The organism is Streptomyces sp. AP-93, from assembly GCF_022808175.1.
Classification (GTDB): Bacteria; Actinomycetota; Actinomycetes; order Streptomycetales; family Streptomycetaceae; genus Streptomyces.
Map to the genome: position 1 here is coordinate 1 of NZ_JALGBX010000001.1, position 112400 is coordinate 112400.

A 112400-nucleotide genomic window follows, 5' to 3' on the forward strand; every position below is an offset into this window, starting at 1 on the left:
CTACGTCTACCTCGGGACCGTCACGGTCGCAGCCCTCACGATCTGGCTCCGCACCTGATCCAAGAAACAGAACCTAGTTCGGCTGTCAGCTGGGAGATCTCGGCCCGTAGGTGACTGCGGAGCTTCGAGTCCAGGCTGGAGAGCGGCTCGTCCATCAGGAACACCGACGGCCGACGGGAGATCGCCCGGCCCATCGCGACCCGCTGGCGCTCACCGCCCGAGAGCTGCCCCGGAAGGCGGTCGAGCAGGTCCTCGATGCCCAGCATCCGGGCCGTCGCCTCCACCCGCGGTTCGTGGTCACCGCGGGGGTCGCGCAGCTTCAGCGGGAAACCGATGTTGGCCCGCCCCGTCATGTTCGGATACAGCGCGAAGTTCTGGAACACCATCGCGATGTCCCGCTCGCTCGGCGGCACGTGGTTGGCGTACTCGCCGTCCAGGTACAGCCCGCCCTCGGTGATGTCCTCCAGGCCCGCGATCATCCGCAGGACGGTCGACTTGCCGCAGCCCGAGGGCCCCAACAGGACCAGGAACTCTCCTGGCTCGACGGTGAGGGAGACACCGTCGACGGCATGGGCGTCCCTCTCGTATCTCTTGCTGACGTCACGCAACTCGATGGTTCGACTCACAACGATCCGCCCGGAGCTGGGAATGGTGGAGGAGAGGGGAGTGGGGGAGACGTGGGGGAGACATGCCAGAAGCTAGCCCACGTCACTGTGAGGAATGATCAAGAGAGCCCGCACCGGCCGCTACCACTCCGCGAGTGAGCCGTCGTCCCGCCGCCAGACGGGGTTGCGCCAGCGGTGGCCGGTCTCGGCGGCGCGCTCCACGGCCTTCTCGTCGACCTCGATGCCCAGGCCCGTTCCGGTCAGCAGCGCCACATGGCCGTCCTCGTAGTGGAAGACCGACCGGTCCGTGAGGTAGTCGAGCAGGTCGGAGCCGGTGTTGTAGTGGATGCCCAGGCTCTGCTCCTGGATGAGCAGATTCGGCGTCGCGAAGCCCACCTGGAGGCATGCGGCGAGCGCGATCGGGCCCAGCGGGCAGTGCGGGGCCAGAGAGACGTCGTACGCCTCCGCCATGGCTGCGATACGGCGCACCTCGGATATGCCGCCGGCGTGGGACAGGTCGGGCTGCGCTACGGCGATGCCCGCGCCCAGTACCTTCTTGAAGTCCCAGCGGGAGTAAAGGCGTTCGCCAGTCGCGATCGGAATGCTGGTCGACTGCACGATGTCACCGATGTGGTCGCTCATCTCGGGGACGAGCGGCTCCTCGACGAAGAACGGCAGATAGGGCTCCAGGAGCGGCAGCACCCGGCGCGCCATGGGGACGGTGAGTCGACCGTGGAAGTCGACCGCGATGTCGAAGTCGTCGCCCACCGCCTCCCGGGTGCTCGCGACCCGCTCCACGATGCCGTGGACGGCCTCGGGCGTGTCGATCAGGCGCAGCTGCGCCGAGGCGTTCATCTTGATCGCGGTGAAACCCTGCTCCTTGCGTTCGACGGCCGCCTCGGCGACGTCGGTGGGGCGGTCGCCGCCGATCCAGCTGTAGACGCGGGCGCGGTCGCGGACGTTGCCGCCGAGCAGCTGCCACACGGGCACGCCCAGTGCCTTGCCGCTGATGTCCCACAGCGCCTGGTCGATGCCGGCGACGGCGCTGGAGAGCACAGGGCCACCGCGGTAGAAGCCGCCCTTGGTGAGCACCTGCCAGTGGTCCTCGATGCGCAGCGGGTCCTTGCCCACGAGGTAGTCGGCCAGTTCGTCGACAGCGGCGGCGACGGTGTGCGCCCGGCCTTCGATGACGGGCTCCCCCCAGCCGGTGATGCCCTCGTCCGTGTCGATGCGCAGGAAGCACCAGCGCGGAGCGACGAGGTAGGTGCGCAGGGACGTGATCTTCATCGGGTTTCCTTCTCCGGTCGGGTCTCTTCGTTCACTTCGACTCCTTCTTGACAGTCCAGCCGCCGTCCACGGTGAGGCTGGTCCCCGTGATGTAGGTGGCGTCGCCGGAGGCCAGGAAGGCGACGGCGGCGGCCACTTCCTCGGGCCGGCCGAGCCGGCCCAGGGCGGTGGCGCGGGCGGACAGCTCGCGGTCCTCCTCGGCCACCTCGTTCCACACCTCGGTGAGGATCGGGCCGGGCAGGACGGAGTTGAAGCGGACCTCCGGGCCGTACTCCACGGCGAGCTGGCGGATGAGCGCGCAGGTGCCGCCCTTGGCGGCGGCGTAGGCCGGATACCCGGGCAGGCCGAAGTGCGCGTGCACGCTGGAGGTGGCGATCAGGCTGCCGCGCCCTGCGCGCAGATCGTCGAGGAAGGTGAGGGTGGCGAGGTAGAGGGCCTTGAGGTTGACCGACATTTCGCGGTCCCATATTTCGATGGGGAGTTCGTGCGCGGCGGCGTCGGTGTGGACGAAGGCGTTGCTGTGGAGGATGCTCACCGGGCCGAAGTGCGCGTGGGCCTGCTCGCGCAGGGCGGCCCACTGCTCCTGGGAGGAGACGTCGCAGTGTACGAAGACGGCCCGGCCGCCGTCGGCCCGGATGCTCGCGGCCACGTTCTCGCCCGCTTGGTCGGCGATGTCGGCGAGCACGACCGCCGCGCCCTCGGCGGCCAGGCGCACGGCGCTCGCGGCGCCGATCCCGGAGGCCGCGCCGGTCACGACGGCGATGTGACCTGAGAGACGGTTCATAGGTGGATTCCTCTGGGGTGTACGGGTCGGGCGGAGGGTCTAGTGCTTCCGGTCACAGCACTAGCGGCTGACGTCCTGGGCGGTGAGCAGTCCCAGCTCGCCGCGGCGCGGTAGCCCCTCCCAGTCGCCGGGTACGGAGACGGCGAACGCGCCGCATGTGGCTGCCAGGTGGAGCCGCTCGGCGAGGGAGGCGCCGTCCAGGAGCCCGGCCAGGTACCCGGAGACGAAGGCGTCCCCGGCCCCGATGGGGTCCACGCAGGTGACGGGCACCACGGGCTGGACGAGCGCCTCGTTCCCGTCGTCCGCCAAGGCCCCCTGAGCGCCGAGCTTGAGCACGGCTTGTGCGGGCCCGAGCCCGGTCAACTCCCGTGCCATGTCGGCGGGTTCCATCTCCGGTACCAGGAGAGACGCTTCCTCCGGGCCTGCGAAGACGACGTCCGCGTACGGCACCAGGGCGGCCAGCGTCTGCGCCGCCTCGCTCCGGCTCCACAGCTGAGCGCGGTAGTTGATGTCCAGAGAGACGGTCACCCCGGCCTCCTTGGCGATCCGCACGGCGCGCTCGACCGCCGCCCGCGCGCTCTCGCCCAGGGCGGGGGTGATGCCGGTGACATGGAGGATCCGCGCCCGGGTGATCTGCTGCTCGTCGAGGTCCTCGGGCGAAAGGCGGGAGCCCGCGAAGCCTTTGCGGTAGTACGCGACACGGACGCGGTCGGCGGTGCGGCGCTCCCGCAGCATGAGGCCCGTGGGCGCGTCCGGGTCGACGCGGACGTGGGTCACGTCCACGCCCTCGGCCCGCAGACCGGCCTGGATCATCGTCCCTGCGGAGTCGTCGCCGACCCTCCCGGTCCAGGCCGCGCTGTGGCCCAGGCGGCTGACCCCGATGGCGACGGTCGCCTCGGCGCCCGCGAACCCCATCCGCAGGGCCGCACCTCGGTCCAGCGGCCCCGGCTGGGAGGCGGCCACGACCGCCATGGCCTCGCCGAGGGTGACCAGCGCTGTCATCGGCGTATCGCCTCGATCAGCCGCGCGGCCCGGTCCTGGAGGGCCGAGAGTGCGCCGCTCTCGCAGGCGTCGCCGATGAGGGGACCGCCCATGCCGAGCGCGGTGGCGCCTGCGGCGAGATAGGCGGGCGCTTCGTCGAGACCGATGCCGCCGGTCGGCACCAGCGGGACGTCCGGGAGCGGCGCTCGCACGGCCCGCAGATACTCCGGTCCGCCGATGGAGGCGGGGAAGAGTTTCACCATGGTGGCACCGGCCCGCCACGCGGAGAGGATCTCGGTGGGCGTCAACGCGCCCGCTATCACCGGCACATGGAGCTTGCGCGCTTCCTCGATGACGTCGAGGCAGGTCGCGGGAGTGATGAGGTAGCCGGCTCCGGCCTCCACCGCGCGCTGGGCGTCGGCGGGTGTCGTGACCGTGCCGGCGCCCAGGGTGAGCCCGGCGGGGGCGTTCGCCGCGTACTCGCGCAGCGCGTCCAGAACGCCCGGCGTGGTCAGGGTGAACTCGACCGCGCGGATGCCCGCGAACCGAAGGACGTCGGCCACTTCGGGGAACCGGTCGGCACGGGACGCCCTCAGGATGGCGATGACAGGGGCGGCGTCGAGGGCGACGTGCAGTTCAGTCGCATCGGTCACGACGGCCTCCGGAGGACGGGGGTGGCGGGTGCTTCCATGGAGGGGAACTCCCTTGCTCGGCATCGTGGGTGGTGGGCTTCTCAGAGGGGGCGGGGTGCAGGGTGCACGGGGCGTGCTCGCCCTGCTGCCTGGCCGTGCGCTCGCCCCCTCACACGGCGAGGAACTCGGCGTCATCGAACGGCGTCACCGGCAGCCCCCTGACCCCCGGGCGGCATACGAACAGCCTTCCGGCGTCGGGTTCGGCGCGCAGCCGGTCCTCGTCGAGCCCCTGAGACGCGGTGGTGATGACCAGGATGTCCAGCTCCGGCCCGGCGAAGGTGCAGCTGGTGACGTGGGAGGCGGGGACGGCGACACGGGCGCACAGGGTGCCGTCCGGCTCGTACGCCCGGACCTCGGCACCTCCCCACACCGCGACCCAGATCCGGCCGCCCGCGTCCACGGTCAGCCCGTCGGGCACGCCCCGGTCGAGTGTCACGAAGGGGCGGCGACCGGTGAGTGCCCCGGTGCCGGGATCGTGGTCGAAGACGTCGACGCGGCCCGTAGGGCTGTCCGCGTAGTAGAGCAGCCGACCGTCCGGACTCCAGCCCAGGCCGTTGGAGATGGTCACGGAGCCGAGGAGGGTTTCGAGCCCGCCGGGGCCGAGGCGGTAGAGCGCGCCTGCGCCCGGCGTCGCGTCGTACGCCATCGTCCCGGCGAGCAGCCGCCCTCGGGGGTCGCACTTGGCGTCGTTCATCCGCCGCCGCACCCCGTCTCCAGGGATGTCGGGCACGGCGATCTCCACGGGCGTGCGGTGGCCGTCGAGCCGAAGGAATGAGGTTCCGGCTGCCGCGAGCAGTGCGCCCGACACGCAGGGGACGACGGCCCCGACGGGGCGGTCCAGTCGCATGGTCTCGTACGGCACGAGATAGGGGAGCCCCGAGCCGTAGCCCCGCAGACCCAGCGAGGCACGGTGGATGAGCCCCTCGGTGATGTCGACCCACAGCAGCTCCTCCCGCCGGTCGTCCCACACCGGCCCTTCCGTCAGGTGCCCTGGCGGGGGCGCGCAGGGGGCGGCGCTCAAGCGCAGCATGTGACCTCCTCGTTCGGTGGCACCGCTTCAGTGGAGCGGCGAGAAGACGAAGGAAAACTCGGTGGGTTCGGCCTGCAGGTGGTACTGCGGCAGAGGGCCCGTGCCACAGGACGCGGTGCCGATGCCGTGCAGGCCGTGGTCGAGGTTGACCCATACGGTGTCGCCCGGTGTGAGGTCGGTGAGGTGGGTGGCCTCGTCCAGTTGCTCGGTCGTCCAGCGCCGGGCGCTGAGGAAGAACTCCGGGTCGCCCTCGATGCGCAGCCCGCCGATCTCCGCCCAGCGGACGTCGGCTCGCGCGCCGTTCTCCTGGGGGTGGACGTACGGCGTCTGCAGGGCGTCGACGGTGGACTCGTGGCGGCCGATCCTGGAGGCCGACTTGGTGTCCGGGTATCCCTCGCCGGGGCCGCCGCCGAACCAGCGCACCGCAGTGGCTGAGGCGAGCCCGAACCGGACGCCGAGGCGGGGCAGTGGCACCGGCCACTCGCCGTCGGGCCGCACGGACACGGTCAGCCGCAGGCGGTCGCCGTCGGATGTCCAGCGGTACACCGTGGTGAGGCCGAACTCCCAGGCGGCCGGCGCCACCCGGGTCCGTACGGTCAGGGCGTCCTCGCCGGGCTCGACGGAGTCCCGCCGGTGCTGCATGCGGTGCAGGCCGTAGTCGCGCCACACCGTGGCGTTGCGGATGCCGGTCTGCCAGTCCGCGCCGTCGTCGTTGTCGGTGGTTGCCCGCCACACGTCCAGCCGCAGACCGCTGACCTCGACCCCGCCGATGGCCGTCAGGGCACCGGTACGCGCGTCGAAGGAGGCCGGGCCGAGCGTGACCACGCCGTCGCCCGTGACGGGCTGAGCGGTCGGGTTGATGGTTGGCAACGGCCTTGTGGTCAAGGGGAATTGGCCCCAAGCGATCTCGTGGCCTTTGGGCGCCCATCCCGTGTCGGCCGCCAGTACCGCACGTACCGTCCATTGCGTCTCGTCGGCGTCGTGGCCGGCGGGCGGCGGAGGCAGCTTCACGTCGGCCGACTCGCCGGGTGCGAGCGCCGGCACGGATAGCGGGCCGGTCTCGACCGTCTCGCCGTCCACTTGGTAGGACCACTCGAAGGTCAGCGCGGACAGGTCGGCGAAGTCGTAACCGTTGGTGATCCCTACGGTGCCGGCCGGGCTGTCGCCTCCGATCCGGACGGGCTCGATGACCTTCTTGAACTCCACCAGGCCCGGGGAGGGCTGCCGGTCGGGGAAGACCAGGCCGTCGCAGACGAAGTTCCCGTCGTGCAGTTCCTCGCCGAAGTCACCGCCGTAGGCGTAGCCCAGCTCGGGGTGCTTGATGCCGTGGTCGATCCACTCCCAGATGAACCCGCCCTGCAGCCGGTCGTACGTCTCGAACAGCCGCTGGTAGTCGGCGATCCCGCCGGGGCCGTTGCCCATGGCGTGGCCGTACTCGCAGAGAATGAAGGGGAGTTCGCGGCGCTTGTGGGCGCCGCCGTCCAGCTCTTTGCCGATTCTCTCGACCTCGGCGTGCCCGGGGTACATCCGCGAGTACATGTCCGTGTCACGGCAGTTCCAGTCGCCCTCGTAGTGCACGAGCCGCGAGGAGTCCCGGCCGTGGATCCACTCGGCCATCGCGGTCAGGCCGCGTCCGGTGCCGGCTTCGTTGCCCAGCGACCAGATGACCACGGACGGGTGGTTCTTGTCGCGTTCGACCATGCGGGCGGCGCGGTCGAGGAGGGCGGGGGTCCAGCGGTCGTCGTCGACGGGGTTGTCGCGCCAGGCCTGCTCGATGAAGCCGTGGGTCTCCAGGTCGGCCTCGTCGATGACCCACAGGCCGTACTCGTCGCACAGGTCGAGGAAGGCCGGGTGCGGCGGGTAGTGCGCGGTGCGCACCGCGTTGAGGTTGTGCCGCTTCATCAGCAGCACGTCCTCGCGCATGGTCTCCAGGTCGAGGGCGCGCCCCGTCTCGGGGTGCCACTCGTGGCGGTTGACGCCCTTGAAGAGCACTGCCTTGCCGTTGATCTTGATCAGGCCGTCGGCCAGCTCCACCGTGCGGAAGCCGATGCGCAGCGGGACGCGCTCGCCTTCGGTGACCAGCTCTCCGTCGTACAGCTTCGGCATCTCGGCCGACCAGGGCTGGACCGCTACCGTGACCGCCTCCCCCGTTGCGGCATCGATGCCCAGGGCGGGCACGGTCACCCGCCCGTCGACGTCGGAGTCGACGCGCAGGGTGCCCTCGCCGGTGCCGTGGTCGTAGGGGGCGTGCACGAAGAAGTCGCCGACGCCGCCCTCGGGTCGGTGCAGCAGTGTCACGTCACGGAAGATGCCGGGCAGCCACCACTGGTCCTGGTCCTCCAGGTACGAGCCCGCGGACCACTGGTGGACGCGGACGGCGAGTACGTTGCCGCTCGGCTTGAGCAGGTGCCCGACGGTGAACTCGTGCGGCAGGCGGGAGCCCTTGAACCCGCCGATGTCCGTGCCGTTCAGCCAGACGCGGGCGCAGGACTCGACGCCGTCGAAGCGGATCGTCGCGCCTCCGTCGGCCGGCCAGTTGTCGGGCAGGTCGAAGACGCGCAGGTGGTCGCCGGTCGGGTTCTCGGTAGGCACCCGGGGCGGGTCGACCGGGAACGGGTAGCGGTAGTTGGTGTAGATCGGCAGGCCGAAGGCGCCGTCGCCCTGGAGCACCCAGTGGCCCGGGACCGTGACCTCGGCCCAGGTGGCCGGATCGAATCCGGGCTCGGCGAACGAGCCGTCCTCGGCATCGGCGGTCGGTGATACGCGCAGACGCCAACGCCCGTTCAATGACATGGAGTTCGCGTCCGAGGACGCATACCAGGCGCGGGGAGCCAGGGCCCCGCGGCCGGGGGATACGTCCTCGACGTAGTCGTCTCTCATCCCTTGACAGCTCCCTGCATGATCCCGCCGACGATCTGCCGGCCGAGTGCGACGAACACCAGCAGCACCGGGAGGGTGCCGAGCAGGGTGCCGGCCATGATGATCGACTGGTCCGGCACGTAGCCGGAACCGAGGTTGTTGATGGCGACCTGGACGGTCGGGTTGTGGCTGGTCAGGACCACGATCGGCCAGAAGAAGTCGTTCCAGGAGGCCATGAAGGTGAGCATCCCGAGCACCGCCATCGCCGGGCGCGCGGTGGGCAGGACGATGGAGAAGAAGATCCGTAGGCTGGAGGCGCCGTCCATCCGCCCCGCCTCGATCAGTTCGTCGGGCAGCGCGGTGATCAGGTACTGGCGCATGAAGAAGACGCCGAATGCGGTGACCAGCGTCGGGAAGATGACCGCCGGCAGGGTGTCGCCCCAGCCGAGCTCGGAGATCAGCAGGAACAGCGGGACGATGCCCAGCTGGTAGGGCACCATCATCGTCCCGATGGTCAGGCCCAGCAGGATGTTGCGGCCGCGGAAGCGCAGTTTGGCGAACGCGAAGCCGGCAAGCGTCGAGAACAGGACCGTGCCCAGGGTCACGGTGCTCGCGACGATCGTGGAGTTGAGCAGGGCCTTGCCCATGTCGACGTTGTCGAGCGCGGCCTGGAAGTTCTTCAGCAGGTTGCCGCCGGGCAGCCAGTTCGGCGGCAGCTGGTTGATCTCGGTGTTCGAGGTCGAGGCGGCCAGGATCGTCCAGTAGAACGGGAAGACCGAGATCAGCAGGAAGACGGCCAGGATCACATAGGTGAGCCAGGTCGCGTGCATCTGCCGCCCCGCCGCGGATCGGCGTCGCTTCGGGTCACGCTTGGCGGCGCGGTGCGCCCCAGGACTGGGAGTCGTCATGACAGCCCTCCGCTAGTTCGCGGACCGCGCGCGGCGGGCCAGCAGGGTGTTGATCGCCACGAAGACGACGATGAGCAGGAACATGGCCCAGGCGACGGCGGCGGCCCGGCCCAGGTGCTGGTCGGTGAATCCGCGCTCGAAGAAGTACATAGCCAGGGTCTGGTACTGGTTGTCGGCGCCGCCCTGTTCCGGACTGCCGCCGCCGCCGAAGAGCATCGGCTCGCCGAACAGCTGGCTGGCGCCGATCGTGGAGACGATCACGGTGAACACGATCGTCGGGCGCAGGCCCGGGATGGTCACGTTCCAGAACTGCTGCCAGCGGCTCGCGCCGTCCATGGCGGCGCTCTCGTAGAGGTCCTGGGGGATGGCCTGCATGGCCGCCAGGTAGATCAGGGCGTTGTAGCCGGTCCAGCGCCAGATGACGATCACCGAGATGGCGATCTGCGCCGGCCACTTGCTGTTGGTGAAGTCGATGTTGTCGACGCCGACGAAGGACAACAGCCAGTTGATGAACCCGTAGTCGCGGCCGAACAGCTGCGCGAAGACGATGGCCGAGGCGGCGACCGAGGTCGCGTACGGGGTCAGGACCGCGATGCGGAAGAAGGTCCGGCCGCGCAGCTTGTAGTTCAGGATGTGGGCCAGGCCCAGGGCGATCAGCAGCTGCGGAACCGTGGAGATGACGCCGATGGTGAAGGTGTTGGTGAAGGCGTTCCAGAAGTGCGAGTCGCTCAGCAGGTCGGTGAAGTTCTTCAGGCCCAGCCAGGTCATCTGGTCGGGGTTCGACAGCTCCACCCGGTGCAGTGACATCCAGGCGGTCCAGATCAGCGGGTACAGGCCGAACGCCGCGAACAGGATGAAGAACGGGGAGATGAACGCGTAGGGGGACAGCTTCAGGTCCCAGCGCGCGCGTCTGGTGCGCCACGTGTCGGCGCGCTGTCTCGGCGGCGCCTTCTTGGTGGGGCTGGTGCGTGCGGTGATAGCCATGTGCCTCAGTCCTGGCTTTCGAGTGGGGAGCAGGTGCGGGGCCGGTCCGCTCTCGCGCCCCGAGGGCGGACCGGCCCGTGCGGGATCGGATCAGCCGGTGGTGGCGGCCTTGATGTCGGCCATCGACTTGGACCACGAGTCCTCGGGGGACTGGCCCTGCGCCTCGACCCGGGTGATGCCCTTGGCGATCAGGTCCCTCATGACGCCGTCCTTGACGCCGATGATCGCCTGCGGGGTGCCGGCCGCGGCCTCGGAGTAGATCTGGCCGAGCGGCGAGTCGCCGAAGTACTTGTCGGTGGTCGCAGCGATCGCCGGGTCCTTGGCCGCCGTCTGCGACGACGGGAAGGCCTGCCGCTGGGTGAACATCTTGACCTGCTGCGCCGGGGCGGTCAGCCAGCTGATGAGGTCGTAGGCCTCCTTCTGGTGCTTGCTCGCCTTCGGGATCGAGAAGTACGAGCCGCCCCAGTTGCCGGCGCCGCCGGGGATCTTGGCGACGCCCCACTTGCCGCTCATGGTGTCGGCCTGGCTCTTGATGTAGCCGAGCATCCACGCGGGGCAGGCGATGGTCGCGAACGAGCCGGTGCTGAAGGACTGGTTCCAGGCGGGGCTGAACTGGGAGAGCTTGGCGCTCAGGCCCTGGGTGCTCAGCTGCATGGTGGTGTCCCAGGCGTTCTTGATCGCCGGACTGGAGTCCACGACCACGTTGCCGGAGGCGTCGTAGTACTGGTTGGCCGACTGGCCCACGATCGCGTTGTACATGCCGCTGCCGGAGTCGGCCCACGCCTGGTTCGCCGGGGCCTTCGCCTTGTACTGCAGACCGGTCTTGATGTAGCCGGCCCAGTCCGGCCACAGCGCGGAGACCGCGGCGCTGTCGGTCGGCAGGCCGGCTTCCTTGAACAGGTCGGTGCGGTAGCACATGGCCAGCGGCCCGTAGTCGGTACCCAGGCCCAGGACCTTGCCGTCGGCGGTGGTGGCGGAGGCCCACTTGGCGGGGTAGAAGGTGTCCTTCAGGTTTGTCGCGCCCAGGGTGTTCAGGTCGACGAACTTGTCAGACAGGTTCTTGGTCACATCGGAGATCCGGCCGACCTCGATGCCCTGGACGTCGCTCAGGCCGGACCCGGAGGCCAGTCGCGTCAGGAGCGCCGGGTAGTACTGGCTGTCGTTCTGGACACTGTCCTCGACGATCTTGATGTTCGGGTGCTGCTTCATGTACTCGTCGTAGAGCCCGGCCTCCTTGTAGCCGAACGTCCCGAAGACCCCGACCTTGAGGGTGATCTGGCCTCCGCCGGCGGCGCCCTCGTCCGAGGTGCCGCTGCAGGCGGTGAGGAGCAGGGTGCCCGTCACGAGGGCGGCGACCGCGGCGGCCGTCTTTCTGTGTGCGCTGAGCATGGTTTCGATTCCTCCTGGGGTCACCGCGAAGCGCGGTGGGATGGGGTGGGAGTGCCGGTGAGGAGTGGTCTTGGGTACCGGTCCGGCCAGGAAAATTGAAAGCGCTTGCAATGGGCTAGAGCGTGCACTTCGCCGCATCGGAGGTCAAGGGTTCGACATCGGATCGCTGCCTGGCGATACACGGTTGGCAATGCTCTGAGCAGGCAGGTTGATGGCAGGTGCCCAATGTGCCATCGGCTTCGGGCGCGCGGTCAGTTCGCGCGGATCTCGATTCGGGGCCGGTTTCCAGCTTGTGCGGCTGGGCTCACACGGTCCCCAACCGACGCCCATGGGACACGGACGACGGCAGCTTGTGGTTCGTGATGTCAGGCGGAGGCGCGCACCACGAGTTCGGCGGGCAGGATCACGGGGAAGTCGGCGGCTTCACCCTTTATCTGCACGTTCAGGAGCCTCGCCAGGGCGCCGCCGAGCTCTTCCACCGGCTGTCGCACCGTGGTGAGGGGCGGGTCGGTGTGGGGGGCGAGGGAGGAGTCGTCGAAGCCGACCACCGCGACGTCCTCGGGAACGCGGCGGCCCGCCTCGCGCAGGGCGCGCAGTGCGCCGATCGCCATGATGTCGGAGGCCGCGAACACGGCGTCGAGGTCGGGCGTCCTGGCCAGCAGGCCGGCCATGGCCTGCTGTGCGCCCTCCTGGCCCAGGCCGCCGTCGGCGATCAGCGCGTGGAGCGGGCGCACGCCCGCGGCCTGCAGGGCGTCCCGGTAGCCCCTGAGGCGGTCGATGCCCGAGGCCATGTCCTGGCGTGCGGTGATGGTCGCGATCTGCCGGCGTCCGGTGGCCAGGAGGTGAGCGACGGCCTGTTCGGCGCCGCCGCGGTTGTCCACGTCGACGTAGGGGATATCCGGGTCGCCCAGGGGGCGCCCGCCGACGACGACGGGTACGCCGGCGGTCAGCAGGGTGCCGGGCAGGGGGTCCAGCCCGTGCAGGGAGACGAGGATGGCGCCGTCGACGTGGCCGCCGAGGAGGTAGCTCTCCAGGTGCTCGCGCTCCTCGGCGCCCTGGGCCATCAGCAGCATGAGCTGTTGGCGGGAGGGTGAGAGAGCGCGGGTGATGCCCCTGGTCAGCGCGGCGAAGAACGGCTCGGCGGACATGTGGGGTTCGCTCTCGCTGACGACGAGCGCGATGGTGTCGGTGCGCTGCGTCGCGAGCGAGCGGGCCGCGCGGTGGGGCGTGTACCCGGTCTGCTGGATGGCGCTCTCGACGGCGGCGCGGACCTCGGGCCGCACGTGCTGGTAGCCGTTGATGACCCGGGAGACGGTTGACGCGGACACGCCTGCCACGGCCGCGACGTCGTCCATCGTCAGCCGGGGCGTTCCGGACCGTTCTCGCTCCGCGCTCAAGGCTTCTTCCCCGCCAGTCCGTTGCGTTCGATGACCTCGGCATACCACCGGGCGCTGTCCTTGAGCAGCCGCCGCCCCGAAGGGTAGTCGACGTGCACGATGCCGAAACGCGCCGAGTAGCCCTCGGTCCACTCGAAATTGTCGAGCAGGGACCACTGGAAGTAGCCGCGCAGGTCGACGCCGTCGTCTATCGCCTCCCGGGCCGCTCGCAGGTGCCGGTCCAGGTAGTCGATGCGCTGGGGGTCGTGGACATCGCCCTCGGGGTCGGGGTTGTCGATGTAGGCGGCGCCGTTCTCGAGAACGACCAGCGGTGGCGCCGGGTAGTTGCGCTGTATCCGCAGCAGCGTGTCCCGCAGGCCGTTCTGGTCCACTTCCCAGCCCAGGGCGGTGGTCTCCCTGCCGCGGGTGACGAACCTCGCGTCCTCGGCGCCCGGCCACGCGGACGGCTCGCTCCTCTCGCCGCCGCCGGCGACGACCAGGGGGTTGTAGTAGTTGACGCCGAGCAGATCGAGCGGGGCGGAGATGCTCTTCAGGTCGCCGGCCCGGATGTGGCTCAGGTCGCAGACCTGCTCCAGGTCGGTCAGGACGTCGTCGGGGTAGCGGCCGAGCAGCAGGGCTTCGAGGAAGGAGCGGTTCAGCAGTCCGTCCACCCGGCGGGCGGCGTCGGCGTCGGCGGGCGAGTCACTCGCCGGGGCGACGGGCATGAGGTTGAGCGCGATGCCGAGCCGGTTGCTGTCGTCGTGGGCGCGCATCGCCTCCACGGCCAGGCCGTGCCCGAGGAGCAGGTGATGGGCGGCGCGGACCCCGGCTGTGCGGTCCTGCACGCCCGGCGCGTTCGTGCCCGACCCGTAGCCCAGGTAGGCGCAGTTCCACGGCTCGTTGAGGGTCAGCCAGTTCCCCACCCGGTCCTTCAGGGCCGCGTACACCGTCTGCGCGTAGTCGGCGAACCGGTGGGCGGTGTCCCGGCCGGCCCAGCCGCCCAGGTCCTCGATCGACTGGGGCAGGTCCCAGTGGTAGAGCGTGATCCACGGTTCGATGCCACGGCCGAGGAGTTCGTCGACCAGGCGCTGGTAGAAGTCCAGGCCCTTGGGGTTGACCTGGCCGTCGGGGTAGATCCGCGGCCAGGAGATCGAGAATCGGTACGCCTTGACCCCGAGGCCGGCCATCAGAGCCACGTCCTCGGCGAACCGGTGGTAGTGGTCGGTCGCGATGTCGCCGGTGTCACCGTTGCGGATCTTGCCCGGGGTGTGGCTGTACGTGTCCCAGATGGAGGGCGCGCGGCCGTCCTCGGTGACCGCCCCTTCGATCTGGTAGGCGGCCGTCGCCGTGCCCCAGATGAAGCCGGGCGGGAACAAGAGCGGTCCGGCCTGCTGAGCGATAGCGGGTTCCCGTGCTGTCACCACTGTCCCTTTCGCGGTCACTGCAACCGGTCATCCGGCTGAAGCTTTGATTGCGCTTGCAAGAAAGCTGCCACCAGCGTCCCCCCAGGTCAACATCCCGTTACCAGAAGGCAACAAAGAAGAGCGGACATAATGGCCATTAAGTGGCTGGATTGGAGTGTCAGGTGGGCCAGAGGCGCTGGGGCCGCTCTCAAGTCGTACGCCAGGGGCGCGGTTCCAAGCCGAGGGTGATCGTCCGCGATCAGAGCACAAGGGGCCCTGCTCGTGACGGCCGCCAGGCGGCTCATGACACGCCGGGGTCGAGATGATCGGCCGGACGCCGCCCCCCTTTGGAGGGGAGGGTTGGTCTGCACTGGGTTGCTGACCTGGGCATTTGTGGCATCGCGCAAGCGTCTTGCGTCGAGCTCTCGCAGCAGCGGGCCGGGATGCTGCGGGCGCTTCTCGTCGCTGACGTTGCCGGGAAGTTACCGCTGGCTTTCGTCCGGAAGGTTGACGCCGTTACCCCGAGATGTCATCTTCACGTCGTTGCGAGCGCTTGCAATTCTTGAGCTCGCACTGAGCTCGGCAGTGGCACCGGAGCCGGCGAGGCCCGTCGGGCAGGTTCTGCGGCGGCACAAGCTGGACCGACGCCTCAGTCTTCGGCGAACCCCAACTCACCGGACCGCCCTGCTGATCCGCCCCGCCCTGGTCCCTGTGCCCCGGGCGGGTCTTCCCCCACCGGAGGTAGTCCCCACCCGGAGGACCCTCCACAGCAGATGCTCCAAGGAGGTAGTAGATGCGAAGACTCATATGCCGGCGCTCCGCCGCGATTGGCCTGATCACCGCAGCCTGCCTGGTCGCCGGCCTCGGCACCAGCCAGGCAAAGTCGGCGGACTCACAGCCCAAGCGCGGCCACGGCAAGGCGGTGGCCCAGAACTCCGCGAGCAACGCGAGCGGTCCGAACACCTGGGGCAGCGTCCCCATCGGAGGCGGTGGCTACGTCACCGGCATGGTCGCCCACCCGGCCGAGAAGGACCTGGTCTACACCCGCACCGACGTCGGCGGCGCCTACCGCTGGAACGCCGGTGACCAGAGCTGGACGCCGATCACCGACTCGATCAAGGCCGACGACCGCGACCTGTACCGCATCGAATCGCTGGCCGTCGCCCCCACCGAGCCCGGCACCGTCTACCTGGCGGCCGGCAGCGGCTGGGACGGCAACAGCTCCATCATGAAGTCCACCGACCGCGGCAACACCTGGACCACCACCCGGCTGGGCATCGTCATCAATGGCAACGCCGGCGGCGACGACGACCCCTCCCGCAGCTCCGGCGAGCGCCTCGCGGTCGACCCCGGCACGTCAGGCGTCGTCTACTTCGGCTCCCGCAACAATGGGCTGTGGCGCAGCGGCGACGCGGGTGCCACCTGGGCCAGGGACACCCGCCTGTCCGTCGCCGGCACACCCGGCCGCGGTGTGGTGTTCACGCTGTTCGCGCGTACCAACGAGGCGGCCGGCGCTCCCACCCGGACCGTCTACGCCGCGGTGTACGACGACGGCATGTACCGCAGCACCGACGCGGGCGCGACCTGGTCGCGGATGGCGGGCAGCCCGGTTCAGCCGAACCGCGCGGCGCTGGTCTCCAACGGCGACCTGTACGTCACGCACAAGACCGGTATCGCCAAGTTCTCCGGCGGGACCTGGAACAACGTGACGCCGCCGTCGGCCGCCCAGTACAACGCGATCAGCGTGGACCCGGCGAATCCGTCCCACGTCGTCACGATCGCGGCCAACGGCAACGGCACCGCCAGCCCGTTCTACAACCCGATCTTCCGCTCCACCGACGGTGCGGCCACGTGGACCCAGGTGCAGTACAAGCGGAACAACACGGTCCCGTGGTGGCCGGACTTCCACTGGTCGGCGAGCACGGCCAGCGTCACCATCGACCCGTTCCGCCCCGGCCGGGTCTGGTACACCGACTGGTACGGCGTCTGGAAGACCGACGACATCACGGTCTCCCCGTCCACCTGGACCAACTTCGAGAAGGGGCACGAGGAGGCCGTAGTCGTCTCCAACATCACCTCGCCCCCCTCGGGGGACGTCTTCCTGCACAGCGGGGTCGCCGACAACGGCGGCTACGACCACACCTCGCTGACCGACTTCCCGGCCTACAGCCACCGCACCGACACGTGGCCGGGCACCAACCAGCCCAGGGCTGCCCTGCCCGGGACCACCACCGGCATCGACTTCTCCGAAGCCGACCCGAAGTTCCTCGTGCGCGTCGGCCGGCAAGGAAACTCCGGCAACACCCCGATCGGCGGCTACTCCACCGACGCCGGCAAGACCTACACCAAGTTCAACAACCTGCCCGAGGCCGCCGGCCGGGTCGCGGTCTCGGCCGCCTCCGACCGCATCGTCTGGGCGGCGCAGGGCACCGGCGACGGCAAGGTCCGCTACTCCACCAACCGCGGAACCAGCTGGACGCTCTCGGCGGGCGCCCCGAGCGGGCTGATCCCCACCGACGCGAACTGGACCGGCTGCCAGCCGCTGGCCTCCGACCGCGTGGACGGCAACAAGTTCTACATCTACAAGGCGGGCAAGTTCTACCGCAGCACCAACGGCGGCGCCACCTTCACCGACACCGGCGCCAGCGGCCTGCCCAGCGTCGAGTGCGGCTACTTCGAGGAGTTCAAGGTCGCCGCCGCCCCCGGCATCAACGGCGAGGTGTGGATCAACTTCGGCTGGAACGGCATCTACCGCTCCACCGACTCCGGCGCCACCTTCACCAAGGTGAACGGCATCACCGCCGCCCGCGTGTTCGGCTTCGGCAAGGGCCCCAAGCCCAACTCGCCGAGCCCGGCCGCGCCGCCCTCCACCTACCTGCACGGCATCGTGGGCGGGGTGGACGGCATCTTCCGCTCCGACGACCTCGGTGCCACCTGGACGAGAATCAACACCACCGAGGCGATCGGAGCCCGGCTCAAGGACATGACCGGCGACCGGCAGGTCTTCGGCCGCGCCTACATCGCCACCGACGGCCGCGGCATCTACTACGGCGCGCCGGCCGGCGCGCCGAACAACGGGCCGCAGGGCACGATTACCGGTCCTGGTGGCAAGTGCGTCGACGTGCTCGGCGACGACAACGGGACCGCCGGTGCCCCGGTCGTGCTCTGGGACTGCCTGAGCTCGGCCAAGGACCAGCAGTGGACCCACCGCGCCGACGGCACCCTGCGCACCCTGGGCCGCTGCCTGGACATCGACCGCAACGAAACCGCGCCGGGCACCCCGGTCCAGCTGTGGGACTGCAACGGCGGCGGTAACCAGGTCTGGGCCCAGCAGGCGGACGGCTCCCTGCGCAACCCCCGGTCGGGCCTGTGCCTGGACGCCCCCGGCGGCAACACCGCCAACGGAACCCGCCTGCAGATCTGGCACTGCAACGGCCTCGCACCCCAGAAGTTCTTCGTCAACGGCGGCGCCCCCATCATCGGTCCCGGTGGCAAGTGTGTCGACGTGGCCGGCGACGACAACGGGACCGCCGGTGCCCCGGTCATGCTCTGGGACTGCCTGAGCACTGCCAAGGACATGTACTGGACCCACCGCGCCGACGGCACCCTGCGCACCCTGGGCCGCTGCCTGGACATCGACGGCAACAGCACCGCGCCGGGCGCCTTGGTCCAGCTGTGGGACTGCAACGGTGCCGGCGGCCAGGTCTGGGCCCAGCAGGCGGACGGCTCCCTGCGCAACCCCCAGTCGGGCCTGTGCCTGGACGCCCCCGGCGGCAACACCGCCAACGGAACCCGCCTGCAGACCTGGCACTGCAACGGCCTCGCAGCCCAGAAGTTCCAGCTCCAGTGAACCCGACCCTGCAGTACCGGTCGATCAACTAACACCCACCCCCTAGACGCGAGGCCCGCCGGCGAAGCCTGACAGCCGCCGGCGGGCCTCGCCATCCCAGCGGGCAGCCCAACCCCGCAGCCTGCACGACATGCCGAACACCGGATCCGGGACGGTGACCGAGATGCTGACTGGCGCCGGACAGACCCGGCCCGCAGGCCCCACGGCGGGGGCCGGATCAGGTCCCACCCGCCCCAGTCGTCAACACCGATCCGACCTGCGCTTCAGAAGGAGCTCGAGGCGCTCGTGCAGATGATGGACGAGTACAGGGCCATGCCGTTCCCGAATGGGTTCCGCGGCCTGGACATCGAAGACCAGGACATGGTCATGCTCGACGCGGACACCGCTGGCTACGTCTATCGCGTCCTCGAGGGTCCCCTCCCCGAAGCGTCTCGAGGACGCTTGATCAGGTTGGTGGGGGTGTTCGAGAAGGTGCTTCCGGCAATCAGGAACGAGTACGCGAGCAAGTTCTACACGCAGGCACGCGACGTGGCCGCGCTGGCCGCCGAGATCGAAGCCATGCGCGACAAGTAGTCCTCTGGCGCGGAACGTTCGCCAGGCTGGCGGTCGTGGCGGTCGTGGCGGTCGTGGCGCTCGTGGTGGTTGGGTGTGCGGTGACGTTCGATCCGACCGAGGGTCTGCCCGTTGAGCCAGATCCGTTGACCGTACAGACCTGCACCGAGCCGCCACCCTGGCGGTCGCAAGGCGGCCAATGGCCCGTGTAGTTGGTCAAGGGCCGCACCTGCCGCGGTGAGCTGGGGAAGATCGCCAGCACGGAGAACCTGCTGGAGGAACGCCTCGCCGGCTGCGCGCCCGCGAGAGCGCGCCGCATCCCGAGCCCGCCGACGGCAAGTGCAAGCGCCGTGAGCGGACTGCGGGCCCAGCGTGGTCCACGTGGGCCCGCGAGAACGGCTACGAGGTTGCCGGACCGGGGTCAGTGGCCATGAGACGTACTTCCGTCCTTTGTCGGCTCGGCGGGTGCCTTGGCCGGGGGGTCCTGCTCAACGGGAGCCTGGTCCGGCTTTGCGGGGGTCCCGGTCGTGGAGCCCTGGTCGTGGCTGTGGCCATCGGAGCTGATGGTGCCGGCGAGGGCGGTCATGCCCAGCCAGGCAAGGGCCGAGACGATGACGACGACGGCCGCGAACGGGCTGACGAGGTGCCGCCAGCGGCCCTTGGAGTCCTTGGCGACGAACGCGACGTACGACATGAGCAGGCCGATGGGGGTCATCCAGGCGCTGCGCTCGGGGAACTGCTCAAAGTGCTGGATGCCGCCGCCGACCAGGCCGACACCGAAGGACAGCAGCAGGGAGAACACGACCAGCGAGACCGCCTGGCTCAGCGCCGGACGCTCGTCGGCCAGCACGAACTCGTTGACGATGGTGCCGAGGAGGAACACGACGGCGCCGACGACGCAGATGATCGCGTACAGCGACGGATTGATCGGGTAGTGGACGACGGCGCCGGCGATGAGGGCGGCGCCCATGAAGTAGAGCATCTGGCCGCTGTAGCGAGCCGGGAGTGCCTTCTTGTCGAAGGGGGCGCGGCGCGTTTTCGGGGCGGGAGTCTGGTGGCGCTCGGGTTCGAGAACGGTGGTCATCCGGGTAAGGCCTTTCAGATCTTGGCGGGTGAGAGCAGGCAGAAGCCACGCCGGCACCAGTGGTGCGGCGTCACGCTGGTGCTGCTCTCAGCAGCGCAGGATCGAAAGTCGGTGCAGGCACGGTGGGTCGCCGGTGCGGCTGATCCAGGCGTGCGTGCGTGCTGCCCATCGGCGGAGGATGCGGTTGGAGCCCCCACGTCTGACGACGAACGTGAACAGGACAGCGACGATGCACAGCAGTGCCAGGCAGCTCTCTCCGACTCCGCCGTGGTCGCAGGGGGATTCGCCGCCCGGGCTGACCGGTGTTCGGGTGGCGTCCCCGGAGGCGACGTCAGAGTGAGCGTGCTGAGCCTTGTCCCCTGTGTCGATGAGCGGGAACGCGGCGGTGTGCCCGCTGTGGTCTTGCTGGTGTGAGGCCAGGACGTGCATCGCGAAGATGGCAAGTACCACCGCGAGGAGCGTTGCCCGCAGCAACGCTCCCGTGTGATGGTCGCGACGGACCTTGCCTGAGATCACAGCTCCACGACCATGGGAGGGCTTGGTAGCGGGCAAGCCAACAGGGGCGTCCCGACCTGGACTGGGAGGAAAGTAGCACCAGGTGGGGATGTGTCTGCGAGGCGTCTCACGGGGTGGGCACAGGATCCGGCGGCCATGTCGATCGGCATGTGTGCCGGCTTACGCCGCCGGCGTCGCCGCGGCCAGCTCCTCCGGGCGGGCCCGGGGACCGGCCTGGTCGGCGGGTGCCTGAGCCTTCGGAAGGAACGGTCCGGTGAGCGCGGTGGTGAACAGCGCCATCACGACCATCATGGTGAACATCCGGCTGTCCAGGACGCCGAGGCTGACGCCGGCGTTCAGGATGATCAGTTCGGTGAGGCCTCGCGTGTTCATCAGGATGCCGAGGGTGCCGGCCTCCCTCCACGGCAAGCCGGCCAGTCTGCCGGGAATTGAAGCGCCGAGCAGTTTGCCGGCGGAGGCGACGATGATGATGGCGACCAGTTCGAGCAGATCACGTCCGGACAGTGCGCCGATGTCGACGTTCAGTCCGGTGACGATGAAAAAGACCGGCAGCAGCACCAGGCTTATCCCACCAAACGGCCGTTTTACTCCTTCGCTGAGCACGCCGCGCGACTCTCTCGGCATGACGAAGCCGAAGGCGAACGCGCCGAATATCGCGTGAACGCCGATCAAAGTCGTCGCGTAGGAAGACAGGAACAGCCCGGCGACGAGTACCACGATGAACTGTGGTGGCATTCGGTCGCGGACCCAGCGGCGTACGAGGAATGACAGAAGCGGGCGCACGACGAGCAGCATCGCCGTGACGTAGAGCGCGGCCAGTATCACTGTTTGCGCGAAATCCCCGGAACCGCCGGACGCGGTGACGATGGCCCCCACCAGGGCGAGTAAACACCAGGCGAGGACATCGTCGATGGCAGCACTGGCCAGTGCCAGTGCGCCTACGCGCGTTCCCATCATCCCGTGTTCGGTCAGTATTCGGGCCAGCACGGGGAAAGCGGTGATCGACATCGCCGCGCCCATGAACAGCGCGAACGCCGTGAAGGAAATGTGCTTTCCGTTCACGCTGTCGTGCCGGTCGTACAGCAGCGCCGCGAGCCCGACGGCCAGGACGAAGGGGACCACGACCGAGGCGATCGAGACCGCTGCCGTGGTCCCGTGCCGGCCCTGCAGTAACCTTTTGTCGAATTCCCAGCCGATGCCGAACATGAAGACGAGCAGCCCGAGATGGGCTATGGCCGACAGGTACGGTCGCACCTCGCTCGGGAAGATGCGGGAAGGGAGATCTCCGGGCAGCAGGCCGAGGAGACTCGGCCCCAAGGCGATACCGGCGATGATTTCCCCGACGACGGGCGGCTGGCGTACGTATCGGACCAGCCGGCCCAGGATCGATCCGGCGACGAGAATGATGGCGATGTCAGCCATCGTGATGGCGATGATCAGGTCTGCACTCCGAGCAGAGACATCCGCCATGATCGGCCCTCCGTACATTCGGAGATGTGCAACTGCGCCGCGATCTCGCCGAGCGTGTCGCCCTGGGAGAGCTGTTCGAGGACGGAGAGGCCGGAGCCGCAGGTGAGGAAACGACCTCACCTGCGGCTCCGGCGATTCGGGGGCGGCCCCCAGCGGTATCCGGCAGGGGTCAGGAGGCCTCGGTCTCGTCCGCCAGGTGGCGCAGGACGTCCTTCAGGTCGCCGCGGCGGGCGAAGGCCGTGCGCTGGCGGTGGGCGCCCGATCCGTCGCGCAGGAGGCCGGCCAGGGTTCTCGCCGCGTGGTCGAGGTCGCCGGACGCGGCCAGTTCGGGGGCCACCAGGTCGAGCAGGGCCTCCGCCAGGTCCGCCGCCGGGAGCTCGACGCCCGTGTACGGGTCCAGCCCGAAGCCCTCCAGGCCGTCGTGGGCCGCCCGCCAGCGCGCGAGACGCAGTACGTCCTCCCGTACGGGTGGGTCGGGGCGCTGCTCGGCGATCTCGCGCAGGGCCGTCGCGACGAGGGCGCGGGCCAGTTCGGCCTGGAGGATGGCGGAGTCGATGTCCGGGGACATGTCGGGGGCCCGCAGTTCGAGCGTCGGCCAGTTCCCCGAGGGCCGCAGGTCCCAGTAGACCATCTTGGTGTCGAGGGCCGCCCCGGAGCCGAGCAGGGTCTGCACCGAGCGCCGGAAGTGGGCCGTCGAGCCGAAGTGCGGGGGCAGGCCCGCCGAAGGCCAGCCCGCCCAGGCCATCGCCCGCCAGCTGGCGTGCCCGGTGTCGCGGCCGCCCCAGAAGGGGGAGTTGGCCGCCAGCGCGATCAGCGTGGGCAGCCACGGCCGGACCCGGTTGGAGACGGCCACCGCCGTGTCCACGTCGAGGGTGCCGATGTGGATGTGCCGGCCGCAGCTGACGAGGGTGTCGGTCAGCGCGCCGAAGCGCCGGGCCTGCTCGCGCTGGCGCGGCTCGTCGTCGGTCAGGTGGAGCGGGCCCTCCACGGCGAGCACCGGCGAGGGCGCGGCCAGCAGCCGGCAGCCGTGGGCGCGGGCGGCCCGCGCGAGGGTGCGCCGCAGGCCGGCGAGCTCGCTGCGCAGGGTCGCGGCCGAGTCGGCGACGGGGGTGGAGATCTCCACCTGGTAGCGGGTGCCCTCGGGGTGCAGTTCGTGGGGGAGCCCCGCGGCGGTGGACAGGACGAGCGGGGCGGCCGGGACCACCCGCAGGGTGCGGGCGTCGACGAGGAGGAATTCCTCCTCGACCCCCAGGGTGAGGGGGAAGACCGGACCGGTCGCGCTCGGTGCCCCGGCCTTCGTGGTGCTGGTGCTCGTGGTGCTGGTGCCAGGTTCGATCACTGCGCCTCCCTGGACATACGAGTCTTTTCATCATGAGCTGAACTCCAGGCGAGGAGCGCACGTCTATTCGGTCAAATGTCCGGTGATAGTGGCGAGTTAGCGGCAAGGACTGTGCTGTCGCGGGGCCCGGGTTCCGGGTGGGGTGAGTGGTGCGCGTGCGGGAAAGCGGCGCCCGCTCGACCGGGCGCCGAGTGGGCACCGAGTGGGCACCGAGTGGGAACCGGCCGGGCACCGAGTGGGCGCCGACCGGGTGCCTAGTGGGCGCCGAGTCGGGGCGGCCTATCATCCGTTGTGACCCGTACGACCGCTTCGCCCCCGTCCACCCGCCCCCGGCGCCGCATACTGGCCGACCTCACCCCGCTGAGAACCTCCCCGGACTTCCGGCGGCTGTGGGTCGGCGGGATCATTTCCTGGCTGGGCCAGGCGATGACGGCCCTGGCCATCTCGCTCCAGATCTACGAGATCACCGGCTCCAGCTTCTCCGTCGGACTGGTCGGGCTCTGCTCGCTCGTCCCGCTGGTCGCCTTCGGGCTCTACGGCGGGGCCATCGCAGACACCGTCGACCGCCGCAAACTGGGCCTCGCCAGTGCGCTCGGCCTGACCGCCCTGTCCTTCGCCCTGGCCGGCGCCGCGCTCCTGGACTACCACCGGGTCTGGCTGCTGTACGCCGTCGTCGCGCTCCAGTCCCTCTGCGGGGCGCTCAACGGGCCGGCCAGGTCGGCGATGATCCCGCGGCTGCTCCCGGCCGAGCAGCTGCCCGCCGCCAACGCGCTGAACTCCGTCGTCCTGACCTTCGGGATGACGGCGGGCCCGGCGCTGGGCGGGGTCATCGTCGGCTGGTGGGGCTACCAGGCCGCGTACCTGATCGACGCCTTCACCTTCGGCGCCGCCCTCTACGCGATGTGGCGGCTGCCGTCGATGAGGCCCGAGGGTGCGGGCGGCCGCACGGGGCGCGCCTCCGTACTGGACGGCCTGCGCTTCCTGGGGACCCGGCCGAACATCCGGATGACCTTCTTCTCCGACCTGGCCGCCATGGTGCTGGCCCAGCCGAAGGCGCTGTTCCCGGCCGTCGCCGTGCTCTGGTACGGCGGCGACGCCAAGACGGTCGGGCTGCTCGTGGCCGCCCCCGCCGTCGGGGCGCTGCTCGGCGGACTGTTCTCCGGCTGGCAGGGCCGGATCCGCCGGCACGGCGTGGCGATCCTGCTCTCCGTCGCCGCGTGGGGGCTGGCCATCGCGGTGTTCGGGCTGACCCGCGACCTCTGGCTCGGGCTGCTCTTCCTGGCCCTGGCGGGGTGCGCCGACAGCATCTCAATGGTGTTCCGCACGACCATGCTCCAGTCCGCGACCCCGGACGAGATGCGGGGCCGCCTGCAGGGCGTCTTCATCGTGGTCGTCGCCGGCGGGCCCCGGCTCGGGGACTTCCTCGCCGGGGCCACCGCCGAACTCACCTCCCCGACCGTCGCGATCACGGGCGGCGGGCTCGGCTGCGTACTCGTACTCGCCCTGCTGGCCGCGCGCTGGCGCGGGTTCGCCCACTACGACGCGCGAGCGCCGCAGGCTTGAGGGGGTGCGGGCTCGGGCACGGGCACGGGCTCGGGCGCACGAGCTACCACCAGCCCAGGGCCCGGCCGACGGCGAAGGGCACCGGGACCAGGACGGCCATGCCGAGCCACCTGTGAAGGCGCCAGCCCTCCTGCCGCGGCAGGAGGACGTCCACCACCAGGATCAGCCCCAGGACGAACAGGCCGCCGAGTGCGGCGCCGTACACCGTGGCGAATGCGGGTTCGGCCGCTTCCTCGTCGCAGCTCCGGGCACTGCATTTCGCCGACGGGTACACCGTCACGAGCCACCAGACGCACCCGACCGGAATGACGGCGACCACCCCGATCAGGAGATTCGCCAGCGCCGGCGCCCATAAGCGACTGCCGGGCCACCCCCTGCCGCCCGTACCTTCCCCGCAACCGCGCACGGCCCACCCCTCCCTCGTGTCCCGTGCAGGAGACGCCCAGGGAGGACCTCGGGGTTCCGACGCCGAGCGACCCCTTACGCGTCCACCGGCTCGCGGGTGCGGTCGCTGACCTCCCCGCCGGTGTTGGCGGTGCCGGCGGGCTCGAACAGCAGGATCGCCGTCTCCCCGTCCGCCTGCGGGCAGTGCTCCACCCCGCGCGGGACCACGTAGATCTCCCCGGGGTTCAGTACGACGTCCCCGGCGCGCAGCCGGATCGTCAGGGTGCCGCTGACGACGAGGAAGAGCTCGTCGGTGTCCTCGTGGGTGTGCCAGATGAACTCGCCCTGGATCTTGGCGATCTTGACCTCGTAGTCGTTGACCCGGGCGATCCGGTGCGGAGCCCACTGCTCGGTGAAACCGGCCAGCTTCTCCGCGATGCTGACCACGGCCGGCGCCGGGTGGGCGTTCTCGTGCGTGCTCTCGGGTGTCGTCATGCGGACAGGCTGCCGGGGTGCGAGCCGACCGGTCTTGTACGTTCCTGACATGAAGGCCGCGATACGCCCCCTCAGCACGGTCTCGGCCTGGCAGCCGCCGGTGCCGGGGATCGCCGAGGTGTTCCACGCCCGGTTCACCGATCACGCCTACCCCGCCCACGTCCACGACACGTGGGCGCTGATGATCCTCGACGGCGGCCGCGTCGACTTCGGGCTCGACCGCGAACGGCACGGCGTCGGTGGCTCGGAGACGGTGGTCCTGCTGCCGCCCGGAGTGGTCCACGACGGGCGGACCGTCACCGAGACGGGCTTCCGCAAGCGCGTGCTGTACCTCGACGCGTCCGTGCTCCCGGAGTCGCTGACCGGGGCTGCCGTCGACGCACCGCTGCTGCTCGACGCCGCCCTGCGCGACCGGATCCACGGACTGCACCGCGCGCTGGGCCCGCGGGAGTTGCCGGCCGGGGCGGTCGAGCGGCTGGAGGCGCAGTCGCGGCTCGCCTTCGTCCAGGAGCGGCTGCGCACGTGGCTGGAGGGGCGCCAGTTGGTCCCGTACGGGGTTCCGGGCCCGGATACGGCCGTACGACTGCGCGAGCTCCTCGATGCGCGGGTCCTCGGCGGGATCACCTTGGAGGAGGCTTCCGCGCTCCTGGGACACGCCCATCCCACCCACCTGATCCGCAGCTTCCGGAAGGCGTTCGGGCTCCCGCCGCACGCCTACCTCACCGGGCTGCGGGTCGCGAAGGCGCGGCGGCTGCTGCTGGCGGGGATGCGGCCGGCCGACGCCGCGGTGGCGGCGGGCTTCTACGACCAGGCGCACCTGGCGCGGCACTTCGGGCGGCACGTGGGGACCAGCCCGGGGAGGTTCGCCCGATCCGGACGGGTGTGAAGGGAAGTTGGCGGGTTCGTTGCCGTTGCGTTGCCGGGTCTTCCGTTTTCTTTCGATTCGCCATATGACAGTTAGGAAGTTGGCTCCCACCCCCCGCCTCGCATCTCCCCTTTGATCCAGGAGGAAGGCCTTCATGCGCCTTCGTACGCTCGTCACCACCGCCGTGGCCACCGCCGCGCTCTCCGGGGCTCTCGTCCCGCAGGCCCTCGCGGGCCCCGCGGGCCCCGCGTCCTCCGGGGCGCCCGGGTCGCCGAAGGAGGACCGTTCCTGCTCGCCGTACCTCTCGGTCGCCGGCTACTCGGACTCCCTCGACAAGACCCTCATCGACGGGAAGCTGGTCGGCGGGCTCTCCGGGCTCTCGGTGGACCGGGACGGCAGCATCGCCGCGATCTCCGACAAGTCGGTCCTGTACAAGCTGGACGTGGGCCGCGGCGACACCCCGACGGCCACCGCGGCCGCGCGGCTGCCGCTGACCGACGGCGCGGGCAAGGCCGTCGACTCCGAGGGGATCGTCGTCGACCGCGACGGCACCTACCTCGTGACGGACGAGACCTCCCCTGCGATCCGGCGGTACGCCCGCACCGGTGAAGTGCTGGGCTCGCTGCCGATCCCGGCCGGGTTCAAGCTCGCGCCAGAGGGCCGGGCCACCGTCAACCAGACCTTCGAATCGCTGACCCTGCTGCCCGGCGGACACACCCTCGTCGCCGGAATCGAGGGCGTGCTGGCCGGAGACGGCAAGGACGCGCAGGGGCGGACTCTCCAGCGGATCCAGACCTGGGAACGCCGCGGCCGGAACGGGGAGTTCGTGCTCGGGCGGCAGTACGCCTACCCGGTGGACGCCGGACACGGGCTGGTGGAGCTCGCGCCGACGCGCGACGGCCGGCTGCTCGTGCTGGAGCGCGGGTTCACGCAGCAGTTCAAGATCACGGTGCGGCTGTACCTCGCCGACCCCCTGGGCGCCACGGACACCTCGACGGTGGCTGCCCTGTCTGTGCCGTCGGAGGGGAAGGGGCTGCGGACCGCGCGCAAGACGCCGATCGGGGACCTCGACGGCTGCCCGACGCTGGGCGCGCCGTCCAAGCTGCCGCAGAACCACCCGCTGGTCGACAACGTCGAGGGCATGGTGGTCACGGACGACGACGGGCGCGACCGGTTCGGACGGGTCCGGCTGCTGCTCGTCAGCGACGACAACGAGTTCCCGCAGGAGATCACCCGGCTGTACCGGCTGGACGTGAAGCTGCCGGCGCGGAGCGGGGGGCGCTAAGCCACCCCTTCCATCCCTTCCGTCCCTTCCGTCTCCTCAGTCTCCCCCTTCGCGGGGGAGACGATGCCGCGGGCGACCCCCAGGGCGACCAGGTCCTGGGGGCGGACGCGCAGTTGGTCCGCCGTCGCCGGGGCCGACTCCGGGGGGCGCTTGAGGATGGCCGCCGCCAGTTCGGGGGCGATCACCGAGAAGTAGCTGTCCGGAGTGACCCAGGTGTTGCCCGGCGCCGCGAGGGCGAGGGCGCCGCCCGAGCCGCCCTCCCCGATGAGGAGGGTGGTGAGGGGGACCCCGGCCGAGGCGAGCGCCGCGAAGGCGTCCGCGATGGCAGCGCCCGCGCCCGCGTGCTCGGCGGCGGCGTCGTTGGCGGCGCCGGGGGTGTCCACGAGGGTGAGCACCGGGATCCCGAGCCGGTCCGCGAGCCGGATCACCCGGGCCGCCGTGCGGTACCCGGCCGGGCGGGTGGCGGTGCCGCACTGGGCGGCGTAGGCCACGGCCCGGCCCTCGCGGAGCCCGAACCCGCACAGCATCCCGGGGTCGGTGCCGCCCGCCCGGTCGCCCGAGAGGGGGAGGCGGAGCTCGAAGTACGCGTCCAGGTACCGCCCCGCGCGCGGCCGGCCGGGGTGACGGGCCTGCCGGACGGCGTCCCATCCCGTGGGCGGCAGCTCTACGTCGGCCAGCGCGGCGGGGGGTGCCACGGGCCCGGCGGACCGGGGCGCGGCCAGCACCCGGAGCCAGGCCGCAAGGGTCGCGGGGAGCTCCGCGGCGGGGACGACGGCGTCCACGTGCCCGGCGGCGTACTGCCCCTCGGCGGTGTACGCGGCCGGATCCGCGTCCGGCGGCCGTACCCGGGACCCGGCGAACCCGACCTGGGCCCCGGGCAGCGCGAGGATCACGTCGGCCCCCGCCCCGAGGGTGGCCCAGCCGCCGCCGGTGGTGGGGTCGCGCAGGACGGCGACCTGCGGGAGGCCGGCGGCGCGGGTGAGGGCGGACTGGCGGGCCACGCGCTGCAGTTGGGTCAGCGCGAGCATGCCCTCTTGCATGCGGGAGCCGCCCGTGGCGATGAAGGAGACCAGGGGGAGGCGGTGGGCGCGGGCATGGGCGTAGGCCGCCTCCAGGCGGTCGCCGGTGCGGTGGCCCAGGGATCCGCCGAGGAAGCCGAACTCGAAGGCGATCACGGTGGCTTCGTGGCCGCCGATGAGGGCGGTGCCGGTGACGACGGACTCGTCCTCGCCGGTCCGTGCGGCGGCGCGGGCGCGGGAGTCGTCGTAGCCGGCCCAGCCGAGGGGGCCGTCGGGGGCGGAGTCCCCGGGCGGGGTGGGGAGTTCGGCGAAGCTGCCGGGGTCGGTGGCGGAGGCGATGGCGGCGCGGGCCGAGGGGCGGGTCGTCACGTCGACACCCTATGGGGCGCGGCCCGGGGAGGCCTCGTGCGGGGCTGGTGCGGGTGGGTGGGCCCTGCGGGGCGAAGTCCCCTACCCGCCCTTCCACCGTTCCCTGGGGCTCCGCCCCAGACCCCGCTCCTCAAACGCCGGAGGGGCTGGATGTGGCTGATCCAGCCCCTCCGGCGTTTGAGGAGCGGGGGTCCGGGGGCTGGCCCCCGGGAGCGGCGCCGCACGCGGCAATGGGTCCGGGCGGAGCCCGGGGAACGGTGGAAGGGCGGGTCGGGGACGGCCCCGCAGGGTCCGCCACCCCCGGTGTCAGAGCGGGGCTTCCCAGGTCAGGGTGGTGCCTCGGGTGCCCGATTCCGTACGGCCGTCGTCGGAGACGGTGAGGCGCACCCGGGCGGGGACCGCGTCGACTTCGACGTCGATGGAGGTGACCTCCGCCCGGCGGTGTGCCGCGGCCAGCGCACCGCGCAGGGCGGCGAGGAGGTCGTCCGCGACCTGATCCGGCAGCAGCGCGTCCACCGTGCCGGCGAAGTGCACCGACGGCTGGAAGCCCAGCAGGACCGCGGCCCCGCCGGTCTCCCGCAGGACCCGGCCCCGGAAGGTGGTCGGGGCGTCCGTCGGGGGCTGCTGGAGGGCGAAGATGGCCGTGCGGACCTCCTGGATGGTGGAGTCGAGCTCGTCCACGGCCCGGCCCAGCTCCTCGCCGACGGTGTCCCCGGCGGGTGCCTTGGCGGAGCGCCGCCGGGTGCTCTCCAGCATCATCTCCGTCGCGAACAGCCGCTGGACCACCAGGTCGTGGAGGTCGCGGGCGATGCGGTCCCGGTCCTCGTAGACGGCCAGCTGCTCGCGGTCGTGCTGCGCGTCCGCCAGGACCAGGGCCAGCGCGGCCTGGGAGGCGAACTGCGAGGCCAGCAGCCGGTCCACGGCGTCGTAGGCGGGGCCGCCGCGGTCGCGGGGCAGGGCGAGCGTCCCGATGAGCTGGCCGCCGCTCTGGAGGGGCAGCATCATGCTGGGGCCGAAGCGCTCCCGTACGTGCGTGGTCATCCGGGGGTCCGTCGCCGAGTCCTCTATGAAGACCGGCTCGCCGCCCAGCAGTTGTTCCAGGACCGCCGAGCCCGGCGCGATGGCCGTGCCCACCAGGTCCCCGGGGTCCCCGTGCGTGGAGGCGGCCACGATCTCCATGCCGCCCTCGGGGGTGGGCTGGAGGACGACCCCGGCCGCGGCGTCGGCCAGCAGCCGGGCCCGTTCGGCCACGCACATCAGCGCGTCGGCCGCCGGCCGGCCCGCCAGCAGGGTGGTGGTCACGGCGGCGGCGCCCTCGATCCAGCGCTCCCGGCGGCGCGCGGTCTCGTACAGCCGGGCGTTGCCGATCGCTATCCCCGCCTGCGAGGCCAGGACGCGCAGCAGCGCGAGGTCCTCGTCGGTGAACGGCCCGCCGCCGTGCTTGTCGGTGAGGTAGAGGTTGCCGAAAACCTCGGTGTGGACCCGGATCGGGACGCCGAGGAACCCCTTCATCGGGGGGTGTCCCGGCGGGAATCCGCCCGCGCGGGGGTCCTCGTTCAGGTCCTCCAGCATGAGCGGGCGCGGATCGGTGACCAGGGCGCCGAGCAGGCCGGCACGGCCGTCCGGCAGCCGGCCGATCGCGGTCTTCTCCTCCTCGGTCATGCCGGAGGTGAACAGCCCGGTCAGCCGGACGCGCTCGGGGTCGACGACCCCGAGCGCTCCGTACCGTGCCGCGCACAGCTCGGTCGCCGAATCCACGATGTGCTGGAGGGTGGTCCGCAGTTCGAGTTCGGAACCGACGCTGAGGACCGCCTCCAGGAGGACGGGCAGGCTGGCGGCCTGGCGGGCGGCGACGCCCCTCCCGTCCACGGGGGCCGGCGGGGGCGGCTCGGCGTGCGTCATTCGGCCAGGGGGTTCAGAACCATGGGGGAGATCTTCCCTTCGATCATCATGCCGAGGCCCAGTACCGCGCAGACGTCCGGCCGTTCGGCGATGGCCACGGGCATCCCGGTGGCATCGCGGAGCATCTGGTCCAGGCCCGGCAGCAGGGCGCTGCCACCCACCATCATGATCCCTCGGTCCGTCAGGTCGGCCACCAGGTCCGGCGGGCAGTCGCGCAGCACCTTGCCGATGCCGTCGAGCACGGCGGTCAGCGGGGTGTAGATGGCGTCGCGGACGGCCGCGGTGTCCACGTTCACGGAGCGGGCCAGTCCGGTGGACACGTCGCGGCCGTGGATGAGCGTGGAGGCCGGGCCCTCGGCGGTGATGCCGTTGCCGTGCAGGGCCAGCTGGAGCGGACGGACGGCCTGGCTGGGCAGCATCAGCTCGTGCGCGTGGCGCAGGTGCTGGACGACGGCGTGATCGATGGCCTCGCCGCCGACCGGGATCCGTACGGCGGTGACGATCGAGCCGAGGGAGAGGACGGCGACCTGGGTGGCGGCGGCCCCGCACACCATGATCATCGTCGCGGTCGGCTGCTCCACGGGCAGTCCGCAGCCGACGGCCGCCGCGATCAGGGTGTCGACGAGTTCGACGCGCCGGGCTCCGAGGCCGACCATCGTCTCGACCGCCGCGCGCTGGGCGAGCGGGTCGGCGTCGTGCGGGGTGCAGGCGGCGGCCCGCAGCCGGGGCTTGCGGCGCAGGGCGCGCCGCAGCTTCTCACCGAGGAGGTGGCGCAGCATGCGCTGGGCCATCTCGATGTCCACGACGGTGCCGCCGGAGACGGGGCGGACCACGCGGATGTAGTCGGGCGTGCGGCCGGTCATCCGCTCGGCGAAGGTGCCGACGGCGATGAGTGCGCCGGTCCGCGTGTTCACGGCGGCGACACTGGGCTCGTCCACGACCAGGCCGAGGCCCTTGACGTAGACGCGGGTCCTGGCCGCTCCGAGGTCGACGGCCACGTGGCAGCGGCGCAACTGCTCAAGACTGACGGTCACGGCAGATCCTCCCGAGAGCGCTGACGCAAGAAGACCGGCGGGTGCCGGTCACACTTCGTATCTTCTCGGGTGAATTACTCGTATTGCCCGATTTGATGCTCCGGGTGGGGGGTGTCGTGAGATACGGAAGGGTCACGAGGGGTGCGGGTGAGTGCTGCACGGGGGTGGAATTCTGCGACGCCAGGCGCGACCATGCCCGCACCGATCCTGCTACTCGTGCGTAACAAGGTAAAGGGGACTCGATGCTGACGGTCCGCCAGAGGCTGCTCGCCCTCCTGACGCTCTGCCTGGCCCTGCTCGCGGCGCCCGCGCTCCCGGCCCAGGCCTCCGGCGCGCCTTCCGGTCTCGTCCAGGCCCAGGCCTCCGGCGCGCCCTCAGGACCGGCCGGAGCGCGCAATCCGGTGGTCTTCGTGCACGGCTACAACGCCGACCCCGGCGTCTGGGGCTCCCTGCGCGAGGACCTGCGCGCCGACGGGTACGCCGACTCCGAGCTCTTCTCCTTCGGATACGACACCCACCAGTCGGTCAACGAGGTGCTCTCCGGACGGTTCGCCGCCTACGTGGACGGGGTACGCCGGCAGACCGGCGCCGCCCGGGTGGACCTGGTCGCCCACTCCTTCGGCTCGCTGGTCACCCGCTGGTACGTGAAGTTCGGAGGCGGCGGCCCGTACGTCGACCGCTGGGTCTCCCTCGCCGGCCCCAACCGCGGCACCTCCACCGCCTGGGCCTGCGCCCTGTGGGACCAGGCCTGCCGGGACATGACCCCCGGTTCCTACGTGGTGAGGAACCTGAACTCCGGTGACGAGACCCCCGGCACGGTCCGGTACGCCACCTTCTGGTCCCACTGCGACGAGGTCGTCAACCCCGACGACAGCGTCCCGCTGACCGGGGCCGCGAACGCCCCCGTCGGCTGCCTCAAGCACAACGACCTGCTCGGGGACGACCCCACCTCGGCGGGCGTACGGTCCTTCCTGCGCTCCTGACTAGGGCCCGTCGGCCGCCGCTCCCACGGACACTTCCTGGAGCAGGCCGTACGTGAACTCCGCGACGCAGGCCCGCCCCGACGCGGTGAACGCCAGCCGCCACCGCGTCGGCGCGGTGCCCTCCATCGGGCGGACGGGGGCGAAGGCTCGCGCCACCTCGTCGACCGTCGCCGACCAGGGCAGCAGGTCCTCGGGCGACTCCAGTACGGGACCGGGCGCGCCCGGGGCCCGGACCAGCCACTCGTTCCAGACGGCCCCGTCCGGCGCGGCGAGCACCTCGAAGCGCAGATCGGGCCAGAGCGGCACCGGCCACAGCAGGGCCTCGCACGTCAGATCGCCGATCGTGCGCGAGGAGACGGCCCCGGGCGGGCCGAGCACCGAGCGGTAGCGGGCCAGGGCGCCCCGCGACCGCGGCGACCGCACCATGGCCTGCCAGCGCTTGTTGGTCTCCCGCTGCTCGGCGAGGGAGGCGCCGAGCCGCCGCCGGGCCTCCTCCGCGAGCCCCGGCTGGAAGTCCGCCATCCGGCGCAGCAGCACCAGTTGGAAGCCGGCGGGGCCCAAGGGGCCCGGGGTGAGGGGCGGTGTTCCCGGCGTCCTCGTCATGGAGTCAACCCTTCCACACAGAATCCTCACGATCCCGGTATCCGGCCGTTGTGAGCGAACGCGTAGCCTGCGGGGCGCCATGGACTATTGCATCGCCTGCCGCAGGTACCTCAACGGCGCGCTGGCGTGCGCCGGATGCGGGACCCCGGCCGAACGCCTGATATCCGCCGCGCCGGCCGCGCCCGCCCCCGGCCCCGCCGGTTTCGGGAGCGACCCGGCCGCGCTCGCCGACGTGTACGCCGACTCCCTCGTCGTGCTGTCCGGGGAAGGGGGGCACGGCCGGGGCCGGGCTCGGGGCCGCGCCGCCGACCGCCGCCGCGCCGGGCACCGCCGACGCCGCCGGACCGCGCTCACCTTGGGGCTCGGGCTAGTGCTCGCCGCCGGAGCCACCCTGGGCCTGGCCCGGCTGGCGACCGACGGGCAGCGCACCGACCGGGCGGCCAGGGTGGCGCTGACCGACGAGGCGGGTCCCGCGGAGCCGGCTCCGCTGCCGGGCCTGACGGGGGACCCGGCCGCGCCCACGGGGACGGCTTCGGCGAAGGGCCCGGCCGCCGGCTCCGGGAAGGGCACGGCCGGGGGCGCGAAGCCGGGCGGCACCGGCCGGAGTACCGGAGCCACCACGGACGGGGCGTCGGGCTCCGCCTCCGGGGCGGGGCCGTCGCGGAGGCCTTCCCGGACTCCCACGTCCGCTGCTCCGACCACATCGGGTGGCGGCGGCTCCGCGACTCCCAGCGAGAGCGCGAGCTCGAAGGGACCCAAGGGGAAGCCCGGCAAGAAGCCGACCCCGACCCCGACCCCGACGCCTACCCCGACCCCCACCCCGGAGCCCACCCCGGACTGCGACGACTGGTGGAACCCGCTGTGCTGGTGAGCGGGCGGTGAGCGGGCAGCTCAGCCCAGCATCCGCCTGAGCAGGTCCCGCAGGACCGCGCGCTCGGTCGCGGTGAGCCCGGCCAGGGGCTCCCGGGCGAAGTCCAGCGACTCGCGCAGCCGGTCGGCGGTCTGCAGGCCGTCCTCGGTGGGCGCGGCCAGCTTCACCCGGCGGTCGGCCGGGTCGGGGCGGCGCTCGACGAGCCCGCGGCTCTCCAGGCGGTCCACGATGCCGGTGATGTTCGACGGCTCGCACCGCAGCTTCTGCGCGATCTTGCGCATCGGCATCGGCTCCAGGGAGAGCAGGTTCAGTACGCGGGCCTGGGCGCCGGTGAGCTGGTGGCTGGAGGCCGCGTGCTCGTACTCCTGGTGGTAGCGGGTCACGACGTCGCCGATGAGCTCGACGACTTCGAGGGTCAGGGGATCTGCGCGACGGCTGGGCATGGATCCAGCGTACCCACTTACTTGACAACATGAAATATCCAGGCGCATGGTTGTTTCACGTCCTGAAGCATTTTGCACTTCTTCCCCCATCCAGGAGTGACGCATGTCCGAGATCCCCGCCGTCAGCCGTGAGTGGCACCTCGTCCGCCGCCCGCAGGGCTGGCCCGTCGCCGAGGACTTCGCCCTGCGCGAGGTACCGGTGAATGCCGAGCCCGCCGCCGGCCGGATTCTGGTGCGCAACCTCCACATGTCCGTGGACCCGTACATGCGCGGCCGGATGAACGACGTGAAGTCGTACATCCCGCCCTTCCAGCTCGACAAGCCCATGGACGGCGGCGCGGTCGGTGAGGTCGTGGCCTCGGCCGACGAGCGCTTCGCGGTCGGCGACCACGTGCTGCACGGTCTGGGCTGGCGCGAGTACGCGGACGTCGACGCCCGGCACGCCACCCCGGTGGACGCCTCGCTCGCCCCCCTCTCCGCCTACCTCGGCGTCCTCGGCATGCCGGGCCTGACCGCCTACGCCGGGCTCTTCGAGGTCGCCTCCTTCAAGGAGGGCGACTCCGTCTTCGTGTCCGGCGCCGCCGGCGCGGTCGGCAGCCTCGTCGGCCAGTTCGCGAAGATCAAGGGCGCCTCCCGGGTGATCGGCTCCGCCGGCTCCGACGAGAAGGTGACCCTCCTCACAGAGAAGTACGGCTTCGACGCCGCCTTCAACTACAAGAGCGGCCCCGTCGCCGAGCAGCTGAAGGAGGCCGCCCCCGAGGGCATCGACGTCTACTTCGACAACGTCGGCGGGGACCACCTGGAGGCCGCCATCTCCTCCCTGAAGGTCCATGGCCGGGCCACCCTGTGCGGGGCCATCGCCCAGTACAACGCCACCGAGCCCGTGCCCGGTCCGCGCAACCTCGCCCTCGTCATCGGCAAGCGCCTGCGCCTGCAGGGCGTGCTGGTCGGGGACCACGCGGGACTGCAGCCGCAGTTCGTCCAGGACGTGGCCGGCTGGCTGCGTTCCGGGCAGCTCGTCGCCGACGAGACGGTCGTGCGGGAAGTGGAGAACGCCACCGACGCCTTCCTCGGAATGCTGCGCGGCGACAACACCGGAAAGATGATCGTTTCTTTCACCGGTTAGGCTCACTCCACACCGCCGCGACGCGTGGGCGCGAGTCCCGGCGATTCACCAGGAGGATTTCCTTACATGTCCATCCAGCAGTCCGACGTCGCGTACACCGCCATTGCCACCGCCGAGAACGGCCGTGACGGTCGCGTCGCCACCAACGACGGCCGCCTCGACGTCGTCGTGAACCCGCCGAAGGAGCTCGGTGGCAGCGGCGAGGGCACCAACCCCGAGCAGCTGTTCGCCGCCGGCTACAGCGCCTGCTTCCAGGGTGCGCTCGGCGTCGTCGCCCGCAACGAGAACGCCGACATCACCGGCTCCACCGTCACCGCCGAGGTCGGCATCGGCAAGAACGACGACGGCTTCGGCATCATCGTCAAGATCTCGGCCTCCATCCCGAACGTGGACGCCGCCACCGCCAAGGACCTCATCGAGAAGGCCCACCAGGTCTGCCCGTACTCCAAGGCGACCCGCGGCAACATCACGGTCGAGCTCGCGGTCTGATCTCCGACCCGCTCGACCGGTCGGCCGGTTCATCCGGTACGCACGGTACGTCGAAGGCCGCACCCAGGCACCGGGGTGCGGCCTTCGGCATGCCCGGCGTCCGCCTGCCCGGGCGCCCGCCCTAAACTGGAACCATGCGTGATCTTGCGGGGGGATTCGGCTATCTGCTGGCCGGACAGCGATGGGTACTGCGCCACGGACGGTGGCTGGGCTTCGGGCTGCTGCCCGGGCTCGTCTCCCTCGTGCTGTACGCCGGCGCGCTCATCGGCCTCGGCTACGGCGCCGACGACCTGACCGCCTGGGCGACCCCCTTCGCCGACGGCTGGTCCTCCCCGTGGCTCGGGCTCTTCCGCGGCTTCCTGACCGCCCTGGTCTTCTGCCTCGGACTCTTCCTCGCGGTGATCACCTTCACCGCCGTGACCCTGCTCGTGGGCCAGCCGTTCTACGAGTCCCTCTCGGAGCAGGTCGACCGCACCGAGGGCGGCGAGGTCCCGGAGTCGGGCCTCACGCTCCCGCAGGAGCTGTGGATCTCCGCCCGCGACAGCCTGCGGATCCTGGGCCGGGTGCTGCTGTTCGGCATCCTGCTCTTCGGGCTCGGCTTCGTCCCGGTGATCGGGCAGACCGTGGTCCCGGTCCTCGGCTTCTGCGTCTCCGGCTTCTTCCTCGCCCAGGAGCTCACCTCCGTCGCCCTGATGCGCCGCCGGGTCCAGCTCACCGAGCAGCTCGCGCTGCTGCGCGGGCGGCGGATGCTGGCCCTCGGCTTCGGGGTGCCGCTGGTCGTGTCCTTCCTGGTACCGCTCGTCGCCGTGTTCCTGATGCCGGGCGCGGTGGCCGGGGCGACGCTCATGGTCCGTGACCTGGTGGGCGAAGACGCGGAGCAGGGGCCGGAGCAGGGCCAGGGGCAGGCTCACAGCCACAGCCAGGCTCAGGGCCAGGGTCCCGCGCAAGGCCAGGCTCCGGGCAAGCAGCTCAGCGCCTGAGCAGAGTGATCGCCCCGGCGGTGTCCTCGCCGGCGTGGGCCGCCGGGTCGGCCGTCAGCCGTTCCCGCATCAGGTCCAGGTAGGGACTGATCAGCTCGGGGCTGACCCCCTGCTCCGCGGCGGTCCGCAGCAGGGTGGCGCTCGCCGTGACCTGCATGGCCAGGTTCGATTCGACGCCCGTGGTGAAGTCCCCCGAGACCAGCCGCTCGGCGGCGGCGCCCGCGAAGAAGCCCATCGCCCCCAGCCACTCGGTCAGCAGCGGAGCCAGGTCCTTCGGGGAGATGTCCTCGCCCTCGATCAGCGCGTAGGCGTGCGAGATCCCGGCGAAGAGCCCGGTCATCGCGCTCAGCAGGGCCACGTCGTGCAGGGCCGCGTGGCCGGGGTCGGAGCCGACGAAGCGGACGCCGGCCGGGACCTCCAGGGTGCTCCGGTGGGCCTCGAACAGGTCGGGGGAGCCGCTGTAGAAGACGTATCCACCGGCGGCGGGGGCGCCGATCATCGACGGGGTGGCCATGATCCCGCCGTCGAGGAACCGGGCCCCGCGCTCCTGGGCCCACGCGGCCCGGGCGCGGCCGTCGGCGGGCGTGCCGGTGGTCAGGTCGACCAGGTCCTTGCCGGAGAGGTCCAGCCCCTCCAGGGCCGATCCGACGCTGGCGTGGTCCAGCAGGCAGACCACGATCAGGCCGTTCGCCGCCACCGCCTCGGCGGGGCTCGCGGCGACGACGGCGCCTTCGGCCGCGAGGGCCTCGGCCTTGGCGGGGGTGCGGTTCCAGACGGTGAGGGGGTGCCCGGCGGTGAGCCAGGTGCGGGCGAGGGCGGTGCCCATCGCGCCGAGTCCGAGGAGGGTGATCGGGGTCTTCGTGCTGGTGTCGGTCATGCCGATTAGCCTGGTGGAGGGCCGTCATGTGCTCAAGTACGCACTTCGGAGTGGGTGGTTACCCCGAGGTGAGCGAACAGGTGGGGAGGGGTGCGTGATGGCAATGACACAGCGGCCGGGGGCGGATCACTGCGGGATCGCCGCGGCGATGTCCGTGATCGACGGCAAGTGGAAGGTGTCGGTCCTGTGGGAGCTGGAGCAGTGCCCGCGCCGGTTCGGCGAACTGCGCCGACTGGTCCCGGGGGTCTCGGAGAAGGTGCTCGCGGCCCAGCTGCGCGAGCTGGAGACGGACGGCATCGTCCACCGCGAGGTCTACGAGGAGGTCCCGCCGCGCGTGGAGTACTCCCTGACCCCGCTCGGCCAAGAGCTGAACGAGGCCCTGGAGGCCCTCGGCGCGTGGGGCACCAAGCACCTGCTCCCCGACGGGCCGCGGCGCACCGCCTGAGGTCACTCCGGGCGGCGGAACAGCGCCGTCCACAGGAACGCCTCACCGAAGGCTTCGGAGGACGCGGGCTCGTCGTTCATCCGGCGCAGCTCCACCTCGGTGAGGTCCTCGAAGACCCAGCGCAGCGCCTCCGGGGTGTACGCGAGCCCGCCTTCGAGGCGGGCCCTGCCGTAGAACTCCGCATCGGGCAGCTCGGAGCCCATCGCGCCCGAGGCGAAGCAGGTCAGTGCGAAGCGCCCGCCGGGTGCCAGCAGCCGGTCCAGCAGGGCCAGGTAGCTGACCCGGCGGTGCGGCGGCAGGTGGTGGAAGCAGCCCGAGTCGTAGATCAGGTCGTACGGGCCCACGAGCCCGGCGCCGGCCGCACCGAAGGCGTCCCCGTGGTGGAAGCGGACCCGGGCTCCCGCGGTACGGGCACGTTCCCCGGCCCAGGCCAGGGCCGTCGGGGAGAGGTCGACGGCGTCCACCTCGAAGCCCCGCGCGGCCAGGTGCAGGGCGTTGCGGCCGGGACCGCAGCCCAGGTCCAGGGCCCGGCCGCCCGCGGGGATCAGCCCGCGGTCGAGGCAGGAGACCAGGTTCTCGTCGGGCTTCGCCGCGAAGAACGGCACCGGCCGCTCGCGGTCCGCGTAGAAGCCGTCCCACCAGGCGGAACCGCCGGCCGTCCAGCGGTCCGCCTCCGGTGCGAAGAGCCCGTCCACGAGGGCGAGCACATCGTCGACACTGCGTCTGTTCCGGTCCATCCGAACCGTTCCTGAAGACTGAGCGGGGGTGAGCCCGACCAGCCGCACGCCCCAAACGGTCTTGAGCGCACTGGTCCCCGGCGTACTCGACCCCGGGGCGGCGACACGCATCTTGTACGTGGTCCGATCCCGGGAGGCCAGTTCCCTGTGCGACCTGGCCATGTGGGTACGGCCAGAGGCGACGGGGAGGCCCTGAACCATCACTCCGGTGGAGCAGGGGCCCCGCACGCTGGCACCGCACTCGGCGTCCCAGATCGCCCGATCACGTTAACCCGATCAGCCCAGGGCGCCGCAAGGTAGAGAGCGGACCGTCACACGATCGAGCTAACCCGACCGCCGGCACCTCCGCCACGGCCACCGACGGCGTGTGCGCGTCCGCCTCGGCCAGCGGGGTCCCGCCCGGTGCCCATACGGCCGCGCCCCCCGCAGCCCGTCCACGGTCCGGCGGGTCCGACGTGGTTGGCGAGGGCCACGTACATCCTGGAGTCCCGGGCGATCCCCGGGTGGACCGCCGCACGCTCGGCGACGCCGTCGCCCGTGCCGTAGAGGGAGCTCGCCAGGTGAACCCGGCAGCAGGCCGCGGCGCCCGCGGCGGGCACGTCCGCGAAGTGGTTGTCGAAGCAGATCCCCAGGGAGAAGCGGATCCCGCCGAGCTCGAAGCGGCCCGGGGTCGTCCCCGCGGCGAAGACATCCTGCTCGTGGCGGAACAGGTGCTGCTTGGCGTACGTGGTCACGTGCGCGCCGTCCGCGTCGTGGACCAGGGTCGCGATGACGGGCCGGGGGCCGTCCGTGCGCAGCGCGACATTGACGGCGGTGGCGATCCCCGTGGAGCGAACGGGATCCAGCCGGGGATCCTCGGCGTCGGCCAGCCACAGGCCGGGGTCGGCGGCGAGCGCGGCCAACTCGTAGCCGGTCAGGGTCAACTCGGGGAACACCACCAGCCCGGCGCCGTCCTCCCGGGCCCGCACGGCGAGCGCGGCCGCCCGTACGGCGTTGGCGGACACGTCGGCGGGGGCGCAGCTCAGCTGCGCGGCAGCGATCTTCACCCGGCCCAGCATTCCAGTCCGGCATGCCGGCCCCGCGGTCAGGGCGTCCCTCAGGCCCGGGGCCCCTGGATCAGGTCCAGGAAGGCGCGGAAGGTGCCGGGCATGTCCACGGATTCGGGGGCCAGCAGCCACTGGTACTGGAGGCCGTCCATCACGGCGGCCAGCAGCGGGGCCGCCTGTTCGGGGGTGAGGCCCGAGGGGAGCCGCTCGCCGTACTCCGCGCGCAGCACGTCCGCCATCGCGCCGCGCACCTGCGCGTACCGCTCGGCGAAGAACTCCCGCGCCGGGTGGCCGTCTGTGACGCTCTCGCCGAGCAGCGCCGAGAAGGTCTGCACGATGCCGGGGCGCATGGCGTTGTACTCCACCAGGGAGGCCAGCAGGTCCGGGCGCCAGGCGTCGGCCAGCGCGCGCGTGCCGCCGCCGGTGTCCCAGCGGTCGCGCTCCTCCAGGACCGCGACCAGCAGCGCTTCCTTGGTCGGGAAGTAGTGCAGCAGTCCCTGCTGGGTCAGGCCCACCCGCTCGGCGACCGCGCCCAGGGCCGCGCCCCGGTAACCGCGCTCGGCGATCACCTCGACGGCCGCGCGGACGATCTCCACGCGCCGTTCCTCACTCCTGGCCCTGACCATCGCCCCGCCACCCCTTCCGTTCCACGCCTGCCAGCAGGACCGTACGGCATCTGTAGATTACGAACAGATTACGAACCCTACCGCTCTACAGGTAACGGGTCCACCATGGGGTCACCGCACGGCGCCGCACCGCACCGCACGGCGCCGCACCGCGCACCCCGCACCCCGCACCCCGCACCCCGCACTCAACGAGGAGGCATGGCCGTGACCGATGCCGATCAGGTCCGCAACGACGCCGTAGAGACGGCCCTGGGCAAGCTGGACCTCGACACCAAGGCCCGGCTGCTGGCCGGCCAGGACATGTGGTCCCTGCCCGCCGTCCCCGAGATCGGGCTGAAGTCCCTGGTCATGTCCGACGGCCCCATCGGGGTGCGCGGCGTGCGCTGGACCGCCGACGACCCGTCGATCGCCCTGCCCTCCCCGACCGCGCTCGCCGCCGCGTGGGACCCCGAGCTCGCCCGCCGGGCCGGCCGCCTCCTCGCCCAGGAGGCCCGCCGCAAGGGCGTCCACGTGCTCCTCGCGCCCACCGTCAACCTGCACCGCTCCCCGCTCGGCGGCCGGCACTTCGAGTGCTACTCCGAGGACCCGTACCTCACCGGCGCGGTCGGCAGCGGCTACGTGAACGGCGTCCAGGACGGCGGCGTCGGCACCACCGTCAAGCACTTCGTCGGCAACGACGCCGAGACCGAGCGCTTCACCGTCGACAGCGTCATCGCCCCGCGCCCGCTGCGCGAGCTGTATCTGGCGCCCTTCGAGGCCATCGTCGCCAACGCCCACCCATGGGGCATCATGACCGCCTACAACCGGGTCAACGGCACGACGATGACCGAGCACCGCTACCTCGTGAACGAGGTCCTGCGCGGCGAATGGGGCTTCGACGGCTGCAACGTCTCCGACTGGATGGCCGCCCGTTCCACCGCCGGCGACATCCTCGGCGGCATGGACGTGGCCATGCCCGGCCCCGTCACCGTCTACGGAGCTCCGCTCGCCGAAGCCGTCCGCGCCGGCGAGGTCCCCGAGTCCGCCGTCGACGACGCCGTCCGCAACGTCCTGCGCCTCGCGGCCCGCGTCGGCATCCTGGAGGGCGCCCCCGCCGCGGTCGGCGAGGTCCCGGCCCCCATCGACGGCCAGGCGCTGGCCCGCGAGCTGGCCGCCCGCGGCTTCGTCCTCGTACGCAACGAGGCCGTCGCCGACGGCAAGCCCGTGCTCCCGCTCGCCGCCGCACCCGGCCACACCGTCGCGCTCAGCGGCGCCGCCGCCCGCGACGCCCGCGTCCTCGGCGGCGGCAGCGCCACCGTCTTCCCGGAGCGGATCGTCTCCCCCCTGGACGGACTGGCCGCGGCCCTCCCCGACGGAGCCCTCACCTACACCGTCGGCGCCGACCCCAGCGACGAACTGACCCCCGCCGACAAGGGCTTCCAGCTCCGCGCGGTCTGCCGGGACGCCTCCGGCGCCGTCCTCGGCACCGGTTCGCTGCCCACGGGCCAGGTCCAGTGGATCGGCGACGACCTGCCCGAAGGCGTCACGTACGGGACGATGGCGAGCCTCGAGGTCACCGGTACGTTCGTGCCGCGCGAGAGCGGCGAGCACGCCTTCGGCACCCGCGGACTCGGCGCCTTCACCCTCGCCGTCGACGGCGAGACCCGCTGGCACGGGGTCCAGCCGATGGGCGACGAGGCCGACCCCTTCGAGGCGTTCTTCGGCGCTCCCCAGGTGCGCACCCGCCTCACCCTCGCCGAGGGCGAAGCCGTCGAGGTTTCGCTGACCTACCAGGTCCCCGACGTGACGACCCTGCCGCTCAAGGCGATCATGTTCTCCTTCCTCCACCTCGGCCCCCAGCGCTCCGCCGACGAGCTCATCGCCGAGGCCGTGGAGGCCGCGCGCACGGCGGACACCGCCGTCGTGGTCGTCGCCACCACCGAGCGCGTGGAGTCCGAGGGCTTCGACCGCAAGGACCTCACCCTCCCGGGCCGCCAGAACGACCTGGTGCGCGCCGTCGCCGCCGTCAACCCGAACACCGTGGTCGTCGTCAACGCGGGCTCCCCGGTGGAACTCCCGTGGCGCGACGAGGTCGCCGCCGTGCTGCTGACCTGGTTCCCCGGGCAGGAGGGCGGGGCCGCGCTGGCCGACGTACTCCTCGGCGAGGCCGAGCCGGGCGGGCGGCTGCCCACCACCTGGCCCGCCGAGTTCGCCGACGCGCCGGTCACCGAAGTCACCCCCACCGACGGGTGCCTGGAGTACACCGAGGGGCTCTTCATCGGCTACCGGGCCTACGAGAAGCACGGGATCGCCCCCGCCTTCCCCTTCGGGCACGGCCTCGGCTACACCGACTGGGCCTACGAGTCCCTGGAGGCCACCCCCACGCAGGCGACGGTCCGCGTCACCAACACCGGCACCCGGCCGGGCCGCGAGACCGTACAGATCTACCTGGCGCCCGTCGCGGACGGCGCCCTGCGCCCGGCGAGCTGGCTCGCGGGCTTCGCGAGCGTGACCGCCGGCCCCGGCGAGAGCGTCGACGTGGAGATCCCCCTGCCGGCGCGCGCCTTCGAGATCTGGGACCAGCCCTCCCGCTCCTGGCAGCGGATCGGCGGCGGGTACGAGGTCCGCGCGAGCCGCTCGCACGGCGACACGCGGCTGACGGCGGCCCTCCACCTGTAATGGCCGGAAATCACCCCTCTCGGGGTGATTGAAAAAGCTGGACCGGGGGCGGGCCCTGACACCCGCCCCCGGTCCGATCCACCTGCCGCGTCAACGCGGAGGCTCGGCGGAGGTCACCTGTCGGTGCGCCAGTTCCGCGAGCCGCGCCTGCCCGTCCTTGCCCGGATGGAACCAGTCCCAGCGGCTCAACTGCTCCGCCGAGAAGGGGTACTGAAACACTGCGCCGCCGTCGTAGCGGCACAGCTCGTCCTTCGCGCAGACCTCGCGCAGCACCTCGTTGTACTCGACCACGCGCGCCCGCACCTGCTCCCGCCGGGCCGTCGCACCGGTCGCGGCCGAGGTCGGATCGGCGAGCATCGACTGGCAGATGCCCAGCTTCCAGATCCGGCGCACCATCGGGTCGTCCTTGCCCTGCTCCCACAGCCGCTGGAGGTCCGGGATGCTGGAGACGTACACCTGCGAGGCCGGTGAGGCCGCCCGCAGGCCGGCCAGCGCCTTCTCGAAGCCGGACCGGAAGGCGGCCACCGGAGTCATCGACGAAGCCGAGGGCCGGCAGGCGTCGTTCGAGCCCACCATCACCGTGACCAGGCCCGGCTTGTGCCCGGCCGCCGAGGCGAGCTGCCCCGGCAGGTCCGCCATCCGGGAGCCGGTCACCGCGTAGTTCCAGCTGCGCGCGGGCACCTCGGCCTCGCCGAGCAGCCGGGCGGCCAGCGAACGCACCTCGGGGTCGTCACCGGTGGCCCAGGAGGCCTCCGGGCAGTCGGCCAGCACCGAACAGGCGTCGAAACCGCGCGTGATGGAGTCGCCCACGGCGGCGACCGAGGCCGGCGCGGTGTTCCACCGGGGAGCCGCCTGCGCACCGCGCTCGCCCCCGGTCGTCGCCCGGTCCGCCGAACACCCGGTCAGCGCACCCGCCGTCAGGAGCAGCAGGGCGGCCGCCGCGGCCGCGCCCGCGCCCGCGGAAGTCCGACGCGCGCGGCGGCGTGGGGCGGTGGTGCGCATGCGGACGGTCCCTCCTCGTCGCCCCCGCGTCATTCGGTGGCGTCCTGCTGAGTGAATGCTCTGTGTTTACGGGCCTCGGAGCGACCGTACGTCACACCAGGACCCCCGGCGCACGGTAGCTTTTTCCCGTGGCGTTTCGGCCGCAAGTCCCGCAACGCAATGTCAAATAATTTCCGTTACATTACATCACGTCACATACTGTCCGTTTTCTGGAGTTTATTCCCGACCTCGTCCCACACTGGAGGTCCCGGTGACGACACGTGGAGTCCTGTACGTGCACTCCGCACCGCGCGCGCTCTGTCCGCACGTGGAATGGGCTGTTGCGGGGGTGCTCGGGGTGCGGGTGAACCTCGACTGGATCCGTCAGCCCGCCTCCCCGGGCACCTGGAGAGCCGAGTTCTCCTGGCAGGCCGAGGCGGGCACGGCCTCGAAACTCGCCTCCGCGCTGCGCGGCTGGCACCTGCTCCGCTTCGAGGTGACCGCGGAACCCTGTCCGACCGCCGAGGGCGAGCGCTACAGCTCCACCCCGCACCTGGGCATCTTCCACGCCGTCACCGGCATGCACGGCGACATCCTGATCCCCGAGGACCGGCTGCGCGCCGCCCTCGCCCGGTCCGCGCACGGCGAGACGGACCTGGAAGCGGAGATCGCCAAACTGCTCGGCAAACCCTGGGACGACGAGCTCGAACCCTTCCGCTACGCGGGTGAGGGCGCCCCGGTGCGCTGGCTCCACCAGGTGGTCTGAGGCCCCGGACACGCCGAAGGCCCGCCCGGGAATCCCGGGCGGGCCTTCTACGTGCCTACGTGCCTACGTGTCAGCGTGTCGGCTTCTGGTCTCAGATGCTCCTGAAAGCCAGCGAGACGTTGTGGCCGCCGAAACCGAAGGAGTTGTTGATCGCGGAGATCGGGCCCTCCGCCGGGAGCTTGCGGGGCTCGTCGCGCACGATGTCCGCGTCGATGTCCTCGTCCATGTCGTCGAGGTTGATCGTCGGCGGGGCGAGGCGGTGGTACAGCGCCAGCACCGTCGCGACGGTCTCGATGCCGCCCGCGCCACCCAGAAGGTGACCGGTCATCGACTTCGTGGCCGAGATCGCGATGTGGTCGAGGTCGTCGCCCAGCACCTTGCGCAGGGCCTTCAGCTCGGCCGTGTCACCCTGCGGGGTGGACGTGGCGTGCGCGTTCACGTGGACCAGCTCGGCCGGGTCCAGACCCGTGTTGTCGAGCAGGTTCTGCAGGGCGGCCGAGACACCGCGGCCGGTGGGCTCCGGCTGCGCGATGTGGTGGCTGTCCGCGGACAGGCCCTGGCCCAGCACCTCGCAGTAGACCCGGGCGCCGCGCGCGGCGGCGTGCTCGGCGGACTCCAGGACCACGACGCCCGCACCCTCGCCGAGGACGAAGCCGTCGCGGGCCTTGTCGTACGGACGGGAGGCCGTGGTCGGGTTCTCGTTGTTCTTGGACATCGCCATCATGTTGGCGAACGCCGCGATCGGCAGCGGGTGGATCGCCGCTTCGGTACCACCGGCGACGACCACGTCGGCGCGGCCGGTACGGATCATCTCGACGGCGTAGCCGATGGCCTCGGCGCCGGAGGCGCAGGCGCTGACCGGAGTGTGCACACCCGCGCGGGCGTTGACCTCCAGGCCGACGTTGGCCGACGGGCCGTTGGGCATGAGCATGGGGACGGTGTGCGGGGAGACCCGGCGCACACCCTTGTCCTTCAGTACGTCGTACTGGTCGAGCAGGGTGGTCACGCCGCCGATGCCGGAGGCGATGACGGTGCCCAGGCGCTCGGGCGCGATGGAAGCGCCCGTCGTCGTCTCCTCGCCCGCCGGGGCGGTGTAACCGGCGTCGGCCCACGCCTCGCGGGCCGCGATGATCGCGAACTGGGCCGAGCGGTCCAGCTTGCGGGCCAGCGGCCTGGGGAGCACCTCGCTCGGGTCCACGGCGGCGGTTGCGGCGATGCGGACCGGGAGTTCGGCGTAGCGCTCACCCTCGAGGGGCTTAACGCCGGAACGGCCGGCAAGCAGACCTTCCCAGGTCGAAGCGCTGTCGCCACCCAGCGGAGTGGTTGCGCCGATACCGGTGACGACCACGGTGCGATTGGTCGGGCTCACAGGAATTCTTTCTCCACGTTTCAGGGGGTGAATTGTCACGGCGCCACCGCCAGGTGGCGACAAACGCTCGTCAGGCTCAGGCCTGGTGCTTGAGGATGTAGCTCGCGGCGTCGCCGACGGTCTTGAGACCCTTGACGTCCTCGTCCGGGATCTTCACCTCGAAGCGCTCTTCGGCGGCGACGACGACCTCGACCATGGACAGCGAGTCGACGTCCAGGTCGTCCGTGAAGGACTTCTCGAGCTGGACGTCCTCGGTCGGGATGCCGGCGATCTCGTTGACGATCTCCGCGAGACCTTCGACGATTTCTTCCTGGGTGAAGGCCATGTTGGCGCTCCTTCTATAGCTAGCTGGGGGTCAAACGGAGTCCGGGATGTGGATCCCGGACCCTAGGGGAGGGTAACGACCGTGGCGGCGTAGACGAGCCCCGCCCCGAAGCCGATGACGAGCGCGGTGTCGCCGCTCTTCGCCGCGCCGGTCGCCAGGAGCCGCTCCATTGCGAGCGGGATCGAGGCGGCCGAGGTGTTGCCGGTGGTTTCGATGTCACGGGCGACCGTGACGTGCTCCGGCAGCTTCAGAGTCTTCACCATCGAGTCGATGATCCGCATGTTCGCCTGGTGCGGAATGAAGACGTCCAGGTCATCAGCGGTGATCCCGGCAGCGTCGAGCGCCTGCTGGGCCACCTTGGCCATCTCGAAGACGGCCCAGCGGAAGACCGCCTGGCCCTCCTGCGTGATGGCGGGAAACTTTTCGCCGCCGTCCTTGCCGAGGTACTCGTCCCACGGCACGGTCTGCTTGATGGTCTCCGACTTGTCGCCCTCCGAACCCCACACCGTGGGGCCGATGGCCGGCTCGTCCGAGGGGCCGACGACCACGGCGCCCGCGCCGTCACCGAAGAGGAAGGCCGTCGCGCGGTCCTCCAGGTCGGTCAGGTCCGAGAGCCGCTCCACGCCGATGACGAGGACGTACTCCGCGGAACCCTCGACGACGAGTCCCTTGGCCAGGGTCAGGCCGTAGCCGAACCCGGCGCAGCCGGCGGAGATGTCGAAGGCGGCGGGCTTGCCCGCACCGATGCGGTGCGCGATCTCGGTCGCCACGGCCGGGGTCTGCTTGAAGTGCGACACCGTCGAGACGATCACGGCGCCGATCTTCTCCGGAGCGATCCCGGCGTCGGCCAGGGCCTTGCCGGAGGCCTCCACCGACATCGCGGCGACGGTCTCCTGCGGGGAAGCCCAGTGCCGCGTCGCGATACCGGAGCGGGAGCGGATCCACTCGTCGGAGGAGTCGATGGTTTCGAGGATGACCTCGTTCGGCACCACGCGGGTCGGACGGTAGCCGCCGACACCGAGGATGCGGGCGTACGGGGAGCCCTTGGCAGGCTTGATCTTCGACATGCTGAGTGGGCTCCTTCTCTCAGACCGCGTGCTCGGCGACGAGCTTCGCGGCCTTGTCGAGATCGTCCGGGGTCTTCAGCGCCACGCTCGGTACGCCCTTCAGCGCGCGCTTGGCCAGACCCGTCAGAGTGCCACCGGGGGACAGTTCGACGATCCCGGTGACGCCCAGCGCGGCGAACGTCTCCATGCACAGGTCCCAGCGGACCGGGTTGGCCACCTGGCCCACCAGCCGGGCGACGACATCGGCGCCCGTGGTCACGACCTGACCATCCTTGTTCGATACGTAGGTCAGCGCCGGGTCGGCCGGGGAGAGGGCCGCCGCGGCCTTCTCCAGGCCGGCGACCGCCGGAGCCATGTGGTGCGTGTGGAAGGCGCCCGCGACCTTGAGGGCGACGACCTTCATGGAACCTTCGGGCTTCTCGGCCTCCAGGGCCGCGATCTGCTCCATGGTCCCCGCGGCCACGACCTGGCCCGCGCCGTTGACGTTCGCCGGGGTCAGACCCAGCTTCTCCAGGTGCGCGAAGACCACGTCCGGTTCCCCGCCGAGAACGGCGGCCATGCCGGTCGCGGTGATGCCCGCGGCCTCGGCCATGGCGAGGCCCCGGGTGCGTACGAAGGACAGTGCGTCCGTGTCGGACAGGACCCCGGCGTACGCGGCGGCGGTGATCTCGCCGACGCTGTGGCCCGCCACGGCGCCGAAGGCGGCGCGGCCCACTGCGGGGATCGCGGTGAGCTCGGCCGCGGCGAGCAGGCCGGCGGCCACCAACAGGGGTTGTGCGACGGCCGTGTCGCGGATCTCGTCCGCGTCGGCCTTCGTGCCGTAGTGGGCAAGGTCGAGCCCGATGGCGTCCGACCAGCCGGCGACGCGGTCAGCGGCGCCGGGCAGTTCGAGCCAGGGAGTCAGGAAGCCGGGCGTCTGTGCGCCTTGGCCGGGAGCGACGAGTACGAGCACCCTCACACTCTCTCTTGTGTTCGGTCCTCGCCGCCCGTGGGGACAGGGACGAAGAACCATCGGGGTAATTGTTGATGTCCGACAAAAGCTTAGGACTGAGGATCGCCGTCGGCCAGACGCCCGAGGATCAAAGCGATCCTCAGTGTGAACGCGGAGCGGACATCGGAGGGCGACCAGCCGGTGACGTCTGTCACACGTCGGAGCCGATAGCGCACGGTGTTGGGGTGCACGAACAGCATCCGGGCCGCGCCTTCGAGACTGCTCGCCTGCTCCAGATAGACACTCAGCGTTTCCAGCAGAGCCGAGCCGGCCTCTTCGAGCGGTCTGTAGATCTCCTCCACCAACTGCTCGCGGGCCGAAGGGTCGGAGGCGATCGCACGTTCGGGCAGGAGATCGTCCGCGAGGACCGGCCTGGGAGCGTCCTGCCACGCCGTGCAGGCCTTGAGCCCGGCCGCGGCCGCCTGCGCCGATTTCGTGGCGTTCAGCAGGTCCGGGACCACCGGCCCGGCGACCACCGCACCCGCCGCGAACGGCCCGATCAGCGACTTCGCCACCTGCATCGGATTGTCGCTGCCGCCCGCGATGACGACGAGCCGGTCGCCCAGCACACCCGTGAGCACCTGCAGTTTGTGGTGGCGGGCCGCCCGCCGGATCGCCTCGACCGTCAGCTCGCTGTCGCCCTCCGGAGCCGTTCCCAGCACCACGCACACGTGCTCGGGGGAGTTCCAGCCGAGGGCCGCGGCCCGCGACAGCGCACCCTCGTCGGCCTCCCCGGACAGCACCGCGTTGACCACGAGGGACTCCAGCCGGGCGTCCCACGCGCCGCGCGCCTCGGCGGCCTGGGCGTAGACCTGGGCGGTCGCGAAGGCGATCTCCCGGGCGTACACCAGCAGGGCCTCGCGCAGGATCGACTCGTCGCCGGGCGCGGCGACCTCGTCGATCGCAGTCTCCATGACCTCGATCGTGGTGCGCACCATCTCGACGGTCTGGCGCAGGGTGATCGCCCGGGTCAGCTCGCGCGGAGCCGTCCCGAAGACATCGGTGGAGATCGCCTGCGCGGTATCCGGATGCCGGAACCACTCGGTGAACGCGGCGATGCCGGCCTGGGCGACCAGACCGATCCACGACCGGTTCTCCGGCGGCATCGCCCGGTACCACGACAGCGTCTCGTCCATGCGCGCGATGGCGTTGGCGGCGAGCCGGCCGGAGGACTTCTCCAGCCGTCGCAGCGTCGCGGCGTGCGGATGGGGCGGAGCCGGATGCGCGGGGTGGACCGCGGGTGAATGCTCACGTTCGGGTTGGGGCACGTGACAAGACTGCCTTATCGGGACGGCTGTGCGGAGTCCGGTCTCATCCCGGGCCGCGCCCCGGGGGCTACGGTGGCCCCCATGATTGATGTACGCCGAGGCTCCGACCGGTACGAGGGCGGAGCCTCCGAGGGCGCCGCTGCCGGGATCACCACCCGGTACGCCTTCTCCTTCGGCCCGCACTACGACCCGGACAACCTGCGGTTCGGCCCGGTCATGGCGTGCAACGAGGAGAGCCTCGCCCCCGGCGCCGGCTTCGACGAGCACCCCCACAGCCACACCGAGATCGTGACCTGGGTGGCCGAGGGCGAGCTCACCCACCGGGACGCCACGGGCGCCGCCACCCTGGTGCGGCCCGGTGACGTACAGCACCTCGGCGCGGCGTCCGGGACCCGGCACGTGGAACGCAACGACGGCCCCGGGCCGCTGCGCTTCGTCCAGATGTGGCTGGCCCCGGCCGACCCGGCCGGGGAGCCCACGTACACGCTGGTCAGGGGGATCGCCGACAGCACGCCCTACGCCGTGCCCGCGGCCGGTGCCGTACTGCACGTACGGCGTCCGGGCGCGGGCGAGCGGGTGGCCGTACCGGCCGCCGCGCGGGTGTACCTGCACGTCGTACGGGGAGACCTGCGGCTGGACGGCGGGGAGCTCGGGCCCGGGGACTCGGCGCGGATCTCCGGCGAGCCGGAGCTCGAACTGGTCGCCGGATCCCCGGCCGAGGTGCTGATCTGGGAGTTTTCGTAGGCGGGGCCTCGTAGCCGGTGGCCGCAGGGGCCTCAGCGGGTCCGGAGCTCCGCGAGCACCGCGTCGGTGAACGGGGGCCACGCCTCCACGGCCCACGGGCCGAAGGCGCGGTCCGTCAGCGCCACGCAGGCGGCGCGGGCGTCCGGGTCCACCCACAGGAACGTCCCGGACTGCCCGAAGTGGCCGAAGGTGCGCGGCGAGGAACCGGCGCCCGTCCAGTGCGGGGCCTTCCCGTCGCGGATCTCCATGCCGAGCCCCCAGTCGTTGGGGGACTGGTGGCCGTAGCCGGGCAGGACGCCCTTGAGCCCGGGGTGGACCACGGAGGTCGCCCCGGCGACGGTGCGCACGTCCAGCAGCCGCGGCTGCTGGAGCTCGGCGGCGAAGCGCAGGAGGTCGGAGACGGTGGAGACCCCGTCCTTGGCGGGGGAGCCCTCCAGGCTGCTCGACGCCATGCCCAGCGGCTCGAAGACGGCCTCGGCCAGGTACGCGGCGAAGGGGATGCCGGTGGCCTTCGCGATGTGGTCGCCGAGCTCCTCGAAGCCGGCGTTCGAGTACAGCCGGCGCTGCCCGGGAGGGGCCGTCACCCGGTGCTCGTCGAAGGCCAGGCCGCTGGTGTGGGCGAGCAGGTGGCGCACGGTGGAACCCTGGGGCCCGGCCGGCTCGTCCAGCTCGATCGCGCCCTCCTCGTAGGCGACGAGGGCGGCGTAGGCGGCGAGCGGCTTGGTGACGGAGGCCAGCGGGAAGCGGTGGTCCACCGGGCCGTGGGCGCCGAGCACGGTCCCGTCGGCGTGGACGACGGCCGCGGCGGCGGTCGGAACCGGCCAGTTCTCGATGATGCGCAGACTCTGCAAGCTCTCCATGCGGCCGAGGGTACTTGCTTGGAGTGCACTCCAAGGATTTAGCGTGGAGCCATGAGCCCGACGCAGACCCCCCTGCAGGCCCCCCTGCAGACGCAGACGCGGTACACGATCAGCGAGGTCGAGGCCCGGACCGGTCTGACCCAGCACACCTTGCGCTGGTACGAACGGATCGGCCTCATGCCGCACGTGGACCGCTCCCACTCGGGGCAGCGGCGGTTCACCGACAAGGACCTCGACTGGCTGGGCTTCGTCGGGAAGTTGCGCACCACCGGCATGTCCGTGGCGGACATGGTCCGGTACGCCGAACTCGTCCGTGAGGGCCCGCACACCGCCGACGACCGGCGCGAACTGCTGGAGCGCACGCGCGACGAGGTGCGCACGCGGATCGCGGAACTGACCGACGCGCTCGCGGTCCTGGACTACAAGATCGATACGTATGCGATGTGCACCACCGTCGCGGGAGAGGGAGACCGGACATGACCGGCAGCACCGCTGGGCTCGAGCAGGCCGAACTGGGCAAGGGCGGCCCGCTGGTGGGCGTCCAGGGACTCGGCTGCATGGGCATGAGCGAGTTCTACGGGGACACCGACGAGGCGGCCGCCCGGCAGACCTTGGACGCGGCACTGGCCGCCGGGGTCACCCTCTTCGACACCGCCGACGTCTACGGACGGGGAGCCAACGAGGAGTTCCTCGCGCCCTTCGTGGCCGCGCACCGCGACCGGATCACCCTCGCCACGAAGTTCGCCATCGAGCGGACGGACGACCCGCTGTACCGGGGGGTCCGCAACGACCGCGCGTACATCCGCGGCGCGGTCGAGGACAGCCTGCGCAGGCTGGGCACCGACGTGATCGACCTCTACTACATGCACCGGCGCGATCCGGCCGTTCCGTTCGCCGAGTCGGTGGGCGCGATGGCGGAGCTGGTGCAGGAGGGCAAGGTGCGCCACCTCGGGCTCAGCGAGGTGACCGGAGCCGAGCTGCGCGAGGCGCACGCGGTGCACCCGATCGCGGCGCTCCAGTCGGAGTGGTCGCTGTTCAGCCGGGACGTGGAGCGCAGCGCGGTGGGCGCGGCGGCGGAGCTCGGCGTGGCCTTCGTGGCGTACTCACCGCTCGGCCGCGGCTTCCTGACCGGGGCGTTCGCGGACGCGTCGGCGGACCTGACGGCCGATGACTTCCGGCGGTACCAGCCCCGGTTCACGGGGGACAACGCGAAGGCGAACGGGGCGCTGCTGACGCCGGTACGGGAGATCGCGGCGGCCCGCGGGGCCACGCCGGCGCAGATCGCCCTGGCGTGGGTGCACCAGCGGGCGGCGGCCCACGGCCTCACGGTCGTCCCGATCCCGGGCACCCGCAAGCCCTCCCGCCTCGCGGAAAACACCGCGGCGCCCGGCATCACCCTGACGCCCGCGGAACTGTCCCTCCTGGACCCGATCGCCGCGGGGGTCGCGGGCGACCGCTACCCGGACATGAGCTCGACCTCAACGGCCCGCGAGGTGTGACCGCGTGCGGCGGCGGGGCTGGATTGCCCGCAGGGCAAATTCCAGCCCCGCCGGCGTTTGAGGCGCGGGTCTGGGCGGAGCCCAGGGAACGGTGGAAGGGCGGGTAGGGGACAGCCCCGCAGGGCCGAGCAGGGACCCCGCAGGGTCAGGCCCCGGCCGTGAAGCGGTCCCGCAGGGCCCGGTACTCGGCGTCCGTGAGCAGCCCCGCACTGTGCAGCTCGGCAAGGTGCTGGATCCGCTCCCAGGACCGCGGCCCGGGCACAGGGGCCCCCGCCGCACCGGAGGCGACCGGCGCCCGCGCCCGCAGCGCAGCAAGCAGCGCCGCCGCGAACGGCAGCGACTCGTACACGGCCCCGTACCCCACCCCGAACACCGCGGAGGCGAGATCGTGGTCCGGCCGGGGATCACCGGCGCCCTCGCGGGGCAACAGCCGCAGGTGCCCGCCGGACCGTTCCGGGGAGTGCCAGACCAGCCCGGTCAGGGCGGCCACCGGATACCGCTGGTCGCCCGCCTTCCACTTGGCGCTGGTGGCCCCGGTGCGCGACCAGCGGAAGGTGACGGCGCCGCCGTCGAAGGCGAGCCGGGCGTCGTACGCCTTCAGCGTGGCCGGCGGCTCCGGGGCGGAGACCAGGAACCGCTCGGCCGGCCCGGCCGGACCCAGCCGCTCGCGCAGGGCCTCGGTGAAGGCCGCGGCCCGCCCGGACCCGCCGCCGCCTCCCGGCAGCACCAGCCGGTACGGATCGCAGGCTTCTCTCAACTGCCCCGCCGCGGCCTCCATCAGCGGGTCCGCTCCCACCCGCACGCGGGCGTGCAGCACCACCGTGTCCCGCCGTCCCACGGTCAGGCCCACCCCGGACAACGCCTCGAGGGGAATCCGGCGTTCCCCCAGGGCGTGCCAGAGTCTGGGCGTTCGCATCCCCCGTGCGAAGCGGATGATGAGCGAGTTCGTGGTGCGGTCGAACTCCCAGACGGCATGGTTTCCGGCCAGTACGTCACCCATGCGGCACATCGTAAAGGGACGCACCCCTGTGCGTCCCCCCGCTGTGAGGTCCGGTTTCGGGTCGGCCGAGCGGGTCAGGAGCCTTCTGTCCCGGATGTACCGCGTCGGCACGTGTCGTCCCCGGCGGCGCACACCGTGGAACCGAACGCACCGGTTCCGATTTTGGCGAAGTTGTCCAGGGATGCGGTCCCTGGCTCGAAGTAGCCGGTGTGGCTCTTGGCTCCGGCCGCCGAAAGGACCCGTGCGCCGAACTCCTCGGAGACCGGATCCGCGCCGTGGCCCAGGCCCCCGAACTCCAGGTGGGGCACGTCGGCGATCCAGTCACCGGCGTCCCGCATCGCCCACACCCGCGCCGGGGTGTCCAGCTCGGCGGCGTTCTCGGCGCGCATCCCGGGGCTGCCCGCCACCACGATGTCCGTGACCCGGCGCGGCAGTTCGTGCGCGGCCACCCCGCACACCACCGAGCCGTAGCTGTGGCAGAACAGCGCCACGCTCGCCCGGCCGGGCAGCGCGGAGGTCAGCGAGCGCAGCCGGGCCGCGCCGTCCACCGCCAGCCGCCCGGTCGCCGCGTCCATGCCGACGCCGGTCGGGGCGGTGTAGCCGGCCCAGGCGATGACCGCGGTCCGGCCGGCCGGGGCGGCCGCGCGCTCGGCCTCGTAGAGGGACTGCGCCATGCCGACGGGGGAGGTCAGCCGGCGCACCGTGCGCTCGAAGGTGACCGCGTCGGTGTCGACCCCGGGCACGACCACCGAGATCCGGCGGGCCTCGGCGAGGTCGCCGAAGACCTCGGCGACGAGGGCGCCGCCGGTGGGGTCGAAGACGAGGATCTGCCGGCCGGGCTCGGCGAGGGACTCGAAGCGGTGGGCGCGCCGGGCCGCGGTGGCGCGGTCGGCGGGAGCCAGCGTGATGTCGTGCGCACGGGTGGCCTCGATCCGTGCGGCCTGCCGCAGGGACATCCGGTTGGCCCGGTAGCGGACGCCGGGGGGCGCGCCGTCGAGGTTGCCGACCACCAGCGGGTGGCCCTCGGTGAGCCGGGCGCGCTGGGCGCCGTCGAGGCGCGCGAAGAAACGTGCCACCGCGGGTGCCGGGGCATCGGCGGCGGGCAGGGCCCGGCCCTCGAAGCGCGCCCCGGCCCAGGAGGCGAGCGCGGCCTCGCGCGGGGACGCCTCGCTCGCGGGCCGGTAGACGGCGGTCCAGCCCGTGGTCGTGAGCATCAGGAAGACCACCGCCAGCGCGAGCAGGGCGCGCAGGGCGGCCGGGCGCGCGGGGGCGTCGGCGGAGTGGGCGTGGGCGTGGCCGGGCAGGTTCACTGCGCCCAGCGTAGGAGACCTCGGCGGCTGCGTGCGCGCCGGGTGACGGGAGTCACCGCCGACCGTGGGACGCCCCGCCGGCGGGTGCGCCCGTACGGGACCTGCGTGCGCGGGCGCCCGTGCCCGTACGGGACCTCCGCCCGCCCGGGAGGCGACCGCGCCGGTCAGGCGGGCCGGCGCCAGTCGGCGGCCAGCGCCGGGCCGATCTGGTCGAGGTAGACCTCGGTCATCCGCCGGATGGTGGCCACGCTGATGTCCTCGCCCTGTCCCCAGAGCCGGCCGGTGACGCGCATCACGCCCGTGAAGGCGGCGACGGCCACCCGCGGGCGCGGGTCGGCGTCCACGTCCAGGCCCTCGCGCTCGGCTATCAGCCGGGCGATCTGCTCCTCCAACTCGGTGGAGCGGCGCAGGTGCACGGCGAGCAGGGCCGGGGTGGACTCGATCAGCCGGTAGCTGCGCATGTACAGGTCGATGGGGACCAGGTCGGAAATGGCCTCGTCGACGGTGTCCCAGGCGTCGAGCACGGCCGAGCGCATCGCCTCGAAGGGGCCCTCGGCGGGCGGCCGGGAGTGCAGCGCCGCGACGAAGTGCGATTCGACCAGGTCCTGGACGGCGAAGGCGACCTCTTCCTTGTTGGCGAAGTACCGGAAGAAGGTGCGCTGGGAGACGTCCACGGCGTCGGTGATCTCGTCGACGGTCGTTTCCTCGTACCCCTGGGCGATGAAGAGGAGGAGGGCCGCGCGCAGCAGTGCGTCGCGCGTGCGCTGTTTCTTGCGCGCGCGCAGTCCGGCGGCCGGTGCGGGCGCGGGCCGCTGATCGGTCATCACGGCCGCCAGGGTACCTGTGACGGACCTGACAGTGGCTGTGTGACGAACCGGCCTGTGAAGTGTCAGTCGCTGTCACTAACCTGTCCGTATGACTAGTCGGATCACCGTCGACGGCGAGGACGCACTCTCGCTCAGCAAGGAACCGGACCCCTCGCCGGTCCGTACGGGCCTCCGGGGCCACCCGTGGCTCACCCTGTTCGCCGTCGCGATCGGCGTCATGATGGTCACCCTCGACGGCACGATCGTCGCCGTCGCCAACCCGGCCATCCAGAAGGACCTCGGCGCCTCGCTCGCCGACGTCCAGTGGATCACCAACGGCTACCTGCTCGCCCTCGCGGTCTCCCTCATCACCGCGGGCAAGCTCGGCGACCGCTTCGGCCACCGCCAGACCTTCCTCATCGGCATCGCCGGATTCGCCGTCTCCTCGGCGGCCATCGGCCTGGCCGGCGGCGTCGAGCTCGTCATCGCCTTCCGCGTCGCGCAGGGCGTCTTCGGAGCGCTGCTGATGCCCGCCGCGCTGGGCCTGCTGCGCGCGACCTTCCCGGCCGAGAAGCTCAACATGGCCATCGGCATCTGGGGCATGGTCATCGGCGCCTCGACCGCCGCCGGGCCGATCGTCGGCGGCCTGCTCGTCGAGAACGTGAGCTGGCAGTCCGTCTTCTTCATCAACGTGCCCGTCGGCATCCTCGCGCTCGCCTTCGGCCTGTTCATCCTGGTCGACCACCGGGCCGAGAACGCCCCGCGCTCCTTCGACGTGCTGGGCATCCTGCTGCTGTCGGTGGGGATGTTCTCGCTGATCTGGGCGCTGATCAAGGCATCCGAATGGGGCTGGGGAGACACCAGGACCCTGGCCTTCCTCGGCGGGTCCGTGCTGTGCTTCGTGGCCTTCGCCCTCTGGGAGAACTCCGTCTCCGAGCCGCTGATCCCGCTCGGGATGTTCCGCTCGCTGCCGCTGTCCGCGGGCACGGTGCTGATGGTCCTGATGGCCTTCGCCTTCATGGGCGGGCTGTTCTTCGTCACCTTCTACCTGCAGAACGTCCACGGCATGAGCCCCGTCGACAGCGGCCTGCACCTGCTGCCGCTGACCGGGATGATGATCATCGGATCGCCGCTGGCGGGCTTCGCCATCACCAAGGTCGGCCCGCGGCTGCCGCTCGTCGCGGGCATGGTCGCCACCGCCGTCGCCTGCTTCGGGATGGCCCAGCTGACCCCGGGCACCTCCACCCTCACCATGTCGCTCTGGTTCGCCCTGATGGGGCTCGGGCTCGCGCCCGTCATGGTCGGCGCCACCGAGGTCATCGTCGGCAACGCCCCGCTGGAGCTCTCGGGCGTGGCCGGCGGGCTCCAGCAGGCCGCCATGCAGGTCGGCGGCAGCCTGGGCACCGCCGTGCTCGGCGCGGTCATGGCGAGCAAGGTCGGCAGCGTCTTCGAGGACAACTGGGCCGGGGCCGGGCTGCCGCCGCTCACCCCGGAGCAGGCGGACCTCGCGGAGAAGGGCATCCAGGTCGGCATCGCCCCGATCCCGCCGGACGCTCCCGAGCAGCTCGCGGCGACCATCACGGGGGTCGCCAACGACACGTTCGTGTCAGGGATGGGCACCGCCTTCACCGTCGCGGGCGTGGTCGCGGTACTCGCCGCGGTCGTGGCCTGCTTCACGAAGCGCGGCGAGAACGCGGAGCCGGGGGCGGCCGCGGCCCACATCTAGGCCGTCTAGCCCCGCTCCGGCTGCCCGGCCCGGGACAGTGCCCCGCTGGCGCTGTGCCGCGGGCCCGGGCGGCCGTGGCGGTCACGGTGGTCGCGGAGGCGTCAACTCCGGGGCCGCAGCAGCCCCGCCGGACGGTTCCGGCGGGGCTGTCGCCTATCAGGGTGGACCCGCCCGCGGGCCCTTCCGCCGAGACGTCCGCGCAGGCCAGCGTGGTGCCGACGGAGCCTTCGGAAACGGTCCGGGGCCCGTACGTCCACCAGGAGTTGACCCGTCATGCGTACGTGGAGCACCACTTTCTCCGGGCGCACCGCCGCCACGGCCACCGTTCTCGCCGCCACCCTGCTGATCCCGGGCACCGCGGAATCCGCCCACGCGGCGGGCCGCACCCAGGCTCCGGCCCAGGCCCAGGCCACCCCGGCTCGATCCAGGGTGCAAGCCCAGGGCCAGGCCCGCGCGGATGCCCCGGCCGCGGTACGGGGCGACGGGCGGGCTCGGGGGCGGGCGGCCGGGCCGCCGGTGCTCGGGGCGTGCGCCACCGGGCAGCTGTGCCTGTGGGCGAAGCCGGAGTTCAAGGGCGCCCGCACGACCCACGAGCTCAGCACCCTCGACATCAACAGCTGCACCGCCCTGCCCGCCGGGACCACGGCGCAGTCCCTCACGAACCGGACCGGCCGCCCGGTCACCACCTACCAGTCGGCCGAGTGCGCCGAGACCGGTGAGTTCCAGACCTACCCGGGCGACGGGGTGTGGCTGCCCCAGTCGCCCTACCAGGTCAGGGCGTTCAAGGTGTGGGAGCGCTGACGGCGCCGCCGCTGCCGGCCTCGACCGGCCCGCCCCGGTCGCCGGCCACCGCGTCCGGGCCGGGCTCCCGGGCGGGCCCGCCGGGCGCGGGGACTGCACCGAGCCCGCCGGGCCCGCCAGGGCCGCCGAGCCCGAGCCGGGCGACCTCGGCACGCAGCGCCCGTACCTCCGCCGTCAGTTCGGAGATCGCCGCCGTCTGGGCGCGCTCGACCTGGTCGTCGCGCTCGAAGCGGGAGATGAACCAGGCCGCGATGTTGGCGGTCACCACACCCAGCAGCGCGATCCCGGACAGCATCAGCCCCACCGCCAGCAGCCGGCCGAGCCCGGTGGTGGGGGAGTGGTCCCCGTACCCGACCGTCGTCATCGTGGTCACCGACCACCACAGGGCGTCCCCGAGGTTCCTGATGTTGCCGTCGGGCGCGTCCCGCTCCACGCTCAGCACCGCGAGCGAGCCGAACATCAGCAGCCCGACCACCGAGCCCGCCACGTAGGTGGTGAGCCGGATCTGCGGGGCCATCCGCGCCCGCCGGCCGACCAGCATCAGGGTGGAGACCACGCGCAGCAGCCGCAGCGGCTGGATCATCGGCAGCACCACCGCCACCAGGTCCAGCCAGTGGGTCCGTACGAAGGCCCTCTTCGACTGCGCCAGGCCCATCCGCACCAGGTAGTCGGCGGCGAAGGCGGCCCACACCACCCACTCGGCGTGCCTGCAGGCGCTGTGCACCGCCGGGCTCGCGTCGGGCAGGACGATGGGCACCGCGTAGGCCACGGCGAATCCCAGGGCGAGCACCAGCAGCGGCGTCTGCGTCCGGCGCTCCCACCGCTCCTGGGGAGAGGGTTGCTTCATGCGGAGCATCGTAAGGAACGAGTAAGGGCGCCGGGACAGGTGTCCCGGCGCCCCCTCACGAAAGGCGACTGCTACGCGTCGCCGCCCGCCGCGCCCGGGTCAGCCGCCCGGACGTCCAGCAGCTGGTACCGGTCGATCGCCTGCTTCAGCGCCGAGCGGTCGATCTTGCCTTCCTTGGCCAGCTCGGTCAGCACCGAGAGGACCACCGACTGCGCGTCGATGTGGAAGAAGCGCCGGGCCGCGCCCCGCGTGTCCGCGAAGCCGAAGCCGTCCGCGCCCAGCGAGGTGTACGGGCCGGGCACCCAGCGCGAGATCTGGTCCGGGACCGCCCGCATCCAGTCGGAGACCGCGACGAACGGACCCTGCGCGCCGGACAGCTTGCTCGTCACGTACGGGACGCGCTGCTCCTCTTCCGGGTGGAGCAGGTTGTACTCCTCCACGGCGACGGCATCGCGGCGCAGCTCGTTCCAGGACGTAGCCGACCAGACGTCCGCCTTGACGTTCCACTCGGCGGCCAGGATCCGCTGCGCCTCCAGCGCCCACGGCACCGCCACGCCCGAGGCCATGATCTGCGCCCCGACGGCTCCCGAGGGTCCCTCGGAGATCCGGTGGATACCGCGCAGGATGCCGTCCACGTCCACGCCGGCCGGCTCGGCCGGGTGCTGGATGGGCTCGTTGTAGACCGTCAGGTAGTAGAAGACGTCCTCGGCGTCGGGGCCGTACATGCGCCGCAGACCGTCCTTGACGATGTGCGCGATCTCGTACCCGTACGCCGGGTCGTACGCCACACAGCCCGGGTTGGTCGAGGCCAGCAGCTGGGAGTGGCCGTCGGCGTGCTGCAGGCCCTCACCCGTCAGGGTGGTCCGGCCGGCGGTCGCGCCGAGGACGAAACCGCGCGCCAGCTGGTCCGCCATCTGCCAGAACTGGTCACCCGTGCGCTGGAAACCGAACATCGAGTAGAAGACGTAGACCGGGATCAGCGGCTCGCCGTGCGTCGCGTAGGCCGAACCCGCCGCGATCAGCGAGGCCGTGCAGCCCGCCTCCGAGATGCCGTCGTGCAGCATCTGGCCGGTCGGCGACTCCTTGTACGCGAGCAGCAGGTCGCGGTCGACCGCCTCGTACTGCTGGCCCAGCGGGTTGTAGATCTTGGCGCTCGGGAAGAACGCGTCCATGCCGAAGGTGCGGTACTCGTCGGGCGCGATCAGCACGAAGCGCCTGCCGATCTCCTTGTCCCGCATCAGGTCCTTCAGGATGCGGACGAAGGCCATGGTGGTGGCGATCGACTGCTGGCCCGAGCCCTTCTTGGCCGCCGCGTACGTGGCGTCGCCCGGCAGCTGGAGCGGCTTCGCGCGCACCACGCGGGTCGGCACGTAACCGCCGAGCGCGCTGCGGCGGTCGTGCATGTACTGGATCTCGGGGGAGTTGCGGCCCGGGTGGTAGTACGGCGGTGCGCCGTCCTCCAGCTGGGCGTCCGTGATCGGGATGTGCAGACGGTCGCGGAAGCGCTTGAGGTCGTCGGCCGTCAGCTTCTTCATCTGGTGGGTCGCGTTGCGGCCCTCGAAGTTCGGGCCCAGGGTCCAGCCCTTGACCGTCTGCGCGAGGATCACCGTCGGCTGGCCCTTGTGGGCCTTGGCCGCCGCGTACGCCGCGTAGACCTTCTTGTGGTCGTGACCGCCGCGGCCCAGGTGCTGGATCTGCTGGTCGGTCATGTTCTCGACCATCGCGCGCAGCCGGTGGTCGTCGCCGAAGAAGTGCTCGCGGATGTACGCGCCGGACTCGGTCGCGTACGTCTGGAACTGCCCGTCGGGCGTGGTGTTCATCTTGTTGACCAGGATGCCGTCGCGGTCCTGCGCCAGCAGCGGGTCCCAGGAGCGGTCCCAGATCAGCTTGATGACGTTCCAGCCGGCGCCGCGGAACTGCGACTCCAGCTCCTGCATGATCTTGCCGTTGCCGCGGACCGGGCCGTCGAGGCGCTGCAGGTTGCAGTTGACGACGAAGGTCAGGTTGTCGAGGTGTTCGCGGGCCGCGATGGAGAGCTGGCCGAGCGACTCGGGCTCGTCCATCTCGCCGTCGCCGAGGTACGCCCAAACGTGTGACTTGGAGGTGTCCGCGATCCCGCGGGCCTCCATGTACCGGTTCATCCGGGCCTGGTAGATCGCACCGAGCGGGCCGAGGCCCATCGAGACGGTCGGGAACTCCCAGAAGTCCGGCATGAGCCGCGGGTGCGGGTAGCTGGAAAGGCCGTACGGGGCCTTCGACTTCTCCTGGCGGAACGCGTCGAGCTGCTGCTCGGAGAGCCGGTCCAGGAGGTAGGCACGGGCGTAGATGCCGGGCGAGGCGTGGCCCTGGAAGAAGATCTGGTCGCCGCCGTCGCCCTCGTCCTTGCCCCGGAAGAAGTGGTTGAAGCCCACGTCGTAGAGGGAGGCGGAGGAGGCGAAGGTGGCGATGTGACCGCCGACGCCGATCCCCGGGCGCTGGGCGCGCGAGACCATGACGGCCGCGTTCCACCGGGTGGCGTTGAGGACCTTGCGCTCGATCTCCTCGTTGCCGGGGAAGAAGGGCTCGTCCTTGGTGGCGATCGTGTTGACGTAGTCCGTGGAGCGCATCTCCGGCACGGCCACGCGCTTCTCGCGGGCCCGCTCCATCAGCCGCAGCATCAGGTAGCGGGCACGCTCACGGCCCCGCTCGTCGACCGCGGCGTCCAGGGAGTCCAGCCACTCCTGCGTCTCTTCCGGATCGAAGTCCGGTACCTGACTCGGCAGGCCACCAATGATGATCGGATTGCGATCGGATGCGGAAGCCACGCTGTTCCTTCGCTGTCGGGGGAGTCGTGCCTTGGGGTTCGCCGCCTCCCATGGTCTTACGCTCGGCAGAAATCGTCATCTTTACCGCTGGGTAATCCCTGGAGTGTGGAGGGATTGTGCCGGCGGTGGTGACGACAACGCCCAAACCGCAACCTTACGCCCATGTCGATCACCCCCTTCGCAAGGCCGTTCGTCCCTCAAACAGGTGCGAAAGTCCCGAGGCCGTGCCGAATGAGGTGGAATGGTGTGGGATGAATCACCAGGGGTACATCCGGAAGGGCTGAAAGTTGCGGCGAGACGGCCGCAATCGTCACCGTTTCGACGGTCTCGGCGGCCGGGTACTTGCGCGATCCGCCGCGCCCGTGTGGACTACGCCCAATGCTGCGCGTACGCGCGCCGCCGAAGAACATTCACCGAACATGAGCAGGAGGCACCCCGTGAGCGCGACCGCGGACCACGCGGAGAACCTGGCCGCCAGGCTGGGTTTCCAGTCCGAACAGGTGGTCCAGGAGATCGGCTACGACGACGACGTCGATCAGGAATTCCGTGATGCCGTAGAGGATCACGTCACCGAACTCGTCGATGAGGACTACGACGATGTCGCAGACGCGGTTCTGCTGTGGTTCCGGGAGGACGACGGCGACCTGACGGACGCCCTGGTCGATGCGACCGAGCTGGTCGAGGACGGCGCACTGATCCTGCTGGTGACTCCCAAGACCGGCAAGGACGGTTTCGTCGAGGCCAGCGACATCAGCGAGGCCGCCGAGACCGCCGGCCTCTCGCTGGCCAAGGGTCTCCCCGTCGGCAAGGAGTGGACCGCCACCAAGCTGGCGACTCCGAAGACGGCCAAGTCCAAGCGCTGAGCCGCGCCCCGCAGCCATGCGGACACACGCACCCCGTTCGCCGGAAGCTTCCCGGTGGGCGGGGTGCGTGCGTTTCGCGGCGGGCTGACCGGGGCCGTACGCGCGTCGGACCCACAAGCGGACCCATAAGCTGGGATCACCCGAACAGCCCAACGCAGGGATGCGGGACGAAGGGATGCGACAGATGGCGATCGAGGTCGGCAGCAAGGCCCCGGACTTCGAGCTCAAGGACAACCACGGCAGGGTCGTGCGGCTCTCCGACTTCCGGGGGGAGAAGGCCGTCGTGCTGCTCTTCTACCCCTTCGCTTTCACCGGCGTCTGCACCGGCGAGCTCTGCGAGCTGCGCGACCAGCTGCCGCGCTTCCAGAACGACGACGTGCAGCTCCTCGCGGTCTCCAACGACTCCGTACCGACCCTGCGCGTCTTCGCCGAGCAGGAGGGGCTGGAGTACCCGCTGCTGTCGGACTTCTGGCCGCACGGGGAGGCCTCCCGCGCCTACGGGGTCTTCGACGAGGAGAAGGGCTGCGCGGTGCGCGGCACCTTCGTCATCGACCGGGACGGCATCGTGCGCTGGACCGTCGTCAACGGGCTGCCCGACGCGCGTGACCTGAACGAGTACATCAAGGCTCTCGACAGCCTCTGAGTCCGTGTCGCAGGCTCATGGGCGCGTGCCCCCAGGCACGTGGGCCCGTTCGCCTCGAATAAGCCCGTACAGGCGGGAACCCGTCACTAGGATCGAAACGTTGATCCTGTAGCAACCGCACGACGGGGCCCCGCCCCACACAAAACCTTATGGAGGACCCGTGGGAGTCAGCCTCAGCAAGGGCGGCAACGTCTCGCTGTCCAAGGCCGCGCCGAACCTGACCGCGGTCATCGTCGGTCTGGGCTGGGACGCTCGCACCACCACCGGCGTCGACTTCGACCTCGACGCCAGCGCGATCCTGGCCAACGACCAGGGCAAGGTCACCGGCGACTCGAACTTCGTCTTCTTCAACAACCTGAAGAGCCCCGACGGCTCGGTCGAGCACACCGGTGACAACACCACCGGTGAGGGCGAGGGTGACGACGAGGCGATCAAGGTCAACCTCGCCGGCGTGCCCGCCGACGTGGCCAAGATCGTCTTCCCGGTCTCGATCTACGAGGCCGAGAGCCGCCAGCAGAGCTTCGGCCAGGTCCGCAACGCGTACATCCGCGTCATCAACCAGGCCGACAACACCGAGCTCGCCCGCTACGACCTGTCGGAGGACGCCTCGACCGAGACCGCCATGGTCTTCGGCGAGCTCTACCGCAACGGCGCGGAGTGGAAGTTCCGCGCCATCGGCCAGGGCTACGCCTCGGGCCTGCGCGGCATCGCGCAGGACTTCGGCGTCAACGTCTGAGCCTGCTCGACCAGAGCAGTCGTTCCATCCGTCCGGCGCCGTGCACTCGTGTGTACGGCGCCGGACCGGCTTTACGGCCCCACCGGGCATGCACGGCGGCCACACCGCCGCAGGGCCGGACCGCCGCAGGGCCGCACCGACGTACCGCCACACCGCCACACAGCCGTACCGCCACACCGATGTACCGCCACACCGCCACCGTCGTCCGGGGAGGACCAACAACATGGGCGTCACACTCGCCAAGGGGGGCAATGTCTCCCTCTCCAAAGCCGCACCGAACCTCACCCGGGTTCTGATCGGCCTCGGATGGGACGCGCGCTCGACCACGGGCGCCGACTTCGACCTCGACGCCAGCGCACTGCTGTGCAGCAACGGCCGGGTGCTCGGGGACGAGTACTTCGTCTTCTACAACAACCTGAAGAGCCCCGAGGGCTCCGTCGAACACACGGGTGACAATCTCACCGGCGAGGGTGACGGCGACGACGAGTCGCTCATCGTCGATCTCAGCAAGGTCCCGGCCGGCGTGGACAAGATCGTCTTTCCCGTCTCGATCCACGAGGCCGAGGCCCGCCGGCAGAGCTTCGGCCAGGTCAGCAATGCCTTCATCCGCGTGGTGAACGAGGCGGACGGCCAGGAACTGGCCCGCTACGACCTCTCCGAGGACGCCTCCAGCGAGACCGCGATGATCTTCGGCGAGGTCTACCGGTACGGAGGCGAATGGAAGTTCCGTGCGGTGGGGCAGGGGTACGCGTCGGGGCTCCGCGGCATCGCTCTAGACTTCGGGGTCAACGTTTCGTAAAGCCGTACAACACGATGGGATGCCAGTGGTTCTGAAAACCTTCGGCTGGTCGTTCGCAGTCACTGCGCTCGGACTGGTCGCAGCGGTGCTCTACGGGGGGTGGGAGGCCTTCGGGATCGTTGCGATCCTGTCCATCCTGGAGATCTCGCTGTCCTTCGACAATGCGGTGGTCAACGCCGGAATCCTGAAGAAGATGAATGCCTTCTGGCAGAAGATCTTCCTCACCATCGGTGTCCTCATCGCCGTGTTCGGCATGCGCCTGGTCTTCCCGATCGTGATCGTCGCGATCAGTGCCAAGATCGGGCCGATCGAGGCCGTCGAACTCGCGGTGCGCGACCAGGACATGTACAAGCAGCTCGTGACGGACGCCCACCCGTCCATCGCCGCCTTCGGTGGCATGTTCCTGCTGATGATCTTCCTCGACTTCGTCTTCGAGGACCGCGACATCAAGTGGCTCGCCTGGCTGGAACGCCCGCTCGCCAAGCTCGGCAAGATCGACATGCTGTCGGCGTGCATCGCGCTGATCGTCCTGGTCATCACCTCGATGACCTTCGCCGTCAACGCCCACCAGCACGGCGGCACGCACGTGGACAAGGCGCAGACGGTCCTGATCTCCGGCGTCCTCGGCCTGATCACCTACATGATCGTCGGCGGCCTCTCCGGCTACTTCGAGAACAAGCTGGAGGAAGAGGAGGAGCACGAACACGAGCTCGAGGAAGCGGCGAAGAAGAGCGGCAAGCCCGTCTCGGCCGTCGCCATGGCCGGCAAGGCCGCGTTCTTCATGTTCCTCTACCTCGAAGTCCTCGACGCCTCCTTCTCCTTCGACGGGGTCATCGGCGCCTTCGCCATCACCAGTGACATCGTGATCATGGCCATCGGCCTCGGTGTCGGTGCCATGTACGTCCGGTCGCTCACGGTCTACCTGGTCCGCCAGGGCACCCTCGACGACTACGTCTACCTGGAGCACGGCGCGCACTACGCCATCGGCGCGCTCGCCGTCATCCTGCTCGTCACCATCCAGTACGAGATCAACGAGGTCATCACCGGCCTGGTCGGCGTCGTACTGATCGGATGGTCCTTCTGGTCCTCGGTGCGCCGCAACAAGCGCCTGGAGCTGGAGGGTTCCACCGCCGACGCATGATCACGGCGGTAATGCGGAACGCTCAAGTGCGGGGCGGTCCGGCAGGTCCACGGACCTGCCGGACCGCCCCGTCCGCATGTCGGGACGCCGGCGTGCCGGCAGGGGGCCGGGCGCGCCAAGGGACAAGGGGGGTTGTGGGGATGGGATTCTTCGACGGCATCAGGGGCAGCCGCGGCACGCAGTTCCAGTCGGGCAGTGCCTCGTCGAACGCGATCGAGCTGACCAAACGCCATCCGACGGTATCGCTCACCAAACAGGGGGCAGTGCACGGAAATCTGCGCGTGAACCTCTCCTGGCGGATGCGGACCTCGGACATAGGCGGCCGCAGCGCCGGCCAGAGCGGGCAGCTCTTCCGGCATCCGTTCAAACTGTTCAAGCCGGACATGGTGCAGGCGCACACCCAGGGCATGGTCAATGTCGACCTCGACATCGGCTGTCTCTACGAGCTGACCGACGGCACCCGGGGCGTCGTCCAGCCGCTGGGGAACCTGCACGGGGACATCAACAGTCCGCCGTACGTGAAGCTCAGCGGGGACGACCGGTTCGGGGCGCCCTCCGGCGAGACGGTCTTCGTCAATCTCGACCACGCCGAGGAGATCAAGCGGCTGCTGGTCTTCGTGTACATCTACGACCAGACCCCGGCCTTCGACCGGACGCACGCCCTGGTCACCCTCTACCCGATCACCGGGCCGCGGATCGAGATCCCGCTGGAGGAGCGCCACCCGCACGCCCGCTCCTGCGCGGTCGTCTCCCTGGAGAACATCAAGGGAGAGCTGATCGTGCGGCGCGAGGTCACCTTCGTGTACGGGTTCCAGGCCGAGCTGGACCGGCTGTACGGGTGGGGCCTCCAGTGGGGCCGGGGCTACAAGACGAAGACCTGACGGGTCCGGCCGGCCCGGCCGGTCCGGCCGGGCCGGGTCAGCCGGACCCGGCCGCTGTCACCGGCGGATGAACTGCGGGCCCTGGGCCGGCAGCCGGAAGGCCGCGTCCGGTGCCGGGGCCGGCACCGGGACCGGCGCCGGTGCCTGCGATACCGGCTGCGGGTAGCCGTAGGCGGGCTGGGAGGCCGGCGGGGCCTGGGTGGGCGGCGCCGGGGTCGCGGGGGAGGCCGATGGGGCCTGCTCCTGTCCCTGTCCCTGTCCCAGTCCCTGTCCCTGGGCCTCGGGGGCGTTCTCGTCCACGGAGATCCCGTGGTCGGTGGCCAGGCCGACGAGCCCGTTGGAGTAGCCCTCGCCGAGTGCGCGGAACTTCCACGCGTCTCCCCGCCGGTACAGCTCCCCGCAGATCAGCGCCGTCTCGGCGCCCGTCTCCGGCCGCACGTCGAAGTAGGCCAGCGGTTCGGAGCCGCCGGTCGCGGTGGCGTCGTAGAGCAGGATCCGCAGGTCGCGGACCCGCTCGAAGGGGATGTCCTCGGCGGAGGCGACGACGAGGACCCGGTCCACGGCCGGGGTGACGGCCCTCAGGTCCGCCTGGACGGCGTCGGTGATCCCGTCGCCGAGCTGCTTCTTCCCGAGCCGCCAGACGGCTCCGGAGGGGTGCCGGGGCTGGTTGTAGAAGACGAAGTCCTCGTCCGAGCGCACGCGCCCGTCCGCCCCCACGAGCAGCGCGGAGGCGTCCACGTCGGGCACGTCGGGCCCCCCGGTCCAGCGCAGCACCGCGCGGACCGCCACGGCGGTCACGGGGATGTTGGAGCCCTTCTGCATCGCGTGCGTCATGGCGGTCATCCTGCCCTCCCGGGCGGGAGCGGGACAATGCGGCCCCCCGTAGACCTTGTCCGGATCGCGAGACCTGGGCATGGTGCAAGAGGGTTACCTGGATTTCATGTGCTTGAGGAACTCTTGACTCGCGTTCGTACGTACTATTACCGGCCATGCCAGATCGGCCGCCGAGCCTGTACGGGGGAAGCACATGCGTCACTTCGGGCACGTATCGCCCACTGTCCGCAAGGACCTCTTCCACCAGGAGCCGGCCGAGTTCACCGCCGCCTCCCCCTCCGCCACGCTCGCGGCCGCCCTGGGAGCCACGCTCTACAGCCCGGCCACCCGCCCGCAGCTCGCCCGTGACATCCGCAAGCAGGCCGGCCTCGGGGTCGTCTCCATGGTCCTCTGCCTGGAGGATTCCATCAGCGACGCCGACGTCGCGGGCGGCGAGGAGAACCTCGTCCGGCAGTTCGCCGCGCTCCACGAGGACACGGAGGAGCTCCCGCTGCTCTTCATCCGCGTCCGGGAACCCGAGCAGATCCCCGACCTCGTGCACCGGCTCGGCGGCTCGGCGGCTCGACTGGCCGGATTCGTGCTCCCCAAGTTCAGCGAGAGCCGGGGCGTCGCCTTCCTCGACGCCGTCGCACAGGCGGAAGCCGCGAGCGGACAGCCCCGGCTGTACGCGATGCCCGTCCTGGAGACCCCCGAGCTGCTCCACCTGGAGACCCGGGTCGAGGCCCTCGCCGGGATCTCCCGCACGGTGAACAAGTACCGCGAGCGGGTCCTGGCGCTGCGCCTCGGCGTGACCGACTTCTGCTCCGCATACGGGCTGCGCCGCACTCCCGACATGACCGCGTACGACGTCCAGATCGTCGCCGGGGTGATCGCCGACGTGGTCAACGTGCTCAGCCGCGCCGACGGCACCGGCTTCACCGTCACCGGGCCCGTGTGGGAGTACTTCCGCAGCCAGCAGCGCCTCTTCAAGCCGCAGCTGCGCCGCAGCCCCTTCCTGGAGGAGGGCGTCGAGGAGCTGCGCACCGCGCTGATCGAGCACGACCTGGACGGGCTGCTGCGCGAGATCGAGCTCGACCGGGCCAACGGGCTGCTGGGCAAGACCTGCATCCACCCCGCCCACGTCACCCCGGTCCACGCGCTCTCGGTGGTGTCGCACGAGGAGTTCAGCGATGCTCAAGACATCCTGCGCCCCGAGAGCGGAGGCGGCGGAGTGATGCGTTCCGCCTACACGAACAAGATGAACGAGGTGAAGCCCCACCGGGCCTGGGCCGAGCGCACCATGCTGCGCGCCGAGGTCTTCGGTGTGGCGAAGGAGGAGGTCGGCTTCGTCGATCTCCTCACGGCCGGGCTCCAGGTGTGAGCGGGCCGTTGACTGCGAAGAAGGGCAAGAAGATCGAAGCGGTGTGGTCGGGAACGTGGGTCGCGGACCGGCTGGGCGTGAGCCTGCAGGAGGGCGCGGGTGATGGCCCGCGGCTGGACGAACTGCTCGGGCTGGCGCTGCGCCGCAACCCCAAGCGGGCGCACCTGCTGGTCTCGCGGGTGCTGGGCAAGCACGTCCCGCAGTCCCCGGCGGCCGTGTACGCCGCCGGGTACGGGCTCGGCGAGCGGGTCCGGGAGCTGCTGGGCGAGGAGGAGGCCGCCACGGCGGTCGTCCTGGGGTACGCGGAGACCGCGACCGGGCTGGGCCACTGCGTGGCCGACGGCCTGGGCGCCGCCCCGTACCTGCACTCCACCCGCCGCTCCGTGCCCGGAGTGGAGGCCGCGGGCGGCTTCGAGGAGGCCCACTCGCACGCCACCTCGCACCTGCTGCTGCCCGAGGACCCGAAGCTGCTGGCGGGCTCGGGCCCGCTGGTCCTCGTCGACGACGAGTTCTCCACCGGCAACACCGTCCTGAACACCATCGCCGACCTCCACGCCCGCCACCCGCGCGCCCACTACGTGGTCGTCGCCCTGGTCGACATGCGCTCCCCGGCCGACCGCGCCCGCCTGACGGACTTCGCCGCCGAGCTGGGCGCCCGCGTGGACCTCATAGCCCTGGCCTCGGGCACGGTCTCCCTCCCGGAGGGGGTCCTGGAAAAGGGCCAGGCCCTGGTGGAGCAGTACGAGGCCGAGGCCGCGGCGATGGCTGCCGCGGCCTCTCCCGTCTCCCCTGCCGGGGCCTCCTCCGCCGCCGGCTCTCCCGCTGGTCCTGCCGCTGCTGCCGCCGCTGCCGCCGCCGCGAGCGCGGCCGGGCACGCCGCCGCTGCCGGATCCGAGCCCGCTACGGGCGAATCGCAGCCGGGGGGTGGGCAAAATCAGCCCCTGCGGCGTTTGAGCAGCGGGGGCCGGGGCGGCGCCCCGGCAGACGGCCCGCACCCGATCACCCACGTGGAACTGGGCTGGCCGGCCGGCATACCCGACGGCGGACGCCACGGCTTCACCCCCGCGCACCGCGCAGCACTGGACGCGGCGCTGCCCGCCATGGCGGACCGGCTCACGGCCGCGCTCGGCGCGGCCCCCGCCCGGGTCCTCGTACTCGGCAACGAGGAGCTGATGTACGCCCCGCTGCGCCTCGCGCAGGCGCTGGAGGCGTCCGGCGCCGCGGCCGAGGTCCGCTTCTCCACCACCACCCGCTCGCCGGTGCTCGCCGTGGACGACCCCGGCTACGCGATCCGCACCCGCCTCGTCTTCCCCGCGCACGACGACCCGGCCGACGGCCCGGGAGACCGGTACGCGTACAACGTCGCGAGCACGGCCGGCGCCGGCTTCGACGCCGTGGTCGCCGTCGTGGACTCGGCCGGGGACACCCCCGAGCTCCGCACCGGACTCCTCGCGGCCCTCGCGCCGCACACCGGCCGGGTCGTGCTGGCGGTCATACCTTCGTACGTACCCGACCGGCAGGAGCCGATCATGACCGAGCCCCCGCGCGAACCACTGGGCGAACCACTGGGCGAACCACTGCGCGGGCCCGCCTTCTCCTCCTACGCCGCCGAGGACGTCGGCTGGCTGCTCCAGGACCTCTCCGACGTGGAGCTCGAAGCCCCGACCGAGGAACGCGAGGAGGCCATCCAGGCGGGCGGCGCGCACTATGCGGAATCCCTGCCGGTGGAGTTCCAGCCGTCCCCGGAGTACCAGCAGCTCTACCAGAGCGCGCTGACCGCCTCCGCCGCCCGGATGGCCCGCGCCGTCGGAACCGTCACCGAGACGGTCCTCGCCGAGCGCTCCCCTTCTCCCGTCCTCGTCTCCCTGGCCCGCGCCGGCACCCCCGTCGGCGTGCTGATGCGGCGCTGGGCGCAGGCCCGCCACGGCCTGGACCTGCCGCACTACGCCGCCTCCATCGTGCGCGGCCGCGGCATCGACGCCAACGCGCTGCGCTGGCTGGCCGCCCACCACGATCCGGCCGACGTCGTCTTCGTCGACGGCTGGACCGGCAAGGGAGCGATCACCCGCGAACTGCGGGAGGCCCTGGGTGAGTTCGAGGGCTTCAACCCGGAGATCGTGGTCCTCGCCGACCCCGGCTCGTGCGTGGAGACGTACGGCACGCGCGAGGACTTCCTGATCCCCTCCGCCTGTCTCAATTCCACTGTTTCCGGACTGGTCTCGCGTACGGTGCTCAGGTCCGACCTGGTCGGGCCCGCCGATTTCCACGGCGCGAAGTTCTACCGGGAGCTCGCCGGGGCCGATGTCTCCGTCGCGTTCGTCGACACCGTCTCCGCGCACTTCGAGGAGGTGGCCGAGGCCGTGGACGCCGAGGTCAAGGAGCTCCTCGCCGCCGACCGCACGCCGACCTGGGTGGGCTGGCGGGCGGTGGAGCGGATCAGCGAGGAGTACGGCATCCACGACGTGAACCTGGTGAAGCCCGGCGTCGGCGAGACCACGCGGGTGCTGCTGCGCCGGGTGCCGTGGAAGATCCTCGCGCAGCGCGGCGCCGGGGCCGACCTGGACCACGTACGCCTCCTCGCGGAGCAGCGGGGGGTGCCGGTGGAAGAGGTCGACGGCCTGCCCTACAGCTGCGTAGGACTCATTCATCCCCGATTCACGCGCGGCGCCACGGGCGCCGACGGAAAGGCTGTGGCCACCAAGTGACCGTTCTCGTAGCCAGTGACCTCGACCGTACGCTCATCTACTCGGCGGCCGCGCTCGGCCTGACCATGCCCGACCCGGTGGCCCCGCGGCTGCTGTGCGTGGAGGTGCACGAGAGCAAGCCGCTGTCGTACATGACGGAGACGGCGGCGGGGCTGCTGGCGGAGCTGTCCGCCGACCCGGGCGCGGTGTTCGTGCCGACCACCACCCGGACCCGCAAGCAGTACCAGCGCATCCGCTTCCCCGGACGGCCGGCGAAGTACGCGATCTGCGCCAACGGCGGCCAGCTCCTGGTGGACGGGGTCCCGGACCGGGACTGGCGCCGCCAGGTCGCGGCGCGGCTCGCCGCGGAGTCCGTCCCGCTGGAGGAGATGCACGCGCACCTGATGTCCGTCTCCGACCCGGCGTGGCTGCGCAAGGCGCGGGTCGCGGAGGACCTGTTTGCGTACCTGGTCGTGGAGCGGGCGCTGGTCCCCGCGGAGTGGATCAAGACGCTGGCGGAATGGTCCGAGGCGCGCGGCTGGACGGTCTCGCTCCAGGGCCGGAAGATCTACGCCGTACCGCGGCCGCTGACCAAGAGCGCGGCCATGCACGAGGTGGCCCGGCGTACGGAGGCCACGAGCACGCTGGCCGCCGGGGACTCGCTGCTCGACGCGGACCTGCTGCTCGCGGCGGACACGGCCTGGCGGCCGGGCCACGGGGAGCTGGCCGACGCCGGCTGGACGGCGCCGCACGTGACGTCGCTGGCCCAGGCGGGCGTGCTGGCCGGTGAGGAGATCGTGCGCGCGTTCACCCGCGAAGTGACGCGACTCGGCACACCGGCCGCCTGATCTTGGGCACACTGGGCCCATGACCAAGGGCAACAGCACCAAGATCACAGACGAGCTCTACCAGTACATGCTCGCGCACAACCCCCCGCTGGACGAGGTCCAGCGGGGGCTGGTGGCGACGACGTACGAGGTGTTCCCGGACTCGGCCGGAATGCAGTCGGCGGAGGAGCAGGGGCCGCTGCTGGCCTTCCTGGTCCGGCTGACCGGCGCGCGGCACATCGTGGAGATCGGCACCTTCACCGGTTTCTCCTCCCTGTCGATGGCCCAGGCCATGCCGGCGGACGGACGCCTCATCGCGTGCGACGTCTCGGAGGAGTGGACGGCGTACGCGCGCGAGGCCTGGGCGAAGGCCGGCGTCGCGGACCGCATCGACCTGCGGATCGCGCCCGCGATCGAGACGCTGCGCGCGATGCCGGCGGAGCCGCACATCGACATGGCGTACATGGACGCGGACAAGCAGAGCCAGATCGCCTACTGGGAGGAGCTCGTACCGCGGCTGCGCTCGGGCGGTCTCCTCGTCACGGACAACACGCTGTACCACGGCACGGTGCTGGACCCGGCGGCGACCGGCGGGGCGGCGGGGGTCCAGGCCTACAACGACCACGTCGCGGCGGACCCCCGCATGGAGTCGGTGCTGCTGGCGATCTCCGACGGCATCACCCTCTCCCGCAAGCGCTAGCCGCAGCCACCCCCACCACAGCAGCCTCCGCCCGCCCCCATGGGTGCGGCCGCGGCGGGGGCTGCGCTGCTCCCGCCGACGGCGACGGCGGACAGCAGCTTGACGGTATCGGCGTGCCCGGCGGGGCAGTCGGCGGGCGCGGAGGACTCGGCCATGGGCCGGCTGACCTCGAAGGTGTCTTCGCAGGTCCGGCAGCGGAATTCGTAACGGGGCATGCGGACAGGCTACGCAGTCGGGACGCCTCACCGGAATCCCCGGGTACGGGGTGCGGCGCCGTTGCCGGGGGGCCGGCCCCCGGACCCCCGCTCCTCAAACGCCGGAGGGGCTGGTTTTTGGCCGGCGTGGGCCGCACGCAAAGGTGGACGCCGGCCGAATCCAGCCTCGCCGGCGTTTGAGGCGCGGGGTCTGGGGCGGAGCCCCAGGGGGTCCGGGCGCAGCCCGGGGCCCTGCTTTCAGCCCGTCCGGCGATTGAGGACCGGGGTCCGGGCAGCGCCCGGGGAACGGTGGAAGGGCGGGTAGGGGAACTCCGCCCCGCGCAGCGGCACACCCGCAACCGGCGGAGCCGGGCCGCACCCCCGTGTCGGCCCGGCCCCGCCGGGGTCAGCGGACCACCGTGCCGGCCGGGGCCGCGAGGAGGCCGAGCTCCGCACGGGTCGGCGCGCCCTCCCAGTCCCCCCGGGAGGCCACCGCGAAGGCGCCCGTCGTGACCGCACGGTCCAGTCGGGCCTCCTGCGTCGACCCGTCGAGCAACGCCGAGAGGTAGCCCGCGACGAAGGCGTCACCCGCGCCGACCGCGTCGACCGCGCGGACCGGCCGGGCGGGGGCGTGGACCACCGAGCCGTCGTCCGTGTACGCCGTCGCGCCGGCCGCGCCGAGTTTGACCACGACCTCGCCGACCCCGAGGGCAAGGAGTTCCTTCGCCTGGAGGGCTGTGTCGGCCGGGGCGTCGGAAGACAGGCACAGGGCGAGTTCGTCGTCCGAGGCGATGAGGACGTCCACCGAAGGCGCCCACGCGCGCAGCACCGCCGCGGCCTCTTCGGACGACCACAGCCGGGACCGGAAGTTCACGTCCAGGCAGACCAGCGCCGAGTGCTCGGCCGCGAGGCGCAGGGCGAGGGTGCAGGCCGAGCGGGCCGAGCGGGAGAGCGCCGGGGTGATCCCGGTCAGGTGCAGGACCTTCGGCGGGGCCGCCGTGAAGGCCCGCTCCACCGAGCAGGCCTTGAGCCGCGAACCCGCCGAGCCCGCGCGGTAGTAGTGCACCCGCGTCACCTCCGGCAGCCTCGGCTCCGCGAGCATCAGCCCGGTCGGGGCCCCGCCGTCGTCGAGACAGGCTCTGCGGACGTCGACGCCCTCGGCACGCAGGGTCCGTAGGACCAGCTCACCGGCTTCGTCCTCGCCGACCGCGCCCGCCCAGCGGACGGCGTGCCCGAGCCGGGCCAGGCCGATCGCGACGTTCGACTCGGCGCCCGCGACGGAGACCTCCATGCTCCCGCCCAGGCGCAGCGGGCCGCTGCCCCGCAGGGCGAGCATCGTCTCCCCGAAGGTGAGGACCTCGGGGGTGGTGTCGGGAGCGGCTTCGGGCCCGGTCACGTGCAGACCGCCTTTCATGCGCAGACCGCCTTGAACTCCGCCGCCCTGCGCCGCAGCGCGAGCAGGTCGCCGCCGTCGGCCGCGTCCCCGATCAGTGGGGAGCCGACGCCGACCGCCACCGCGCCGGAGGACAGGTACTCGGCCGCGGCGGCCGCGTCCACCCCGCCGACCGGTACGAAGGGCAGGTCGGGGAAGGGGGCGCGCAGGGCCCGAAGGTACGCCGGTCCGCCGATCGAGCCCGGGAACAGCTTGAGCGCGGAGGCCCCCGCCGCGTCGGCCGCGATGACCTCGGTCGGGGTGATGACCCCGGCCAGTACCGGCAGCCCCTGCCGGACGGATTCGTCCACGCCGGCGCCGAGCCCCGGGGTGACCATCAGGTTGGCTCCGGCGTCGGCGGCCCGCTGGGCGTCCTCGGCGGTGAGGACCGTGCCGGCCCCGAGCCAGGCCTCGTCACCGAGCTCCTTGCGGGCCCGGCCGATGACGTCCAGCGCGTCGGTCCCGCTGAGGGAGACCTCGATGAGCGGGACGCCTTCCTCGACGAGGGTCATGACGGTGCGGAAGGACGCCTCCGCGTCCCGTCCGCGGACGATGGCGACGAGCCGCTCCTGTCGCAGCGCTGCGCCGAACTCCATGGGAATGCCTGCCTTCTGATGTGTGTGGGGGAGGGGGGAGGGGGATCGCGAGGGGTGGTGGGGGCTCACCACTCGGCGAAGGAGCCGTCTTCGTGGCGCCACACCGGATTGCGCCAGGCGTGGCCTTTCTTGTCGGCGGCGCGGACGGCCGCCTCGTCGACCTCGACGCCCAGGCCCGGCCGCTCGGTGCGGATCAGGGAGCCCGCGTCGAAGCGGAACGGCGCGGGGTCGGTGACGTAGTCGAGGAGCTCGGCGCCCTGGTTGTAGTGGATGCCGATCGACTGTTCCTGGATGAGGAAGTTCGGGGTGGTGAAGGCGACTTGGAGGCTGGCCGCCAGGGCGACCGGCCCCAGCGGGCAGTGCGGCGCGATCTGGGCTCCGTAGACCTCGGCGAGGGAGGCGATGCGGCGCAGTTCGGAGATGCCGCCGGCGTGTGAGATGTCGGGCTGCAGGATCGCCACGCCGGCCTGCAGCGGGGCGAGGAACTCCCGTCGGGAGAAGAGTCGTTCGCCCAGCGCGATGGGGATGTTGGAGGCGTTCACCAGATCGGGGACGGCCTGCATGTACTCGGAGAGGACCGGCTCCTCGACGAACATCGGGTCGTACGGGGCGAGGAGGGGGAGGATCCGGCGGGCGTTGGCGGGGGAGACCCGGCCGTGGAAGTCGAGCCCGAAGTCGCGGTCGTCGCCGAGGACTTCGCGGGCGGTCTCGGCGCGCCGGAGGCAGTCGCGGACCTCGGAGCGGGTGGCGAGGGGGCTCATGCGGCCGCAGCCGTTCATCTTGACGGCCGTGAAGCCCGCCTCGACCTGCTGGACCAGCGCGTCCTTGATCTCGTGCGGCTCGTCGCCGCCGACCCAGGCGTAGGCGCGGATCCGGTCGCGGACCGGCCCGCCGAGGAGCTGGTGCACGGGCATCCCGTACGCCTTGCCCTTGATGTCCCACAGCGCTTGATCGAGCCCGGCGACGGCGGAGGACAGCACGGGGCCGCCGCGGTAGAAGCCGCCCTTGGTCATGACCTGCCAGTGGTCCTCGATCCGCATGGGGTCCTGGCCGGTCAGGTACTCGGACAGCACCTCCACGGCCGCGCGCACCGGCTCGGCACGCCCTTCGACCACGGGTTCGCCCCAGCCGACGACGCCCTCGTCGGTTTCTACGCGCACGAACATCCAGCGCGGTGGGGCCATGAACGTCTCGATGCGGGTGATCTTCACGGCGGACGGTGTCCTCTCCTGGTGGGGGCGGCAGGACGGGGTCTGCGGGTACTGCGGGGCTAGGGGCTCTGAGGGCCGGTCTGCGGGGCTGGCCTACGGGTTCTCGGGGCTCTCTGGGTTCTACGGGTGGTCGCGCTGCGCCATGTCGAGGAGGTCGAGCACGGCCCGGTGCGCCCCGTCCGGGTCCCACGCCCGGACCCGGTCGACCACGGCCCGGTGGATCGCGTGCGGGTGCTCGAAGTCCCCCTTGTGCACCGTGCGGTCGCGTTCCACGAGGGCCGGGATGATCACCCGGTACATCTGCGCGAAGAACAGGTTGTGCGAGGCGGTCAGCAGCGCCAGGTGGAACGAGGCGTCCGCCCGGACGTGCAGCACCGGGTCGCGGTCGCTCGCCGCCATCGCGGTCAGCGCCGCGTCCAGCGCGGCCAGGTCCTGCTCGGTGGCCCGTATGGCGGCCAGCGCGGCGGCGGCCGGCTCGATCGAGCGGCGCAGTTCGAGGAGGTCCGAGAAGAAGCAGTCGGGCGCGCCGGCCGCGAGCTTCCAGCGCAGCACGTCGGCGTCGAAGAGGTTCCAGTCGGTGCGCGGGCGCACGAAGGTGCCGCGCTTCTGGCGGGCGTCGAGCAGCCCCTTGGCCATGAGCACCTTGATGGATTCGCGGAGCACCGTCTGGCTGACGTCGAGCTCCTCCATCAGGAGGGGGAGGTCGAGCGTGGCTCCCTCGTCGTACGTGCCGTCGAAGATCCGGCGGGCCAGCTCTTCCACCGCGGCCTTGTGGACCCCGCGGCCGCCGTACGCGGCCTCGCTGCTGCTGTTCATTCCGGTTTCCCCTCTCCCTGTCGGGGCTTTGGTCCCTACTTGCTCCCCTGACAAGGCAAAGGCTTGCACAAGTAATCCTTAATTAGCAATTATTGCGTGGCGCCACCGGAACGGCTGGTTCCGGCTGCTCTGCGCCGCTCAGCGCTCCACAGCTCACACCTCACACCTCACACGTCACACGTCCTCGGGAGACACCGATGTCCCTCAGCCACGACCCGGCCGCCGCGACCACGCGGCCGGGCACCGGCGCCGGCCCGTCCGGCCTGCCGAAGCGCCGGATCGGCAAGTACCGCTTCGCGATCCTCGCCGTGCTCTTCGTCAGTACCGCCATCAACTACCTGGACCGCAGCGTCCTGTCGATCGTGGCGCCGGACGTCTCCAAGGACCTCGGCATCTCGCCCGAGATGATGGGCTGGCTCTTCTCCGGCTTCGCCTGGACCTACGCCCTCGCCCAGATCCCCGGCGGCCGCCTTGTCGACAAGTTCGGCCCGCGCATCGTCTACGCCTGGGCGCTGATCGGCTGGTCCGTGATGACCGCCCTCGGCTCGCTCGCCAAGGGCTTCGGCTTCCTCTTCGCCAGCCGCATGGGCCTCGGCCTCTTCGAAGCCCCCGCCTTCCCCTGCAACGGGCGCGTCGCCGCCTCCTGGTTCCCGCGCGCCGAACGCGGCCGGGCGGTCGCCGTCTACACCTCCGGGCAGTTCATCGGCCTCGGCGTGGCCTTCCCGCTGATCGCCTGGATGGCCGCCGCCCTCGGCTGGCGCCACGTGTTCTGGATCCTCGGCGGCATGGGCATCGCCTGGGCGCTGGTGTGGGTGAAGGTCATCCGCAACCGCCCCGAACAGCACCCCGGGGTCGGCGAGTACGAGCTCGTCCACATCACCGGGGACGAGGCCTCCGCCGACAGCTCCGCCCAGGCCCGGGAGAAGGGCGCCTTCCGCCGGGACATGGGCTTCCTGCTCCGCCGGCGCCGCATCTGGGGCGTCTTCCTCGGCCAGTTCGCCATCGCCTCGACGCTGTACTTCTTCCTGACCTGGTTCCCGACCTACCTCACCAACGAGCGCGGCCTGAGCCTCGACAAGGGCGGCCTGACCGGGGCCCTGCCCTTCGTCGCCGCCCTCGTGGGCGTGCTGTGCGGCGGCAGTTGGTCCGACTGGATGGTCAAGCGCGGCATGTCGGCCTCCTTCGCCCGCAAGACCCCGATCGTGACGGGCCTGGCCCTGGCGGGCGTCATCGTCGCCGCCAACTACGTCACCTCGAACGCCGCGATGATCGCCATCATGTGCGTGGCCTTCTTCGCCAACGGCCTCGCGTCCTTCTCCTGGGTCCTGGTCACCGAGATCGCCCCGGAGCGGATGCTCGGCGTGGCCGGCGGGGTCTTCAACGTCTTCGGCAACCTCGCCGGCATCGTCGTCCCGATCGTCATCGGCTACATGATCGGCGGCGGCGACGGCTCCTTCGCCCTCCCGCTGATGCTGATCGGCGGCATCACGATCGGCGGCGCCCTGTCCTTCCTCTTCCTGGTGGACAAGGTCGAACGCATCGAGGCATGAGAAGGCGGAAGGCGGCCGTGCCCTGCCCTGCCCTGCCCTGCCCTACGCCGGCCTGCCGACGGGCCTCCCGCTCGTACTCGTACGTGCCCGCTGCTCCCGAGCCGCTTGCTCGGGGTGGCGGGCACGCCAGTACGGATTGTCGTGCGGCAGGGCGCTGCCCACCCGCCCGTACATCCCGAACCACATCAGCATCACGCCCACCACGAAGCTGAACAGCACGTTGGGCATGTGGAAGGCCAGGAAGTTCATCTTCGTGTCGAGGAGCGCGAGGTTCACGAACCCGCTCGCGATGAACAGCACGCCCAGCACGATGTTGAGCGTCGAGGCGAAACTGCCGCCGATGACCATCCCGGCGAACAGCAGCAGCCCGATACAGATCGACAGGACGCTCAGCGCGCCGTTGGTGTTCAGGGCGAGCACCGTGTCCCCGCCGGTGTCGAAGAATCCGATCCGGTCGATGAGCCCCAGGATCCCGAAGACGACCAGCAGCAGTCCGGTCAGGCCGGCGCCGACCCGGTAGACCTTGCTGAGCCGGTGATCGGCGGGCAGGTGCTCGTCGAGGCGCGCGTTGACGGGACGCATCAGGCGGCGCAGGATCCTGGAGACCCCGGCGGAGTCCTCGGAGGATGACGCGGTCGCGTACGGCTCGTGGGCCATGTAGGGCGCGTAGTGCTCGTGCGGCTCGTGGCACCCGTAGAGCGCGTGGGGTGCGTACGGCTCCTGCGGTGCGGGTGAAGCGTGGGCGGCCATGGCGCCCTCCTCTGCTCCGTTCCTGGCCCCTCCAGCATCCGCCGATGGCCCGACCCGGACAAGTCTGGGCCGGCGCCCCCTCTGGCGCGGCCGCACCGGCGCGGGCCCTCAGGCGTGGCCGCGCTCGGTCCGGATGTCCGTCACCACCCGCTGCACGGAGGACCGTACGGCCTCCATCTCCTGGAGGAAGGCCCAGTAGTCCGGGTGCCGGTCCTCCAGCGCGGCCAGCGCCCGGGGCACCCGGGCCACCGCGTCGTCCAGCGGGCGGGCGTGCCGGTCCTCGGGGACCGTGCGGCCCTCCATCGCCAGGCGCTGCGCGTCCCGGATCGCGAACCGGGTGCGCTGCACCTCGGCCTGCGGATCCCGCGCCACCGCTTCCAGCCGGGTCAGCCGGTCCTGCGCCGCCGACACCGCCTCGTCGGTGGCGTCCAGCGAAGCCCGTACCGCCTCGACCAGGGCCGCTACGACGGCCCACTGCTGCTGGTCGCGCGCCCGGCCGGCCTCCGCGAGCCGGTCCTCCGCCTGCGCCACGTCCCGTACCGCCTGCTCCGGCACCTGCTGGAGGTCCTGCCAGCAGGCCGCGCTGAAGCGCCGGCGCAGCTCGCTGAGCACCGGATCCACCCGGTCCGCCCGGTTGCGCAGGGCCTGCGCCCGGGTCCGCAGGCTCACCAGCCGCCGGTCGATCTCCGCGGCCCGCTCCGGGAGCCGCGCCGCCTCGGCCCGTATCGCCTCGGCGTCGCGCAGGATCCGGTCGGCCCGCTGCACGGTCTCCTGCACCCCGTGCTGCGCGGCGCCCTGGTTCAGCTTGGTCAGCTCCGGCCCGAGCGCGGCCAGCCGGGCGGCCAGGTCGTCGGCCCGGATCCCCTTGCCGCGCACCTCGTCCAGCGCCGTGCTCGCCGCGAGCAGCGCGGCCCTGGCCCGCTCCCGGGCCGGCGCCACCCGGGCCAGCTGCGTCTCGGCCCGGTCCAGCAGCGGCTGCAGCCCGAGCGCGAACCGGTCGAGCTCGCCCTTGACCCGTACGAGCTCCTCCTTGGCCCGCGTCAGCTCCTCCCGGGCCCGCGTCGCGGCGGACGCCTCCAGCTCCACCCGATCGAGATCGTGCGCGTCGACGGCATTGATGTACACGTGGCTGACCTGGTCGATCCGCTGCCCGAGCGCGACGAACCCCTCACCCACCCGACGCGCCTCCGGCGAGCCGTCCGCGGCCGCGATCGTCTCGATCGAGATCCGCAGATCCCGCTGCGCGGTGTCCAGCTCGTAGAACGCCGCGGCGGCAGCATCCTTCGCCGCCTGCGCATCCGCCCGCCGACTCTCGTCCCGCCCGCCGCCGCCGAACCACCGCCGGGGTGCCGTCGTCACAGTCGCCTCTCCCGTACCCGGTCCGTCCGCAATTCCCCTGCCCCGGTCCATTCTCCCCCACGGGAACGGGTTTGCGTGGGGGGTGTGCCCTGCATGTAGGCTGTCCACTCATCCACGGGTGCGTAGCTCAGGGGTAGAGCGCTGCTCTTACAAAGCAGATGTCGGCGGTTCGAAACCGTCCGCGCCCACCAGCAAAGAGACCCCCTGCCGATCATGGCAGGGGGTCTCTTGCATCCGGATCCGACATCAGCGGGAGCAGCCAGGACGGCCGGGCTGCTGCCCGAGCAGCCGGCCCATGCGCCCGATGGCCTCCCGCTGCGACGGGTCTCCTGCGGCAGGGCGACCACTGTCCGCGTTCGTTGGGCACAGACCGTCAGTCTGGTGCGCCTCGTTCTCTGGCTCGCGCGCTTGCGGAAAGCCTGCGCGACCTGTTCCTGCCGTTTCAGGTCTCCGTGAGGCGATACGCAGCGCGGTGTCACACAGATCCGGGCACGATCTCGCGGTACCTCAACGGAAGCCGCATTGCGCCCTGGCCGTTCGTTCGTCAGCTCCTGGTCGAACTTGGTGAGGAACGGCAGACCCCCATACGGGCTGAGGTTCACGAGCACGTTCGGCAACTCCACAGGGCAGCGTTGCAGGCCGGCAACAGGGGCCGCTATGAGGTGCAAAACCTTCAGGACCAGCTCGAACAGGCGGACCGTGTACACCGCCAAGCCAACCTTCGAGAGCAAGCCTTGCTCGAAGCGCTGCAGAGCCGGCAACGGCGCATCGCAGAACTGGAGATGCGCCAGCAGGAGATCGAGGCGTCTCGGGAGCGGGAAAGCCTGGAGAGCTCCGCGACCCTCGCCAGGCTTGAGGCGAGCGCGGAGAGTAACACCCAGGAAATTAACCGCCTGCGGCAGGAAATTGCCGATCTCCAGCTGCAACTAGATCTGGCCAAGGAGGGCGCTGCCGAATCGGAGGCAAGGTGTGTGAATCTGGAACAGAGATTGGAAGAAGCCGAGGCGAGGGCAGATTCTGGATCTGAATCCCGCATTAACGAAGAACTCGACAACGCATTGCAGCAGGTCACGGAAGCCAGGGCCGAAGCGGAACGGCTGCGGCGACTTGTCGAAGAGATGCGGGATCGGCGACATGAAACGGTAACCCAATCTCGGCGATATAAAGACAAAAAGCCAGAGGAGGTCAGTGTATTAATTTCCACCCCGCCAAAAGCTTTGGCTGGTCAGCTCCTGCAGCTATCCGCAACTTGGGAAGAAACAGAATATTGCTCCCTTCTTCGCGACATTGGTTTGCGCTACCCGGCAGAGTCCGTTGTGGAGCTGACGAGAGAACTGGAGGGGAGCGAGCAGAGTGACGCCGCCAGGAAGGTGTTGGTGTCCAGTGCGGAACGCAACACGGCGGACGTCCTTGCGATATCTGTCGGATGGGGCTCCGAATACTCATCCGACGGTCTGATCCGGAACGGCCATAGCGTGATCTCTTGGCATGTCTGGGATCGGCCTTCGTCATGCTTCACGCAAATGATTGAAGCAATCAGGGACTCGCCGGCCATCAACTCTGGAGAGCTGGAAGAGGTCGCCTTCGCATCTGCCGCGGCGAATCAGAGCAGCGCGGGATTCGCCGAGATCATCGCCGAGCTGTCCCCCGACGATCGCGTTGCCCTGGCTAGGGCAGCTGGAGCCCATCGAGACCCCAGCAAGATTGCGGGACTAGTGATTCGACTTACGGAATCCGGGCGACTGGAGTCAGTAGACGAAATTCTGAACGAAATGGTGCAGGTTCGTCCGGCCGCAGCTCGGCAACTGGCCAGGAATTTTCGCTCACTGAATCTCGCTGAGGAGGGGCTCAAGCTGGAAGAAAAGCTGAGCGATTTGAGCTCCGATACCACCTCTGATTGAGAACCTACCAGGGGTCGAAAGAGGTCGAGTTCGTCTTGAGGGCCAGCGGGTTGGCATGGGCCACTCCTGGAAATCTGACGATGGTGTCGCGCACGTCTTCAGGTGGGAAGCGGACGCGCGGATCGAGGTGCGGAGCCTCGGGGGAGAGGTCGTTGTCGAGGCGAACGCCGCGGGTCTCAGGACGCTCGCGGGACATCTGCTCGTGCTTGCGGGCGACGGCGTCCCGGATGGGAGCCACCTGCACCTCGAAGACAGCAATGGTTTGGAAGATGGGTCCGTCGGCTTGGTCCTGGAGCGGTGCGACGACGATCCCGTTCGCGCCCATCAGTGAGAAGGCCCCCTGCCGTGAACGGCGGGGGGCTTCTGCGTGGGTTCGGGTGGGGGGTGTGGGGCGGTGACGGGTTGGTCGGGGGGCGGGATAGTGGGGGTATGTGCCGATCGATTAAGACGTTGCGTCCGCCCGCGATTCCGGAGAAGGCGACCGAGGAGGAGATCAGGGCCGCCGCCTTGCAGTACGTGCGGAAGGTGTCCGGTTTCAGGGTGCCGGCCGCGCACAACCAGGAGGTTTTCGCCGCCGCCGTCGACGCGGTCGCGGAGGCTACGAGGGAGCTGCTGGAGGGGATTCACGTCAGGGGGGCGGGTGCTGCCGTGACCGGGTGAGGGCCGGTCGGGCGCAGGGTGGTCAGGCGGCTGCCGGGACGGCGCTCTCTTCCAGGGGGACCACCGTGACGGGGCAGCCGGTGTGGAGCAGTACCGCGTTGGTGACGGAGCCCAGGCGCGGGGAGAGCGGACGCTTGCGGTGGCGGCCGATGACGAGCAGGTCCGCAGCCTGGGAGGCGGCCACCAGGTGGCCGGCCGCGTCGCCGGGCGCCGACACCTGCTCGATCTCCACCTCCGGGAACCGTTCGGCGTACGGACGCAGGTGCGCGGCGGCCAGGGCCGTGACCTGGTGGGCGTTGGCGGTCTCCTCGTGCGCGGCCGTGGCGATGGCACCGGCCGTGGTGAAGGTCCGGCCGGGCCAGGCGTGTGCGACCACGACTTGGAGCCGGGCGCCGCGCCGGGCCGCCTCGCGGAAGGCGAAGTAGGTGGTGCTCGGGTCGGGGGCCGCGCTGTTGAGGCCGAGTACGACCTGCCCGTACGGGTCGTGCAGGGGCGGCTCGGCGCGCGGGACGACCACCACGGGGCAGGCTGCCCGGCCGGCGCAGGCTATGCCGTTCGAGCCGAGGAGGAGGCTGGTGAAGCCGCCGCGGCCGCGCGAGCCGAGGACCATCAGCTGGGCGTCCTCGCCCAGATCGGGCAGTACCTGGTCGGGGGCGCCGGGGTGCGAGGCGTACTCGGTCGGGGGGAGTCCCGCGCGGCCGTCGAGGGCCTCCCGGACCCGGATCAGTACGGGGTCGTCGTCGAGGCCCGGCTCGTTGAAGCCCCCGGCCAGGGCCGCGCCGATGGTGTTCACGTAGAGGCGGGCGTGCACGATGCGCAGCGGGGCTCCGGCCATCAGGGCCTGGGAGATGGCCCATTCCAGGGCCCGGTTGCTGTTCGCGGAACCGTCGACGGCGGCGATCACGGGGCGCGGGCTCTGGTCCATGGCGGGCTCCTCGGGGGCAGCGGTGCGTGGACTCAGCCTTGCGGGAGGGGGCCCCGGGCGGGAGTGGGGAAAGTCCCGAGTGGGGCGGGACCATCGGCCACTCCCGTGGCGGGGAGGGGGCACGGGTTCGGGGTGGGGTGGGGTGGGGTGCCTGGGTGGTGGGTGGGTGGGGTGCGTGGGGACGTCGGGCTGGTCCGCTCAGGAGGCGTGGCCCGTGCGGCGGCGCAGGATCCAGGCGCCGGCGCCCAGCGCACTGGCTACGAGGGCGCCGCCGATGGCGATCTGGCCCGGGCTCATGGAGCCGACGCTGCCGCCGAGTCCACCGCGGGCGGCGCCCGGGGTGATGTTCAGCGCCACGGTGACACGCTCGCCGCCGGGGCCGCCGCACTCGAAGGTGACGGGATGTGAGCCGGCACTGATGTTCCGGGAGGTGACGGCGGAGCCGAAGAGGTTGGTCGCCTCGGCGTTGCCGGGGGTCAGCCAGACGTCGCCGAAGGCGCGGGAGGTGGCCTTGCCGGTACGCGTGCCGCAGCCGGTGACGTTGAGGCTGACCCGGCCCCCGGGGGCGACGTTGGTCGGGGAGACGCTGCCGGAGGGCTGGGCCTGGGCGAGGGTCGGTGGAGCGGCCGCGGCGAAGGCGACGGTCGCGGCGGCGACGGCCAGTAGGCGGGGGAGGGGGCGGTACCGGCGGGGGCTGTGGGGGGTGGCGGGCATGGAGAGGACTCCTCGGGCTCCGGGAACGGCGCGGCGCGGATTCGAGTGCGCACCGTTCTCTGGACGCTAGGAGCCCGGCGCGGCCGCGGCGATCGCTGCCGGGTGAACGGGTGAGCCACTGCTCCGCCCGGGGGAGGCGGGGTGGACCGGGTGGCGTGGCGGCGTGGTGGCTTGGGTGGGGGAGCGGAGGCGGGTCTGGCCCCCGGTCCCGGTCTTGGTCCGAACCCGGGCTCTTGGCATGGCCTCGGAGCCCCGGGCTTGACGGCGGGCTCGGCCTCGGCCTCGGCCGGGGCCGAGGCCGGAGCGGGAGCCGGGGTCGGAGCCGAAGCGTGAGCGTGATCCCGAGCCGGAATCCGAGCCCGCCCCGGCGTGGGAGCCCGACCCCGACCCCGAGCCGGAGCCGGAGCCGGAGCCGGAGCCGGAGCCGGAGCGTGAGCCCGAGCCGGAATCCGAGCCCGCCCCGGGGTGGGAGCCCGACCCCGATCCCGAGCCGGAGCCGGAGCCGGAGCCGGAGCGGACCGGGAGAGGTCGCTGCGGTCGGGGTCGGACCGGGAGCGGGAGCCGGAGCGGGAGCAACAGGGGGAGCCGGAGTGCGAGTGGGAGCGGGAGTCGGAGTCCGAGCCCGAGTCCGAGCCCGAGTCCGAGCCGGAGTCCGATCCGGGCCGGAGTCCGGGCCGGAGTCCGAGTCCGAGTCCGAGTCCGGGCCGGAGTCCGAGTCCGAGTCCGAGTCCGAGTCCGAGCCGGAGTACGAGTCCGGGCCTGAGTCCGGGCCGGAGTCCGAGCCCGAGCAGGAGCCGGGGCTCGAGCAGGGGGCTGGCTCCGGGAGGGGCGGGGGCGGGGTGGGGCGGTCCGGGGTGTCAGGGATGGGGGCAGGGTGGGTGAATGTGTGGGGGCTGGCGGGGGTGTGCGCCGGGGCCGGCAATGGCGGGTGGACGGCTGGGGTTGTGGGGAGCCTGTGTGGGGTTGGGCCGTCTTTTTCGGATCTTGCCGGTTGAGCCCGCGTCGTCCGGTGCCGTGCATCGCAACGCGGAGGTGTGCCCGTTGTACTGGTGTACTGGACCTACCTGTGTGCCCCGACATTGTGGTGCCGGGCGGTGCGGGTCGGGCGAGATCCGGAAGGGACGGCCTAGGCGGTGGGGGTGGGGCGGCGGACTACGAAGGCTGCCAGGGAGCCCGCGGCGAAGAGGGCGATCAGGGAGATCGCCGTGCCGAGCCAGGTGGTGCCCAGCCACTGGGTGCCGAAGTAGCCGAGGGCGACGCTGTAGCCGGCCCAGGCGATGGCGGCCAGGACCGACCAGGGCAGGAACTCCCTGACCTTGCGCTGGGTCTTGCCCGCGCCGAGGGAGACCACCGAGCGGCCGGCCGGGGCGAAGCGGGCGACCACCACCAGGGCGCCGCCGCCGCGCGCGAGGGCGGTGCCGAGGCGCTCGTGGGCCCGGGTGAGCCGGCGGGAACGGGCGATGGCCCGGTCGAGACGGGCACCGCCCCGCCTGGCCAGCCGGTACGCGGCCATGTCGCCCAGCACCGAGGCGGTGACGGCCGTCACCAGCAGCGCCAGGATGTCCGGCACCTGGGACTCCACGGGCACGGGTCCCGCGGCACCGGCTGCCGCCGCGGCGGCAGCCGCAGCCGTGACCACCAGAACCCCACTGGGCAGCACCGGCAGGAACACGTCGAGCAGGATGGACAGCGCCACGAGGGCGTAGATCCATGGGCTCGAAGTCAGCGAGCCCAGAGTCTCAAGCAAAACGGGACTCCCCAGTCCGGTTGACGTGCCTCGGCGTGAGGCGCCGCGACGTCGCGGGGAGCGGCAGGGGCGGCTGACAGCGGAACAGCGTACGCCGGGCGTCCACGGACCGGGCGCCCGGGGCTGTGCTCCGGCGTGACGGGTCACCCCGCCGCGCGTCAGCGGGGAGGCGTGAGGTCACGGTCCAGGACCGTCACCAGGCGGGGTCCCTTGCGTGCCTGGTCCAGGCGCAGCCGTGCGGAGCGCCCCGACAGCGCGAGCGTCATGAGCTGGTTGCCGAACCACGGGCCGCCCGTACGCCGCCAGCTCAGCGGGGGCCGGCCCGTCCGGCCGTGCCGGGAGAAGCCCCGGCCCAGCCACCGGCCCAGCCGGGACCAGCCCAGCCGGAAGCCCCATTTCACGGCGGTGTGGATGGAGTTGTGGACCGGGGAACAGGTGAGCTGGAACAGCTGTGCCGTGCTGGGTATTCGGGGCTCGGCCACGTACGCGTGGTGCACGTCCCCCGAGAGCACGCACACCGTCGCGGGCGCCCGCGGGCCCGTGCCCACCTCCTCGATCAGGTCGCTGAGCATGGCGAACGAGGCCGGGAACGCCGCCCAGTGCTCGAGGTCGCTCCGCCGGCGCAGGTTCTCCCCGATCCGGGCCCACCTCGGGCCGCGCTCCCCGCGGCACAGCGCGGCATTCCACACCTCCGCGTCGTGTACGAGCGGCGGCATCAGCCAGGGCAGTGACGAGCCGATGAGGAGGTGGTCGTAACCCCCGTGTCCAGCCAGGGCGTTCTCGCGGAGCCACTGCCGCTCCGCCGGGTCGAGCATGGCCCGCCCGTCCTCGGCGAGCACCCGGGCGGCCCGGGTGTCCACCATCAGCAGCCGGGACCGGCCGAAGTCGCGGCGGTAGCTCCAGCGCACCGTGGCCGGGTCGGCGTCCGCGGAGGTGGCGAAGGCCCGTAGGGCGTCGGTCCCGTCGGGAGTCGCCCGGACCGCCTCGAACACGGGGTCGGCCGCCAGCTCGGCGGGGGAGAGGTTGCCGAGGTGCTGGTACACCCAGTACGACATCAGGCCGCTGACCACCCGCTCCTGCCACCACGGGGTGGCGCGCATCTCCGCCAGCCACGCGGCGCTGGTGTTCCAGTCGTCGATGACGTCGTGGTCGTCGAACATGTGCAGGCTCGGCACGGTGGACAGGAGCCAGCGGATCTCCGGGTCGAGCCAGGATTCGTAGTAGAGCCGGGTGTACTCCTCGAAGTCCGCGACCTGAGCGCCGGGGGCCTCGCGGAGGTCCCGCCGGGCCGCCAGCCACTGGCGGGTGGAGCGGGAGAGCTGGTCCGCGTACACCTGGTCGCCGAGGAGGAGCAGGACGTCGGGCCGCACCGCCTCCGGGTCGGCGGCGAGATCGGCGGCGAGGGTGTCGAGTGCGTCGGGGCCGTGCGGTCCGCGCCGGTCGGCCGGCGGGGCGGCCTGGCGGCAGGAGCCGAAGGTCAGGCGGAGGTCGGGAGCGGTCGTGGAGCCCGGCCTTCCGGCGCGAGGTGTGGTGATGGTGCTCGCGGGGAACCGGCTGTCGGGCAGGGGCCAGACCTTGAGCCCGTCGAGGAGGACCTCGTAGGCCGTGGTGGAGTCCGGGGTGAGGCCGGTGACGGTGATCAGGGCGTAGTGGTGGCCGGCTATCTGGAAGGTGTGGACGCTGCCGCCGGAGCCGTCGGCGCAGCGCACTTCGGCGGTGCACGGGCGGTCCGCCTCGATCCATAGCGTGGCGGAGTCGCCCGCGTCCCAGTCGACGTGGCGCAGCAGCGGTCCCAGGCGCAATGCCCCCATGCAACTCCCCCTCCTTCATCAGGCGTTCCGTTTGATCACCGTACGACGGAGAGGGGGTGGTCCACCTCCCCCTGGCGGGGGAAAGATCCTTGGCCAGGGGTGGAGTGGGTGGAGTGGGTGGAGTGGGTGGAGTGGGTGGGGTGCGTGTGGGGTGCGGGTGGGGGTCAGCAGGCGTTGAGGATGTTGACCAGGGCCGTCTTCTCGGTCGAGTCCATGCTCAGGGCCCAGTACTGCTTGACCCCGACCCACATGCGCGCGTAGGTGCAGCGGTAGGCGGTGCGCGGCGGCAGCCACTTGCCCGGGTCGAGGTCGCCCTTCGCCTGGTTCACGTTGTCGGTGACCGCGATGAGCTGGGGGCGGGTGAGGTCGTTGGCGAACTGCTGGCGCTTGGCGGTGGTCCAGGAGTTGGCGCCGGAACGCCAGGCCTCGGCGAGGGCCACCATGTGGTCGATGTCGATGTCGGAGGCGGCCGTCCAGGTGGCGCCGTCGTACTCGGAGTACCAACTGCCGCTGACGGCCGCACAGGCGGAGTCCTGGACAACGCCCGAACCGTCGCGCTTGAGGACGGTCTCGCGGGTGTTGCAGGTGCCGGAGACGGTGCTCCAGTGGGGGAAGAGGTCGCGGCTGTAACCGGTGGTGGAGCCTTCGGTCTTCGGGGTGACGGTCGCGAGGTAGGAGCGGGCGGCCGCGGCGCTGATGGGGGTGGGAGGGGAGGCGGCGGCGGTGGGGGCGGTGAGGAGGGTGGTCAGGGAGGCCACCGCGAGTATGGAGGCGAGCGCGCCGAGTCGACGCGCGTAGACGGAGGGCGTGGAGGGGTTCCTGGAGGGCATGAGGGGCTCCTGGGTGAGGGTGGGGGTGGGAGTGGGTGGGGTGGGTGCGCTGTGGGGCGTGGCCATGCTGGCCGCACCGGGTTGCGTGGGGATGGGCGCGAGGTGACAGTCTGGAGGCATGAGCATGTCATGGCGAGGTGGGTGACAGGCTTTGGGGGTGGGGGAGTTGGGGTCCTGGGTGGGGTTGGGTGGGGGTGGGGTTAATGTCCCGGCCCCGGCCCCGGCCCCGGCTCGAGTTTGAGTTCGGCCCTGGCTCTCGTCCCGGGCACGCTTCGGCGGCGGGATTGGCCGTCGTGGTGGTGGCGCATGGCAACGGCGCCGCGCCCGGTCCGTCCGGGGGCGGCGCCGTGGTCTGGAATCAGAGCCCTGTGGGGAAGGGGTTGTTGTGGGCCGGGATGGAGTTGTAGGTGGTTCGGTCTTTGCGCAGCTGGTCGGGGCACTCCAGCTCGATCAGGAGTCCCTCCGCCGTGCAGCCCCAAGGTCCCAATCAGGGCGAAGAGGGGGCCGGTTCGGTCATGACCTTTCGTCCGTGGTCACGCTCTCGGCCTGCGCATTCCAGTGATCCGGTGTGCCATGGGCCGACCGAACCTTCTGTTGTCAGTCCTGCCTGCGAGGCTGAGGGCGTGGAGACGACGTTGCAACTGACCATCGACTGCGCCGATCCGAAGGTGATGGTGACGTTCTGGACCGAAGCGCTGGGTTACGTGCCGGAGCCGGCGCCGGACGGGCACGCGACCTGGCGCGCGTACTGGGAGGGCATGGGGGTTCCCGCGGAGGAGCTGCCCGAAGGGGCGGGGGAGGTGCCGGAGTCCATCGTGGATCCGTCCGGGCGGGGGCCCCGGGTGTGGTTCCAGCAGGTTCCGGAGCCCAAAGCCGGCAAGAACCGGGTGCATCTCGATCTGAAGGTCAGCGGTGGGCGCGGGGTTCCGATGGAGCTGCGGACGCGGCGGGTCGACGAGACGGTGGAGCGGCTGACCGGGGCGGGGGCGACTGTGCTGCGCGTGCTGGACGAGTTGGAGACGCACTACGCGGTGGTGCTGCAGGACCCTGAGGGGAACGAGTTCTGCGTCGCTTGAGCCGGCCGGCCGGCCGGTCGGCTCGGGGTGGGGCGGAGCGCGGGGCGGCTTGGTCGGTCAGGTGTGCCGGGCGGGGTGGGCCTGCTGGGCGGGGCGGGTTCGCTGGGCGGGCGGGACTTGGCCGCTGGGGTCCGGCTGGGTGGCCGGGTTGGGCCGGCCTGCCGACCGGGTGTGGTCTGCACAACGGGTCGCTCGGGTCGCCCGGGTCGCCCGGCTCGGGCGTGTGTCCGGCTGTCTAGGTGTGGCCCACCTGGGCTAGGTGGGGTGAGGCTGGCTGCTTGGGCCTGTGCACCGGGCCCGCCTGTCCGGTGGGTTGTCTCTGGGGCTGTCCGCTCGGGGCAGGCTCGCTGGGCAGGTCGGCCGGGGGTGGCCCGTTCGGGGTGGGTTGCCGCGCAGCCGGGGCTTGGCTGGGGGCCCTGCTGTCTGCGTACACGTGAACCTGCCCAGCCGAGTACGGACGAACGTGCCCAGCAGCGGGAATGGCCGGAGCGCCCTTGACCCGAAGCGTGGTTGAGATTTTAACCTGTCGTGTAGTTGATCATCTGACGACGGGAACCACACTCATGATCCTCGTGACCGGAGCCACCGGGAACATAGGCAGCGCCCTCCTGAAGGAGCTGCACGTACGCGGTGCCGGGCCGCTGAGGGGGCTCACCCGTGATGCCGCGAAGGCGGCCTTCCCCGAAGGGGTCGAGGCCGTGGAGGGCGACTTCGCGGAGCCGGCGTCGTTGAAGCCGGCACTGGAGGGGGTGCGCTCGCTGTTTCTCGTGTCCCGTCTGGGACCGGACGCCGACATCCTCGAAGCCGCCCGGCAGGCGGGTGTGGAGCACGTCGTGCTGGTGTCGTCGATTACCGTCCAGACCCATCCTCACCTCGGCCCCGCCGGCGAGAACCTGGCGGTGGAGCAGCTGCTCAAGGCAAGCGGCATGGCCTGGACGATCCTGCGGCCTACGCAGTTCGCCTCGAATGCCATGATGTGGGCGGCTTCCATCCGTGAGCAAGAGACCGTCCGCGCGCCGTACGCACAGACCGCGCTGCCGACCATCCACCCGGCAGACATCGCGGCGGTGGCACGGGTGGCACTGACCGAGCCCGGCCACCAGGGACGCACGTACGCCTTGACCGGTCCGGAGCCGGTGACCGCCCGACAGCAGGTGGAGGCCATCGCGGCAGCACTGGGCCGGGAAGTGCCCTTCGCCGAGATCAGCCGCTCGCAGGCGCACGCACAGATGGCCGCGGTCTTCGGGGCCGAGGCCGCGGACGCGGTGCTCGACGTCACGGGCGGAGACGTCAACGAGGAGCTGCTGATGGTGCGCGACACGGTTGCACAGGTCACCGGAACCCCGGCCCGGCCGTTCCGGCAGTGGGCCGCGGAGAACGCCACCGCCTTCCGCTGAGTCGGGCAGCGCTGCCTGAGCACGTTCACCTGTACTTCGGTGGGCACCTTCAGCAGTACGCCGACATCTGCCCGCCGACAGGGTCTGGCCTGCCAGGGCGGGTCACTTGGGCCTGGCTGCCCGGGCCTACTGGCAGGGGCGGGATGCCCCTGGATCCGCTTCCGCGGGTCTGCCTGGTTGAGGCTGGCGGGACAGGCTCGCTGGGGCAGGGCCCTTGGAACAGGTCGCCCGGGTTTGCTCCCTGGATGTGGGCCGCTGGGTCTGGCCGCCGAGGTCGGGTTGCCCGGTAACGATCCCCTAGGTCTGGCCGGTTGGGGTCGGCCGATCGGAGGTGGGACCTCCAGGGCTTGTTCGCTCGCGTGAGGCTTGCTGGAGCGGACTTGCCCGGGTCGGGTTGCCCGGTCGGGCCGGTCGGCCCGGTCGGCCCGGTCGGCCCGGTCGGGTCGGCCGGCCGGGGTCTCTACTCGGGTCTGGCCGGGCGGGGTAGGTCGACCGGGGGCGGTCCCCTGGGGTTTGGCCGTCCGAGTGAGGCTTGCTGGAGCGGACTTGGCCGGGTCGGGTTGCCCGGGTCAGGGTGCCCGGGGCCGGCCGATTCGGTCAGCCGATCGGGGGTGCCACCCGGGTCTGGCTTGCCGAGGTGGATCGACCGGGGGTGGCCCTCTGGGTTTGGCTGCGCGGGTCGGGTTGCCCTGGGTGGACTGACCGGGGCGGGTTGTTCGGGGTAGCCCGCCGGGGGAGGCCGCCGGGGGGCAGGCCGATTGGGTCAGGTTGCCCGGGGTGGGCTGCCAGGGTCAGGTTGTCTGGAGGGTGAGGGTGATCGAGCCGTCGGGGGAGGTGGTGAGGGCGACGGTGGTCAGGTCGAGGACGTGGGCGGTGGGGCCGTGGGCGGCGGCGCGGGGGCCGACGCCGATGACCCGCATGCCCGCGGCCCGGCCCGCGGCGATGCCGGCGGCCGAGTCTTCGAAGACGATGCAGTCGGCCGGGTCCACGCCGAGGGCGGCGGCGCCCATCAGGAAGCCCTCCGGGTCGGGCTTGCTGGCCTGCACGGACTCGGCGGTGATCCGGACCTCGGGCATCGGCAGGGCGGCGGCCGTCATCCGGGCCGTGGCCAGGGCCATGTCGGCGGAAGTGACCAAGGCGTGCGGGAGGGCGCTGAGGGCGGCCATGAAGGCGGCAGCGCCGCCGATCGGGACCACGCCCTCGGTGTCGGCGGTCTCGCGGGCGAGCATCACCGCGTTCTCGGCGCGGTTCTCCTCCATCGGGCGGTCCGGGAGGAGGATCGCCATCGTGGCGTAGCCCTGGCGGCCGTGGACCACCTTGAGGGCTTCCTCCGGATCGAGGCCGTGGGCGACGGCCCAGTCGTGCCAGCAGCGCTCGACCACCGCGTCCGAGTTGACGATGGTGCCGTCCATGTCCAGGAGCAGGGCCCTGGCGGTCAGGACGGCGGGGGCGGTGGTGGTGCTGGCCGGCATCGGAGGGGCTCCAGACGGGACGGGAAAGAGAACAAGTGGTTCCGTCCACCGGTCAGGGAGTGAGGACGGAACCACTTTGTTCCTGAACAATACAAAACGGGGAGGGGTGCTCGCCACCGGATCCGGTGTGTTCTATCCCTCCAAGGCGCGGCGCGTCGCCGGACCGTAGACGCCCCAAGGGTCCTCGTCGATGCCGTTGTACGCCTGGAACGTCGAGACCGCCGATTCCGTACGGGCGCCGTACCGGCCGTCGTACTTGCCGCGGTAGATGCCCTGCGCTGCCAGCAGGCGCTGGAGCTTCTCCACTTCGGGGCCCGAGTCCCCGTACCTGAGGGTCGGCGCCGCGGGGGGCCGGGAGGTCGGCGCGGAGGAACGGCTCGGGATGGGGGACGGGGTGCGGGACGGGGCGGCAGAGGGGGTCGACGAACGGCTCGGGGTGGGAGACGGCGACGGCGACGGCGAGGGGGACGGGGAGGCGGACCGGGAGGGGCTGGGGGAAGGCGACGGGGACGGGCCGGTGCTCTTGGCGGCGGGCTGTGTCGGGGTGACCTGGGTGAGGTTGATCGAGGGGGAGGAGGGCTTCGCGTCGAGGAGGGTGGTCTCCGGCGCGGGCGAGCCCGAGAACGCCCTCAGGACGAGGACGGCTGCGCCGATCACCGTGGCGGCGGCCGCGGTGATGGGGAGCGCGCGGATGCGGCGCCGCGGGGGCCCGGAGGAGACCGGCCCGTCCGCCCCGTCCATCCCGTACGTCCCGTACCCGTAGGCCGGGCCGGCCTGGTCCCGTTCGGGGGCGTCGAGTGACCCGTACGAGCCGTGGACCCCGGGCGTCGCGTGCGGCCCGTACGCCGGGATCGGGCGCAGCTGCATCGTTTCTTCGGGCAGGGAGGCTACGGGTGACCCGTACGCGGGAGTCTCAGCCCCGGGCGGCAGTGGCGCGGTGCGGGTCGGGCCGGTGGGTTCCGGCGGGGTGTCGGCCACGCCGAGGTGTGGTGACGTGGCGTCCGCCGGGCCGGGGTAGGGCGGGAAGGCGGTCGCCGGGCCGGGGTGGTGTGGCGGGGTGCCCGTGGGGTCGGGGTGCGCGGTGGTGCCCACGGGGCTGGTGTGGGGCGGTGGGGTGGCCGTCGAATCGGAGGACGCGTCGGTTCCTGCCGGGCCGGTGTGTGGCCCCAGGTTGGCCGTCCGGCCTGGGTGTGCCGTAGCGCCCACCCGGTCAGGGTTCGGCGGAGTGCCCGGGGTAGGACGTGGTGTGGCGGCCGCCTGGCCGGGGTGCGGCGGAGCGGTCTCTGACCAGCCTGTGTGTGGGTTCGTCGTGTCCGTCGGGGTGGGACGGGGTGTGGCGCCTGCCTGGCCGGGGTAAGGCGAAGCGGTCTCCGACCAGCCTGCGTGGGCTGGATTCGCGCCCGTCGGGGTGGGGTGTGGTGTGGCGCCTGCCTGGGCGGGGTGCAGCGGAGTGGTGTCCGACCAGCCTGCGTGGGGTGGCTTCGCGCCCGTCTGGACCGGGTGTGGTGTGGCGCCCGGCTGGGCGGGGTGTGCCGTGCTGGCCGGCTGGGCGGCTGGGCGGGCCGTGTGGGTGGGGTGTGCCGTGCTGCCCGTCGGGCCGGGGGTGGGTGGGGCGGGGTTCGGGAGGGATACGTAGGGGCGGACGCGCAAGGGTTGGAAGCCCGGTGCGCAGTCGCAGGCCCCTCTCGTTGTGCTGCATTCCGGACATTGCTCAGTGCTCACTCGAATCCCTCCCCTGGCCGCTGCCTGCGATTATGCAGACCTCCGGTAACCCGCCCAACCCGCCCGACAGGCCATAACCGGACACACCGCTCAGGATGGAGGAGTCGATCAGGCCCGAGGAGGAGCCGATGGTGCAGGACGTGACCACGGAGCCCGACCCGCGGAAGCGGGCATCCGGCCCCAGCGCCGAACACGCCTCACGCGAGGTGCTCGTCTCCATCGGTGCGCTGCTGCTGGGGCTGCTCATCTCTTCGCTCGACCAGACGATCGTCTCGACGGCCCTGCCGACGATCGTCAGCGATCTCGGCGGGATGTCGCACCTGTCGTGGGTGGTCACGGCCTACATGCTCGCCTCGACGGCCGCCACGCCGCTGTGGGGCAAGCTCGGGGACCAGTACGGGCGCAAGAAGCTCTTCCAGTCCGCCATCGTGATCTTCCTGATCGGGTCCGCCCTGTGCGGCCTGGCGCAGAACATGCCGCAGCTCATCGGCTTCCGCGCGCTGCAGGGGCTGGGCGGCGGCGGGCTGATGGTGCTGTCGATGGCGATCGTCGGAGACATCGTCCCGCCGCGCGAACGCGGCAAGTACCAGGGGCTCTTCGGTGCGGTCTTCGGGGCCACCAGCGTGCTGGGCCCGCTGCTGGGCGGACTGTTCGTGGACCACCTGTCATGGCGCTGGGTCTTCTACATCAACCTCCCCATCGGTCTCGTCGCACTCGTCGTCATCGCCGCGAGCCTGCGCATCCCGGTGCGCACCGAGAAGCACACCATCGACTACCTCGGCACCTTCCTCATCGCCTCCGTCGCGACCTGCCTGGTGCTCGTGGCCTCGCTCGGGGGCACCTGGGGCTGGAGCTCCCCGGAGATCATCGGGCTCGCGGTACTCGGCCTCGTCCTGCTGGTCGCCTTCGTCATCGTCGAGCGGCGGGCCGTGGAGCCGGTGCTCCCGCTCAAGCTGTTCCGGATCCGGACTTTCACCCTCTGCTCGCTGATCAGCTTCATCGTCGGTTTCGCGATGTTCGGCGCGATGGTCTACCTGCCGACCTTCTTGCAGGTGGTCCAGGGCGTCTCCCCGACCATGTCGGGCGTCCACATGCTGCCGATGGTGCTCGGACTGCTGATCACCTCCACCGTGTCCGGCCAGATCGTCAGCCGCACCGGGCGCTGGAAGGTCTTCCCGATCGCGGGCACGGCCCTGACCGCCCTCGGGCTGCTCCTCCTGCACCAGCTGGAGCGCACCAGCTCCACCTGGGAGATGAGCCTCTACTTCTTCGTCTTCGGCGCCGGCCTCGGACTGGTCATGCAGGTGCTCGTCCTGGTGGTGCAGAACTCCGTCAGCTACGCCGACCTCGGTGTCGCCACCTCGGGTGCCACCTTCTTCCGCTCCATCGGCGCCTCCTTCGGCGTCGCCATCTTCGGCACGATCTTCACCAACCGGCTCGACGACAAGCTGGCCGGTGCGCTCAAGGGGATCCCGCTGCCGCCGGGGCTGGACGTGAGCGCGCTGGAGGCCGACCCGCGCGCCATCAGCGCTCTCCCCGCCGTGCTGCGGCCGCGCGTGCTCGACGCCTACGCCACCTCCATCACCGATGTTTTCCTCTACGCGGCACCGTTGGTGCTGGTGGCTTTCGTCGTGGCCTGGTTCCTCAGGGAGGACAAGCTGCGCGGTTCGGTGACGGCGCCTGATGTCACCGAGACCCTCGCCTCCAACCCCGTCCAGCGCTCTTCGCGGGAGGAGGTCGCCCGCGCCCTGACCGTGCTCGGGACCCTCCAGGGCCGCAAGCACGTCTACGAGAAGATCACCGCAAAGGCAGGCTACGACCTGCTGCCCGCCGCCAGCTGGCTGCTGCTGCGGATCAACAGGTACGGCAGCGCCGACCCGGCCGTCCTGGCGGAGAAGACCATGGTGCCGCTGCGCGCCATCACGGACGCGGGCCGCCAGATCGAGGAGCGGGGGCTGGCCGTCCGCGACGGAATGCCGCTCGTCCTGACGCCGAAGGGGCGTGAGAGCGCGCTGAAGCTGTCCGCCGCGCGGGAGGAGTCGCTCGCCGAGCTGCTCGGCGACTGGTGGACCGCGGACCGCCCGACCGACCTGTCCGAGCTGGTTGCGGAGATCAACTCGGAGCTCTGCGGTTCCGTCGACGAGGAGCCCTACGAGACCTTGCCGCGCCGGGACCATTCCGCCAGGTGACCCCCCTCACCGGTGGCCCGCTCCGCCGGGTGACATTCCGCCGGGTGACCGGTCAGACCAGGCGCTTCTCGAACCAGTGCTCGGCGTAGGGACCGGAGCTGTACGCCGGTATCTCCGCGTATCCCTGGCGCGCGTACAACGCGCGGGCCTCCACCAGGTCGGACCGGGTGTCCAGCCGGACCCGCTCGGCGCCCAGCGCGCGGCCTGCGTCCTCCAGGACCCGGAGCAGGGCCGCCCCGCCGCCCGTGCCGCGGGCGCGCGGGTCCACGTACACCCGGGTGAGCTCGGCGGTGACGGGGTCCAGGAGGCGTATCCCCCCGCAGGCGAGGGGGCGTCCGTCGAGTCTGCCGACCACGAACCGGCCCGTCGGCGCGGTGAGCTCGTCGTCCGGGAAGTCCAGGAGGCCCTGGTCGATCTCGGCCTCGGTGACGGACCGCCGCCAGTAGCGGCCGGCGACCTCCGCGTAGTACGCGCGGCGCAGCAGCGTGGCGTCGGGGGTGGTGAACGGTTCGGCGGCAACCTGCCAGGTCCCGGCCGGGGATGGGGTGGTGGTAGTGGTGGCGGTAGTTGTGGTGGTGGTGGTGGTCGAGCTTGGCGTCGACGGCGTGGTCGTCGCGGTCGTGGCCGCTGTCGTGGTGAGCGTCTCTCTGCTGGTCATGACGTCATTGTGGAGCGGCCGTCGGCCGCCCGCGTTGGAATATCCACAGGACCGGGCCGATGATAGGAAAAAGGGCAAACCGTTCGCACGAAGGGCGTGACCGTCATGTCGGAGCATCCTGACTGTGCCCTGATCCGCCGCGGCTACGAGGCTTTCGGCCAGGGCGACATGGAGAAGCTGAGCACGATGATGACGGCCGACGTCATCCAGCACATGCCCGGGAGCGGCCCCCTCTCAGGGCACCACAAGGGGCGGGAAGCCGTCTTCGACCTCTACCGCCGGCTCGGCGAGGAGACGAACGGCACATTCAATGTGCATCTGGATAAATTGCTCGCCGACGGCCGCGGCCACGTCATGAGTTTCCACACGGCCCGAGCGGACCGCGGTGACCGCGGGATCGAGATCCACGAAGGGATCTTCTTCACGATCGTCGCCGGAAAGATCAGCGACCTCGACGTCTGCACCGAGGACATCGAGGAGAGCGACGCCTTCTGGGCCTGAGGGGCCTGAGGGGCCTGAGGGGCCTCCTGGGCCTGACGGGCCCGAGGGGGCCCGACGGGCCTGACAGGGGAGCCACAGGGAATTGAGAAGGGCCCGGAGCCGCGGCTCCGGGCCCTTCCGAGGCTCAGCCCTGCTTCGGCGCCGCCTGCTGCACGACCTCGAACGACCACACCGACGAGCCCGTGGCGGCGGGCTTCGGCCGCTCCGCGCCGCCTTCGGCGCCCGCCTGGCCGCCCGCCGGACCGCCACCCTGGTGGGCCGCCTTCATGGGCCCCTCCATCCACGCCTGGAAGTCCGCCTCGGAACGCCACCGCGTGTACACGAGATACTGGTCCGTGCCCTCGACGGGCCGCAGCAGCTCGAACCATTCGAAGCCGTCCGAGCTCTCCACGGAGCCCGCACGGGAGGCGAACCGCTGCTCCAGAACCTCCCGCTGTTCGTCCGGGACGGTGAGGGCGTTGATCTTCACGATGCTCATGCGCGCCATCTTAGGTATCGCGCGGGGGATATCGTCGTCCGGGTAAATGAAGCGCGCGGTATGAAACGCGGTACGAAACGCGGCAGCCAGGCGAAGTCAGGGTTGCGGTCAACAGGGCGGGAGGCCGGCGAGGCGTGGCTAACGCGGCGGAGCACAGTGGTGCGAACGGACATGCCGGGGTCATAGGCGGTAGCGGCGGCGGCAGGCTCGGGGCGGCACGCCTCATGCTGTGGGCGCTGGCCTTGCTGCTCGCCGTCAGGCAGGCCGCGGTCGTGCTGCGCGTGCCACCGGGCGAGTGGCTCAGCGGCTTCCACCTCCCGGGCAGCCTGCCGGGCTCGCTCTACACGAGCGGCCAGTTCACCGGGACCCCCTTCGCGGGGCTGGTCCTCAAACCGCTCCTTGGCCTCGCCGCGCCCTCCCTGGAGGTGGCCTGGACCTGCGTGACCCTGCTGCTCGTGGCCGCCATCGGGCTGGTCGCCGCGCGCGCCCTGCCCGACCCCGTGCCGCGGCGCACCGCGCTGCTCGCCGCGCCCGTGCTGGTCACGCTGATGATGGTCTCGCTGCCCGTCCGGGAAGCCGCGCTGCCCGGGCAGACCGCCGTACTGCCGGTGCTGCTGGTGCTCCTCGCCGTGTTCCGGGTCCCGAGCGAGCGCTCCTCCGGGTTCCTGATCGGCCTGGCCGCAGCCCTGCAGCCCGCCCTGCTGCTCTTCGCGCCACTGCTGTGGCTGTCCGGACGCAGGGCCACCGCCCGCTCCGCCGCCGTGACCTTCGCCGGCGCCACCGCCCTGTCCTGGGCGGCCCTGCCCAGCGACTCGTGGACGTACTGGGTCCAGCACCTGGCCGGCACCGGCCTCGGCGGCGCACCCGGCAGCATCGCCAATCAGTCGGTGCACGGCGCCCTGCTGCGCCTGGGCCTCTCCGGCCCCGGCGAGATCCTGCTCTACGCCGCCCTCGCGGCCCCGATCGTCTGGATCGGCCTGCGCCGCGCCGCCCGCTACGCCCGCGACGGCCAACTGCTGCTCGCCGTCGCCATCACCGGCTGCGTGGCCGTCGCCGTGTCCCCGACCGGCTGGCGCCACCAGATGCTGTGGGTGCTGCTCGCGGTCGCCGGCAAGGTCGGCAAGCGGGCCGCGGACCGGCCGGTGTGGCCGGTGGCCGTGGTCCTCGCCATGACCCTGCCGAGCGACGTGCTGCTGCCCAACCTGGTCGCGCTGGCCCCCGTACGGGACAACGTGCTGCTGCTCGCGGCCCTCGCGGCGGCCTGCGCCGTGCCGTTCCTGCCGCGCTCCTCCCCGTACTGGCGCGAGCCGGTCCCCACCGCCTACGGGCGGCCCGCGCCCGCGCGGTGGGCGCGGGTGCCGCTGCTGCCGTTCTGGCGGCGCGTGCTGTCGCGTCCCAACCTGCTGCTGGAACTGCTGCTGATACGGGTCGGGTACTCGCTCTACTCGCACATCCGGGCCGCCGCGCCCACCAGCCGGACCCTCGCCGAGGGCAACGCCAGCCAGATCCACGGGATCGAGCAGGCGCTCGGCATCGACATCGAGCACGCCGTGAACCACGCCGTCGTGAACACGCCCTGGCTGGAGGCGTTCTTCAACTTCTACTACACCTCCTTCCATTTCGTGGTCCCGCTGGCGATCCTGGCCGTCCTGTACTGGCGCCGCCCCAAGGACTACCGCTGGGCGCGGGCCTCGCTGGGCCTGGCCACCGTGCTGGCGCTCATAGGTTTCTGGCTGTATCCGCTGGCGCCGCCGCGGCTGATGCCCGGCATGGGCTACGTCGACACCGTGCACGGCGTCCAGGATCTGGCGAACCCGAGCTACGGGGCCATGACCGCGATCTCGAACCAGTACGCGGCGATGCCCTCGCTGCACTTCGGCTGGTCGCTGTGGTGCGGGATCGTGATCGTGATGATCGCGCCGAAGGGATGGCAGAAGCTGCTGGGCGCGCTGCATCCGACGATCACGGTGTGCGCGATCGTCGCCACGGCGAACCACTGGGTGCTCGATGCGGTCGGCGGGGCGGTTGTCGTGGTGGCCGGGTTCGGGCTCGTCTACGTGCTGTCGGGGCCCCGGGGCGATGCCGTGCCGGCCGGGGTGGCCGTGCCTCGGCCTCGGCGGCCGGAGCGGGTCGGAGCGGGGTCCGCGGGGCGGACTCGGGCGTAGCCGGCTCGGCGGCCGGTCGGCTGCCGCCTGCCGCCTGTGTGACGACGAAGGGGTGCCGGGGCGGTGTAGCAGCCCGCCTCGGCACCCCTTCGCGATGGATCGCCGCGTTCTGTCAGGATCCGCCCGCGGGGCGGCTTGCGCCACTCGGGGCGGGGGTGGCGGAGGCGGCGGGGCCGTGCGGGCCCTGCGGGGCTGTCCCCTACCCACCCTTCGCCCGTTCCCCGGGGCTGTGCCCCGGACCCCTCGGGGCTGTGCCCCGGACCCCTCGGGGCTGTGCCCCGGACCCCTCGGGGCTGTGCCCCGGACCCCTTCGGGGGCTGCGCCCCGGACCTGCCTCGAGGCCCCGGGCCCCTTCGGGGCTGCGCCCCGGACCACCCCTCGGGGCTGCGCCCCCGGCCAGTCGGCCAGTCGGGCTGCTAGTGCGGGGGTAGGTGGGCGACTACGAGGGCTATGGCCGCGCGGGCCGTGTCCGCTTCGCCGAGGATGGTGGTCTGGCGGGGGCCGCGGACGCGGAAGCGGCCGTCGGGGAGGGGTTCGACGGCCGGGGCGGTTACCGCGAAGGGGTGGCCTGCCGAGGCGCTGAACCACAGGGTGAAGTGGCTGGTGTACGGGTACAGCCGGCGCAGTTCCGGCTCCTCGCGGGCGGCCTCGATGAGGGCCAGTACCCCCTGGCTCATGGGCTCGGAACCGCCGCCGAGGTCGACCATCCGCTGCCACGTCGTGGGCAGCCGTTGCCACCGTCTCGCGCTGGGGTCCTCAAGGTTCATCCGGGCAGTCTGGGGTCCGGTCCGGCGCCAAGGCAATGATCTCGCAGGCGGCGAGACGGTAACGACCGGCGACCGGCCGGTAACAAGTGAGGGCAACCGAAGGAAGGCAGCCGAGGGACGGCAGGGGCCGGGCGTGGGAGGTGGGGCCCCTGCCGTCCTGGATCACGGGTCAGCCGTGGCTGACCCGCAGTTCCTTGATGCCGTTCAGCCAGGCCGCGCGCAGCCGGCGCGGGCCCTCCCCGGCGAGGCGCAGGTCGGGCAGGGCGTCGGCGAGGGCGTTGAACATCAGGTCGATCTCCATGATGGCCAGCGACTTGCCGAGGCAGAAGTGCGGGCCGCCGCCGCCGAAGCCCAGGTGCGGGTTCGGGTCGCGGGTGATGTCGAAGACGTCGGGGTTCTCGAAGACTTCGGGGTCGTGGTTGGCGGAGGAGTAGAACATGCCGACGCGGTCGCCGGCCTTGATCTTCTGCCCGCCCAGTTCGGTGTCCTGGGTCGCGGTGCGCTGGAAGGACACCACGGGGGTGGCCCAGCGGACGATCTCCTCGGCGGCGGTGGAGGGCCGGGTGCGCTTGTAGAGCTCCCACTGCTCGGGGTGGGTCAGGAAGGCGTGCATGCCGTGGCTGATGGCGTTGCGGGTCGTCTCGTTGCCCGCCACCGCCAGGAGGAGGACGAAGAAGCCGAACTCGTCGGAGCCCAGGTTGCCCTGGCCCTCGGCCGCCACCAGCTGCGTGACGATGTCCTTGGCCGGGCACTCCTTGCGCTCGGCGGCCAGGTTCATCGAGTAGCCGATGATCTCCGCCGCGGCGTTGCCGCCGACCTCGGCGGTGATCGCGTACTCCGGGTCGTCGTACGCGATCATCTTGTTCGACCAGTCGAAGATCCGGGACCGGTCCTCCTGCGGTACGCCGATCAGCTCGGCGATGGCCTGCAGCGGGAGCTCGCACGCCACGTGGGTGACGAAGTCGAAGCTGCCGTCGGCGGAGGCTTCCAGAGCCTCCGCGACGATCTTGCGGGCCCGGTCGCGCAGGGCGTCCTCCAGCCCGCGGATGGCCCGCGGGGTGAAGCCGCGCTGCACGATCTGGCGTACGCGGGTGTGTTCCGGCGGATCCATGTTCAACATGATCAGTCGCTGGGCATCTATCGCATCGCGCTGGATGTGCTCGTTGAAGCGGATGATCGCCGTGTTCGTCGTGGAGGAGAACAGCTCCGGGTGCGTGGAGATGTACTTGACGTCCGCGTGCCGGGTGACGGCCCAGTACCCCTCGTCGTCGAAGCCGGTGATGCCCCGCGGCTGCGGGCACCACCACACGGGTGCGGTCTGCCGCAGCTGCGCGAACTCGGGGTAGGGGACCCGGTCTTGGAGTACGTCCGGGTCGGTGGCATCGAAGCCTTCGGGCAGTGCGGGGCAGGTCATCGGGCGGCTCCAAAGTCTGACGGCCCATCAGAAGTTGGCTTGAAGGTAGTAACGAGTTCTAGAAGTGACAAGGGGCCCCGCGCCAACTGTTGCGTGTGGAATCCGTGTAAGCCGCGTGCAAGACCCTTGCGTACCGGGTGTTCTGGTCATAAGACTGCGGGGAGAACTAGAACGCGTACTAGTTCGGGTGGGGCGCCGGGACGGCCCGCCCGTCGCTGAGGCGCGCTAGCCGATGCGCGCTGTGCGCTACGCAGGAGCAGGAGAGGACGAGCTCATGGCCGCGGAACCCGTCATCGTCGAAGCCGTACGCACCCCCATCGGCAAGCGCGGGGGCGCGCTCGCCAATCTTCACCCCGCCTACCTCCTCGGCGAGACCTACCGCGAGCTCCTCGCCCGCACCGGTATCCAGCCCGACTGCGTGGAGCAGATCGTCGGCGGCACCGTCACCCACGCCGGCGAGCAGTCGATGAACCCGGCCCGCAACGCCTGGCTGGCCATGGGCCTCCCGTACGAGACCGCCGCGACCACCGTGGACTGTCAGTGCGGCAGCTCCCAGCAGGCCAACCACATGGTCGCCAACATGATCTCCGGCGGTGTCATGGACATCGGCATCGCCTGCGGGGTCGAGGCCATGAGCCGGGTGCCGCTCGGTTCGGGATCCAAGCACGGCCCCGGCAAGCCCTTCCCGGACGAGTGGAACGTCGACCTCCCCAACCAGTTCGAGGCCGCCGAGCGCATCGCCCGCCACAGGGGCCTGACCCGCGAGGACGTGGACCGCCTCGGCGTCCTGTCCCAGGAGCGGGCCGCCGCCGCGTGGGCCGAGGAGCGGTTCAAGCGCGAGACCTTCGCCGTGCAGGTGCCCACCACGGAGGCCGAGCAGGCCGCCGGCCAGGGCATGTGGCGGCTGGTCGACCGGGACGAGGGCCTGCGCGACACCTCCATGGAGGGCCTCGCCCGGCTCAAGCCGGTCATGCCGACCGCCGTGCACACCGCCGGGAACTCCTCGCAGATATCCGACGGCGCCGCCGCCGTGATGTGGGCCTCGCGCAAGATGGCCCGCGCGCTCAAGCTGCGGCCGCGCGCCCGGATCGTCGCCCAGACGCTGGTCGGCTCGGACCCGCACTTCCACCTGGACGGGCCGATCGACGCCACGCGGGCGGTGCTGGGCAAGGCCGGCATGTCCCTCAAGGACATCGACCTCGTCGAGATCAACGAGGCCTTCGCCTCCGTCGTCCTCAGCTGGGCCCAGGTCTTCGACCAGGACCTGGAGAAGGTCAACGTCAACGGCGGCGGCATCGCGCTGGGCCACCCCGTCGGCGCGACCGGGGCCCGCCTGATCACCACCGCCCTGCACGAGCTGGAGCGCCGGGACAAGGAGTTCGCGCTGATCACCATGTGCGCGGGCGGCGCGCTGGCGACGGGCACCATCATCCAGCGGCTGTAGCACCTGCTGCGCCGCCTTTGGACCCTGTGGGATGGGATCGCGAAGGCCCCGGTGGCCGGACCTGGGGAGGTCGGCCGCCGGGGCCTTCGCATGCGGTGCGTGGGTGCTGTGGGGGTGCTGCTCGGATGCCGCCGCTGGTGGGTTTAGTACCAGTGGTGGTTCTGCCAGAAGGTCCAGGCGCCTTCGGGGCTGCCGTAGCGGGAGTTCATGTAGTCCAGGCCCCACTTGATCTGGGTTGCCGGGTTGGTCTTCCAGTCCGAGCCCGCCGAGGCCATCTTCGAGGCCGGCAGGGCCTGGACCAGGCCGTAGGCGCCCGAGGAGGAGTTCGTGGCGGTGTGGTTCCAGCCGCTCTCCCTCGAGACGATGTTGTTGAACGCCGCGAACTGGGCCGGGTCCTTGATCATCTGCTGGGCGATCGCCTTGGCGCTCATCGGGGCGGCCTGCGCGGGAACCGCGGCCAGCATGGAACCGGCCACTCCCAGAGCAAGGACGGTACCGGCGAGGGCCTTCTTCGAAGCGGCGATGCGGCGGATGACGGTGTGGGACACGGACGGACCTTTCGACGGGGACAAGGGCGGTCGCAGACGTGCATGAGCCACTCACGTGGAGGAGAGGGGTTCATCGGCGGGAGCGGGAGGGCCGGGGGTGAACCCGGGGGATCTCCGTCCGCCTTGCGACTCATCCAGTTCTACGGGGGTAGAGCCCGCCTGGCAACGACCCGTCTTACTAGTGGTCCTCGCAGCCGGGGCGCAACGGCCCCCCCGGGGCGGGTGGGTATCACCGCAGGTGGGGGGTGGTGTGCGGGGGCGGGTGCGGGACGGTTGGGGACTACTATCCCGCCTCGTATGTGACCTGGGTCCTGTGGGGCGGGTCACCGCCGGGAAGCCCGGATCTCACCCTCCGTGGCCGCCCGTACCCCTTTCAGGGGAAGGTTTGGGAGCCTTTGCGGCCCCCGGATCGAAGGCCACGGGCGCGTCGAACGCCGCCTTTCGCGTGGCCCGCCGCAATGCCTTCAGCAGGGTCGCACCGAGCGTGAGGGTCAGTACGACGGTCAGCGCGGCCCGGCCCAGGTCCCAGCCCAGCGAGGTCGCCAGGCAGTACGAGAGGAACCGCGCGAGGTTCGCCGCGACCGGGTCCCCGGGGTGGAAGGAGATGCCCTGGCCCATGCCCTGCAGGATCACCCAGCCCTGAAGGTTCATGACCGTGCCGTACGCGAACGAGCCGAGGAACCCGTACAGCGCGAGCATCGCCAGCTCGGCCCGCCCCCGGATCCGGTCCGGCCCCGGCAGCAGCCCCGCGCCCAGCGAGAACCAGCCCATGGCCAGCATCTGGAACGGCATCCACGGTCCGACACCGCCCGTGAGCAGGGCCGACGCGAACATGGTGACGGCGCCCAGGACGAAGCCGAAGCCCGGGCCGAGGACCCGGCCGCTCAGCACCATCAGGAAGAACATGGGCTCCAGGCCGGCCGTACCGGCTCCGAGGGGGCGCAGCGCGGCCCCGACCGCGGCGAGTACGCCGAGCATGGCGACGGCCTTGGCGTCCATCCCGTCGTCGGCGATGGTCGCGACGACCACGCCGACCAGGAGGGGGAGCAGGGCCGCGAAGAGCCAGGGGGCGTCCTGGGCATGGGCGAAACCTGACTGGCGGTCGGCGAGGAGCGGCCAGCCGAAGGCGGCGAGACCGATGAGGGTGACGAGGACCAGGGCGGCGGCGGCACGGGGGCCGATGCGGAGGGGGCGGGAACGGGGGCGGGAGGCCGGGGCGGCCGGGGTGGGGGTGGCCGGGGTCGGGGTGGGGGTGCTCATGAGTCCGCCCGGGCGGAGAGGGCTGCTGCGACCTGGGAGACCGTGAGCCAGTGGCCCGGGGCCAGGATCTTGGCCACCTGCGGGGCGAAGGCGGGGGAGGAGACGACGACCTCGGCGGTCGGGCCGTCCGCGACGATCTCGCCGCCGGCGAGGATCACCACGCGGTGGGCCAGCTCGGCGGCGAGCTCCACGTCGTGGGTGGCCAGGACGATGGCGTGGCCGTCGGCGGCGAGCCCGCGCAGGATCTCCACGAGGCGGGCCTTGGCGGCGTAGTCCAGCCCGCGGGTCGGCTCGTCGAGGAGCAGCAGGGCCGGGCGGCCGGTCAGGACCAGCGCCAGGGCGAGGGCCAGGCGCTGGCCCTCGGAGAGGTCGCGCGGGTGGGTGTCGTCGGGGACGTCGGGCAGGAGCGCGGCGACGAGCGCACGGCAGGTGCCGGGCGCCTGGCCGGCGTCGTGGTCGGCGGCGGTGCACTCGGCTGCGACGGTGTCGGCGTAGAGGAGGTCGCGGGGCTCCTGGGGGACGAGGCCCACGCGGGTCACCATCTCCGGGGGCGGCGTGCGGTGGGGGGTGCGGCCGCTGACCGTCACCTGGCCGGTGGTGGGCTCCAGGGTGCCGATGAGGGTGGCGAGGAGGGTGGACTTTCCGGCGCCGTTGCGGCCCATCAGGGCGATGGTCTCGCCCTTCGACACGGTGAGGGTGATGTCCCGGAGGACTTCGGCGCGGCCGCGGCGGAGGGAGAGGGCCCTTGCCGTGGCCGGCGGCGCTTGGGTGGGGGCCGGGGGGGTCGGGGCCGGGGTGGCCCCGGTGGCCCCGGTGGCCCCGGTGGCCCCGGTGGGGGCCACCGGCTGCGGGGTGGGGTGGCCGCGGCGGCGCAGCCGGGCGAGCAGGCCGGGGCGCGGCGATGGCGCGGGCGCGGGGTCGGGGTCGGAGCGGGGGCCCTGCGGGCGGCCGTCCCCTACCCACCCTTCGCCCGTTCCCCGGGGCTGCGCCCCGGACCCCTTGCGGGGCTCCGCCCCGGACCCCTTGCGGGGGGTTGCGGACAGGCGGGTCCGGAGAGGGGTGGCGCGGCGGCGGGCGTCGCGGATGGAGAGGGGGAGGGGGGACCAGGCGGCCAGGCGGCCGAGGGCTACCACCGGGGGGTGGACCGGGGAGATGGCCATGATGTCCGACGGGGTGCCCAGGACGGGGGGTGCGCCCGGGGAGGGCAGGAGCAGGACGCGGTCGGCGTACTGGACGACCCGCTCCAGGCGGTGTTCCGCCATCAGGACGGTCGTGCCCAGGTCGTGGACCAGGCGTTGCAGGACGGCCAGGACTTCTTCCGCTGCCGCCGGGTCGAGGGCCGACGTCGGCTCGTCCAGGACCAGGACGCGCGGGTGCGGGGTCAGGACCGAACCGATCGCCACCCGCTGCTGCTGTCCGCCGGACAGGGTGGCGATGGGGCGGTCGCGGAGGTCGTTCAGGCCGAGGAGGTCGAGGGTTTCCTCGACGCGGCGGCGCATGACGGAGGGCGGCAGGCCCAGGGACTCCATGCCGTAGGCGAGCTCGTCCTCGACGACGTCCGTCACGAAGTGGGCCAGCGGGTCCTGGCCGACCGTGCCGACCACGTCCGCGAGTTCCCGCGGCTTGTGCGTGCGGGTGTCGCGGCCGGCGACCGTGACCCGGCCCGTGAGGGTGCCCCCGGTGAAGTGCGGGACCAGGCCCGAGACCGCGCCGAGGAGGGTGGACTTGCCGACGCCGGAGGGGCCGACCAGGAGGGTCAGCTCCCCTTCCGGGAGCGTGAAATCGGCGTGCGCGAGGGAGGGGGCGGTCGCGCCCTCGTACGTCACCGAGACGTCTTCGAAATGGATCACGGGGGCTTAAGCCTCCTTCGGTAGCGGGGCCACCAGTGCCGGGAGCAGGCCGATCAGGATCGCCGCGGCCGGCCAGAGCGGGAGGGTCGGGACGACCAGGGGGACGACGCCGGGGCGCAGGGCCTCCGGGTCCAGGGACGCGGCGCGGATCAGCAGCGCCGCCACCGCCGCGCCCGACCCGGCGACCAGCCAGGCCCGTACGCCCCACCGGTCCGGCCGGTACCGGGTCCGGATCGACCGGCGGCCGCCGAGCCGCAGCCCGGCCAGGGCCAGGAGGAGGGAGAAGAGGAGGAGGGTGAGGCCGTAGCCGGCGCCCTCCGCCGCCAGCAGCCCGTAGGTACCCGCACACATGCCGAGCAGCCCGCCGAGGGTGAGCACGTTGGTGGTGTGGCGGACGGCGGCGGGGACCTGCGCGGTGCGGCCGTAGCCGCGGGCGTCCATCGAGGCGGCGATGGCGATGGAGCGTTCCAGTGCGCCCTCCAGCACCGGCAGGCCGATCTGGAGGATCGCCCGGATCCCTCCCGTGGGACGGCCGCGCAGGCGGCGGGCCGTACGGAGCCGGACCACGTCCGCGACCATGTTCGGCGCGAAGGTCATCGCGACGACCACGGCGACGCCGACCTCGTACAGGGCCGCGGGCAGGGACTTCAGCAGCCGCGCAGGGTTCGCGAGGGCATTGGCGGCGCCGACGCAGATGAGGAGGGTGGCCAGCTTCGCGCCGTCGTAGAAGGCGAAGACGAGCTGCTCGGCGGTGACCCGGCCGCCGAGCCGGATGCCCTGCGTCCAGTCCGGGAGCGGGACCTCGGGGAGCGTGAAGAGGGTGTGCGTGCCGGGGATGGGCGAGCCGAGGAGCATGGAGAAGACGAGGCGCAGGCCGATGACGAAGAGCCCGAGCTTGACGAACGCCCCGTAGGAACGCGCCCAGGGCGCGTCGGTGCGGCGGGCCGCGACCACGTACCCGGCGACGCCGACGATCAGGCCGAGGAGAAGCGGGTTGGTGGTGCGCGAGGCGGCGGTGGCGAGCCCGAGGGCCCACAGCCACCAGGCACCCGCGTGCAGGGCGTTGCCACGCGTGGCCTCGGGGGCTTGCCATTTCTTCTTGTACGTCGGCACGTGCTGGGTGCCGGTTGCCTGGTCGGCGACCCGGCCGGTCGGGGGTGGGACGTCGCCTGCCGCGCCGTGGGGCGTGCGCCCGGCCTGCGGCCGGGCGGGGTTCCCACCCGCACCACCCGTGCGGGTGGACGGGCGGGTGCGGGTGGCCCTCGTGGGTGGCCGAGCGCCGTCGGCGACCGCCCCGCCGTCCGTCATCGGCTGCGGCGGCGGGACTGCCAGAAGGCGGCCGCGCCCAGGGCGGCCACCGCCGCGATGCCCGCGAGGAGGCCCGCCGATGGGCCCCCGCCGCCGTCGGAGTCGGCGGCGGGCTTGTCCGCGGCAGGGGCGGTCGCGGTCGCCGTGTCCGCGACGGGTTCGCCGCAGCCCTGCTTCGGGTAGCCCGCGATCGCGCACAGCAGCGCCGCGCTGTTGTAGCGCAGCGGCTTGGCCACCTCCGCCAGTGCCTCGGCCGTCGTGGCGTCCGGGCCGACCTGTGCGCAGGCCGTGCGCGGAGCGTCCTGCGGCGGGGTCTCGCCCGCCTGGGCTTCGGCGGGCGTGCCGAAGTCGATGACCAGGGCGATCCGCTTCTTGCCCGTCACCGGGGCGGTGGCCGAGCAGATGGCCGCGAAGTCGGCGTCCGCGCGCGGCGGGGCGGCCTGATCGGCCGCGTCCTTGCTCACCACGAAGTGGAAGCCCTGCACGGAGCCGTCCGCCGGACGCAGCGAGGAGGGGCCCTGGGTGGCGTACGCCCACGTGCCTCCCGCGCCGCCCCAGAACGACCAGTAGCGGTAGGTCGAGGCCAGGGCGGGGGACGCGGCCAGCAGGGTCAGGACGACACCGAGCACGAAGGCCGGCAGAGCCGGACGGCGCCGCCGCATCAGAGCTGGTTCCGCTTCCGGCGGCCGCTCAGCACGATGCCGATGCCCATGCCGGCCGCCGCGCCCGCGAGGATCATCCACCAGACGTTGCTGCCGGAGTCCTTCTCCTTCTTCTCGTCCTTCTTGTCCGCCGGCTGCGCCGACGCCTTCGCGGAGGCGTCCTGCGGCGCTGGGCCCGTCGCGTTCAGCGCCGCGACCAGGTCGGTGCCGCCGAAGGACTTCGGGTCGGTGCCGGTCGCGTGCGCGGCCAGGACCAGGGTGCCGAGCCCGGCCGGGTTGCCCTTGGACCACTCGGCGGAGTTGGCCTTCAGCCACTCCAGCGCGCCCGCCGCGGACTGCTTGTGCCCGGCCGCGGCCAGGGCGATCACCGCATCGGCGGTGTTGCCCGTGTCCGGGGTCGTCTGGTCGGAGCCCGGGGTGAGGGCGGTGAGGTGGCCGTCCTTCTTCAGGGC

General features: G+C 71.6%; 101 protein-coding genes, 1 tRNA gene and 1 pseudogene (1 of these 103 running past the window's edge). 38 read left to right on the forward strand and 65 right to left on the reverse strand.

Annotation, left to right across the window (positions count from 1 at the left end):
• Positions 1 to 71: 71 nt before the first annotated feature.
• The 12 genes and pseudogenes from MTF69_RS00005 to MTF69_RS00060 all read right to left on the reverse strand — a co-directional run.
• Positions 72 to 626: pseudogene (locus MTF69_RS00005) on the reverse strand (ABC transporter ATP-binding protein); the annotation flags it as partial.
• Positions 627 to 746: 120 nt separating this feature from the next.
• Positions 747 to 1892, reverse strand: coding sequence for a galactonate dehydratase (gene dgoD / locus MTF69_RS00010; protein WP_243329308.1), 1146 nt, complete (start codon positions 1890 to 1892; stop codon positions 747 to 749).
• A gap of 31 nt (positions 1893 to 1923) precedes the next feature.
• A complete protein-coding gene (locus MTF69_RS00015; protein ID WP_243329310.1) occupies positions 1924 to 2676 on the reverse strand; it encodes an SDR family NAD(P)-dependent oxidoreductase in 753 nt (250 codons plus the stop codon).
• 60 nt (positions 2677 to 2736) lie between these two features.
• Positions 2737 to 3678, reverse strand: coding sequence for a sugar kinase (locus MTF69_RS00020; protein WP_243329312.1), 942 nt, complete (start codon positions 3676 to 3678; stop codon positions 2737 to 2739).
• Complete coding sequence (locus MTF69_RS00025; RefSeq protein WP_243329313.1) at positions 3675 to 4310, reverse strand: bifunctional 4-hydroxy-2-oxoglutarate aldolase/2-dehydro-3-deoxy-phosphogluconate aldolase; 636 nt, start codon at positions 4308 to 4310, stop codon at positions 3675 to 3677. Before MTF69_RS00025 ends, MTF69_RS00020 begins: the two co-directional genes overlap by 4 nt.
• Positions 4311 to 4458: 148 nt before the next feature.
• Positions 4459 to 5379 carry an SMP-30/gluconolactonase/LRE family protein gene (locus tag MTF69_RS00030; RefSeq protein WP_243329316.1) on the reverse strand — a complete coding sequence of 307 codons (921 nt, stop codon included), beginning with the start codon at positions 5377 to 5379 and terminating at the stop codon, positions 4459 to 4461.
• Between the two features lie 27 nt (positions 5380 to 5406).
• On the reverse strand, positions 5407 to 8259 hold the full coding sequence (locus tag MTF69_RS00035) for a glycoside hydrolase family 2 TIM barrel-domain containing protein (protein WP_243329318.1): 2853 nt from the start codon (positions 8257 to 8259) through the stop codon (positions 5407 to 5409).
• On the reverse strand, positions 8256 to 9146 hold the full coding sequence (locus tag MTF69_RS00040) for a carbohydrate ABC transporter permease (protein ID WP_243329320.1): 891 nt from the start codon (positions 9144 to 9146) through the stop codon (positions 8256 to 8258). Before MTF69_RS00040 ends, MTF69_RS00035 begins: the two co-directional genes overlap by 4 nt.
• Before the next feature lie 12 nt (positions 9147 to 9158).
• Positions 9159 to 10130, reverse strand: a complete 972-nt coding sequence (locus MTF69_RS00045) for a carbohydrate ABC transporter permease (RefSeq protein WP_243329322.1) — start codon at positions 10128 to 10130, stop codon at positions 9159 to 9161.
• A 90-nt stretch (positions 10131 to 10220) separates the two neighbouring features.
• A complete protein-coding gene (locus MTF69_RS00050) occupies positions 10221 to 11519 on the reverse strand; it encodes an ABC transporter substrate-binding protein (protein ID WP_243329324.1) in 1299 nt (432 codons plus the stop codon).
• 365 nt (positions 11520 to 11884) lie between these two features.
• Entirely contained in the window at positions 11885 to 12916 is a 1032-nt protein-coding gene (locus MTF69_RS00055) for a LacI family DNA-binding transcriptional regulator (RefSeq protein ID WP_243329326.1), read from the reverse strand.
• The gene (locus MTF69_RS00060) at positions 12913 to 14319 is read right to left on the reverse strand and encodes a GH1 family beta-glucosidase (protein WP_243329328.1); all 1407 of its coding nucleotides are present in this window, start codon (positions 14317 to 14319) and stop codon (positions 12913 to 12915) included. The genes MTF69_RS00055 and MTF69_RS00060 overlap by 4 nt, the downstream gene beginning before the upstream one ends.
• Before the next feature lie 772 nt (positions 14320 to 15091).
• On the opposite strand from MTF69_RS00060, the gene MTF69_RS00065 reads away from it, so the two are divergent.
• Both MTF69_RS00065 and MTF69_RS00070 read left to right on the forward strand, forming a co-directional pair.
• A complete protein-coding gene (locus tag MTF69_RS00065) occupies positions 15092 to 18148 on the forward strand; it encodes a ricin-type beta-trefoil lectin domain protein (RefSeq protein ID WP_243329330.1) in 3057 nt (1018 codons plus the stop codon).
• 291 nt (positions 18149 to 18439) lie between these two features.
• Positions 18440 to 18721: a hypothetical protein gene (locus tag MTF69_RS00070; RefSeq protein ID WP_243330389.1), complete on the forward strand. Its 282-nt coding sequence runs from the start codon at positions 18440 to 18442 to the stop codon at positions 18719 to 18721.
• A 400-nt stretch (positions 18722 to 19121) separates the two neighbouring features.
• Here MTF69_RS00070 and MTF69_RS00075 read toward each other — a convergent pair whose 3' ends face one another.
• From MTF69_RS00075 to MTF69_RS00090, 4 genes are all read right to left on the reverse strand, one after another.
• Positions 19122 to 19784, reverse strand: coding sequence for a hypothetical protein (locus tag MTF69_RS00075; RefSeq protein ID WP_243329332.1), 663 nt, complete (start codon positions 19782 to 19784; stop codon positions 19122 to 19124).
• Between the two features lie 87 nt (positions 19785 to 19871).
• A complete protein-coding gene (locus MTF69_RS00080) occupies positions 19872 to 20300 on the reverse strand; it encodes a DUF6153 family protein (protein WP_243329334.1) in 429 nt (142 codons plus the stop codon).
• A 159-nt stretch (positions 20301 to 20459) separates the two neighbouring features.
• Positions 20460 to 21770 (reverse strand): cation:proton antiporter, encoded by a 1311-nt coding sequence (locus MTF69_RS00085; RefSeq protein WP_243329336.1) that lies wholly within the window; start codon positions 21768 to 21770, stop codon positions 20460 to 20462.
• A 169-nt stretch (positions 21771 to 21939) separates the two neighbouring features.
• Entirely contained in the window at positions 21940 to 23109 is a 1170-nt protein-coding gene (locus tag MTF69_RS00090) for a glutamate--cysteine ligase (protein ID WP_243329345.1), read from the reverse strand.
• A 291-nt stretch (positions 23110 to 23400) separates the two neighbouring features.
• Between MTF69_RS00090 and MTF69_RS00095 the strand changes: the two genes are divergently transcribed.
• Complete coding sequence (locus MTF69_RS00095; protein ID WP_243329348.1) at positions 23401 to 24672, forward strand: MFS transporter; 1272 nt, start codon at positions 23401 to 23403, stop codon at positions 24670 to 24672.
• A 43-nt stretch (positions 24673 to 24715) separates the two neighbouring features.
• Here the strand turns inward: MTF69_RS00095 and MTF69_RS00100 are convergent, their stop codons facing one another.
• Together MTF69_RS00100 and MTF69_RS00105 are read right to left on the reverse strand one after the other, a co-directional pair.
• Entirely contained in the window at positions 24716 to 24991 is a 276-nt protein-coding gene (locus MTF69_RS00100) for a hypothetical protein (RefSeq protein WP_243329351.1), read from the reverse strand.
• A gap of 161 nt (positions 24992 to 25152) precedes the next feature.
• Positions 25153 to 25551, reverse strand: a complete 399-nt coding sequence (locus MTF69_RS00105) for a cupin domain-containing protein (protein WP_243329353.1) — start codon at positions 25549 to 25551, stop codon at positions 25153 to 25155.
• Between the two features lie 49 nt (positions 25552 to 25600).
• Here MTF69_RS00105 and MTF69_RS00110 point away from each other — a divergent pair, with 49 nt between their 5' ends.
• Positions 25601 to 26437 carry an AraC family transcriptional regulator gene (locus MTF69_RS00110; RefSeq protein WP_243329355.1) on the forward strand — a complete coding sequence of 279 codons (837 nt, stop codon included), beginning with the start codon at positions 25601 to 25603 and terminating at the stop codon, positions 26435 to 26437.
• A gap of 133 nt (positions 26438 to 26570) precedes the next feature.
• The gene (locus MTF69_RS00115) at positions 26571 to 27701 is read left to right on the forward strand and encodes an esterase-like activity of phytase family protein (protein WP_243329357.1); all 1131 of its coding nucleotides are present in this window, start codon (positions 26571 to 26573) and stop codon (positions 27699 to 27701) included.
• Here the strand turns inward: MTF69_RS00115 and MTF69_RS00120 are convergent.
• From MTF69_RS00120 to MTF69_RS00130, 3 genes are all read right to left on the reverse strand, one after another.
• Positions 27698 to 29089 carry a carboxyl transferase domain-containing protein gene (locus tag MTF69_RS00120; RefSeq protein WP_243329359.1) on the reverse strand — a complete coding sequence of 464 codons (1392 nt, stop codon included), beginning with the start codon at positions 29087 to 29089 and terminating at the stop codon, positions 27698 to 27700. The genes MTF69_RS00115 and MTF69_RS00120 overlap by 4 nt on opposite strands.
• Before the next feature lie 306 nt (positions 29090 to 29395).
• Positions 29396 to 30991: a GAF domain-containing protein gene (locus MTF69_RS00125; RefSeq protein WP_243329360.1), complete on the reverse strand. Its 1596-nt coding sequence runs from the start codon at positions 30989 to 30991 to the stop codon at positions 29396 to 29398.
• Positions 30988 to 32025, reverse strand: coding sequence for a rod shape-determining protein (locus MTF69_RS00130; protein ID WP_243329362.1), 1038 nt, complete (start codon positions 32023 to 32025; stop codon positions 30988 to 30990). Before MTF69_RS00130 ends, MTF69_RS00125 begins: the two co-directional genes overlap by 4 nt.
• 242 nt (positions 32026 to 32267) lie before the next feature.
• Between MTF69_RS00130 and MTF69_RS00135 the strand changes: the two genes are divergently transcribed.
• Positions 32268 to 33008 (forward strand): triacylglycerol lipase, encoded by a 741-nt coding sequence (locus MTF69_RS00135; protein WP_243329364.1) that lies wholly within the window; start codon positions 32268 to 32270, stop codon positions 33006 to 33008.
• Here the strand turns inward: MTF69_RS00135 and MTF69_RS00140 are convergent, their stop codons facing one another.
• Positions 33009 to 33611: a hypothetical protein gene (locus MTF69_RS00140; RefSeq protein ID WP_243329365.1), complete on the reverse strand. Its 603-nt coding sequence runs from the start codon at positions 33609 to 33611 to the stop codon at positions 33009 to 33011.
• A gap of 79 nt (positions 33612 to 33690) precedes the next feature.
• On the opposite strand from MTF69_RS00140, the gene MTF69_RS00145 reads away from it, so the two are divergent.
• Positions 33691 to 34482, forward strand: a complete 792-nt coding sequence (locus MTF69_RS00145; protein ID WP_243329367.1) for a hypothetical protein — start codon at positions 33691 to 33693, stop codon at positions 34480 to 34482.
• Positions 34483 to 34502: 20 nt separating this feature from the next.
• Here the strand turns inward: MTF69_RS00145 and MTF69_RS00150 are convergent, their stop codons facing one another.
• Positions 34503 to 34925 carry a MarR family winged helix-turn-helix transcriptional regulator gene (locus tag MTF69_RS00150; RefSeq protein WP_243329369.1) on the reverse strand — a complete coding sequence of 141 codons (423 nt, stop codon included), beginning with the start codon at positions 34923 to 34925 and terminating at the stop codon, positions 34503 to 34505.
• Between the two features lie 103 nt (positions 34926 to 35028).
• Between MTF69_RS00150 and MTF69_RS00155 the strand changes: the two genes are divergently transcribed.
• From MTF69_RS00155 to MTF69_RS00165, 3 genes are all read left to right on the forward strand, one after another.
• On the forward strand, positions 35029 to 36051 hold the full coding sequence (locus tag MTF69_RS00155; protein WP_243329370.1) for an NADP-dependent oxidoreductase: 1023 nt from the start codon (positions 35029 to 35031) through the stop codon (positions 36049 to 36051).
• 66 nt (positions 36052 to 36117) lie between these two features.
• Positions 36118 to 36540 (forward strand): organic hydroperoxide resistance protein, encoded by a 423-nt coding sequence (locus MTF69_RS00160; RefSeq protein WP_243329373.1) that lies wholly within the window; start codon positions 36118 to 36120, stop codon positions 36538 to 36540.
• A 134-nt stretch (positions 36541 to 36674) separates the two neighbouring features.
• Complete coding sequence (locus MTF69_RS00165; RefSeq protein WP_243329375.1) at positions 36675 to 37520, forward strand: EI24 domain-containing protein; 846 nt, start codon at positions 36675 to 36677, stop codon at positions 37518 to 37520.
• Here MTF69_RS00165 and MTF69_RS00170 read toward each other — a convergent pair.
• Entirely contained in the window at positions 37510 to 38397 is an 888-nt protein-coding gene (locus tag MTF69_RS00170; RefSeq protein ID WP_243329377.1) for an NAD(P)-dependent oxidoreductase, read from the reverse strand. The two genes, MTF69_RS00165 and MTF69_RS00170, sit on opposite strands and share 11 nt — an antisense overlap.
• 97 nt (positions 38398 to 38494) lie before the next feature.
• Between MTF69_RS00170 and MTF69_RS00175 the strand changes: the two genes are divergently transcribed.
• Positions 38495 to 38842: a helix-turn-helix domain-containing protein gene (locus MTF69_RS00175; protein ID WP_243329379.1), complete on the forward strand. Its 348-nt coding sequence runs from the start codon at positions 38495 to 38497 to the stop codon at positions 38840 to 38842.
• A gap of 2 nt (positions 38843 to 38844) precedes the next feature.
• Here MTF69_RS00175 and MTF69_RS00180 read toward each other — a convergent pair whose 3' ends face one another.
• The 3 genes from MTF69_RS00180 to MTF69_RS00190 all read right to left on the reverse strand — a co-directional run bounded on the left by MTF69_RS00180 (position 38845) and on the right by MTF69_RS00190 (position 41251).
• Positions 38845 to 39579, reverse strand: a complete 735-nt coding sequence (locus MTF69_RS00180; protein WP_243329381.1) for a class I SAM-dependent methyltransferase — start codon at positions 39577 to 39579, stop codon at positions 38845 to 38847.
• A gap of 311 nt (positions 39580 to 39890) precedes the next feature.
• A complete protein-coding gene (locus tag MTF69_RS00185; protein ID WP_308401351.1) occupies positions 39891 to 40625 on the reverse strand; it encodes a carbon-nitrogen hydrolase family protein in 735 nt (244 codons plus the stop codon).
• A 50-nt stretch (positions 40626 to 40675) separates the two neighbouring features.
• Positions 40676 to 41251, reverse strand: a complete 576-nt coding sequence (locus MTF69_RS00190) for a TetR/AcrR family transcriptional regulator (protein ID WP_243329383.1) — start codon at positions 41249 to 41251, stop codon at positions 40676 to 40678.
• Between the two features lie 198 nt (positions 41252 to 41449).
• On the opposite strand from MTF69_RS00190, the gene MTF69_RS00195 reads away from it, so the two are divergent.
• The gene (locus MTF69_RS00195) at positions 41450 to 43909 is read left to right on the forward strand and encodes a beta-glucosidase (RefSeq protein WP_243329385.1); all 2460 of its coding nucleotides are present in this window, start codon (positions 41450 to 41452) and stop codon (positions 43907 to 43909) included.
• A 90-nt stretch (positions 43910 to 43999) separates the two neighbouring features.
• Here MTF69_RS00195 and MTF69_RS00200 read toward each other — a convergent pair whose 3' ends face one another.
• On the reverse strand, positions 44000 to 44911 hold the full coding sequence (locus MTF69_RS00200) for an SGNH/GDSL hydrolase family protein (RefSeq protein WP_243329387.1): 912 nt from the start codon (positions 44909 to 44911) through the stop codon (positions 44000 to 44002).
• Positions 44912 to 45161: 250 nt separating this feature from the next.
• Here MTF69_RS00200 and MTF69_RS00205 point away from each other — a divergent pair, with 250 nt between their 5' ends.
• The gene (locus MTF69_RS00205; protein ID WP_243329390.1) at positions 45162 to 45656 is read left to right on the forward strand and encodes a DUF3145 domain-containing protein; all 495 of its coding nucleotides are present in this window, start codon (positions 45162 to 45164) and stop codon (positions 45654 to 45656) included.
• Positions 45657 to 45747: 91 nt separating this feature from the next.
• Here MTF69_RS00205 and fabF read toward each other — a convergent pair whose 3' ends face one another.
• From fabF to MTF69_RS00230, 5 genes are all read right to left on the reverse strand, one after another.
• Positions 45748 to 47025, reverse strand: a complete 1278-nt coding sequence (gene fabF / locus MTF69_RS00210; protein WP_243329393.1) for a beta-ketoacyl-ACP synthase II — start codon at positions 47023 to 47025, stop codon at positions 45748 to 45750.
• A 76-nt stretch (positions 47026 to 47101) separates the two neighbouring features.
• Positions 47102 to 47350 carry an acyl carrier protein gene (locus MTF69_RS00215; RefSeq protein ID WP_243329395.1) on the reverse strand — a complete coding sequence of 83 codons (249 nt, stop codon included), beginning with the start codon at positions 47348 to 47350 and terminating at the stop codon, positions 47102 to 47104.
• Positions 47351 to 47412: 62 nt separating this feature from the next.
• Positions 47413 to 48417 carry a ketoacyl-ACP synthase III gene (locus MTF69_RS00220; protein ID WP_243329396.1) on the reverse strand — a complete coding sequence of 335 codons (1005 nt, stop codon included), beginning with the start codon at positions 48415 to 48417 and terminating at the stop codon, positions 47413 to 47415.
• A 19-nt stretch (positions 48418 to 48436) separates the two neighbouring features.
• The gene (locus MTF69_RS00225) at positions 48437 to 49369 is read right to left on the reverse strand and encodes an ACP S-malonyltransferase (protein ID WP_243329398.1); all 933 of its coding nucleotides are present in this window, start codon (positions 49367 to 49369) and stop codon (positions 48437 to 48439) included.
• 89 nt (positions 49370 to 49458) lie between these two features.
• On the reverse strand, positions 49459 to 50676 hold the full coding sequence (locus tag MTF69_RS00230) for a CdaR family transcriptional regulator (protein WP_243329400.1): 1218 nt from the start codon (positions 50674 to 50676) through the stop codon (positions 49459 to 49461).
• Between the two features lie 81 nt (positions 50677 to 50757).
• On the opposite strand from MTF69_RS00230, the gene MTF69_RS00235 reads away from it, so the two are divergent.
• Complete coding sequence (locus tag MTF69_RS00235; RefSeq protein ID WP_243329402.1) at positions 50758 to 51420, forward strand: pirin family protein; 663 nt, start codon at positions 50758 to 50760, stop codon at positions 51418 to 51420.
• A 32-nt stretch (positions 51421 to 51452) separates the two neighbouring features.
• On the opposite strand, the gene MTF69_RS00240 is transcribed toward MTF69_RS00235, so the two are convergent.
• The gene (locus tag MTF69_RS00240) at positions 51453 to 52280 is read right to left on the reverse strand and encodes a serine hydrolase (protein ID WP_243329404.1); all 828 of its coding nucleotides are present in this window, start codon (positions 52278 to 52280) and stop codon (positions 51453 to 51455) included.
• 51 nt (positions 52281 to 52331) lie between these two features.
• Here MTF69_RS00240 and MTF69_RS00245 point away from each other — a divergent pair, with 51 nt between their 5' ends.
• The gene (locus MTF69_RS00245) at positions 52332 to 52760 is read left to right on the forward strand and encodes a MerR family transcriptional regulator (protein ID WP_243329406.1); all 429 of its coding nucleotides are present in this window, start codon (positions 52332 to 52334) and stop codon (positions 52758 to 52760) included.
• Positions 52757 to 53779 carry an aldo/keto reductase gene (locus MTF69_RS00250; protein ID WP_243329408.1) on the forward strand — a complete coding sequence of 341 codons (1023 nt, stop codon included), beginning with the start codon at positions 52757 to 52759 and terminating at the stop codon, positions 53777 to 53779. Before MTF69_RS00245 ends, MTF69_RS00250 begins: the two co-directional genes overlap by 4 nt.
• Positions 53780 to 53924: 145 nt before the next feature.
• Here MTF69_RS00250 and MTF69_RS00255 read toward each other — a convergent pair whose 3' ends face one another.
• The 3 genes from MTF69_RS00255 to MTF69_RS00265 form a co-directional block, all read right to left on the reverse strand.
• On the reverse strand, positions 53925 to 54788 hold the full coding sequence (locus MTF69_RS00255) for a DUF4429 domain-containing protein (protein ID WP_243329410.1): 864 nt from the start codon (positions 54786 to 54788) through the stop codon (positions 53925 to 53927).
• Positions 54789 to 54853: 65 nt separating this feature from the next.
• A complete protein-coding gene (locus tag MTF69_RS00260; RefSeq protein ID WP_308401358.1) occupies positions 54854 to 55993 on the reverse strand; it encodes an alpha/beta hydrolase in 1140 nt (379 codons plus the stop codon).
• A 260-nt stretch (positions 55994 to 56253) separates the two neighbouring features.
• Complete coding sequence (locus MTF69_RS00265) at positions 56254 to 56913, reverse strand: TetR family transcriptional regulator (protein WP_243330391.1); 660 nt, start codon at positions 56911 to 56913, stop codon at positions 56254 to 56256.
• Between the two features lie 91 nt (positions 56914 to 57004).
• Between MTF69_RS00265 and MTF69_RS00270 the strand changes: the two genes are divergently transcribed.
• Entirely contained in the window at positions 57005 to 58621 is a 1617-nt protein-coding gene (locus MTF69_RS00270) for an MFS transporter (RefSeq protein WP_243329412.1), read from the forward strand.
• Positions 58622 to 58894: 273 nt separating this feature from the next.
• Positions 58895 to 59422 carry a peptidase inhibitor family I36 protein gene (locus MTF69_RS00275; protein WP_243329414.1) on the forward strand — a complete coding sequence of 176 codons (528 nt, stop codon included), beginning with the start codon at positions 58895 to 58897 and terminating at the stop codon, positions 59420 to 59422.
• Here the strand turns inward: MTF69_RS00275 and MTF69_RS00280 are convergent.
• Together MTF69_RS00280 and aceE are read right to left on the reverse strand one after the other, a co-directional pair.
• A complete protein-coding gene (locus MTF69_RS00280) occupies positions 59403 to 60269 on the reverse strand; it encodes a potassium channel family protein (RefSeq protein ID WP_243329415.1) in 867 nt (288 codons plus the stop codon). The two genes, MTF69_RS00275 and MTF69_RS00280, sit on opposite strands and share 20 nt — an antisense overlap.
• 71 nt (positions 60270 to 60340) lie before the next feature.
• Entirely contained in the window at positions 60341 to 63073 is a 2733-nt protein-coding gene (gene aceE / locus MTF69_RS00285; protein ID WP_243329417.1) for a pyruvate dehydrogenase (acetyl-transferring), homodimeric type, read from the reverse strand.
• Between the two features lie 437 nt (positions 63074 to 63510).
• On the opposite strand from aceE, the gene MTF69_RS00290 reads away from it, so the two are divergent.
• The 6 genes from MTF69_RS00290 to MTF69_RS00315 all read left to right on the forward strand — a co-directional run bounded on the left by MTF69_RS00290 (position 63511) and on the right by MTF69_RS00315 (position 68136).
• Positions 63511 to 63936: a DUF3052 domain-containing protein gene (locus MTF69_RS00290; RefSeq protein ID WP_243329420.1), complete on the forward strand. Its 426-nt coding sequence runs from the start codon at positions 63511 to 63513 to the stop codon at positions 63934 to 63936.
• 184 nt (positions 63937 to 64120) lie between these two features.
• The gene (locus tag MTF69_RS00295; RefSeq protein ID WP_243329422.1) at positions 64121 to 64579 is read left to right on the forward strand and encodes a peroxiredoxin; all 459 of its coding nucleotides are present in this window, start codon (positions 64121 to 64123) and stop codon (positions 64577 to 64579) included.
• A 160-nt stretch (positions 64580 to 64739) separates the two neighbouring features.
• Positions 64740 to 65315 carry a TerD family protein gene (locus tag MTF69_RS00300; protein ID WP_243329425.1) on the forward strand — a complete coding sequence of 192 codons (576 nt, stop codon included), beginning with the start codon at positions 64740 to 64742 and terminating at the stop codon, positions 65313 to 65315.
• A gap of 223 nt (positions 65316 to 65538) precedes the next feature.
• On the forward strand, positions 65539 to 66114 hold the full coding sequence (locus MTF69_RS00305; protein WP_243329426.1) for a TerD family protein: 576 nt from the start codon (positions 65539 to 65541) through the stop codon (positions 66112 to 66114).
• Between the two features lie 25 nt (positions 66115 to 66139).
• Entirely contained in the window at positions 66140 to 67255 is a 1116-nt protein-coding gene (locus MTF69_RS00310) for a DUF475 domain-containing protein (RefSeq protein ID WP_243330393.1), read from the forward strand.
• Between the two features lie 140 nt (positions 67256 to 67395).
• Positions 67396 to 68136: a Tellurium resistance gene (locus tag MTF69_RS00315; RefSeq protein WP_243329428.1), complete on the forward strand. Its 741-nt coding sequence runs from the start codon at positions 67396 to 67398 to the stop codon at positions 68134 to 68136.
• Positions 68137 to 68193: 57 nt separating this feature from the next.
• Here the strand turns inward: MTF69_RS00315 and MTF69_RS00320 are convergent, their stop codons facing one another.
• On the reverse strand, positions 68194 to 68970 hold the full coding sequence (locus MTF69_RS00320; RefSeq protein ID WP_243330395.1) for a TerD family protein: 777 nt from the start codon (positions 68968 to 68970) through the stop codon (positions 68194 to 68196).
• 193 nt (positions 68971 to 69163) lie between these two features.
• Between MTF69_RS00320 and MTF69_RS00325 the strand changes: the two genes are divergently transcribed.
• Genes MTF69_RS00325 through MTF69_RS00340 form a run of 4 tightly spaced genes read left to right on the forward strand, consistent with a single transcriptional unit; the run spans position 69164 to position 74541 of the window.
• A complete protein-coding gene (locus MTF69_RS00325) occupies positions 69164 to 70330 on the forward strand; it encodes an HpcH/HpaI aldolase/citrate lyase family protein (RefSeq protein WP_243329429.1) in 1167 nt (388 codons plus the stop codon).
• Between the two features lie 8 nt (positions 70331 to 70338).
• Entirely contained in the window at positions 70339 to 73035 is a 2697-nt protein-coding gene (locus MTF69_RS00330) for a phosphoribosyltransferase (protein WP_279345214.1), read from the forward strand.
• Positions 73032 to 73862, forward strand: a complete 831-nt coding sequence (locus MTF69_RS00335; protein ID WP_243329433.1) for an HAD family hydrolase — start codon at positions 73032 to 73034, stop codon at positions 73860 to 73862. The genes MTF69_RS00330 and MTF69_RS00335 overlap by 4 nt, the downstream gene beginning before the upstream one ends.
• A 19-nt stretch (positions 73863 to 73881) precedes the next feature.
• A complete protein-coding gene (locus MTF69_RS00340) occupies positions 73882 to 74541 on the forward strand; it encodes an O-methyltransferase (protein ID WP_243329435.1) in 660 nt (219 codons plus the stop codon).
• Here the strand turns inward: MTF69_RS00340 and MTF69_RS00345 are convergent.
• The 5 genes from MTF69_RS00345 to MTF69_RS00365 all read right to left on the reverse strand — a co-directional run bounded on the left by MTF69_RS00345 (position 74538) and on the right by MTF69_RS00365 (position 78790).
• The gene (locus MTF69_RS00345) at positions 74538 to 74756 is read right to left on the reverse strand and encodes a zinc ribbon domain-containing protein (RefSeq protein ID WP_243329436.1); all 219 of its coding nucleotides are present in this window, start codon (positions 74754 to 74756) and stop codon (positions 74538 to 74540) included. The genes MTF69_RS00340 and MTF69_RS00345 overlap by 4 nt on opposite strands.
• Before the next feature lie 385 nt (positions 74757 to 75141).
• Positions 75142 to 76071 carry a sugar kinase gene (locus MTF69_RS00350; protein ID WP_243330397.1) on the reverse strand — a complete coding sequence of 310 codons (930 nt, stop codon included), beginning with the start codon at positions 76069 to 76071 and terminating at the stop codon, positions 75142 to 75144.
• Between the two features lie 74 nt (positions 76072 to 76145).
• Positions 76146 to 76763 carry a bifunctional 4-hydroxy-2-oxoglutarate aldolase/2-dehydro-3-deoxy-phosphogluconate aldolase gene (locus tag MTF69_RS00355; RefSeq protein WP_243329439.1) on the reverse strand — a complete coding sequence of 206 codons (618 nt, stop codon included), beginning with the start codon at positions 76761 to 76763 and terminating at the stop codon, positions 76146 to 76148.
• A gap of 65 nt (positions 76764 to 76828) precedes the next feature.
• Positions 76829 to 77974, reverse strand: a complete 1146-nt coding sequence (gene dgoD / locus MTF69_RS00360) for a galactonate dehydratase (RefSeq protein WP_243329441.1) — start codon at positions 77972 to 77974, stop codon at positions 76829 to 76831.
• Between the two features lie 120 nt (positions 77975 to 78094).
• Positions 78095 to 78790, reverse strand: a complete 696-nt coding sequence (locus MTF69_RS00365) for a FadR/GntR family transcriptional regulator (RefSeq protein ID WP_243329443.1) — start codon at positions 78788 to 78790, stop codon at positions 78095 to 78097.
• A gap of 197 nt (positions 78791 to 78987) precedes the next feature.
• Between MTF69_RS00365 and MTF69_RS00370 the strand changes: the two genes are divergently transcribed.
• On the forward strand, positions 78988 to 80340 hold the full coding sequence (locus MTF69_RS00370) for an MFS transporter (RefSeq protein WP_243329444.1): 1353 nt from the start codon (positions 78988 to 78990) through the stop codon (positions 80338 to 80340).
• Positions 80341 to 80382: 42 nt separating this feature from the next.
• On the opposite strand, the gene MTF69_RS00375 is transcribed toward MTF69_RS00370, so the two are convergent.
• Both MTF69_RS00375 and MTF69_RS00380 read right to left on the reverse strand, forming a co-directional pair.
• On the reverse strand, positions 80383 to 80922 hold the full coding sequence (locus MTF69_RS00375; RefSeq protein ID WP_243330399.1) for a DUF4383 domain-containing protein: 540 nt from the start codon (positions 80920 to 80922) through the stop codon (positions 80383 to 80385).
• A 276-nt stretch (positions 80923 to 81198) separates the two neighbouring features.
• Positions 81199 to 82449: a hypothetical protein gene (locus MTF69_RS00380; protein WP_374321892.1), complete on the reverse strand. Its 1251-nt coding sequence runs from the start codon at positions 82447 to 82449 to the stop codon at positions 81199 to 81201.
• A 116-nt stretch (positions 82450 to 82565) separates the two neighbouring features.
• Here MTF69_RS00380 and MTF69_RS00385 point away from each other — a divergent pair.
• Both MTF69_RS00385 and MTF69_RS00390 read left to right on the forward strand, forming a co-directional pair.
• Positions 82566 to 82640 (forward strand) — tRNA-Val (locus MTF69_RS00385).
• A gap of 441 nt (positions 82641 to 83081) precedes the next feature.
• Positions 83082 to 84350, forward strand: a complete 1269-nt coding sequence (locus MTF69_RS00390; protein ID WP_243329446.1) for a hypothetical protein — start codon at positions 83082 to 83084, stop codon at positions 84348 to 84350.
• Between the two features lie 4 nt (positions 84351 to 84354).
• On the opposite strand, the gene MTF69_RS00395 is transcribed toward MTF69_RS00390, so the two are convergent.
• A complete protein-coding gene (locus tag MTF69_RS00395) occupies positions 84355 to 84675 on the reverse strand; it encodes a hypothetical protein (protein ID WP_243329447.1) in 321 nt (106 codons plus the stop codon).
• A gap of 104 nt (positions 84676 to 84779) precedes the next feature.
• Between MTF69_RS00395 and MTF69_RS00400 the strand changes: the two genes are divergently transcribed.
• A complete protein-coding gene (locus MTF69_RS00400) occupies positions 84780 to 85010 on the forward strand; it encodes a DUF2277 family protein (RefSeq protein ID WP_243329448.1) in 231 nt (76 codons plus the stop codon).
• Positions 85011 to 85032: 22 nt separating this feature from the next.
• On the opposite strand, the gene MTF69_RS00405 is transcribed toward MTF69_RS00400, so the two are convergent.
• From MTF69_RS00405 to MTF69_RS00425, 5 genes are all read right to left on the reverse strand, one after another.
• A complete protein-coding gene (locus tag MTF69_RS00405; protein ID WP_243329449.1) occupies positions 85033 to 85935 on the reverse strand; it encodes a universal stress protein in 903 nt (300 codons plus the stop codon).
• Positions 85936 to 86133: 198 nt separating this feature from the next.
• Positions 86134 to 86649: a hypothetical protein gene (locus MTF69_RS00410; RefSeq protein ID WP_243330473.1), complete on the reverse strand. Its 516-nt coding sequence runs from the start codon at positions 86647 to 86649 to the stop codon at positions 86134 to 86136.
• Between the two features lie 1126 nt (positions 86650 to 87775).
• Complete coding sequence (locus MTF69_RS00415) at positions 87776 to 88396, reverse strand: DedA family protein (protein WP_243329450.1); 621 nt, start codon at positions 88394 to 88396, stop codon at positions 87776 to 87778.
• 158 nt (positions 88397 to 88554) lie between these two features.
• Positions 88555 to 90207 carry an alkaline phosphatase D family protein gene (locus MTF69_RS00420; RefSeq protein WP_243329452.1) on the reverse strand — a complete coding sequence of 551 codons (1653 nt, stop codon included), beginning with the start codon at positions 90205 to 90207 and terminating at the stop codon, positions 88555 to 88557.
• 164 nt (positions 90208 to 90371) lie between these two features.
• Positions 90372 to 91037, reverse strand: a complete 666-nt coding sequence (locus MTF69_RS00425) for an HNH endonuclease family protein (protein ID WP_243329453.1) — start codon at positions 91035 to 91037, stop codon at positions 90372 to 90374.
• Positions 91038 to 91660: 623 nt separating this feature from the next.
• Here MTF69_RS00425 and MTF69_RS00430 point away from each other — a divergent pair.
• Both MTF69_RS00430 and MTF69_RS00435 read left to right on the forward strand, forming a co-directional pair.
• The gene (locus MTF69_RS00430) at positions 91661 to 92113 is read left to right on the forward strand and encodes a VOC family protein (RefSeq protein WP_243329454.1); all 453 of its coding nucleotides are present in this window, start codon (positions 91661 to 91663) and stop codon (positions 92111 to 92113) included.
• Positions 92114 to 92676: 563 nt separating this feature from the next.
• Positions 92677 to 93510: an NAD(P)H-binding protein gene (locus MTF69_RS00435; RefSeq protein ID WP_243329455.1), complete on the forward strand. Its 834-nt coding sequence runs from the start codon at positions 92677 to 92679 to the stop codon at positions 93508 to 93510.
• 791 nt (positions 93511 to 94301) lie between these two features.
• Here MTF69_RS00435 and MTF69_RS00440 read toward each other — a convergent pair.
• Positions 94302 to 94982, reverse strand: coding sequence for an HAD-IA family hydrolase (locus MTF69_RS00440; RefSeq protein WP_243329457.1), 681 nt, complete (start codon positions 94980 to 94982; stop codon positions 94302 to 94304).
• Between the two features lie 132 nt (positions 94983 to 95114).
• On the reverse strand, positions 95115 to 96074 hold the full coding sequence (locus MTF69_RS43295; RefSeq protein ID WP_243329460.1) for a peptidoglycan-binding protein: 960 nt from the start codon (positions 96072 to 96074) through the stop codon (positions 95115 to 95117).
• A gap of 758 nt (positions 96075 to 96832) precedes the next feature.
• On the opposite strand from MTF69_RS43295, the gene MTF69_RS00450 reads away from it, so the two are divergent.
• Positions 96833 to 98893, forward strand: a complete 2061-nt coding sequence (locus tag MTF69_RS00450) for a DHA2 family efflux MFS transporter permease subunit (RefSeq protein ID WP_374321995.1) — start codon at positions 96833 to 96835, stop codon at positions 98891 to 98893.
• A 52-nt stretch (positions 98894 to 98945) separates the two neighbouring features.
• Here the strand turns inward: MTF69_RS00450 and MTF69_RS00455 are convergent, their stop codons facing one another.
• Complete coding sequence (locus tag MTF69_RS00455) at positions 98946 to 99377, reverse strand: GNAT family N-acetyltransferase (protein ID WP_243330400.1); 432 nt, start codon at positions 99375 to 99377, stop codon at positions 98946 to 98948.
• A 279-nt stretch (positions 99378 to 99656) separates the two neighbouring features.
• Here MTF69_RS00455 and MTF69_RS00460 point away from each other — a divergent pair, with 279 nt between their 5' ends.
• Positions 99657 to 100052, forward strand: coding sequence for a nuclear transport factor 2 family protein (locus tag MTF69_RS00460; RefSeq protein ID WP_243329473.1), 396 nt, complete (start codon positions 99657 to 99659; stop codon positions 100050 to 100052).
• 124 nt (positions 100053 to 100176) lie between these two features.
• Here the strand turns inward: MTF69_RS00460 and MTF69_RS00470 are convergent, their stop codons facing one another.
• The gene (locus tag MTF69_RS00470) at positions 100177 to 100530 is read right to left on the reverse strand and encodes an antibiotic biosynthesis monooxygenase (protein ID WP_243329475.1); all 354 of its coding nucleotides are present in this window, start codon (positions 100528 to 100530) and stop codon (positions 100177 to 100179) included.
• 224 nt (positions 100531 to 100754) lie between these two features.
• Here MTF69_RS00470 and MTF69_RS00475 point away from each other — a divergent pair, with 224 nt between their 5' ends.
• The gene (locus MTF69_RS00475; protein WP_243330402.1) at positions 100755 to 102695 is read left to right on the forward strand and encodes a bifunctional glycosyltransferase 87/phosphatase PAP2 family protein; all 1941 of its coding nucleotides are present in this window, start codon (positions 100755 to 100757) and stop codon (positions 102693 to 102695) included.
• A gap of 416 nt (positions 102696 to 103111) precedes the next feature.
• On the opposite strand, the gene MTF69_RS00480 is transcribed toward MTF69_RS00475, so the two are convergent.
• A complete protein-coding gene (locus tag MTF69_RS00480) occupies positions 103112 to 103462 on the reverse strand; it encodes a DUF6193 family natural product biosynthesis protein (protein ID WP_243329478.1) in 351 nt (116 codons plus the stop codon).
• Positions 103463 to 103631: 169 nt separating this feature from the next.
• Positions 103632 to 104876 (reverse strand): cytochrome P450, encoded by a 1245-nt coding sequence (locus MTF69_RS00485; RefSeq protein WP_243329479.1) that lies wholly within the window; start codon positions 104874 to 104876, stop codon positions 103632 to 103634.
• Between the two features lie 274 nt (positions 104877 to 105150).
• Between MTF69_RS00485 and MTF69_RS00490 the strand changes: the two genes are divergently transcribed.
• Entirely contained in the window at positions 105151 to 106320 is a 1170-nt protein-coding gene (locus MTF69_RS00490; RefSeq protein WP_243329481.1) for a steroid 3-ketoacyl-CoA thiolase, read from the forward strand.
• 143 nt (positions 106321 to 106463) lie between these two features.
• Here MTF69_RS00490 and MTF69_RS00495 read toward each other — a convergent pair whose 3' ends face one another.
• From MTF69_RS00495 to MTF69_RS00520, 6 genes are all read right to left on the reverse strand, one after another.
• Positions 106464 to 106868 carry a transglycosylase SLT domain-containing protein gene (locus MTF69_RS00495; protein ID WP_243329483.1) on the reverse strand — a complete coding sequence of 135 codons (405 nt, stop codon included), beginning with the start codon at positions 106866 to 106868 and terminating at the stop codon, positions 106464 to 106466.
• A 345-nt stretch (positions 106869 to 107213) separates the two neighbouring features.
• Positions 107214 to 108128 (reverse strand): ECF transporter S component, encoded by a 915-nt coding sequence (locus MTF69_RS00500; protein WP_243329484.1) that lies wholly within the window; start codon positions 108126 to 108128, stop codon positions 107214 to 107216.
• Positions 108125 to 109978 carry an ABC transporter ATP-binding protein gene (locus MTF69_RS00505; RefSeq protein ID WP_243329487.1) on the reverse strand — a complete coding sequence of 618 codons (1854 nt, stop codon included), beginning with the start codon at positions 109976 to 109978 and terminating at the stop codon, positions 108125 to 108127. Before MTF69_RS00505 ends, MTF69_RS00500 begins: the two co-directional genes overlap by 4 nt.
• 6 nt (positions 109979 to 109984) lie before the next feature.
• The gene (locus tag MTF69_RS00510) at positions 109985 to 111286 is read right to left on the reverse strand and encodes an energy-coupling factor transporter transmembrane component T (protein ID WP_243329490.1); all 1302 of its coding nucleotides are present in this window, start codon (positions 111284 to 111286) and stop codon (positions 109985 to 109987) included.
• Positions 111283 to 111948 (reverse strand): SCO2322 family protein, encoded by a 666-nt coding sequence (locus MTF69_RS00515; protein ID WP_243329492.1) that lies wholly within the window; start codon positions 111946 to 111948, stop codon positions 111283 to 111285. Before MTF69_RS00515 ends, MTF69_RS00510 begins: the two co-directional genes overlap by 4 nt.
• Positions 111948 to 112400, reverse strand: partial view of a prenyltransferase/squalene oxidase repeat-containing protein gene (locus tag MTF69_RS00520; protein ID WP_243329494.1) — the 3' portion only. 810 nt of this gene lie beyond the right edge of the window; the window shows 453 of its 1263 coding nt (coding positions 811–1263); the start codon falls outside the window, past its right edge — the gene reads right to left on this strand; the stop codon is at positions 111948 to 111950. The genes MTF69_RS00515 and MTF69_RS00520 overlap by 1 nt, the downstream gene beginning before the upstream one ends.

What these genes read in the sequence shown, in the direction of transcription:
- MTF69_RS00375 (WP_243330399.1), bottom strand. Translation starts at nt 80,922, where the DNA reads ATGCGTCCCGTCAACGCGCGCCTCGACGAGCACCTGCCCGCCGATCAC.
- MTF69_RS00235 (WP_243329402.1), top strand. Translation starts at nt 50,758, where the DNA reads ATGATTGATGTACGCCGAGGCTCCGACCGGTACGAGGGCGGAGCCTCC.
- MTF69_RS00515 (WP_243329492.1), bottom strand. Translation starts at nt 111,948, where the DNA reads ATGCGGCGGCGCCGTCCGGCTCTGCCGGCCTTCGTGCTCGGTGTCGTC.
- MTF69_RS00255 (WP_243329410.1), bottom strand. Translation starts at nt 54,788, where the DNA reads ATGTGCCGCATGGGTGACGTACTGGCCGGAAACCATGCCGTCTGGGAG.
- MTF69_RS00030 (WP_243329316.1), bottom strand. Translation starts at nt 5,379, where the DNA reads ATGCTGCGCTTGAGCGCCGCCCCCTGCGCGCCCCCGCCAGGGCACCTG.
- MTF69_RS00180 (WP_243329381.1), bottom strand. Translation starts at nt 39,579, where the DNA reads ATGGACCGGAACAGACGCAGTGTCGACGATGTGCTCGCCCTCGTGGAC.
- MTF69_RS00240 (WP_243329404.1), bottom strand. Translation starts at nt 52,280, where the DNA reads ATGGAGAGCTTGCAGAGTCTGCGCATCATCGAGAACTGGCCGGTTCCG.
- MTF69_RS00160 (WP_243329373.1), top strand. Translation starts at nt 36,118, where the DNA reads ATGTCCATCCAGCAGTCCGACGTCGCGTACACCGCCATTGCCACCGCC.
- MTF69_RS00175 (WP_243329379.1), top strand. Translation starts at nt 38,495, where the DNA reads ATGGCAATGACACAGCGGCCGGGGGCGGATCACTGCGGGATCGCCGCG.
- MTF69_RS00365 (WP_243329443.1), bottom strand. Translation starts at nt 78,790, where the DNA reads ATGAACAGCAGCAGCGAGGCCGCGTACGGCGGCCGCGGGGTCCACAAG.
- MTF69_RS00435 (WP_243329455.1), top strand. Translation starts at nt 92,677, where the DNA reads ATGATCCTCGTGACCGGAGCCACCGGGAACATAGGCAGCGCCCTCCTG.
- MTF69_RS00050 (WP_243329324.1), bottom strand. Translation starts at nt 11,519, where the DNA reads ATGCTCAGCGCACACAGAAAGACGGCCGCCGCGGTCGCCGCCCTCGTG.
- MTF69_RS00140 (WP_243329365.1), bottom strand. Translation starts at nt 33,611, where the DNA reads ATGACGAGGACGCCGGGAACACCGCCCCTCACCCCGGGCCCCTTGGGC.
- MTF69_RS00395 (WP_243329447.1), bottom strand. Translation starts at nt 84,675, where the DNA reads ATGGGCGCGAACGGGATCGTCGTCGCACCGCTCCAGGACCAAGCCGAC.
- MTF69_RS00420 (WP_243329452.1), bottom strand. Translation starts at nt 90,207, where the DNA reads ATGGGGGCATTGCGCCTGGGACCGCTGCTGCGCCACGTCGACTGGGAC.
- MTF69_RS00015 (WP_243329310.1), bottom strand. Translation starts at nt 2,676, where the DNA reads ATGAACCGTCTCTCAGGTCACATCGCCGTCGTGACCGGCGCGGCCTCC.
- MTF69_RS00405 (WP_243329449.1), bottom strand. Translation starts at nt 85,935, where the DNA reads ATGGACCAGAGCCCGCGCCCCGTGATCGCCGCCGTCGACGGTTCCGCG.
- MTF69_RS00265 (WP_243330391.1), bottom strand. Translation starts at nt 56,913, where the DNA reads ATGACCGATCAGCGGCCCGCGCCCGCACCGGCCGCCGGACTGCGCGCG.
- MTF69_RS00460 (WP_243329473.1), top strand. Translation starts at nt 99,657, where the DNA reads ATGTCGGAGCATCCTGACTGTGCCCTGATCCGCCGCGGCTACGAGGCT.
- MTF69_RS00320 (WP_243330395.1), bottom strand. Translation starts at nt 68,970, where the DNA reads ATGACGCACGCGATGCAGAAGGGCTCCAACATCCCCGTGACCGCCGTG.
- MTF69_RS00345 (WP_243329436.1), bottom strand. Translation starts at nt 74,756, where the DNA reads ATGCCCCGTTACGAATTCCGCTGCCGGACCTGCGAAGACACCTTCGAG.
- MTF69_RS00280 (WP_243329415.1), bottom strand. Translation starts at nt 60,269, where the DNA reads ATGAAGCAACCCTCTCCCCAGGAGCGGTGGGAGCGCCGGACGCAGACG.
- MTF69_RS00250 (WP_243329408.1), top strand. Translation starts at nt 52,757, where the DNA reads ATGACCGGCAGCACCGCTGGGCTCGAGCAGGCCGAACTGGGCAAGGGC.
- dgoD (WP_243329308.1), bottom strand. Translation starts at nt 1,892, where the DNA reads ATGAAGATCACGTCCCTGCGCACCTACCTCGTCGCTCCGCGCTGGTGC.
- MTF69_RS00020 (WP_243329312.1), bottom strand. Translation starts at nt 3,678, where the DNA reads ATGACAGCGCTGGTCACCCTCGGCGAGGCCATGGCGGTCGTGGCCGCC.
- MTF69_RS00500 (WP_243329484.1), bottom strand. Translation starts at nt 108,128, where the DNA reads ATGAGCACCCCCACCCCGACCCCGGCCACCCCCACCCCGGCCGCCCCG.
- MTF69_RS00350 (WP_243330397.1), bottom strand. Translation starts at nt 76,071, where the DNA reads ATGCTCGCCCTGCGGGGCAGCGGCCCGCTGCGCCTGGGCGGGAGCATG.
- MTF69_RS00145 (WP_243329367.1), top strand. Translation starts at nt 33,691, where the DNA reads ATGGACTATTGCATCGCCTGCCGCAGGTACCTCAACGGCGCGCTGGCG.
- MTF69_RS00355 (WP_243329439.1), bottom strand. Translation starts at nt 76,763, where the DNA reads ATGGAGTTCGGCGCAGCGCTGCGACAGGAGCGGCTCGTCGCCATCGTC.
- MTF69_RS00150 (WP_243329369.1), bottom strand. Translation starts at nt 34,925, where the DNA reads ATGCCCAGCCGTCGCGCAGATCCCCTGACCCTCGAAGTCGTCGAGCTC.
- MTF69_RS00480 (WP_243329478.1), bottom strand. Translation starts at nt 103,462, where the DNA reads ATGAACCTTGAGGACCCCAGCGCGAGACGGTGGCAACGGCTGCCCACG.
- MTF69_RS00110 (WP_243329355.1), top strand. Translation starts at nt 25,601, where the DNA reads ATGAAGGCCGCGATACGCCCCCTCAGCACGGTCTCGGCCTGGCAGCCG.
- MTF69_RS00475 (WP_243330402.1), top strand. Translation starts at nt 100,755, where the DNA reads ATGCTGTGGGCGCTGGCCTTGCTGCTCGCCGTCAGGCAGGCCGCGGTC.
- MTF69_RS00450 (WP_374321995.1), top strand. Translation starts at nt 96,833, where the DNA reads ATGGTGCAGGACGTGACCACGGAGCCCGACCCGCGGAAGCGGGCATCC.
- MTF69_RS00340 (WP_243329435.1), top strand. Translation starts at nt 73,882, where the DNA reads ATGACCAAGGGCAACAGCACCAAGATCACAGACGAGCTCTACCAGTAC.
- MTF69_RS00070 (WP_243330389.1), top strand. Translation starts at nt 18,440, where the DNA reads ATGATGGACGAGTACAGGGCCATGCCGTTCCCGAATGGGTTCCGCGGC.
- MTF69_RS00260 (WP_308401358.1), bottom strand. Translation starts at nt 55,993, where the DNA reads ATGCTCACGACCACGGGCTGGACCGCCGTCTACCGGCCCGCGAGCGAG.
- MTF69_RS00295 (WP_243329422.1), top strand. Translation starts at nt 64,121, where the DNA reads ATGGCGATCGAGGTCGGCAGCAAGGCCCCGGACTTCGAGCTCAAGGAC.
- MTF69_RS00490 (WP_243329481.1), top strand. Translation starts at nt 105,151, where the DNA reads ATGGCCGCGGAACCCGTCATCGTCGAAGCCGTACGCACCCCCATCGGC.
- MTF69_RS00065 (WP_243329330.1), top strand. Translation starts at nt 15,092, where the DNA reads ATGCGAAGACTCATATGCCGGCGCTCCGCCGCGATTGGCCTGATCACC.
- MTF69_RS00115 (WP_243329357.1), top strand. Translation starts at nt 26,571, where the DNA reads ATGCGCCTTCGTACGCTCGTCACCACCGCCGTGGCCACCGCCGCGCTC.
- MTF69_RS00410 (WP_243330473.1), bottom strand. Translation starts at nt 86,649, where the DNA reads ATGCCCGCCACCCCCCACAGCCCCCGCCGGTACCGCCCCCTCCCCCGC.
- MTF69_RS00370 (WP_243329444.1), top strand. Translation starts at nt 78,988, where the DNA reads ATGTCCCTCAGCCACGACCCGGCCGCCGCGACCACGCGGCCGGGCACC.
- MTF69_RS00190 (WP_243329383.1), bottom strand. Translation starts at nt 41,251, where the DNA reads ATGGTCAGGGCCAGGAGTGAGGAACGGCGCGTGGAGATCGTCCGCGCG.
- MTF69_RS00085 (WP_243329336.1), bottom strand. Translation starts at nt 21,770, where the DNA reads ATGGCGGATGTCTCTGCTCGGAGTGCAGACCTGATCATCGCCATCACG.
- MTF69_RS00325 (WP_243329429.1), top strand. Translation starts at nt 69,164, where the DNA reads ATGCGTCACTTCGGGCACGTATCGCCCACTGTCCGCAAGGACCTCTTC.
- MTF69_RS00305 (WP_243329426.1), top strand. Translation starts at nt 65,539, where the DNA reads ATGGGCGTCACACTCGCCAAGGGGGGCAATGTCTCCCTCTCCAAAGCC.
- MTF69_RS00470 (WP_243329475.1), bottom strand. Translation starts at nt 100,530, where the DNA reads ATGAGCATCGTGAAGATCAACGCCCTCACCGTCCCGGACGAACAGCGG.
- MTF69_RS00220 (WP_243329396.1), bottom strand. Translation starts at nt 48,417, where the DNA reads ATGTCGAAGATCAAGCCTGCCAAGGGCTCCCCGTACGCCCGCATCCTC.
- MTF69_RS00040 (WP_243329320.1), bottom strand. Translation starts at nt 9,146, where the DNA reads ATGACGACTCCCAGTCCTGGGGCGCACCGCGCCGCCAAGCGTGACCCG.
- MTF69_RS00135 (WP_243329364.1), top strand. Translation starts at nt 32,268, where the DNA reads ATGCTGACGGTCCGCCAGAGGCTGCTCGCCCTCCTGACGCTCTGCCTG.
- MTF69_RS00075 (WP_243329332.1), bottom strand. Translation starts at nt 19,784, where the DNA reads ATGACCACCGTTCTCGAACCCGAGCGCCACCAGACTCCCGCCCCGAAA.
- MTF69_RS00125 (WP_243329360.1), bottom strand. Translation starts at nt 30,991, where the DNA reads ATGACGCACGCCGAGCCGCCCCCGCCGGCCCCCGTGGACGGGAGGGGC.
- MTF69_RS00485 (WP_243329479.1), bottom strand. Translation starts at nt 104,876, where the DNA reads ATGACCTGCCCCGCACTGCCCGAAGGCTTCGATGCCACCGACCCGGAC.
- MTF69_RS00425 (WP_243329453.1), bottom strand. Translation starts at nt 91,037, where the DNA reads ATGCCCTCCAGGAACCCCTCCACGCCCTCCGTCTACGCGCGTCGACTC.
- MTF69_RS00045 (WP_243329322.1), bottom strand. Translation starts at nt 10,130, where the DNA reads ATGGCTATCACCGCACGCACCAGCCCCACCAAGAAGGCGCCGCCGAGA.
- MTF69_RS00275 (WP_243329414.1), top strand. Translation starts at nt 58,895, where the DNA reads ATGCGTACGTGGAGCACCACTTTCTCCGGGCGCACCGCCGCCACGGCC.
- MTF69_RS00200 (WP_243329387.1), bottom strand. Translation starts at nt 44,911, where the DNA reads ATGCGCACCACCGCCCCACGCCGCCGCGCGCGTCGGACTTCCGCGGGC.
- MTF69_RS00440 (WP_243329457.1), bottom strand. Translation starts at nt 94,982, where the DNA reads ATGCCGGCCAGCACCACCACCGCCCCCGCCGTCCTGACCGCCAGGGCC.
- MTF69_RS00270 (WP_243329412.1), top strand. Translation starts at nt 57,005, where the DNA reads ATGACTAGTCGGATCACCGTCGACGGCGAGGACGCACTCTCGCTCAGC.
- MTF69_RS00170 (WP_243329377.1), bottom strand. Translation starts at nt 38,397, where the DNA reads ATGACCGACACCAGCACGAAGACCCCGATCACCCTCCTCGGACTCGGC.
- MTF69_RS00105 (WP_243329353.1), bottom strand. Translation starts at nt 25,551, where the DNA reads ATGACGACACCCGAGAGCACGCACGAGAACGCCCACCCGGCGCCGGCC.
- MTF69_RS00155 (WP_243329370.1), top strand. Translation starts at nt 35,029, where the DNA reads ATGTCCGAGATCCCCGCCGTCAGCCGTGAGTGGCACCTCGTCCGCCGC.
- MTF69_RS00315 (WP_243329428.1), top strand. Translation starts at nt 67,396, where the DNA reads ATGGGATTCTTCGACGGCATCAGGGGCAGCCGCGGCACGCAGTTCCAG.
- MTF69_RS00165 (WP_243329375.1), top strand. Translation starts at nt 36,675, where the DNA reads ATGCGTGATCTTGCGGGGGGATTCGGCTATCTGCTGGCCGGACAGCGA.
- MTF69_RS00215 (WP_243329395.1), bottom strand. Translation starts at nt 47,350, where the DNA reads ATGGCCTTCACCCAGGAAGAAATCGTCGAAGGTCTCGCGGAGATCGTC.
- MTF69_RS00195 (WP_243329385.1), top strand. Translation starts at nt 41,450, where the DNA reads ATGGCCGTGACCGATGCCGATCAGGTCCGCAACGACGCCGTAGAGACG.
- MTF69_RS00035 (WP_243329318.1), bottom strand. Translation starts at nt 8,259, where the DNA reads ATGAGAGACGACTACGTCGAGGACGTATCCCCCGGCCGCGGGGCCCTG.
- MTF69_RS00510 (WP_243329490.1), bottom strand. Translation starts at nt 111,286, where the DNA reads ATGACGGACGGCGGGGCGGTCGCCGACGGCGCTCGGCCACCCACGAGG.
- MTF69_RS00400 (WP_243329448.1), top strand. Translation starts at nt 84,780, where the DNA reads ATGTGCCGATCGATTAAGACGTTGCGTCCGCCCGCGATTCCGGAGAAG.
- MTF69_RS00245 (WP_243329406.1), top strand. Translation starts at nt 52,332, where the DNA reads ATGAGCCCGACGCAGACCCCCCTGCAGGCCCCCCTGCAGACGCAGACG.